A 113209-nucleotide genomic window follows, 5' to 3' on the forward strand; every position below is an offset into this window, starting at 1 on the left:
GTCGCGACTTCGCCGCTTCAAAAAGCTCTCCCGGCGCGTGCCGCATCAGGCTCTGCGCCCGCCTCAGCGCCGCCTCAAAGCCCAGTGGTTCAATCAACGTCAAGCGGCTTTGTCCCCGTCGGGTTGCCTTCGCTGTCCAGCGTGATCGCGGCGACTTTTTCTTCCGCATCCTTAAGCTTGCCTTCGCAATGCTTCTTCAAAAGCGCGCCGCGCTCATAGAGCTTGATGCTGTCATCCAAGGGCACATCGCCCCGCTCAAGCTGGCCCACAACTTTCTCAAGTTCGGCCATCGCCGCCTCAAAGCTCATCTCGGTAACAGGTGTCTCGCTCATGCGTCTCTCCAGCTCAATTTCCCCGACCATACAGGCGCTTCGTTTGGGGTTCAATTCACAACCGCCCGCGCATATGCTCATCCCATGACAGTGGTTGAGACGAGTAACATTGAGCTTTTCCCCGAAGCGGCCCGCGCCGCTTTGGACAAGCTCACCCATGTCACATCCATCGCTCTTGAGGGCCACGCCTATAGCATCGGCGCGGCGCTGCACCTCGTGCCAAACCGTCACGCCGTGTTTCAAGGCCGCTTTCAGGGGCAGGAGGCCGTGTTCCGCCTCGCGCTCTCTCCCGAGGCGCAGAAAACAGCCGCGCAAGAATGGGACGAGCTGGCCCGCGTCTGGCCCTATATGAACACACCCCCCCTCACGGTTCAGGCCCCGCTCTTTCACGCTCCCGAAGCGGGCCTCACAATCACCGCGCTCGCCAAGGGCGAAGGCCTGCTCACAGCGCTCTGGCGTCTGCCCCCTGAAGAGCGCGCCGCCCCCATAGCGCTCTCGGCGGACTGGCTCTACAAGTTCACCGCGCCAAGCATCGAGGCACGCCCGCCCAATCGCCGCCCATGGCGCAGCTGGGCCGAAAAAGCCGCCGAACAACAGCCGCACGACAGCCTGCGCGCCGTTGAGGCCCGCGTGCTTCAAAAGATGAAAAAGCTCTATCGTCAGATCGACTTTCCCGAATGGCGCGTCGCGCTGGCCCATGGTGATTTTCACCTCAACAATCTCTTCTGGGACGGCGAAGCGCTCACAGGCATAGACCTCGGCGCAACCAATCACGCGCCACTCTACAAAGACATCGCCCGCGCGCTCGTTCATATGGCGCGCCGCGGGATGCTTCCGTCCGGAGCGCGCCGCTTCGGTGTTGATGCCGCCGCCTTTGAGGCCTTCGCACAGCGCTTTCAACTGTCCGACCAAGAAGAAAACGGCTTCCTGCCCTACTTCATCTGCTTTGAAACCCTGATCAAAGTCGAACACCCCGATATGCCCCAAGCGCGGCTCAACCACGCGCTCGCCATGTCCGATGCGCTCTTGACGGATCTCAAACAGATCGCCTAGCAGGGGCAGCCCCGCTTATTGAGCCAGATCAGAGCCAGGAACACATAGTGATATTACAATACGTTCTGTGGGCCGCTTCGCCCACGCAGTATCACTTGGAGAAACACATGAGACTAATCAAAACACTCGCCTTGGCTGCGGCGCTTATCGGTCCCGCTACTTTTTCGTCTGCGCTAGAGCTTCAGGGCCTCCCGATTTTGAGCGATGGAACCAACGCCCAAACCCTGCAAAACGATCAAGGCATCCACAAGGTAAACGCCTGCGGCTATACGTTCCACATCCGCACTCATGACGCTCTCAACAATTACAATCGCATGAAGCCAAGGCTCGAGGCCAAAGGCGGCTACGTCTACTACCACACCAATATCTCGGGCAAACGCTACTGCGTCTGCGGTTGGGGTATGTATGAACACCTGACAGGAAAAGAGTTTTAAGCCAGCGTTACGCGTCCAGCCTAGCCTTCAAGTCATACAAGACTTGAAGCGCCTCGCGCGGGGTCAGCTCGTCGGGGAAGATTTCAGCCAAAGCCCCCTCGACTTCGCTCGCTTTCGCCTTCACGGGCGCAGGCGCAGGTGCGGCACTAAACAGCGGCAAATCGTCAATAACCGCCTTTGCAGAGCCTTCCCGCTCGCCCTTCTCCAACGCATCCAGCACAACCCGCGCCCGCGCAATCACGCTCTCGGGCAGCCCCGCAAGCTTGGCAACCTGCACGCCATAAGAGCGGTCTGCAACGCCCTTGCGTACCTCATGCAAAAAGATGATGTCGCCCTCCCACTCCTTCACCATGACAGTGGCGTTGGAGCAGCGTTCAAGCTTGTCAGAGAGCTGCGTCATCTCGTGATAATGCGTCGCAAAAAGCGCGCGGCAGCTGTTGCTTTCGTGCAAATGCTCCAGCGTCGCCCAAGCAATCGAGAGGCCATCATAGGTCGCCGTGCCGCGCCCGATCTCGTCCAAGATAACAAGCGCGCGCTCGTCTGCTTGGTTCAAGATCGCAGCGGTTTCCACCATCTCGACCATGAATGTCGAGCGCCCCCGCGCCAGATCATCAGACGCGCCGACACGACTGAAAAGCTGGCTCACAATCCCGACACGCGCCGCCACAGCAGGCACATAACTCCCCATCTGCGCCAAAACAGCAATCAGCGCATTCTGGCGCAAGAAGGTCGATTTACCCGCCATGTTCGGCCCCGTCAAAAGCCAAAGCTGGTCGTCTTCGGCCAGTGCACAGTCATTGGGCACAAAGCTCGCGCCACCCTGCCGCCGCAAGGCGTGCTCCACAACGGGGTGGCGCCCTTGGCTGATCTCAAGCGCGTGGCTCATGTCCACAGTCGGTCGCGCCCAGTCTTCCTCGCGCGCGATGCTCGCCAAGCCAAGCGCAAGGTCAACTTCGGCCAGCGCCCCGGTGGCCGCAAAGACAGCCTCCTGCTCCGCCAGAATAGCGCCGCGCAGCTCGCCAAAAATCCGCAGTTCGATTTCGGTCGCGCGTCCGCCCGCATTGAGGATCCGCGTTTCCATCTCGCTCAATTCAGGCGTGGTAAAGCGCACCTGATTGGCCGTGGTCTGGCGGTGCTTAAAGCGCTCGTTGAGCGGCGCGCCCAGCATCTTCTCCGCATGGGTCGACGTGACTTCAATAAAATAGCCGAGCACATTGTTGTGCTTGATCTTGAGCGCGGCAATCCCCGTATCGGCAGCATACTCCGCCTGCATCTTGGCAATCACGCCGCGCCCCTCGTCGCGCAAGGCGCGGCTGGCGTCGAGCTCTTCGTCATAGCCGCTCGCTACAAACCCGCCATCGCGGGCAAACAAAGGCGGCTCCGCCACAAGCGCCGCATCTAGAAGATCAACAAGTGCATCATGCCCCAAAAGCTTTTCACCCGCCTCTTTCAAAAGCACCGGAAGCTTAAGTTGCGCCATATTAGAGCCTATATCGCCCGCTTTCGCGAGGCCGTTGCGAATGCTCGCCAAGTCTCTCGGCCCGCCGCGCTCAAGCCCCAGCCTTGAAAGCGCGCGCTCCATATCTGGCACATGGCGCAGGCTGTCGCGCGTCTCGGCCAGAAACCCTGTGTCAGCCAGCCCAAAGCTCACAGCATCGAGCCGTGCCGCAATCTCGGCCACATCACACGAGGGAGAAGACACCCGCCGCTCCAAAAGCCGCGCGCCTTGAGCTGTCAACGTGCGGTCAATCGCGCCCAAAAGCGAGCCAGCGCGCGCCCCCTGCATGGAGCGCGTCAGCTCAAGATTGCGCCGCGTCGCCGCATCAATCTGCATGACCCGCCCCGCCACTTCGCGCACGGGTGCCGCCAAAAGCGGCAGCTTCCCCTTCTGGGTGATCTCCAGATAATCAAGCACAGCCCCCAGCGCCGAAACTTCAGCGCGCGAAAACTGGCCAAAGGCCTCCAGCGTCTCGACTTCAAAAAAAGCACAGAGCCGCTTTTGAGCACCCTCGCTGTCAAAGCTCGCCTTGCCCAGCTCGCTCACAGCGACGCCTTGCTCCTCCGCCAGCGGCGCAAGCTCGTTAAACTGCGCATCGGCAAAGACAATTTCGCTCGGCGCAAGCCGCGCCAGCTCTGGCCCAAGCCGCACACGGCTCAGCTCCATGACCCGAAAGTCGCCTGTCGACATATCAAGCCACGCCAGCCCCGCCGCGTCCCTGATCTCGACATAAGCCGCCAGAAAATTGTTGCGCCGCGCCTCCAAAAGGCTGTCTTCTGTCAGCGTGCCGGGCGTCACAAGTCGCACAACATCGCGCCGCACAACTGACTTATAGCCGCGCTTCTTGGCCTCTTCAGGGCTTTCCAGCTGTTCGCACACAGCCACACGAAAGCCCTTGCGAATAAGCGTCAAAAGATAGTTCTCCGCCGCATGATGGGGCACACCACACATGGCAATATCCTCACCCTCGTGCTTGCCCCGCTTCGTGAGCGCAATATCAAGCGCCTCGGCCGCCGCCACAGCATCGTCAAAGAACATCTCGTAAAAGTCGCCCATGCGATAAAACAAGAGCGCCTCGGGGTAATTCCCCTTAATCTCGAGATACTGCGCCATCATTGGCGTCACAGTTGGCTTGGCAGCGCTCACAGGCTCATCCCCCCGAATGGTTGCGGCCAAACTAATCCGCCCAGCGCCCGCGCGAAAGCCGAAAGTCTGAATTCATTTGAGAGAAGCGCCGACAAAGGCTATGACTGCCCGACCCCATCTTAATCCACCACTGAAACAGGCCCAATATGACCAAGCAGAAGATCTCCCGCGAAGACGCCCTTGCCTTTCACCTTGAGCCAACACCTGGCAAATGGGAGGTGCAGGCCACTGTCCCTATGACAACCCAGCGGGATCTTTCTCTTGCATATTCTCCGGGCGTTGCCGTCCCCTGCGAAGACATCGCCGCCAACCCAGAGCTGGCCTATGACTACACCAACAAAGGCAATCTCGTCGCCGTGATCTCCAACGGCACAGCCGTCCTCGGCCTCGGCAATCTCGGCGCGCTCGGCTCCAAGCCCGTGATGGAGGGCAAGGCCGTGCTTTTCAAACGCTTCGCTGACGTAAACTCGATTGACCTTGAACTTGACACAGAAGACCCCGACGAGTTCATCAACGCCGTCCGCCTCATGGGTCCGACCTTCGGCGGCATCAACCTCGAAGACATCAAAGCCCCCGAATGCTTTATCATCGAGCAGACCCTCAAAGAACAGATGGATATCCCCGTCTTCCACGACGACCAACACGGCACAGCCGTGATCTGCGCCGCCGGCCTGCTCAACGCCCTCCAGATTTCGGGCAAGAAAATCGAAGACGTCAAGATCGTCGTCAACGGCGCGGGCGCAGCAGGCATTGCTTGTATCGAGCTGATCAAAGTCATGGGCGCGCGTCACGACAACTGCATCCTCTGTGACACCAAAGGCGTGATCTATCAGGGCCGCACCGAAGGCATGAACCAGTGGAAATCCGCCCACGCCGCCAACACGCCTGCGCGCACTCTGGCCGAAGCCATGGATGGCGCCGATGTCTTCCTCGGCGTCTCCGCCAAAGGCGCGGTCACGCAAGAGATGGTCGCCTCCATGGGCAAAAACGCAGTCATCTTCGCCATGGCCAACCCCGACCCCGAGATCACCCCGGAAGAGGCCCACGCCGTGCGCGAAGACGTGATCGTCGCCACAGGCCGCTCGGATTATCCCAATCAGGTGAACAACGTCCTCGGCTTCCCCTATCTCTTCCGCGGCGCGCTCGATATCCACGCCCGCGCCATCAACGACGAAATGAAAATCGCCTGCGCCGAAGCGCTCGCCAAACTGGCCCGCGAAGATGTCCCCGATGAGGTCGCCATGGCCTATGGCAAAAAGCTCAGCTTCGGCCGCGACTACATCATCCCGACACCCTTTGATCCGCGCCTGATCTATGTGATCCCCCCCGCCGTCGCCAAGGCAGGCATGGACACAGGCGTCGCCCGCCGCCCGATCATTGATATGGACGCCTATGAGGCCTCCCTCAAATCGCGGATGGATCCGACAGCTTCGATCCTGCGCAGCCTCAACGCCCGCGCCCGTCAAAATCAGGCGACAATGATCTTCGCCGAGGGCGATGATCCCCGCGTGCTGCGCGCCGCCGTCCAATATCAGCGCTCTGGCATGGGCCGTGCCCTCGTCGTTGGCCGTGAGGATGATGTCAAAACCAAGCTCACAGCAGAAGGCATGGCCGACGCCGTCGGCGAGCTCGAAATCGTCAACGCCGCCAATTCGCCCCACTTGGCAGACTACAAGGCATTCCTCTACAAGCGCCTCCAGCGTCAGGGGTTTGACCGCCACGATGTCCACCGCCTCGCCGCGCGCGACCGTCACGTCTTCGCCGCACTGATGCTCGCCCACGGCCACGGCGAAGGCCTCATCACAGGTGCCACCCGCAAGTCGGCCCACGTCATGCAGCGCATCAACATGGTGTTTGACGCAAGCGCCGAAGCAGGCGCCGTCGGCGTCACAGCCCTCCTGCACAAAGGCCGCATTGTCCTTGTCGGCGATACGCTCGTCCACGAATGGCCCGACGAGCAAGACCTCGCCACAATCGCCGAGCGCTCCGCCGATGTCGCCCGCCACTTGGGCCTTGAGCCGCGCGTCGCATTCGTCAGCTTCTCCACATTCGGCTACCCGCGCTCCGAGCGCGCCGAAAAGATGCACAAGGCACCAAGCGTTCTAGAAGCCCGTGGCGCGGATTTCGAGTATGAAGGCGAGATGACAGTCGATGTCGCCCTGAATGCTCAAGCGCAAAAAAGCTACCCCTTCTCGCGCCTCACAGGTCCGGCCAATATCCTGGTTGTCCCCGCGCGCCACTCCGCCTCCATCAGCACAAAGCTGATGCAGGAAATGGCAGGCGCAACCGTGATCGGCCCGATCCTCGCTGGCATTGATGAAAGCATCCAGATCTGCTCCACCGTCTCGACAGTGAATGACATCCTGAACATGGCCGTGCTCGCTGCCTGCAAGGTCGGCTAGGCCATGACGCTCTTCTGCCTCGGCTCGATCAACCTTGACCACGTCTACGAGGTCCCTCACCTCCCCGCGCCGGGCGAAACCCTCCTCGCCAAGAGCCACAGCACAGGCCTCGGCGGCAAGGGCGCAAACCAGTCTGTCGCCGCCGCCCAAGCGGGCGCGCGCGTGGTGCACATCGGCGCCGTCGGCCCCGATGGCGCTTGGGCCACCTCGCGCCTCAAAGCCCTCGGCGTCGACACCACCCATATCGCCGAGGTCACAGCCCCCACGGCCCACGCCATCATCACTGTCGATCCAAAGGGCGAAAACGCCATAACCGTCTTCCCCGGCGCCAATATAAAACAGTCTCTAACAAGGCTAAAAGCGGCCCTACTCACCGCAAAACGCGGCGATATGCTTCTCCTCCAAAACGAGACCAATCTCGCGCTGGAAGCGGCCACACTCGCCCGCAGCCTTGGCCTCACGGTCCTCTACTCCGCCGCGCCCTTTCATGCCGAGACGACCAAGACGCTCCTGCCGCTCACCGATATTCTCATCCTCAACGCCGTTGAGATGAAACAACTCTCCAAGGCGACAAACACAGCCGGTCTGCCCCCCGAAACGATCGTCGTCACCGAAGGCGCAAAAGGCGGCTACGCCCTCACATCCAAAGGCAAAACACGCTTCCCCGCCTTCCCCGTCACAGCGCTCGACACAACAGGCGCAGGTGACACCTTCACAGGCTATCTCGCCGCCGCCCTCCACGAGGGCCAAAGCCTGCAAGACGCCCTCCACCTCGCCGCAGCGGCGTCAGCCCTCAAAGTCACAAAAAGAGGCACTGCCGATGCCATTCCCCCCCGCGCCGAGGTCGAAGCCTTCCTAAAAGCGCAAGCCTGATCAGCCGTTCTTTTTGCCTGAAATATCCCGGGGAGCGCGAGGGGCAGCGCCCCTCGCCTTGGTCGGATTTGCAAAGCAAATTCGATTATCCCGCAAAAGGCGCCGCCGCGCCCCAAAGGGCCTTCACTCTGGCATCCCGCCCACAGGCCTTGCGGTAAAACTTATAGGCGCTCGCCTTAGACTTCGGCCCCGCCCGCGTCAGCACAAGATCCGAACTCTTGTAATAATCCTGATGATAGTCCTCCGCAGGGTAAAACCCGTTCAGCGGCAAAATCTTGGTGACAATCTTGCGCCCCAAATCCGCCTCCGCTGCGCTCACAGCCGCCTCGGCAGCGGCCTTTTGCTCGGCCCCGTCGTGAAACAAAGCCGTCTTATACGCAGGCCCACGGTCACAAAACTGCCCGCCCGCATCCGTCGGATCAATCGAGCGCATAAACTTGTGCAAAATCTCGTCGCGGCTGATCATGCCCGCATCAAAAGTGATCTTCACCACCTCATAATGCCCCGTATGGTCCTTATATGTCGGGTTTGTCGATGTCCCGCCCGCAAAGCCCGACACAGCCTCAATCACACCCGGCACAGCCTCAAAGTCGGACTCCACACACCAGAAACACCCGCCAGCCACAACAATCTCCTCACGCGGCCCCGCATGGGCCATCACCGCCTGCATCACAACCGCCAGCGCAATACACACCGCCAGCATCAAAGCCTTCATTTCTCTCACACAGCACATCATAGCTTTCACTCCTGCTAAAGATGCCTCGACCCTAGCGCCTAATCACTCCCCTGTAGACAGCCCTCACAGAGAGGTTACTACTGGTCTCCGAAACGTGAGAGGCCGAAACATGAGTGACAAAATAACAACCCACGCCGCCGAAGAAGATGCACGCAACGAAGAGATCCTGATCTGGCTCAACGGCCGCTGCGTGCCCAAAGCCGAGGCGCTGGTCAGTGTCTATGACAGCGGTTTCATGCTCGGCGATGGCGTCTGGGAAGGCCTGCGCCTTTACAACGGCCAATGGGCCTTCTGGGATGAACATTTTGACAGGCTCTTTGAGGCCGCCAAAGCGATTGATCTAGAGATCGGCATGACCCGTGAAGAGCTCTCTTCCGCCTTGTTAGAGACACAACAAGCCAATGGCATGACCACAGACGCCCACGCCCGCCTCATGATCACGCGCGGCGTCAAAACCCGCCCCTTCCAGCATCCCTCGCTCAGCCGCCAGGGCCCGACCATCACAATCATCATGGAGCACTCCCAGCCCAAAATCCCGCGCCCGATCCGTCTCGCCACGGTCCCCCACCAGCGCGGCCTCCCCATGACGCAGGATCCCAAGCTCAACTCCCATTCCAAGCTCAACTGCATCCTCGCCTGTATCGCCGCCGAAAAGGCTGGCGCCGACGAAGCCCTCATGCTCGATGTCCACGGTTTCGTAAACACAACCAACGCCTGCAACTTCTTTATCGTGCGCAAAGGCGCCGTTTGGACAAGCACAGGCGACTACTGCATGAACGGCATCACCCGCCAGAAAGTGATCGATCTGTGCCGCGCCAACGATATCCCCGTGTTCGAGCGCAATTACAGCCTCGTTGACACCTACGGCGCCGATGAAGCCTTCCTCACAGGCACATTCGGCGCACAAACCCCGGTGAGCGAAATCGACGGCCGCCCCATTGGCACAGGCGAAATGGGCCCTGTCACACAGCGCATCCGCGCACTCTACAAAGCGCTGATCGAGGCCCGCGCATGACCAAAATCGCAATGTGGTCAGGCCCGCGCAACCTCTCGACCGCGCTCATGTATAGCTTCGGCAACCGCGCCGATTTCGCTGTGGTCGATGAGCCCTTCTATGCCCATTACCTGCGCGAAACGGGCCTCACACACCCCATGCGCGAAGAGGTCCTCGCATCCCAGCCACAAGACGCAGATCAGGTCATTCAGTCTCTAACAAAGGCCAATGCGAAACATTTCTACCAAAAGCATATGTGCCAACATATGCTGCCCACCGTCCCGCGCGACTGGATGCTCAGCGTCAAAAACGTCTTTTTGATCCGCCATCCCGCCCGCGTCATAGCCAGCTTCGGCGCAAAATATGAAGGCTTCGGCCTTGCCGATATCGGCTTCTCCCAACAGCTCGAGCTGTTTGAAAGGCTCCGCGCCAAGGGCCATAACCCTCTTGTCATCGACAGCGCCGATATCCGCACAGCCCCCGAAGCCATGCTCAAAAAGCTCTGCGCCGCGCTCGACCTTTCCTTTGATCGCGCCATGCTCCACTGGCCCAAAGGCGGTCACGCCTCCGACGGCATCTGGGCGTCGCATTGGTATAATGCGGTCCACGCCTCCACAGGTTTCGCTGGCCCCGAGGGGCCGCTCCCCGTGATGGAAACGGCCAAACAGAAAGACCTCCTCGCCGCCGCCCTGCCCGTTTACGACAAGCTCGCCCGTCACAAACTGCCTCTTTAAGGAGCTGTTACGCCTGTTTAGAGACTGTTCTGATGCGCCCCGCCAAAGTGTCGCAAACCGCAAAGACAGTCTCACGGCGAAGTCTAGCCTCTGGACAACCACGCCAACACAGGATGCCCCCATGTCCCTTCAAGAGCTGTTCCTCAAACTCGCCGATGCCCTAGACGGCCCCAAGCCCATAGAACACGCCGGCGCGACCGCCCTGCGCCAAGCCGCCCCACAGGCCCGCCCGCAGACCAAGTCAACACCCCTGCCGCCCGCTGTGCTCAAGGTCATGTCAGCCCCCGATGCTCACCCCGTCTGCGCCCTCATAGCCCAGACCCCGTTTGACTGGACCCCGCCCCATACCTCGACAGACCCCGCCTACATCGCTCACAGCACAGCCAAGGTCCATGTCGAACTCGTCGGGCCAGAAGGCCTCGCGCCAAGCGAAACGGTGCGCCTCGGCCTCTACGGCATAGGGCCAAACTTCGAATATGGCCTGCGCACCCACGCGGCCGAAGAAATCTTCGTCATGCTCGCTGGCGAAGCCGACTGGATGCGCGGCGATGCCCCCTACGCGCCCCTGCGCACAGGCGGTCGCGCCCACCACCCCTTCATGCTCCCGCACGCCACGCGCACAGGCGCCGAAGCCTTCATGTCGCTCTACATCTGGCATGGCGATGTCGCCACATCGAGCTACGTCTACCAAGGCCTCCCCAAGGCCTGATCACGCCCAAAACGGACAACAGCGCCAAAATCTGCCCCCAAAAAGCTACTTTTCAGCGCAGTATTGCCAAAAAAACCATATTTGCCCTTCCCTCAGGGCCACGTTGCTTTATGCGTTTCCTGAACCATAAATAAGACAGAGACGTATGAATATCGCATCCGCCTTCCCGACCGAGCAGACAGCCAAAGCCAAATCCGCCAAAGACTGGGTGTCCACCCTCGCCAAATTCCGCGAGCCCAATGCCGCACGCAGCAATTTCGAGCTGGTGGTGACGGCCCTGCCGTTCCTCGCCCTCTGGGCGCTGGCTTGGGCCTCCCTCTCGGTCAGTTACTGGCTCACACTGGCGCTCTCGGTGCCGATCGCCATGTTCCTGTTACGCCTGTTCACAATCCAGCACGACTGCGGCCATGGCTCGCTCTTCAAAAATCGCACCGCAAGCGATTGGGTCGGCCGCGTCATCGGCGTGGTAACACTGACGCCCTATGACGTGTGGCGCCGCACCCATGCCATTCACCATTCCTCCCATGGCAATCTGGCAAAGCGCGGCATAGGCGATATCGTCACCCTCACAGTCGCCGAATATCAGGCCCTCTCACCGCTCTGGAAGCTCCAATACCGCGCCTATCGCAATCCGTTCTTCCTCTTCGGTTTCGTCCCGGCCTACCTCTTCTTCATTCAGCAACGCTTCCCCGTCGGCCTCTCAAAAACACCCAAATACTGGGTGTCGTCCATGCTGACCAATCTGGCGATTCTCGCGATTCTCGGCACGCTCTACGCTTTCGGCGGCTGGGCACCGATCCTGCTGATCTTTGTGCCCTCAACCCTCCTCGCCGCAACAGCGGGAATGTGGCTCTTCTACGTTCAGCACCAGTTCGAAGAGACAACATGGGACCACAACGAAAACTGGGACCTGCACGACGCCGCCCTCTATGGCAGCTCACATTATATTCTGCCCGCATGGATCAACTGGTTCAGCGCCAACATCGGCATCCACCATGTGCATCACCTCTACGCGCGTATCCCGTTTTACCGCCTGCCAGAAGTCCTGCGTGAAAACGTGGAGCTCGCCGAGATCAACCGCATGACAATCCGCGAAAGCCTCGCCTCGGTGCGGATGCACCTCTGGGACGAAGACGGCAAACGCCTGCTCTCCTTCCGTCAGGCCCGCGCGCTCACAGCCTAGGCTCAGGGCCATTCATCTTGCATTACCCGCGCCTTTGATGACGTGAAATCAGCGGTTCCGGGTGCGCAAATAAGGCTAGACTCCTTTTCAAGCGGTTAGAGCCGCTGCGACGCAGAGCCACAGGCGCCCATCGGGTTCGGCAAAGGGTCTGGCAAAATTAATCAGTCCTGTCCCGAGGCTTCGCCTGTCTTTTTCTTTCCCTAAATATCCCGGGGGTCTGGGGGCTGGCCCCCAGCGGGTCGTATTTTCGCAAAGCGAAAATGCGATCTTTCGTCCGCCCCCAAACGTCGGGTGCGGCCCCGAAGGACCGCGCGCTGCTGTCACACTCCGATAAGCGCACGCCACATTAACTTAATTTCTGTTAACACATACCCTGTCGGGGCGGTGCACGCATGGTGCACGCATGGTGCACACATATCACCCCCCTAGAATCAGCGGGTTTTGCCGCCGTTAACCCTCCTGAACGCAGGGCTAACAAAAGCAAAGCGGGCCCATGCTATACTGCACAGACCCGCTTGATTTTATTTGGTTTTTTAGCCCCGAAAGGATTACTTCAGCCGCCGGTTCCGCGCCGCCAGAAGCTTGAGGCGCAAAGCGTTCAACTGGATGAATCCCGCCGCATCCTTCTGATCATACGCCCCCGCATCATCTTCAAAGGTCACGTGCGCTTCTGAGTAGAGCGAATGCTCCGACCAACGGCCCACACAGGTCGCCGCGCCTTTGTAGAGCTTAAGCTTCACCGTGCCGGTCACGTGCTCCTGGCTCTTGTCAATCGCCGCCTGCAGCATTTCCCGCTCGGGGCTGTACCAGAACCCGTTATAAATCAGCTCGGCATACCGCGGCATCAAGCTGTCCTTCAGGTGCCCCGCGCCGCTGTCCAGCGTGATCTGTTCGATCCCGCGGTGCGCTTCCAGAAGGACAGTTCCGCCGGGCGTCTCATAAATCCCACGAGATTTCATACCCACAAAGCGGTTCTCGACAAAGTCGAGACGTCCGATTCCGTGCGCCCCGCCCAGCTCGTTGAGCTTCGTAAGGATCGTCGCAGGGCTCATCGCCTCGCCATTAATACTCACAGCATCGCCGCGCTCAAAGCCGACTTCGATGTATTCGGCTTCGTTCGGAGCCTCCTCAGGGCTGACCGTGCGCTGATACACATAGTCAGGGGCCATCTCGGCAGGATCTTCCAGAACCTTGCCTTCCGAGGAGGTGTGCAAGAGGTTCGCATCCACAGAGAAAGGCGCCTCTCCGCGCTTGTCTTTGGCAATCGGAATCTGGTGCTTCTCGGCAAAATCAATCAGCTTGGTGCGGCTGGTCAAATCCCATTCCCGCCAAGGCGCGATCACTTTGATATCAGGGTTCAGCGCATAGCACGCCAACTCAAAACGCACTTGGTCGTTGCCCTTGCCCGTCGCCCCGTGGGCCACAGCATCCGCGCCAACTTCTTCAGCAATCTCGACAAGACGCTTGGAAATAAGCGGCCGCGCAATCGAGGTGCCAAGCAGGTAAAGCCCTTCATAAACAGCGTTCGCGCGGAACATCGGGAAGACAAAATCGCGCACAAATTCTTCGCGCACATCTTCGATATAGATGTCTTTCACGCCCATAAGCTCGGCTTTAGCACGGGCTGGTTCCAGCTCTTCGCCTTGGCCCAGATCGGCGGTAAAGGTCACAACCTCACAGCCATATTCTGTCTCAAGCCACTTGAGAATGATGGAGGTGTCCAGACCACCAGAATACGCAAGGACAACTTTTTTGGGAGCCGACATCATACTTTCCTCTTGTCTCGTTTGCCGCGAGGTAGCGCTTTTTGCGTCGCTCCGCAAGCGCAGCCCCTTGCTTTGCTGACCGACGTGGTAGAATAAAAACAGATGGATAATATCAAAACAGCCTCCCGCCAGATCGCAGCCCGCCTGCGCGATGTATTTGAAGCCACCCCGCTTCAGCGCAATGCGCATTTGTCTGAAATCTATGAGGCCGATATCCTGCTCAAGCGCGAAGACCTGACCCCTGTGCGCTCTTACAAAATTCGGGGTGCCTTCAACGCTATGACCAATGCTATGAAAGGCCGCGAAACCTCGCCGCTCTTCGTCTGCGCAAGTGCTGGCAACCACGCTCAAGGCGTTGCGTTCATGTGCAAATATCTTGGCGTGCACGGGCGTATCTTTATGCCCGTCACAACGCCGAGCCAAAAGATCATGAAGACCAAAACCTTTGGTGGAGACCTCATCGAGATCGAGCTTGTGGGCGATTACTTTGATGAAACACTGGCCGCCGCCAAAGCCTATTGCGAAGCCGAGAAGGGCATCTTCCTGCCCCCGTTTGACGCCGAAGACGTGATCATGGGCCAGTCCACAGTCGCCGCCGAAATCGAGGAACAGCTTGGCCAAGCGCCTGATCTCGTCGTGCTTCCTGTGGGCGGCGGCGGCCTCTCTGCGGGGGTGACCTCCTACTTTGGAACAGAGACTCGCTACGCCTTCGTTGAGCCGTCAGGCGGCGCCTGTCTCGCCGCTGCGCAAGAGGCGGGCAAGCCTGTCGCTTTGGAGCGCGTCGACTCTTTTGTGGACGGCGCAGCCGTTGCCGAAATCGGCCAGCTTACATTCGCAAAGCTGCGCCCCTTTAAAGACGAAGTTCACTTGCAGATCAGCGAAGACAGGCTCTGCACAACCCTGATTGAAATGCTCAATATCGAAGGCGTTGTGCTTGAGCCAGCAGGCGCACTGACCATCGACGCGCTCAAGGATATGCGCGAAGAAATCAAAGGCAAAACAATTGTCTGCATCGTCTCGGGCAGCAATTTTGACTTTGAGCGTTTGCCCGAAGTCAAAGAGCGCGCCCAGCGCTATTCAGGCCTCAAGAAATACTTCATTCTGCGGATGCCCCAGCGCCCGGGTGCGCTCAAGGATTTCCTCGGCTTTCTCGGCCCACATGACGACATCACGCGCTTTGAATATCTCAAGAAATCAGCCCGTAACTTTGGCTCTGTGCTGATCGGGATCGAGACCGACACCCCCGAGAGCTTCGAACGCCTGATGCGTCTCGCCAACGACAAAGGCTTCAGCGCACGCGACATCACAAACGACGAAGTGCTCTCGTCATTCCTCGTCTAAAAGCTGGTCTTTTGTCAGGCGAAACCCCGAGACAAGCCACGCGCTTTCTGCGCGTTTCAGAGCTTCGCCTAGGGCTTTGCCCGCAAGCTGGGGAAAGTCCTTCGCCGTAAGAGGAAAGCGCTGTTCAGCCGCGGCCTCAAGTCCGCAGACGTCAACCGCACCGCCCGTCAAAGCCGCCCGCACAAACAAAGCCTTTCGGGCCGTTGACGCATCCGTCTGATACGCCAGCTCTTCCGCGCTCTGGGTGCTAAAAGCAAAGCGGCGCAGCGTCTCAAACAAACGCTGCTCTTTCTTGGAAAGCCTCAAAGGCATCGTGCCCGAGAACACCATAAGCGCAGCCAGCCGCGCCACAGGATCGTTATCGTCAAACTCGGCATAGCGTCGCAATGTAGGCAGGCTCACAGCGCCCAAAATACGCGCCAAGACGCCTGTCTCTGTCATAATCTCAAGCGTGCCCATCAGATCATCTGACGCCAACAGCTTGAGTGTTTCAGCCGTCTGCCGCTCGACAGAAACACGGCTCAAACCGTAGCTCAGCCGCGCCGCAGCCTGTGCGGCCACTGGGTCAATCCCCTCAGCCCCAAAGCCCAACTGCGCCGCAAAGCGAAAGAGCCGCACAATGCGCAGATAGTCTTCCCTGATCCGTGCCTCTGGGGCCCCGACAAAACAGATCTTGCGCGCCCCAATATCCGCCAAGCCGCCCGTCGGGTCTGTCACAGCCCCGCTACGATCAGCATAGAGCGCGTTCATCCGAAAGTCGCGCCGCGCCGCATCCTCTTGAAGCCTGTCAGAAAACGCGACAACAGCGTGCCGCCCGTCTGTCTCCACATCTTTGCGAAACGTGGTCACTTCAAGCACAGATCCGCCGCCAACAACTGTAACCGTCCCGTGCTCAAGCCCTGTCGGAACAGGTTTCATCCCCAGCGCTTTTGCAGTCTTGATCACAGTTTCAGGCCGCGCACTCGTCGCGATATCAAGGTCTTTCACAGGCAGATGAAGCAAAGCATTGCGCACACAACCGCCCACGAAATAAGCCTCATACCCCGCTGCCTCCAGAGCGCTCAAAAGCGCCTGTGCTGCCTTGTCTTCAAGCCATGTGCCTGAAACCTGTGTCACCCTGAAATCCGCTCCGCCAAGCCCAGCGTCATGCGCGCTGTCGCGCCCCAAATATAATGCGGACCATAGGGAACGGTATAGTATTTTCGGTAGGCCCCGCGAAACTGCCGTCCCTCAATGGAGTATCGCGCAGGGTCAATCAGATGCGCGAGAGGCGCATAAATGATCTCTTCCACTTCGCCTTCGTCCAGAACGGGCGTGAAAGGCTTATGCACAAATCCAAGGATCGGCTGAACCGTAAAGCCCGTGACAGTCAGGTGTTCAGGCAGCGTGCCAAATACCTCAACCGTCTCAGGCGGCAGGCCAATCTCTTCATAGGCCTCGCGCAAACTGGCGCCCTCAGCGGAGGAGTCACCAGCCTCAACTTTACCGCCCGGAAAGGCAATCTGACCTGGATGATGGCGCAAATGCTTGGCCCGCTTTGTCAGGATAACATGAAGCGCACCGTTCCGCTGGATCAACGCAATCAAAACCGCCGCAGGGCTTTTGATCCCATGTTCGACGGGGATCACATCAGGATTGAGATCATAATCCGAAGAGCGCGTCCCCGCTTGCGCCAGTACCGCCTTTATCTGCGTGAGCTGCTCCAAAGCCTTATTTGGCCGCAAGGCCGACCGTTGCAGGATCAAGCGCAAAATGTCTGTTACAGAACTGGCAATCCGCCGTGACTTTTCCGTCTTCTGTCGTCATTTTCTCAATGTCTTTGACACCGTAAATTGACAGGCTCTGGCGCACGCGCTCTTCTGAACAGGTGCAGCCAAACTTTACAGACCGCGCCTCATAAACCGCTGGCTCTTCCTCGTGAAACAACCGCCAGACAAGCTCAGGCGGAGACACATAGGGGCCAAGCAATTCAAGGCTCTCCACCGTTTGAAGCAAGATATTGATCCTGTTCCAGTCTTCGTCTTTGCGCAGAGCGTGTTCCCGCTGCTCTTTGTCACTTTCCGGGTTGCCACCTTCACTCTTGAGAGATTTTGGCAGGTGCTGAAGCAACATTCCTGCCGCCCGCCATTGTGTGCCTTCATCTTTCATATAGGTCTCGCCATGCTCAACGATGAGCTTTGTCGCGATCTGCTCTGACGCCGCAAAATAGGCCTCGGCCGCCTCGGCAATAGAGCTTCCCTCCAGCGGTGTCAGCGCCTGATACGGTTTTGAGCCTTTGCCTTGGTCTACCAGAACAGCAAAATACCCCTTGCCCAGCTGGTCAAACGGCTTGCCCTCCGTGATGCGCTCCGCATCAAAGCTGGCGTAAGCACGGATGCTCGCTGGCTCCTCTGCTTCAGACGGAGCAAAATAATCTGTCGCAATCATACGCACAGGCCCGTCTGTCTGCACCTGCAAAGACAATTTCCAACGCGGCTCAACCATACTCCCAAGCAAGGCCGTAATGATCACCATCTCGGAAATCAGCGATTCAACCTGCTTGGGGTAGTCGCGCTGCGCCAATATGTCATTGACCGTCTGGTCCAAGCGGACAATCCGTCCGCGAGAGTCAGAGACCCGCAGCTCAAAAGGCAGGATATTTTCATCCCAGTTTACGTGTGTCGCGTTTTCCATCGGGCTTCACCAATCTGTCTGTTCGCCCTGCACCTAATAGCGCAAACACACAGGCGCAAGGCATGAGATCAGACTGAGCCGCCCTGAAACTCCAGAAGAATGGCCGAAATATCGTCCGAGAAGTCCCTATCTCCAGCAAAGCTGTCCAACTCAAAGAGCAGCCCGTCCAGCAAACTTGGCCCTCGCTTGGCTTTCCAATTCTTCATAAAGCTCACAAGGCTTTCGTCCTCAAAAAAAGCCCCGGACTCACTCATACATTCTGGCACACCATCAGAAAAAATAATCAGTCTGTCACCTGCGTTCAGACAAATATCAAATTGCTCATAGTGCGCATCAGGCACCAACCCGACAGGCAGCCCCCCCGCACCAACGGCCTCGACCTCTCCGTTTTGCCTTTGCACCAAAGGGTGTGGATGCCCGGCCTGCGAGGCTATGACCTTACCTGTTTTTAGGTGTAGCGTTGCATAAACCAAAGTAAAGTAGTGCTCCGTGGTCATCTCGCTTTGCACCAGATTGTTCAGCCGCGCGATCACTTCGCTTGGCGCAATCGGAAAAAACGCCCCGTCAGGACCTTTCTCAATTGCAATGTTTTGCTCCTTTGAAGCCGCCGACATATACCCCGCCAAACGCGCCGTCATAAGCGCAGAGCTAATTCCATGCCCTGAAACGTCAATCGCGAACAAGCCGATTTCCTGCTCATTGATCGGGAAATATCCAACAAGATCTCCGCCAACGTGCCCACTCGACTGCAACATCAGCGATATCGAAGCCGTGCCAAAATCCTTATAGCGCTCCCGCACCAAAGACTGCTGAAGTTGTTTTGCCTCAATCAAATCATTGTCGATTTTGTCATAAAGTAATTTCAGCTCGCCCAATGTGCTCTCAACAAGTTCGTTTTTACGGATGAGCTCCCGCTCCATGTTGAGAATACGTTCACCTGCCACAAGCCGTGCACGCAGCTCTGCTGAGCTGACAGGTTTGGTCAGAAAATCATCCGCACCAGCATCAAGGCCTTGCGCAATTTCGGACTTGTCGCTCTTGGAGGTGAGCAAAATAAAATACCCGAACCGTTCCGTATCAAGCGCTTTAAAGCGACGGCAAAATTCAATGCCATCCATTCCAGGCATCATCCAGTCGCTGATCACAAGGTCTGGTTGTTTGTTCTCACAAAACGCCAGCGCCTCGTCTCCGCTTGAAACTTCCGCAACGCGGTAGCCCCACTTCTTGAGGCTAGCGCGCAAAATACTGCGCTGCAAACGGCTATCGTCAACAACCAGCACAAGGTTGCTTTCGATCTCACCCGTTTCAATTGTGCGCCTACGGCTCTGCATTTTTCACCCTGCGTGTGGTTTGCACACTGCCTCCAAAGCAGATTAACCCTATGCGTTTAAGCCTAAGTGAATTTATCCAATCTCTTTTTATTGGTCTTTTTTCTATTTCTTAACTTTCCGTTGGTAGAGGTGTTCAGCATGGAAGGGGCCAGCAAACATGATCAACTGGAGCAAGGTAAATGAACTGCGCGACGATATCGGAGCAGATGATTTTGAAGAAATCATTGAGGTCTTTTTACAAGAGGTTGAAGAAGAGCTTGCTGCCTTACAGACCAAATCCGAAGATGATCTTGCCGCAAGTATGCACTTCCTCAAGGGAAGCGCTCTAAATCTCGGTTTTGAAGACTTTGCAGACCAATGCAGGCAAGGTGAGCGTGATGCCACGCAAATCGAAATCCCTGCGCTCCTCTCTTGTTATGATGCCTCCAAAAAACAATTTTTGGATAAATACAAAAACGGCTGATCAATAATGAGTGCGACCGTTCAAGAAGCCTGATAAAAATGCCTCAATATTTAACAACAGGCAAAGATATGCGGGCGATAACACTCTTGGGAATTCTCTGTTCAGCCTTGCTGGTCGCTGGCTGCTCGTCATCCAAGTTCAAAAGCTATGACGGGCCGCCCGTCACATTGGTTGTTGTTGAAAAAGACAATCGCAGCCTTCACCTTCTGAGCGACGATCGCCTACTAAAATCATATAAAGTCCACCTCGGCTTCAATCCCGTCGGACATAAAAGCATCGAAGGTGATGGTCGCACACCCGAGGGCATTTACAAAATCGACCGCCGCAATCCCAATAGCGAATTTCACCTCTCAATTGGGATCTCATATCCAAATGCAGCCGATAAGGCCCGCGCAAAGGCCTTGGGGAAGAGTCCGGGTGGCGATATTTTCATTCATGGTCGCCCCAAAAAATACCGAGACGGAACCCGCGACTGGACGGCAGGGTGTATTGCCGTAACCGATCGGCAAATGGAGGAAATCTATGCAATGGTTCCCAATGGGACACCCATAATTATCAAGCCCTAACCTATTCTACAGAAACCGGCGGCTTGGCTCCCATAACCAAAGTCCACCAAATCTTACCTGAACTTTCCTGATACCAAGCAAACCCCATATTGGTTGCGCGCTTGTTCAAAAGAATCGCGCGGGTATCACTGTTTTCCATCCATGCCCCAAGCGTTTCAAGCTCGGTCTCGTAAGTTTCGGAAATCAGCTCTCCAACAAGCTCGCCAGAATAGCCAAGCCGGCGGACACGATCGATCGGCGACGATCCATCTGACCCAAAGTGCCAAGGACGGTTTTGTGCAGACATATCGCGAGAGTGCGTTTCCGCAGCCGCAATAAGCGGCGCATCCATCTCGACAGCATCAGCACCAGAAGCCTGACGCAAAGAATTGACCGAATCAAGCATCCGAAACTGAATCTTGCTCGTTGCACCGTTCGATATGCGGTAGAGCTTGGGCAATGGTTTGCCATCAGCGCCGATTTGCGGAGTTGTTGTGCCAACAGCACAGCCGGACAACAAAACAGCCGCGACAAGAATAGAACCAATAAAGCGCATGACGCCCCTTTCGAAGAGATTTCACGTTTTGCTTTAGCGGGGATTTCCCTCTCACGCAAATGCAGTCGTCACAGTCGCGGCGTATTACAAAGGTTTGAATTGCGAGTGAGGCCCAAGCGCCATATATACGTTTCTAATTGGGTTACCGGAGACCTCCGATGTCAAAATTTAACAGTTCCATGAGCCGCCGTGGCTTTCTTGCGGGCTCGACAACAATGTTGGCAGCCCCTGCGCTGGCCCAAACCTCTAGCCTGAATGGCGCCGAAACTGTCGAAGTCGAGCGCGATTTAAGCGAAGTTGTGCGCCGTAATATCTCTAGCTTTCGTTCTCTGAGCTGGGAGCCATACTTTGACACGTTGCAGAATGGTGCCTGCCTTGTAGACACCACGTCTCGCGCGCTTCATTATTGGTCGGAAGATCAATCTATATACAAGCTTTACCCAACAAGCGTTCCACTCACAGAAGACCTGACCCGTTTGGGCCGCACATCTGTCGTGCGTAAAGTTGAAGGCCCAAGCTGGCGCCCGACTCCCTCTATGCGTATCAGAAATCCTGAATGGCCCGAATTTGTTGGCCCAGGGCCAGACAACCCCCTTGGAACTCACGCGCTTTATCTGTCTTGGACATACTACCGTATCCACGGAACCCACGACACGCGCAAAATTGGGCGCAGATCATCCAACGGATGCATTGGTCTTTACAATGAACATATCGCCGAGCTTTTTGCTTTGGCCAAAGTTGGCACACAAGTGTTGCTTATTTGACAATACTGTGACCGCGTTGAGCAGCATTACGCCACATTGGGTTTGCAAAGCCATTGCTATGCTGATTAACAGTGAACTACGAAACAAGTATTGAGTAGCACGTTGGTACGTGCGTTCAAGTTCTGGAGGAATAAATGAAAAAACTCGTTATCGCGACAGCATTTGTAGCCGCAGCATCAGCAGCTTCAGCTGGCAATATGTCAGACCCAATTATTGAAGCACCGGTCATTGTTGACCAAACAGCTGGTTCTTCAGGTGGCATGGCTATCCCACTTCTTCTCCTGATCGCAGTTGCGGCAGCAGTAGCAAACTAAGCTTTTCCTTTTGGGAAAGACAAAACGGCAGCCTAACGGCTGCCGTTTTTGGTTTTACCACCCCTGAATATTTTCTTTGATCAGGTCTGTAAGAAACGAAACGTGTTCGTCACCAGCATTCAGACATGGAATGTAATGGAAGACCTCGCCGCCAGCTTCCTCAAAAGCTTCCTTGATCTCTTCGTTTATTTCTTCAAGCGTTTCTATGCAGTCCGCTGAAAACGCAGGCGCAACAACCGCGATCCGCTTCTTCCCATCCTCTTCGGCCAAGCGCGCAACTTCCTCCACAGTGTAAGGCTTGAGCCACTCTTCTGGACCAAAAACAGACTGAAACGTCGTTACAATTTCAATATCACTCCACCCAAGACGCTCGCGCAGAAGCCGTGTCGTTTTTTGGCACTGGCAGTGATAGGGATCGCCCTGAAGCAAATAACGCTTTGGCATACCATGATAAGACACTACGAGAGTTTCTGGGCGCTCGTCCATTTCTGCAACAGATGTTTCAATCGAGCGCGCCAAAGCGTCAATATAGCGCGTATCATCAAAATAGCGCGCGACCGTGCGCACGGACGGTTGCCACTTTTCTTTCATCATGGCGCGAAAGAACTGGTCGTTGGCTGTCGCCATCGTCGCACCCGCATATTGCGGGTATAGCGAGAAAAACAAAACACGGTCACAACCTGCTGCAATCATCTCAGTAACCTTGCTGTCTGTTGATGGATTGCCATAGCGCATACAGAAATCAACCATAACCTCTCCACCATACTCCGCTTCGATTTTTGCACGCACCGCCGCTGTTTGCTCTTTGGTGATGGTCATCAAAGGGCTTTCACCCTCGGCTTCGTTCCAAATTGATTTATAGGCGGCTCCGCTGGTGAACGGTCGCTTTGTTAGGATGATAAGCTGCAAAAGGGGCTGCCACTTCCACGGGGCGTAATCAATCACTCGGCGATCCGACAGGAACTCGTTCAGATATCGGCGCATCGACCAGTAATCATAATTATCAGGCGTGCCCAAATTCGCCATCAACACACCAATCTTTGGTTTCTTAACCTCAGGGTGGTCTGCGGGTAAGTGGCTTACATCGAAGTCTGCTTGTGTTTGCTTTTGCATCTAGGTGTCACCGTTCTTTATCTGTGCGTCAGGATCAGGAAATTTCAGCTCATTTGTTTTTAGTGCGTCTGCCAATCGGGCTTGAGCAGAGCCAGGTCTGAGAGGTTTTTGCTGGCTTTCGTGCGGCGCCCAGCCCGTGAGAAAGACAATTTCAAAGGTCGCCATAATGCGGCCGTCGCCATCAGAGAAGTGCTCTTTGTAAATCTCATCCGCAAGACCGAACAACTCTCTCTTTTCGAAGGTGCGCTTGCGCAAAGCGAGCGCATTTGTCTCCCCCATACGCCTCAAATCATGAGACAGATGAAAAATGCTGCTATAACTGGCCGTAAGCGTGATTTTATCTGCCACTGGCAGCGCAAACCCAGCACGCTGCATCAATTGCCCCAGATCGCGAATCTCGGCCGCCATAGCAACACGGGGACTAAGGCCGCCCGTAAGCGCAATTTCGGCTTCGCTCAGGCATTTGCGAAGCTCGTGTAAGGTGTTGCCTCCAAACAAACAGCCCATAAACAAGCCATCTGGCTTCAAGGCATTGCGCGCTTGAATAAGTTGACCAACCACATCATTGGCCCAGTGAAGCGACATCGAATGTAAAACGAGATCGTGCGTTTGCGGTGCACACTCCAGTGTTTCCTCGTCTTTGATAGAGGAGAAGCTTGGAAAAGCCGCTTGCCACAAACTGGGGGCGCCAGAAATGAGAAGTGGTTCTGTAAACGCTCTATTAACCAAGCTCAGCCGATACTCGACTTCGTCGATCGCGGCTTCATGCGCAAAACTTGCCTCGCCAAGCGAGGATCTCTTGCGATTGTGTTGCAAGGCTGTGCGGTCTGTATGCAGGTCACGAGTTGTCATGGGGTAGGAATATGGGCTGGCGGGCTGGGATTCAAACACTTGTTAGAACAGTTTATCCCAGCGCTTGTTTAAGCTGTGGCACAAATATTGATGGTGATACCGGCTTATGCAGCAAATGCTGGCTGTCATCTCACTTTATCGCTGGTCTTGTTTGTAATTCTTGCGGATGCCCATTGCCTGGTGCGTCCAGCCATGACGAAATTTGTGACGCCTGCCTGCACTCTCCTCGCAACTGGACAGCCGCACGAGCAACCTTTCTTTACCGCGATGGCGCAAAAAAACTCATCTGGGAGCTCAAATACTCCGACCGCGCAGAAATAGCGACAGCGGCAGGGCCATGGCTGTTAAAAACTCTACAACCCATTTTGCCAGAAAACCCGCTCATAGCGCCTGTGCCGCTGCATTGGACCCGCCTGATGAAGCGCAGATATAATCAGTCAGAGCTTCTCTCACATAACCTAGCGCTTACCGGGCGCTTTGAGCACGTTCCTGATTTGTTGAAACGAACAAAGCGCACCCCGCCTCTTTTTGGGCTTAATATGGAAGAACGTGAGCTTTGGCTCCAGAATGCAATTGCCGTTAATTCGAAAATGCGTCGCCTTGTGAAAGGGCGTCATATCGTCTTGGTAGATGATGTCATGACCACAGGAGCAACCTTGAGTGCGGCCACCGAGGCGTGCTACTTATATGATGTTGCAAGTGTTCGAGTGGTTTTTCTGGCACGCGCCGCAAAGAATGACTAGGTTCTGGCTCAACATACAACTGTGAGGCCCAGATGAAGCAAATAGAAATTTACACGTCACCACTGTGCGGTTTTTGCCATGCTGCCAAACGTTTGTTGGACGGCAAAGGCGTTACCTACACTGAATACAACATCTTAACCGACCCCGATTTAAAACCAGCAATGATCGAGCGGGCCAATGGCGCGCGCACAGTCCCACAAATCTTTATTGATGGGGTTAGCATCGGTGGCTGTGATGATCTCTACGCAATCGAACGCACAGGGAAGCTTGACGCTCTACTGGGGCGCGATTGATGAAAACTGCACTTGTTCAAATGACCGCGACTGAGGATCCAAAAGGCAATCTTTCTGTCTGTAAAGCCTTTGTCCTTGAGGCCGTTGAGAACGGTGCGAAATTTATTCTTACACCCGAAGTGTCCAATTGTATCGCCCCCTCAAAGGCCGAGCTTTCAAGCCTTCTATATTACGAACAAGACGATCCGTTCTTAGCTGAAATGAAAAATCTGGCTGCGAGCTATAAAGTCTGGATTCTTATCGGCTCCTTGGGCGTTAAAAGTGAGACCAAAGACGGGAAATTTGCCAACCGCTCTTTTTTGATCGACCCGACTGGCAGCATTCTCGCCACCTATGACAAAATTCATATGTTTGATGTCGATATTTCCGAGTCCGAGCACTATCGGGAAAGCGCCACTTACGAACGCGGCAACCAAGCGGTTCTAGCCAAGACCGAGATCGGCAACATTGGTCTGACAATCTGCTATGATCTGCGTTTCCCACATCTTTACCGCACTTTGGCCCAAGCGGGCGCAGAGATCCTCACTGTTCCTGCCGCTTTTGCGCAAACAACTGGAAAAGCTCATTGGCACGCTCTATTACGCGCGCGCGCAATAGAAAACGGCGCCTATGTGATCGCCCCTGCGCAAACAGGGTTACATTACACAAAAAACGGCAAAGAGCGCCGCACCTATGGTCATTCTCTTGTTGTCTCTCCTTGGGGAGAGGTTCTTGTCGACGCAGGCGAAGAGATTGGCCTGACTTACTTTGATTGCGATTTAGCCGAGGTTTCAAAGGCCCGTGCGCGCGTGGCATCCCTATCCCAGTCCAGCGTGTTTGCGGGGCCGTAATGACCGATAAACAAAGCTCCCTCGCAATCACTCTGGTCAGCGAAATTTTAGCCACGGATCAGCTGTTGAGAAACAAACTCACCCGTATTCTGCCTACTGGGATGGAAATTTCACATTTCTCTGTGCTGACGCATTTGGCTTATACCAATTCAGAAAAGACCCCAGCACAGCTAGCGAAGGTTTTTCATGTGACCAAAGGCGCAATGACCAATACGCTTAACAAGCTCGAATGGGCTGGTTATGTGCATATTCGCCCCGATTGGGACGATGCCCGCCGCAAGATGGTCGCCATCAGTCCGGCAGGCAGGCAAGCCCGTAATTCTGCCCTTTCAGCGATTGAACCCATCATCAAGGCCCTCGTCGACGAAAAAGGCTCAGATGATATCCGCGCAGCAATTCCTGTTTTGCGCGATATGCGCCTAAAGCTTGAAAACGGGGAGTAATCAAGCGGGCTTTGTTGCGGCAGTTACATAGTTTACGCTCAAATCACGATCGGAGATCTTCCAACTCCAGCTGATCGGATTAAAAACAAAACCTTTGCGATCAATCGGCTGCATTCCGGCCTTTTCAATGAATTCAAAAAGTTCATCGGGCGAAATAAACTTCTTCCACTCATGCGTGCCCTTGGGCAACCAGCGCATGACATATTCCGCCCCAATAATCGCGATAGCAAAACTCTTTGTATTACGGTTGATCGTTGAACAGATGTGAAGCCCGCCAGGCTTCAGCAAATTTGCACATTCTGTGAGGTAATCCTGAGGATCCGCCACGTGTTCAACCACCTCCATATTCACAACCACATCAAAGCGCTCTCCAGCATCGGCCAGAGTCTCGGCTGTGACAGCTCTGTAATCTATCTGAAGTCCTTCTTGTTCTGCGTGTAGCTTTGCAACTTTGATATTCTTTTCAGCTGCATCAGCCCCCAATACATCTGCTCCAAGACGTGTAAGCGGCTCGCTCAAAAGCCCTCCACCACACCCAATATCAATAATCCGAAGCCCCTTGAACGGCATAGGCTCCGCAAGATTGCGATTGAACTCCGCTGCAATTTGCTTCGTAATATAATCAAGCCTGCACGGGTTCATCAGGTGCAAGGGGCGAAATTTGCCGTTTGGGTCCCACCATTCGGCGGCCATTGCCTCAAACTTGGCGAGTTCGGCTGGATCAACTGTTCTGGTCTGGTTTTGCATAGTCGGGCCCTCAAATTGCTCTGATGCGTCTGGAAAGATACGAAATGCACGAATCCGCAGATGAAAAAAGCGTTCGAGCCAGACTCTATCCTTCGGTCGAACCATTTGACAGGCGGATGATCGACGCAGGCGACGGACATACGCTCTATGTTGAACAGTCAGGCAATCCCACAGGCGCTCCTGTGGTGGTTCTTCATGGCGGGCCTGGCGGAGGATGTAGTCCCGCGATGCGCCGCTTTTTCAATCCGCAGCATTATAGGATCATTCTCTTTGATCAACGCGGCTGCGGACGCTCAAAGCCCTTTGCCTCGGTCAAAAACAACACCACTTGGGATTTGGTTAAAGATATTGAGACGATCCGCAACGAACTTCAAATTCCCTCTTGGCACGTTTTTGGCGGTAGCTGGGGCGCCACACTTTCCCTCATCTATGCGATCACTCATCCCACGCAGGTGAATTCAATGACACTTCGCGGCGTTTTTCTTGGGCGCCAAAGAGAGCTTGATTGGTTCTATGGTGGCGGTGCTGGGGCCTTTTGGCCAGACATCTGGCAGCGCTTTCTCGACCCTATTCCCAAGATAGAGCACGATGATCTGATCGGCGCATACAATAGACGGCTTTTTGGAACAAGCGACGCCGAAGCCCTAAAATGTGCACAAGCATGGACAGCGTGGGAAAATACGCTCGCTTCAATACAATCCGAGGGTAACTTTTATGTTCCAAATGATGCGTTCTGCCGTGCGTTTGCTCGATTGGAAAATCACTACTTTCACAATCGCTTATTCATCGAGAGTGACAACTTTATCCTAGAGAACACAGCGAAAATCGCTCACATTCCGACACATATTGTTCAAGGTCGCTTCGATATGATTTGCCCGCCCGTCTCAGCCTATGAACTGGCCAAAGCCATGGGCAAAGCGGAACTTCAAATCGTCGGTTTGTCAGGGCACGCTCTGTCAGAACCGAGGATCAGCACCGCTTTAGCCAAGATCATGGATGATATCGCACTTCAGGCCTAAGCGATTCGGCCTTGCATCCTTTGGATATTGCGACTAGGTAGCGTTTAACAGCGGCGTGCTGATCACCAGCGCACCACCGAATTATACAGCGGGCCGCACGGCCCGCTTTTTTGTTTGAGCAAAGAGAAAAATGTCGAACCTGATTGCTAAATCCGCCAGAGACAAACGTTTGGCCGAAATTGTAACTCCTGTCATTGAAGACTTGGGTTTCGAGCTTGTGCGCATTCGCCTGCAAAGTGGTGAAGTTGAAACACTACAGATTATGGCTGAACGTCCCGAAGGCGGCATAGAAGTCGATGATTGCGCAGCCATCTCCAACGCTGTGAGCGCATTGCTCGACGTCGAAGATCCGCTGTCAGATGCCTATACGCTTGAGGTTTCCAGCCCCGGCATTGACCGCCCCCTGACGCGCCTCAAAGATTTTGAAACCTTCGAGGGCTTTGAGGCCAAGGTCGAAACGGCTGAAATGATCGACGGGCAAAAGCGCTTTCGCGGCGAGCTTGCCGGCGTTGAAGATGACGAGGTTTTGCTCACCATTGATCAAGGCACGATTGGTCTGAAGTTCGAATGGCTTGTGGAAGCCAAACTCATCATGACCGACGAGTTGATCAAGGAAATGCTGAGACAAAGAAAAGCCGCTGGCGCATATGCGGACGGCGGAGAAGTAGATATCGAAGAATCGCCTGAGTCTGAGGAGGACGAGTAAATGGCAATCACATCCGCCAACCAGTTAGAGCTATTGCAAACCGCAGAAGCCGTAGCCCGCGAAAAAATGATCGACCCTGTGCTTGTTATCGAAGCCATGGAAGAGAGCCTCGCACGCGCAGCCAAGAGCCGCTACGGCGCCGAAATGGACATTCGTGTTGCGATTGATCGTAAGACAGGCAAAGCCACATTTACGCGCGTTCGCACGGTTGTGGACGAAGAAGAGCTTGAAAACTATCAGGCGGAAATGACCGTCGACCAAGCCAAGCTTTACCTTGACGATCCAAAGGTCGGTGACACTTTCGTCGAAGAAGTTCCTCCTGTTGAGATGGGCCGGATTGCGGCACAGAGCGCAAAGCAAGTTATTCTTCAGAAAGTGCGCGAAGCTGAACGTGATCGCCAGTTTGAGCAGTTCAAAGACCGTGCCGGCACAATCATCAACGGCGTTGTAAAGCGCGAAGAATATGGCAACGTCATTGTCGATGTGGGCAGCGGTGAAGCCATCTTGCGCCGCAACGAGAAGATCGGCCGCGAAAGCTACCGCCCGAACGACCGCATCCGCTGCTTCATCAAGGATGTGCGTCGCGAAGCACGTGGTCCACAGATCTTCCTGAGCCGAACCGCACCAGAATTCATGGCGGAGCTCTTCAAAATGGAGGTGCCGGAAATCTATGAAGGCATCATCGAGATCAAAGCTGTTGCACGCGACCCAGGCTCGCGCGCCAAGATTGCTGTCATTTCCTATGACGGCAGCATCGACCCTGTTGGCGCCTGCGTTGGTATGCGCGGCAGCCGTGTTCAGGCCGTTGTGAACGAACTGCAAGGTGAAAAGATCGATATCATCCCTTGGAACGAAGATGTTCCAACCTTCCTTGTGAACGCTCTGCAGCCTGCTGAGGTTTCTAAAGTTGTTCTGGATGAAGAAGCCGAGCGTATCGAAGTCGTTGTGCCTGATGAGCAGTTGAGCCTTGCGATTGGCCGCCGCGGCCAAAACGTCCGCCTTGCTTCGCAGCTTACAGGTCTTGAAATCGAAATCATGACAGAAGCAGACGAATCCGAGCGTCGTCAGCGTGAGTTTGAGCTTCGCACAAAACTGTTTATGGACAAACTCGACCTTGACGAATTCTTCGCACAACTCCTCGTTTCCGAAGGCTTCACCACACTTGAAGAAGTCGCCTATGTTGAGGTTGACGAGCTGTTGGTTATCGAAGGTGTCGACGATGACACAGCCAACGAACTGCAAGCGCGGGCACGTGATATTCTTGAGGCCGATGCAAAAGCCGCAATGGAAAACGCTCGTGCACTCGGTCTGGAAGACAGCTTGGCAGAGTTTGGCGAGATGTCACCACAAATGCTCGAGGCATTGGCGAAAGATGACGTGAAAACCCTCGAAGACTTCGCAACCTGCGCTGACTGGGAGCTGGCCGGTGGCTGGACCAGTGTTGAGGGCGAGCGCGTCAAGGATGATGGCATCTTGGAACCTTTCGGCATAACGCTCGAAGAAGCACAAGACCTCGTCATGTCGGCGCGTGTTCAGCTTGGTTGGATTGATCCAGCTGACCTTACCGCTGAAGACGACGTAGAAGAAGACGCTGAGTAAACTAGGGTATTGATGACAATAGAAGCCGAGATAAATGAGGGTACCTCCAAGGATGCAGTGCGCAAGTGCATTGCAACAGGAGAGCTACGCCCCAAATCGGAGCTTCTTAGATTTGTTGTCGGACCAGATCAGAGCTTGGCCTTTGACGTTGCAGGAAAATTGCCTGGGCGTGGTATTTGGGTGAGCGCCCACAAAGAGGCGCTCACTCTCGCCGTCAAGAAAAATCTCTTCAGCCGCTCGGCAAAAGAGCAAGTTAAAGTGCCTGATAACTTGGTTGAGTTTGTTGAGAATGTGCTTTTGAAGCGCGTTATCAGCTTGCTCGGCTTATCACGCAAATCTGGCGGAGCGGTCACAGGCTCCACAAAAGTTAAAGACTGGACGACGAGCGAACGCGCACGCATTCTGTTTCAAGCAAGCGATGGCTCACCACGCGAAAAGTCGAAGATTCGGCTTTGGGGCGAGGGAAAAACATTTGAATGCCTCGCACGACACGAGCTAGGGGCCGCCTTTGGGCGAGAATTCGCAGTTCATGCGGCCTTAGATGCTGGAGGTTTGGCATCTCGTGTTATAGAGGAAGCAACAAGACTAGAGGGCTTTCGGCCCACCGCGCCCGACGGGCGCATGAAAGGATGAGTATATCGAATGAGCGATAGCGACGGCAAAAAGACACTTGGTCTCCGCGGCGGTCCGCGGTCTGGCAACGTAAAGCAAAGCTTTAGCCACGGCCGCACCAAAAATGTGGTAGTAGAAACGAAGCGCAAACGCGTTGTCGTACCCAAACCCAATGTCGCTGCAACAGGTGCAGGCACTGGTGGTAACAAATCATCCGCAGCTTCAAGCAACCGCCCTGGCGGTATCACTGATGCAGAAATGGAACGCCGTCTGAAGGCTGTTCAGGCTGCAAAGGCTCGCGAGTCAGACGAAGAAGAGCAGCGCGCAGCTGAGGAAAAGCAACGCGAAGAAGAGCGTATGCGTCGTCGCGCGGAAGCCGAAGAAAAAGAACGTGAAGAAAAAGAGCGCGAAGAGCGTGCGCGCGCCAAGGCAGAAGAAGATGCCCGTAAACTTCGCGAAACCGAAGAAGCCGCAAAGCGCGCGGCAGCCGCACCTGCTCCTGATGCAGACGCAGGCGCAGGCGCAAACCGCACCGCGGCCAAGCCTATGGCGGATCGCCGCAAAGTTGAAAATAACGACCGTGACGATCGCAACAAAGCAACCAAAGCGCGTGGCGACGAAAGCCGTCGCAGCGGGAAGCTGACGCTTAACCAAGCTCTCTCTGGGGGTGAAGGCGGTCGTCAGCGCTCCATGGCGGCTATGAAACGTCAACAAGAGCGCGCACGTCAAAAGGCAATGGGCCAAAATGTAGAGCGCGAGAAAATCGTACGCGAAGTTCAGCTTCCAGAAGCGATTGTTGTGAGCGAACTCGCCAACCGCATGGCAGAGCGTGTTGCTGATGTTGTTAAAGCCCTTATGAATATGGGGATGATGGTAACACAGAACCAAACCATTGATGCAGACACCGCAGAGCTGATCATCGAAGAGTTTGGCCACAAGATGACACGTGTTTCAGCGGCTGACGTTGAAGACGTGATCAAGGAAGTTCCAGAAAACGCCGAAGATCTCAAATCACGTCCTCCCGTTATTACGATCATGGGTCACGTTGATCACGGCAAAACATCGCTTCTCGACGCGATCCGAGACGCGAAAGTTGTTGCTGGAGAAGCCGGCGGTATCACCCAACACATCGGTGCTTATCAGGTTACGACGGCAAGCGGGGCTGTATTGTCCTTCCTGGACACACCTGGTCACGCCGCCTTTACCTCTATGCGCTCACGCGGTGCGCAGGTCACAGATATCGTTGTGCTTGTTGTTGCAGCAGATGATGCGGTCATGCCTCAAACGATCGAGGCAATCAATCATGCCAAAGCAGCTAAAGTGCCCATGATTGTTGCAATCAACAAAATCGACAAACCAGCGGCAAACCCAACCAAAGTGCGCACAGACCTTCTGCAGCATGAAGTTGTCGTCGAGGCTATGTCAGGTGACGTTCAGGATGTCGAAGTTTCTGCAATCACAGGTCAAGGGCTTGATGAATTGCTTGAAGCGATTGCTCTCCAAGCAGAAATCCTTGAGCTCAAAGCCAACCCCGATCGTGCGGCCGAAGGTGCTGTGATTGAAGCTCAGCTTGATGTTGGCCGTGGCCCTGTTGCGACGGTTCTTGTGCAAAAAGGCACGCTTCGCCAAGGTGATATTTTCGTTGTTGGCGAGCAGTATGGTAAAGTTCGAGCGCTCATCAACGACCAAGGCGAACGCGTTAAAGAGGCAGGCCCGTCTGTTCCTGTAGAGGTCCTCGGCCTCAACGGCACGCCAGAGGCGGGTGATGTTCTCAATGTCGTCAGCTCTGAGGCACAAGCCCGCGAAATTGCCGAATATCGCGAAAGTGCAGCCAAAGAAAAACGCGCAGCCGCCGGGGCAGCAACCACGCTTGAACAGCTTATGGCGAAGGCAAAAGATGACAAAAATGTCACCGAAATGCCAATCGTGATGAAAGCAGATGTTCAGGGGTCCGCAGAAGCCATTGTGCAAGCAATGGAAAAAATCGGAAACGACGAGGTCCGCGTACGCGTTCTGCACTCAGGTGTCGGCGCAATCACCGAAAGCGATGTCAGCCTTGCTGAGGCATCAGGCGCACCGGTGTTTGGCTTTAACGTTCGGGCAAATGCGCCCGCGCGTAACAGTGCAAACCAAAAAGGCGTCGAAATTCGCTATTATTCTGTGATCTACGATCTTGTCGATGACGTTAAGCAGGCTGCCAGCGGCCTCTTGTCTGCAGAAATTCGTGAGAAGTTCATCGGATATGCCGAAATCCGCGAAGTCTTCAAAGTAACGGGTGTTGGCAAGGTTGCTGGCTGTCTTGTGACGGAAGGCGTAGCACGTCGGAGTGCGGGCGTTCGCCTACTTCGTGACAACGTTGTTATTCACGAGGGCACCTTGAAGACACTCAAGCGCTTCAAAGACGAAGTGGCAGAAGTCCAATCAGGTCAGGAATGTGGTATGGCGTTTGAAGCCTATGACGACATCCGTGCTGGTGATGTGATCGAGATTTTTGAACGCGAAGAAATCGAACGTAATCTCGACTAATCAAATATGAGATCTAAAAATAAAAGGCTGGCAGGTTATCCTGCCAGCCTTTTTTCATATCGCTCTGATGCAATGAGCGTGCCTGAATATTCTTTTTGTCCAACGCGAACAATTGTCTGCCCGTTTGGTAGCGTCTTTACAAAAAGCCCTTGAACCGACACGGCACTTGCGACAAAAATTGTGCACATCATCTTTTCTCCGTGGGTATTGTTTCCAACAATTACAGCCACAATCGCACAAAAGATAAGAAAAGTATGTGTTAATTCACATCCAGTCGCGCAAAATCGGGATCAACGGGATGTCTGCTGCTGGCATTGGATAGTCTCTCAGCTTGGATACATGGACCCAGGAAAGCTCCTGACCTTCTCTTGGGGTCACGATTCCGTTCCATTTTCGACAGGCAAAAAGAGGCATCAACAGGTGAAAATCATCGTAGCTATGGGACGCGAAGGTGAGTGGTGCGAGACAGCTGTTCCATGTTTCAATGCCCAATTCTTCGTGTAATTCACGAACAAGCGCATCTTCTGGCGTTTCTCCAGTCTCAATCTTCCCGCCAGGAAACTCCCAAAGCCCAGCCATTGACTTGCCTTCGGGCCGCTGTGCCAAAAGAATACGATTGTCTTTGTCAAAAAGAGCCACGGCGGACACAAGAACAAGCTTCATGACCTGTAATCCGCATTAATTTCAATATAGCCGTGTGTGAGATCGCAGGTCCAAACAGTCCGATTGGCAAGGCCGAGGCCCAAATCAACGGTGATCTTGATTTCAGGTTTCTTCATCACGGCCGCCGCTTCTTCTTCACGGTAGCTCGGGTTAACCCAACCATCCTTGGCAACAAGAACGTCACCAAACCAAATCGACAGCTTGTCTCTATCTGCAAAAGCGCCAGATTTCCCGATCGCCATAACAATTCGACCCCAATTTGGATCTTCTCCAGCTATTGCCGTTTTTACGAGAGGGGAATTGGCAATGGCCATAGCATGGGTGTGGGCGTCTTGTTCACTTTGCGCGCCAGTGACGCAGACTTCTACAAACTTCGTAGCCCCCTCACCATCTCTTACAACTTGATGCGCCAAATCGAGCATCACGTCGCGCAGCGCTTCCTGAAACTGCGTATCGTCACGCCCAACAGAGGCGCCACTTTTTCCAGTGGCACACAAAAGAAGCGTATCAGATGTCGATGTGTCGCTGTCAACTGTGATCGAATTAAAGGTCGGGCCTGTCAGCTCAGACAATACGGCTTGCAGGTCAGCTTGATCCACCGCTGCATCGGTAAAGATATAAACCAGCATGGTTGCCATATCTGGCGCAATCATGCCCGATCCTTTGGCTATACCCGCAATCTTGACGGTTTTTCCGCCCACTTCATAGCTCGCACTGGCTCCCTTTGGGAAAGTGTCCGTCGTCATAATGGCTTTCGCGGCATCGGCGATACCAGCCTCTGACAAGCTACTCTTGAGCCCTTCTAAAGAAAACACGATCTTATCATGGGGCAAGCGTTCACCAATCACACCTGTCGAAGACGTGAAAACGCGGCTGGAGTCCATATCAAGCACAGCAGCGGCTGCAGAGGTAATGGCCTGAACAGACTCTGCACCAACAGCACCCGTAAAAGCATTGGAATTTCCAGAGTTTACAATGATCGCAGCTCGGCCATTGGCTACGCCACCCGTTTTCTCCTGGCAATCAAGCACCGCAGCAGACCGCGTTGAAGAGCGCGTGTAAACGCCAGCTATAGATGTCCCCTCACACAAGGATGCAAGCATCACATCGGTGCGACCGGCATATTTTACACCCGCTGCCGCCGTTGCAAAGCTCACACCCTCAATAATGGGAAGCACTGGAAAATGCGCAGGTGCGAGAGGCGATACCTTGGTGATCTTTGCCATAAGCCTTTACTCCGTGAGCAGCGCGTCTTCTTTCAAAACGGCTGGATCTATATCGTTTTCAGAGATTTGCTCTATAGTCCCGAGCTTCTTTAGACGCGTCACCTCAGCTTCAATTACAGTGTTGAACAGCTCGCTTTCGAGTTCTGCTTTCACCTCCTCAAATTGGGGAAGATCGGAGAGCCTTGTTTCATTAAGCTTGATCACGTGCCAACCAAACTGCGTCTGGACTGGGTCAGAAATAGCCCCCTCTTCCATGGCCGCCACAGCTTCTTCAAAGGGAGGAACCATCATACCCTTGCTAAACCAGCCCAGATCACCCCCGTTTGGCCCAGATGGGCCAGTGGAGCGCTCTTTGGCAAGCTCGGTGAAGTCGGCGCCAACGGCAAGTTCTTCAATCAGTGCTTTGGCTTCTTCTTCTGTTTCCACAAGTATGTGGGCCGCTTTGAATTCCTTGTCAGGCGTGGCTTCGGAATATTTCGCGCTATAGGCAGCTTTTAGCGCATCGTCTGTCAGTTTTTCTTCAACAATCTGTTCAATAACAGTCGAAGCAACAAGAGAGCGACGCTCATTATCAAGGCGGCGTTGAACAGGGGCTGGCACATCGCCTTCAAAACGGTCGGCAAGAATGGTCTGGTTTACCAATTGATCCAAGATCGCTTTGAAAAGCACATCGTCAGGAAGCTGTAGATACTGCTCTGGAAGACCGCTGCGCGCCATCGCCATATGGCCCAAGGTAATCTCTGTTCCGTTGACCGTCGCAACGACTGTGCTTGAATTTGGGGTCGTGTCTTGCGCGAAAGCGGGAGCAGATGCAAAAGCGCCCGCCAAAACCAGTGACATAATCTTGAAGTGTTTAGACATCATATTCCCTTTGTTTCCTTCGCGTATCGTGCTCGGCGTTGACACTGCCAAAACCGCCCCTTACATCGCCTTAAGGCCAAGACACGCTTTCTGTTCCAAGCCGTTGTAGGACGCGCATAATACCGGGGCAAGCAAATGTCTTGCGACGAGATAAAATGAGCGGATCGGACTAATTATGCTTGGACTTGGATCACTCGCCAAAAAGGTTTTTGGCACGGCAAACGACCGCAAGGTTAAGGCGACAAGGCCTTTGATTGATCAGATCAATGCGCTTGAATCAGCCTTTGAAGCCCTGAGCGATGAGCAGATTATTGCTAAGACGTCCGAATTCAAAACGCGCGTCTCTGAGGGCGAAAGCCTTGATGCACTTTTGCCTGAGGCTTTTGCCAACTGCCGAGAAGCAGCCAAGCGGGCCTTGGGCCTGAGAGCCTTTGATGTGCAGCTCATGGGCGGGATCTTCTTGCACCAAGGCAATATCTCGGAAATGAAAACGGGTGAGGGCAAAACGCTCGTTGCTACCTTCCCAGCATACCTCAACGCCCTCACAGGCAAGGGCGTGCACGTTGTTACAGTAAACGATTATCTCGCGCGCCGTGATGCGGAATGGATGAGCAACGTCTTTAGCGCACTCGGAATGACAACGGGTGTGATCTATCCACAGCAGCCCGAAAATGAAAAGTCAGCCGCCTACGCGTCAGACATCACTTACGCGACAAACAACGAGCTCGGCTTTGATTATCTGCGCGATAACATGAAATCCGAGCTGAAACAGATCAATCAAAAAGTCCATCATTTTGCGATCGTCGATGAAGTTGACTCTATCCTGATTGATGAGGCACGCACGCCACTGATTATTTCGGGGCCGTCTGAAGACCGGTCGGAACTTTATATCCAGATCGATAAACTGATTCCTGAGTTGACCGAGGAACATTACAGCCTTGACGAAAAAACACGCAATGTAACCTTCTCAGATGAAGGCAACGAATTTTTAGAACAGCTCCTGCTTCAGCGCGGCGTTCTGGAGGAAGGTCAAAGCCTCTACGACCCCGAAAGCACAACAATCGTGCATCACGTCAATCAAGGCCTTCGCGCGCACAAGCTTTTCGCCAAAGACAAAGACTATATCGTCCGTAACGGTGATGTTGTTTTGATCGACGAATTCACGGGCCGTATGATGGCTGGCCGCCGGCTTTCTGAGGGGCTACATCAAGCGATTGAGGCCAAGGAAGGCTGCAATATTCAGCCAGAAAACGTAACGCTGGCTCAGGTGACGTTCCAAAACTACTTCCGCCTCTATGACAAGCTTGCCGGTATGACGGGAACTGCGACGACCGAAGCCGAAGAATTCATGGAAATCTATAGCCTTGGTGTTGTTGAAGTTCCAACGAACAAGCCCATTGCACGGATCGATGACGACGATGCTGTCTACCGCACAGCGCAAGAAAAATTTGCTGCTATCGTAGAGACGATCAAGGAAGCTAACGCCAAAGGCCAACCCATTCTTGTGGGCACAACCTCGATTGAGAAATCCGAATTCCTCAGCGAAATGCTCACAAAAGAAGGCGTGAAGCACAATGTTCTGAACGCGCGCCAGCATGAGCAGGAAGCTCAAATCGTCGCGGACGCAGGCAAGCTTGGCGCTGTCACAATCGCTACAAACATGGCCGGCCGCGGCACAGACATCAAACTTGGTGGCAATGTCGAGTTCAAGATCATGCAAGCGATTGCAGAAACGCCCGACGCGGACATTGAGGACGTGCGAGCCAAAATTGAAGCTGAGCACGAGGGCTGGGAGCAAAAGGTTAAGGAGGCTGGCGGTCTCTTTGTTCTGGCCACTGAGCGCCACGAAAGCCGCCGAATCGACAACCAGCTCCGCGGCCGCTCTGGCCGTCAGGGCGACCCTGGGCGCTCTTCTTTCTATCTCAGCCTTGAAGACGACCTGATGCGCATTTTTGGCTCAGAGCGGCTGGACAAAGTCCTTTCAACACTCGGCATGAAGGACGGCGAGGCAATTGTTCACCCATGGGTCAACAAATCTCTGGAGCGCGCTCAAGCAAAAGTTGAAGGCCGCAACTTTGACATCCGCAAACAGCTTCTCAAGTTTGATGATGTGATGAATGAACAACGCAAAGTTATCTTCAAACAGCGCCGCGATATCATGGAGGCCGCCGACCTTTCAGCCATTACCCAAGATATGCGCAATCAAGTTATTGATGATTTGGTTGATGAATTCATGCCACCTAAAACCTACGCGGACCAATGGGACACAGAGGGGCTATATGCCGCCTGCATTGAAAAGCTCGGCATTGATGTGCCTGTGATCGACTGGGCGGCGGAAGAAGGCGTCGACGACGACGAGATCACCGATCGGCTCGAAAACGCCAGTGACACCTTTATGGCATCCAAGGCCGCACATTTTGGGCCAGAGACAATGCGTATGATCGAAAAGCAGGTTTTGCTTCAAACGATCGATAAGAAATGGCGCGAGCATTTGCTCACCTTGGAACACCTGCGTTCTGTTGTCAGCTTTCGTGGATATGCGCAGCGCGACCCGCTCAACGAGTATAAAAACGAAGCCTTCCAGCTCTTTGAAAATATGCTCGACAGCTTGCGTGAAGACGTAACTCAGCAGCTTGCCCTTGTCAGGCCGCTGTCAGACGAAGAACAGCAACAGGCCCTTGCCATGATGCAAGAGCGTGAACAGATGAGCGCGGCCCCAGCGGAGCCACTCACGCCCAAGTCAGAAGGCTTTGTCGAGGATGACCCAAGCACTTGGGGCAACCCTGGTCGCAACGAAGAGTGTCCTTGCGGCTCTGGCAAGAAATTCAAGCACTGTCATGGGCGTGTATAAAGAACCACAGAAACGCCAGAATGACTCCGCGCTTTTGCCCTAAGTGTGCCCAAGTTTTTAACGAAACTGCCTCCGAACCTTTAAGGCGGAGGCAGATATGCCCGACTACAAAAGATATGGAATTGCTGGCGCGACGTTTGCCACAGTCTTGATCACAGGCCAGATTATGCAGACCATGTCTGCGCCTAATCGTGCGAGCGCCGCAGATGTGCAGGCCATGCCTTTGCCTGTTGCGATATCAGACATTGAATTGACCGCCGCAAATGATGAGACGCTGACAACGGCTTCTCTCAACAGTTCTTCAAGCGTCTCTCAGGGCACCAAACAACCGTTACCGAGTGAGGCGTGCAAAGTCACATTATCTGCCACGCCTGTAGCGGCTGCACTTGTCGATCTTGATCTGTCTGCGCCCTGCGCTCCAAATGAGCGAGTGGTCATCCATCACAATGGAATGATGTTTTCAGACGTCACCAACAACGCTGGAATATTGAGCACCACCGTTCCCGCCTTGAGTAAAGCGGCCATCTTTATTGCGTCTTTTTCCGGAGGCGAAGGCGCCGTCGCAAATGCCACGGTCGATGACATCGACACATATGATCGAGCTGTTGTTCAAATGCAGGGCGATTTTTCAATCAGCCTTCATGCCCGTGAATTTGGCGCAGATTATGGCGAGACGCGGCACATATGGAACGAGCGCCCTGGCGATATTGTTGACGGGGTAACAGGGCATGGCGGCTTTATGATTGCGTTAGGGAACCCAAGTCTTGAAAACCCTCTCATTGCTGAAGTTTACAGCTTTCCAACGGGTATGGCGAAAGAAGTGGGCGACATTACTCTGAGCGTTGATATCGAGATTACGTCCGACAACTGCAATAAGGACATTGAGGCACAAACTCTGCAAACAAGCCGTGGCGAAAAGATCGCGGTTCAGACTTTGGATATGTCTATGCCGGCTTGTGATGCCGTTGGAGACTTTCTGATGTTGAAAAAGCTCGTCAATGACATGAAGGTGTCTTTCAACTGACGGTTAGGTTGAGAGGCTCTTTTGGTAAATGTTAAGCGTGCAGCTTTTGCTGCTGCACTTTTGGTTTTTAGCTCCATACAATCGCTTGAGGCTCAAGATGTTACACTCACCTCGCGTGATAAATCAGTGCAGATTGTGGGCAACCTTCTGGGTTTTGATGGTCAATTCTATCGGGTTGAAACGGATTATGGCGAGCTAACGGTTGATGGGTCTGGCGTCGAGTGCGTTGGGCCTGGTTGTCCGAATCTGAAATCGTTTGTGGCTGATCTCGATATTTCTGGAGCGCCCGAGATTGGAAATCTCTTATTGCCTGCTCTGATTGAGGCCTACGCCGCCGAGAACGGCCTCAAAACCGAGCGGGCGACAGAGAGCGACGAAAAATTCAGCATTACCCTTCTTCAAAAGTCCGATAACACCACGCTTGCTCGATTTTATTTTCATATAAATTCAAGCAGCGAGGGCTTTGCAGACCTTCTGGCTGACGAAACCGATATTGTGATGTCGACGCGCGAGATAACGGCGCAGGAACGCAAGCTTGCGCGTGAAGCCGGGATGGGGGACATGACACGCCTTGGGCGCGCACGCGTTTTGGCTCTTGATGCATTGGTTGCGATTGTTTCAAATCAAAATCCCGTTGAAGACATAAGTGTTTTGCAACTTTCCGAGATTTATTCTGGAAAGATTAACAACTGGAAAACCATCGGTCCGCAGGACGCCGCGATCACCCCGTATTTGAGAGACCTTGAGACAGGCGCAGGCGCTGTGGCCTTGCAGCGGCTCCTGCTTCAGGAGAGCCAAGCGACAGCCAGCACAACACGGTTTTCGACTGATAATTTTGATCTCTCAAAACGCGTATCTATTGATCCGTTCGGGATAGGGCTTGTCGGGCGCTCGGCAACATTAGATGCCAAAATTCTCACCCTGACTGGCCCCTGTGGGCGCTCCTTGCGGCCCTCGCGTCGCAATGTGAAGACAGAAGATTACCCGCTGACAACCCCCTTGTTTTTATACCTTCCTGCCAGACGCCTCCCCAAAATCGCACGCGATTTTTTGAGTTACACACGTAGCCCTGCTGCACAGTTTGTGATCAGGCGGGCGGGGTTTGTCGATCAGGCGCCAGAAGAGATTCCGATTGATTTTCAGGGCGACCGTCTGGCAAATGCAATTTCAGTCGCGGGCGATGAAATGAGCCTTTCAATGACCCGCAACATGATTGCCGAGTTGCGACAGATGCGCAGATTGACCACTTCGTTTCGTTTTGAAACTGGGTCCGTGCGCCTTGATGCGCAATCCCGCTCGAATGTGGAGCAGCTTGCTGGCGCAGTTGAAGCTGGAATATATGACGGAAAAAGCCTCGTTTTTATTGGCTTTAGCGATGGTGAGGGTGCCGCAGACGGCAATCTGGAAATTTCCAAGCGGCGGGCGGAGGTTGTAAAAAATGCTGTGCAAAAAGCTGCTGAAACGGCTGATTTCACACAGCTTGATATCAGCGTTCAGGCTTACGGCGAGGCGATGCCTATGGCCTGTGATGACACGGAGTGGGGACGGCAAGTCAACCGCCGTGTCGAAGTTTGGATCCGCTAGAGAAGGCCTGAAGCACGGAAGCTCAATTCGGTCGATTTGCCGATGATGAGATGGTCATGCAACGTGAGGCCAAGAGCCTGTGCCGCGCGCTCAATCTGGGCAGTCATTGAAATATCTTCTGGAGAAGGCGTCGGATCACCCGAGGGATGATTATGCACTAAAATCAATGCACTGGCATTCAACTCAAGCGCACGCTTGACGACCTCGCGGGGGTAAACAGGGACATGATCGACCGTCCCTGAGGCTTGTTCTTCATCGGCGATGAGGGTGTTTTTTCGGTCTAGAAAAAGCACGCGGAATTGCTCTGTGTCGCGGTGGGCCATGGCGGTGTGACAGTAGTCGATAAGGGCGTCCCAGCTGGACACAACGGGGCGCTGGAGGATACGGGAGCGGGCGAGGCGTTGGGCGCTGGCCAAAACGATTTTCAGCTCACAAATCACCGCCTCGCCAACACCGTTGACTTCAAGCAACCGCTCGGCGGGAGCGGATATTATGCCATTGAAATCATTGAATTTCTCAAGGAGAAGCCGTGCGAGGGGCTTTACGTCGCGGCGGGGAATGGCGCGAAAAAGGAGAAGCTCCAAAAGCTCGTAATCGGGCATCGCCTCCGCCCCACCCGACAGGAAACGGGCGCGCAGGCGCTGGCGGTGATCCGCGATATAAGAAGGCAGCTTACCCTTTGGAATCGCAGGAGAAATTGCGACCTCATCACAGGCAAACAACGGCAAGCTGGCTTCGGAAAACTGGTTACGCTTAGACATGACGAAAGCCTGCCTGAGCAGGGTGAATAAGTGGTTAATTTTGCAAAGGTTAACGATTCGATTTTGGAAAAATAGGGGGGTGAAAAGCGTGCACACTGCGTGCACCATGCGTGCACCGCCCGCTCAACATCCCGAAAAACAGCAGGTGTTAAGGCTGCGCGCGGTTCTCATTAACCAAAAAATAAGGGCGCACCTGTAGGCGCGCCCCTGCTGTTGAAGTGAGTCGGGGTTTAACCCTTCATCGAGTCCCAGAAACCTTTAACCGACTTAAAGAAGCTCTTGCTCTCGGGGTTATTGTCTTCGGAAAGCTCTTCAAACTCCTTGAGCAGCTCTTTTTGCTTGCTCGTCAGATTAACCGGCGTTTCGACCGCCAGCTCGATGAACATATCGCCCGAGCCACCGCCCCGCAGGGCGGGCATACCCTTGGCGCGCAGACGCATCTGCCGACCAGACTGGGAGCCTGAAGGAATTTTGACACGCGAGCGGCCACCGTCGATTGTCGGCACTTCGATGTCACCGCCGAGCGCGGCGGCGGCCATGCTCACAGGAACACGACAGAAGAGATTGACCCCTTCACGCTCAAAGATTTTATGCGCTTCGACCTCTATGAAAATATAAAGATCACCCGTTGGGCCACCGCGCATCCCTGCTTCGCCTTCGCCTGCGAGGCGAATGCGCGTGCCTGTCTCGACACCCGCAGGAATATTAACGGCAAGGGAGCGGTCTTTTTGAACGCGGCCTTGGCCGTGGCATTTCCCACAGGGGTTTTTGATGGTCTGGCCGAGGCCCGAGCACGTCGGGCAAGTGCGCTCGACTGTGAAGAAGCCCTGCTGTGCGCGGACCTTGCCCATGCCTGAACAGGTCGGGCACGTCGTTGGCTCGGCCCCGCCTTCTGCGCCTGTTCCGCTACAACCGTCGCAGGCGACAGAGGTTGGAACATTGATGGTTTTTTGCAGACCAGAGAATGCGTCTTCAAGGGAGACACGCAGATTGTAGCGCAAGTCAGCCCCACGTGAAGCGCGCTGACGTCCGCCGCCGCGTTGGCCGCCCATAAAATCGCCGAAGAGATCATCGAACACATCGGAGAAAGCAGAGGAGAAGTCGCCCTGTCCACCACCCATACCACCGCCAGGACGCCCGCCGCCCATGCCGCCTTCAAAGGCAGCGTGGCCGTAACGGTCGTAGGCGGCCTTTTTATCGGCATCCTTCAAGACCTCATAAGCCTCACCCGCCTCTTTGAACTTGGCTTCAGAGTCGGGGTTGTCTGTGTTGCGGTCGGGGTGAAGCTCTTTCGCTTTGGTGCGATAGGCTTTTTTAATTTCGTCGGCTGAGGCGCCTTTTGAGATGCCAAGCGTCTCGTAATAATCGCGTTTTGCCATGGGTCACTACCCTTTCTGGAAACAAGCGAGGCCGATCCGGCGCGCGGACCGGCCCCTGCCAATCTTCCTTAGGCGCTTAGCTGCGCTTTTCGTCGCCAAGGTCTTCGAAGTCAGCGTCGACGATATCATCGTCGGCTCCGCCCTCATCGGCAGCATTGGGCATATCGTCGCCCGCCTCTGCCTGTGCCTTATAGATCGCTTCGCCCAGCTTCATGGCTGATTCTGTGACGTTCTGGATCCCAGCTTTGAGCTTGTCTGCCGTGATGTCCTCTTTGTCGAGGTCATCGCGCAGAGCCGCGATCGACAGTTCGATCGCTTCGACTGTGGTTGGATCAACCTTGTCAGAGTGCTCTTCCACAGACTTTTCTGTCGAGTGGATCAGGCTCTCGGCTTGGTTGCGCGCTTCCACAAGCTCGCGACGGTCCTTATCGGCTTCGGCGTTTTCTTCGGCGTCTTTCACCATTTTCTCGATGTCGGCGTCTGAAAGACCGCCCGAGGCTTGGATGGTGATTTTTTGCTCTTTGCCTGTGCCTTTGTCAGCCGCACCAACAGAGACGATCCCGTTGGCGTCGATGTCAAATGTGACTTCGATCTGTGGCAGGCCACGCGGCGCTGGCGGGATGTTCTCAAGGTTGAACTGACCAAGCATCTTGTTGTCGGATGCCATTTCACGCTCGCCTTGGAAGACGCGGATTGTCACGGCGTTTTGGTTGTCTTCGGCTGTTGAGAAGATCTGGGACTTCTTCGTCGGGATCGTTGTGTTGCGGTCGATCAGACGGGTGAAGACGCCACCGAGTGTTTCAATACCGAGCGAGAGAGGCGTTACGTCAAGCAGAACAACGTCTTTGACGTCGCCCTGAAGAACGCCCGCCTGAATGGCCGCGCCCATGGCAACAACTTCATCAGGGTTCACGCCTTTGTGCGGCTCTTTGCCGAAGAATTTTGTCACTTCTTCAATGACTTTCGGCATACGCGTCATACCACCCACGAGGACGACTTCGTCGATATCGCTTGTGGAGAGGCCCGCATCTTTGAGCGCTGCGGCGCAAGGCTTCAGCGAGTTTTTGATCAGGTCAGAGACGAGGCTTTCAAGCTTGGCACGTGTCAGCTTCATAACCATGTGCAGCGGCGAGCCGTCTTTGCCCATGGAGATAAAGGGCTGGTTGATCTCGGTTTGTGACGAGCTGGACAGCTCGATTTTGGCTTTTTCAGCAGCTTCTTTGAGACGCTGGAGGGCCATTTTGTCTTTGGTCAGATCAACGCCGTTTTCCTTTTGGAACTGGTCCGCAAGGTATGCAACGATGCGCATGTCAAAGTCTTCACCGCCGAGGAATGTGTCGCCGTTGGTGGACTTAACTTCAAAGAGGCCATCGTCGATTTCGAGGATGGTCACGTCGAATGTGCCGCCGCCGAGGTCATAGACCGCGATGGTTTGGGTTTCTTTTTTGTCGAGACCATAGGCCAGCGCGGCGGCTGTTGGCTCGTTGATGATGCGCAGGACTTCGAGGCCCGCGATTTTGCCGGCGTCTTTTGTCGCCTGGCGCTGGGCATCGTTGAAGTATGCGGGAACGGTGATCACCGCTTGGGTCACATCTTCGCCAAGATAGCTCTCAGCAGTTTCTTTCATTTTGCCGAGGATAAAGGCAGAAATCTGGCTGGGCGAATACTTCTCGCCGCGCGCTTCGATCCACGCGTCGCCATTGCCGCCATTCACAACATTGAAAGGCATATGCTTTTTGTCTTTTGCGAGGTCCGCGTCATCAAACCGGCGGCCGATGAGACGCTTGACGCCAAAAACAGTGTTTTCAGGATTTGTGACAGCCTGACGCTTGGCGGACTGGCCAACGAGGCGCTCGTCTTCTGTGAAAGCAACGATCGACGGCGTTGTGCGCGCGCCTTCGGAGTTTTCGATCACGCGGGCGGCAGAGCCGTCCATGATCGCAATACATGAGTTTGTGGTGCCGAGGTCAATACCAATGACTTTTGACATTTTTGATCCCTTCTACGTTAAGGCGATGTTGCGAGGTCAGACCCGTTACGGCATCTGCCCCCGATATGTTAGCTTGAACAGGAGGATCCTGATCAAACGCTTCGGAGGGTATATAAGGAGCACAAAATGCCCCTGCAAGCGCCGAGACAGAGAAGAATCGGCAAATTTAGGTGCTTTTAGCCCAGAAAGGTGGAAGCGTGGTAAATCTGGCTCATAAGATCGACCTGAACGGGGCGAAATTCTATAGCGAAGCGCTGACTCGGAGTGCGCAAGAGGGGCTTTTGGAGGACATTCGCCAAATCGCCCGCGCGGCGCCGCTTTATGCGCCCGAAACGCCACGGGGGCAGAAAATGAGCGTCAGGATGACGGCGGCGGGCAGATTTGGCTGGATCACCGACAGGCGCGGCTACCGATATGAGGCGCGCCACCCGCGCGGGGCGGCTTGGCCCGCGATACCGGAAAGTTTGCTCGCGCTCTGGCGCGCGGTGGTGCCTGAAGCGCGCGCGCCTGAATGTGCATTGATCAACTTTTATGGCGAGGGCGCGCGGATGGGGCTGCATCAGGACAAGGACGAGGCCGACTTTGGCCAGCCTGTTGTCTCTGTGAGCCTTGGCGACGAGGGCCTGTTTCGCATTGGCGGTGAGACGCGCGGCGGCAAAACGGCCTCTCAGTGGCTTCGCTCGGGAGATGTGCTTGTGCTTGGTGGCGCTGCGCGGCTGGCACATCACGGCGTCGACAAAATCCGCTTTGGGTCAAGCACGCTTCTGCCAGAGGGCGGGCGGATCAATGTGACGATGCGGGTTGTTACCTGATCGAGCAGCAGCCCGTCAAAAGCGTCGTGCGGCCATTGATGTTTGCTAAAACATCCACCGAAAAACCAAACTGTCTGTCGCTCATACCATCGTTGCAAGCCGCTGGCCGAATGATTGCTGTCACACTGTTTGTCTGGCTCGTTGCCTTGATAAAAGAGTGGGTGTTCCAATTTGCAGACACGCCTTGCTCTACAATCTTGTAGCGAATTGTCCCTTCGCCCAAACCGTCAAAAAACAAATAAGCTCCATGTGAAAGCGACCAGAACGGCTCGGTTCCATAACAGCTCTCCGGCAGCCCTCCTTCCAGTTGGTTGGCGGACAGTGTAAGATAGCGCATGGAGGCCCAGCCAGCTTGCTCTCCAACATTGAGAAGCGCCCAGCCTTTGTGAGTGCGCACCACTTCCACATTTTGTGCATCAGGCGTCAGGACGCCAATGATCGCAGATGCGCTTGTTGGCTCGGCGCGGACATTGAGCACATCATTGGCCGCAACATCATAGACATCATAAAGCGCGGGCAGCTCTTGGGCATCAGCCACTGAGGCAAAGACGAGGAACACAAGCGCAAGACAGCGGATCATCGGCGTGCACTCCAAGACAGGCTGGCGTGGCGGCGGGTATAAAACTCGCCCATAAGGCCCACCATAATCAGGACCAAGCCCACCAAAAAAGCATATTCCCAATGGGTGTAACGCGGATTGTAATTGATAAAGGCAAAGCCGCGAGACTGATCAATGATATGAAAAAGCGGGTTCCAATCAAACATCGCAAGCATATAGCCTGGCAAGGTATTGGCGACGAACATCTTGCCTGACGCGATCATATTGGCGCGCTGATAAATCAGGGTGAATGTGGCCACAAACCCGGGAAACCACGGCTTGATCGCGAGAAGCACCATCCCGACAGCGCAACCTGTAAACCACGCCAAGAGGAGCATTCCCATTGCTGCGATGGGGCGGTCAATCGTGAAGGTCTGAACGGCCATGTAGTATCCAAAAAGAATGACGAAGGCCGAGAGGATTTGAAGGTAAAGCGAAGACAGGGCCGAGGAGGCGATTGCGACAATCGTATTCATCGGGGCGTGCAGCATCATCGGGGAAGACGGCCCAGAGGCGCCAGACACGGCGCCCACAGCCTTCACGTGAGTCATGTAAAGGAAGATACCTGTCATAATGTAAACGAGAAAGTCGCCCCGAAGAGCCGCACCGCGCAGCCCCAAGAGCGAAAACATAATATAAAACGCAAGCACCATAACGGCCATTTGCATCAGATTGGTGACAAGTGACATGATCGCATTGCCGTGCGAAGATCGGATGGAGTGCACCACCGAATGATAGATCAACTCAAAAATGATAAGGGCCGAAGTGATCGTCGACCTACGCCGCCTAACCTGAAACATCTACTCGTTGCCCCGCCTTTCGCGGTTTGTTTTACGCGCCAATTCTTGCCGAACCGTTACGCAGCCATCATAAGGGGAATAAGCGCGCTAATCAACAAAACCGTGACGTGAGGCATAATGAGTGAAGGACTGAAGCAGATGAACTACGAAAAACTAACCCAAGTGATGCGTGAGCTGGCGCTTGTTGCGGGCGACAAGATTATGGAAATCTATGGTCGCGACGACTTTGAGGTAAAGTCAAAGTCTGATGACAGCCCTGTGACAGAGGCCGACGAAGCCGCCGATGCTATTATCTCGGCAGGGTTACGGGCCGCCTTTCCTGATGTGCTTATCGTCACGGAAGAGCAGGCGGCGACGCATGATATGCAGGCGGATACTTTTCTAATTGTTGATCCGCTCGACGGAACCAAGGAATTTGTCCACCGCCGCGGCGATTTTACTGTGAACATTGCATATGTGGAAAACGGGGTGCCGACCCGTGGGGTTGTTTATGCGCCGGCGAAAGAGCGGATGTTTTATACGCTGGCGGACGGCAGCGCTGTGGAAGAAGACGGGCCGTTTGATAAGGCAAGTGCTGGCGCGACACGGGCGATCCGTGTGGCCGCGAGTGACAATGCGGCGCTGATGGTTGTTGCGTCCAAGTCGCACCGCGATCAGGCGACAGACGATTACATCAACAAATACGCCGTGAAAGACAGCAAGAGCGCTGGCTCAAGCCTGAAATTCTGCCTTGTGGCGACGGGCGAGGCGGACATTTATCCGCGCGTTGGCCGCACGATGGAGTGGGACACAGCGGCCGGCCATGCTGTGCTGCATGGGGCGGGCGGCAAAGTTGTTGTGTTTGCGACGCATGATCCGCTTGTTTACGGCAAGGAGGGCTATGCGAATCCGTTTTTCATCGCCTATTCGCCTGCGGTTGATTTGAAGACGCCCTGATATGACAGGGCCGTCTGTCAGCGTTGTTGTTGTCAGCCACGGGCGGCCCGAGAGCCTTTTGTGGTGTCTTTCGGCCTTGGCAGGCGTGGCCTATCAGCCTTTTGAAATTGTGGTTGTCGCCGATCTGGCGTCTTGTGCTTATGTGAGCGAAAGCCCTTATGCTGGACGCGTTAAGCTTGTGGCGTATGACACGCCAAACATCGCCGCTGCGCGCAACACAGGTGTGGCTGAGGCGGCGGGCGAAATTATTGCGTTTATTGATGATGATGCGGCTGCAGAACCTTTGTGGCTGCAGCATCTGGTGGCGGGTTTTGGTTTGCCTGACGTGGTGTGCACAGGCGGATATGTGCGCGGGCGCAACGGTATTTCTTATCAATGGACGGCGCGGCAGGTCGACAGGGCGGGCCGCGCTCAGGCCCTTAAGGCAGAAGGCAGCGCGCCTTTCCTCCCCGAAACAGAGGCTGGTTTTGCTGTGAAGACCGAGGGCACAAATATGGCCGTGCGGCGCGATGTGCTTGTGGCGCTGGGCGGGTTTGACGAGGGGTTTCACTTTTATCTTGATGAAACCGACCTCAACCTGCGGCTGGCAGGTGCGCACCACAAAACCGCGCTTTGCCCCAGCGCTCAGGTGCACCATGCTTATAAGGCCAGCACACGGCGTAAAGCCGACAGGACTGTCACAGACCTGTTTGATGTGGGCGCAAGCACCGTGCTCTTGCTGCGCAAATTCGGGCAACCGCTTGAGCCACGCTGCTCCGAGATGGTTGAGGAACAGGCGTCGCGCATGGCCGACCAAGTCACACGCGGACTGCTCAGCGAAGATGCGGCGGCAGAGGTCATGCAAAGTCTTGAGGCTGGGTTTGAAGCGGGCGCGCGCCGTGCAATCGGGCAATATTCGAACGCCCTGCGCCAACCGCCTGCTTTTCAGGAGTTTTTGCCAGACCGTAACGGGAGCGTAACACTCTCTGGGCGCTGGTGGCAGCGTAGAAAACTGCGCAAAGAAGCGGTGAAGCGCGCTGCACAGGGCGCCAATGTTTCGCTCTATCTTTTCTCTTTGGATACGCGCTTTCACCATGTCCGCTATGATGACGCCGGCTATTGGGAGCAATCTGGCGGGCAGTTCGGGCGCGCAGAACGCAATGAGCCGCTCTTTCAACTGGTGCGCTTTCGCAAACGGCTCACACAAGAGCAAAATCGCGTGGCGCAAATTCGCGGTTAGCGTGCAAATGTTAGCAAATGGGCCACAGTGAGGAAAATTCCCCGCCTTTGTCTCTTTTTTAGGATCTATAATATATTCCATGCGAACATTTCGTGTCATTGTTCGCTCAATCTGGCGCACACTAAATGATGCGCCTTGTTAGTAAAGAGGTCAGGCATGAAGAAGAAAATCACCAAGGCAATTTTCCCTGTCGCGGGGCTTGGGACACGTTTTTTACCAGCGACAAAATCTGTCCCAAAAGAAATTATGACATTGGTCGACAGGCCACTTATTCAATATGCAATTGATGAAGCGCGCGCCGCTGGTATCAAAGAATTTATTTTTGTCACCTCGCGCGGCAAAGGCGCGCTTGAGGATTATTTTGACGAATCGCCCCAGCTTGAACAGACGCTACGCAAAAAAGGCAAAGACGAGCTTCTCGACATCTTGCAATCGACCAATATGGAGAGCGGCGCGATTGCTTACATCCGCCAACATAAGGCGCTTGGCCTTGGTCATGCGGTCTGGTGTGCGCGACGTCTTATCTCGAACGAGCCATTCGCTGTGATCCTGCCTGACGATGTGATTGCGGCGGAAAAGCCCTGCTTGCAGCAGATGGTTGAAGCCTATGAAGAGAACCCCGGCTGCATGGTCGCGGCGATGGAAGTTCCGCAATCGCAGACAAACGCTTATGGTATTCTGGATGTTGAGGACGACATGGGCGCGCGCGTGAGCGTAAAAGGCATGGTGGAAAAGCCTGCCGCTGGCACCGCGCCGTCCAATCTTGCGGTCATTGGCCGCTATATCCTGACCCCTGATGTGCTGCGCAATCTGAACAAAAAGAAATCCGGCGCAGGCGGAGAAATCCAACTGACCGACGGGATCGCTGACGAAATCGAAGAGGGCCGCCCTGTCTATGGCTACCGCTTTCAGGGGCAGCGGTTTGACTGCGGATCCAAATCGGGCTTTCTTCAGGCGACCGTGTCTTTTGGGCTCGACCGTCCCGAACTGCGCGACGATTTGATGGGGTATTTGCAGCACGTGGTGAACCACACCCGAAAAGCGGCAGAATAACAGCCGAGGTGCTCTTTGGATAACATACTTGTCACAGGCGGCGCGGGCTATATCGGCTCGCACGCCTGCAAAGCCTTAAAAGCCGCTGGCTTTAACCCTGTCACATTTGACAACCTCGTCACAGGTTGGGAAGACGCAGTAAAATTTGGCCCGTTCGAGCGCGGTGATCTTCTGGACCGCGCAAGGCTGGATGAGGTTTTTGCCGCTTATCGGCCTGTGGCTGTGATACATTTTGCAGCGCTGAGCCAAGTGGGCGAGAGTATGCAAACCCCCGGAAAATACTGGCTTAACAATGCTGGCGGCTCTCTCAATCTGATCGAGGCGGCGGCGGCGGCGGGCTGTAAGCGGTTTGTCTTTAGCTCAACCTGCGCGACCTATGGCGACCAAGACAATGTTGTGCTTGATGAGCAAAGCGTGCAACTGCCCATTAACGCCTATGGCGCAAGCAAGCGCGCGATTGAGGATATGCTCAGCGACTTTGGCGCAAGTGACGGGATCGAGAGTGTGATCTTTCGCTACTTTAATGTTGCGGGGGCAGACCCTGACGGCGAGGTTGGCGAGTATCACCAGCCCGAGACACATCTTATCCCGCTGATCCTTGATGCGATTGACGGCAAGCGGGCGGCGCTCACGATCTTTGGGACCGATTATGACACGCCAGACGGAACCTGCATTCGCGACTATGTCCATGTCTGCGATCTGGTAGATGCGCATATTTTGGGCCTCAAGTGGCTTATGAGCGGCAAAGGCAGCCGCGTCTTCAACCTTGGGACAGGCGATGGCTTTTCTGTGCGCGAGGTGATGGACCGCGCCGCAGAGGTCACAGGACGGCCTGTGCCTTGCACTGAAGGGCCGCGACGCGCGGGCGACTGCACCAAGCTTGTGTCTGGCTCAAAGCGCGCAGAAGACGAGCTTGGCTGGCGCCCGAAGCGCTCGACCCTTAAAGACATGGTATCGGACGCCTGGAATTGGCATCAGAGCGGACATTATGACAAGTGACCTCCCTTCGGCGCGGCTATTGGACCTGTCACGACTGCTGAGCCGTGCGGGGCGGGTTATGACAGGTGTTGACCGTGTGGAGCGCGCCTATCTTCGCGCGCTGATCAAAAGTGATGTGCCGGCCTACGGGTTGATCCGCACGCCTCTCGGCTTTCTGCTTTTGGACGAAGGCGGGATGAAAAAACTCGCAGCAAAGATCGACGGCGATGTGCCTTGGGGGCCTGCGAGTCGCTTGGCAAAGGTGTTTTCCAAACTTCCCCCCGAGCTGCAACGCGCCCTGACGGATGCGCGCAAGCTTGCCATTGCCCGCTGCACACGGCGCGGGCTGGGGCGGATGCTCAAGCGGCATTTGCCCGACAGAACGGCCTATTTCAACACAGGCCACAGCAACCTGACCGACTATGTGACCACAGGCGTAAAGGCTCTGCGCGGCGGCAAGATTGTTGTGTTTGTGCATGATACCATTCCGCTTGATCACCCTCATTTTCAGCGGGATGGCTCTGTAGAGCGCTTCAAACTGTTTTTATCGCGCGTTTCGGCAAAGGCCGATCTTGTGATCTACAATTCGCAGGCCACGCAGGAGGCGGCGGACGCCCAACTTACCAATCTCGGGCGTGTTCCGCAGGGGATGGTTGCGCATCTTGGGGTGGAGATCACAGAGCCAGACAAGGCGGCGCTGCCAAAGGGGCTGCCCTTTGAAGGGCCATATTTTCTATGTGTCGGAACCATCGAGCCGCGCAAAAACCATCTCTTGCTGATTGATGTTTGGGAACAGATGGAAAAGCAGATCCCGCCACAAGACCTGCCACAGCTTCTGATCTGTGGGCAGAGGGGCTGGAAAAACGACGAGTTTTTCTTTCGGCTGGAAAACTCGCGGCTCAACGGGCGGTTTATCCACGAGCTTTCGGGGCTAAGCGATGGCGCCATTGCGGCCTTGCTTGACGAGGCGGCGGGTGTTGTTTTTCCCAGTCTGGCAGAGGGTTATGGGCTGCCTGCGCTGGAAGCGGCGGCGCGCGGCACCCCTGTGATCTGCGCCGAATTGCCTGTATATAAGGAAGTGCTTGGGGATATTCCCGTTTACGCAAGCGTGAATGACAGCTATCTTTGGATCAGAAGAGTATTGTCATTGGCTGAGAGCAGGCGGACAGGACAGAGGCCGATTAAAGACGCCTTCGCCCCGCCGACATGGGACGCGCATTTCAACCTCGTCTTAAGCGAGACGTGAGAGAGTGATACCAAGTTCGTTTTTAACCAGTGAGGTGAGGTAGCAGTTGGGTTTGATCCAGTCATATCGCTTAAGATTGCAGCGCCGCCGCTGGCTTATCCGCGCGTTTCGCAAGCGTCGCGAGCTGAAGGCCATGTCCGACCATACTGCGCAAGTGAAGCCTGACGATATTCTCTGCTTCACCACGATGCGCAACGAGAAGGTCCGCTTGCCATATTTTCTCAAGTATTATCGCGACCAAGGCGTTGATCACTTTTTTATTGTCGACAATGACAGCGGCGATGGCTCGCTGGAATACCTGATGGAGCAGCCCGATGTCTCGGTCTGGCACACCAACAAAAGCTATAAGCGCGCGCGCTTTGGCGTGGATTGGCTCAACTGGCTTCAAATGAAATACGCCCATGGCCATTGGGCGCTTGTTGTCGACCCTGACGAGTTTCTGATTTATCCGTTCTGTGACACGCGGCCCATCCGCGCGCTGACAGACTGGCTCGACGCCAGCTCGATCAAAAGCTTTAGCGCAATGCTTCTGGATATGTATCCCAAGGGGCGGATCGATGCGCAGCCCTATCGCGAGGGGCAGAACCCACTTGAGATCACCAGCTGGTTTGACGCTGGCAACTACATGATCAACAAGAACAAGAAATTCGGCAACCTGTGGATACAGGGCGGGCCACGGGCGCGGACCTTCTTTAAGGACAAGCCCGAAAAGGCCCCAGCGCTCAACAAGATCCCGCTGGTGAAATGGGACCGCAAATATGCCTATGTCAGCTCGACCCATATGTTGCTGCCGCGTGGCTTGAACCTTGTTTATGACGAGTGGGGCGGTGAGAAGGCCAGTGGCGTCTTGCTGCACACGAAATTCCTCGACACTTTTACCCAGAAGGCCGCAGAAGAGCTTGAGCGACGCCAACATTATTCTGCGAGTGTCGAATATCGCGCCTATGCCGAGAGCCTGAAAGACAATCCAGACCTGTGGTGTAAGTGGAGCGAAAAATACATCAACTGGCGGCAGCTTGAAATTCTCGGCCTGATGTCAAAAGGGAACTGGGCATGAGCACGGTTGGCATCATCATGTTGGTGCACACAGCCTTTGAGCGAGCCGAACAGCTCGCGCGGCATTGGAACGCTGCGGGTTGCCCTGTTGTCATTCACGTAGATGAAGCCGTGTCGACCAAGGCTTTTTCCGCCTTCAAAACAAAGCTGTCAGACCTTGAGGATATCCGCTTTTCCAGCCGTCACCGCTGTGAGTGGGGCTCTTGGGGGATTGTCGCGGCGACGCAAGAGGCGGGTGAGCTTATGCTCGCGCGTTTTCCTGATGTTCAGCACGTCTACCTTGCAAGCGGCTCCTGCCTTCCGTTGCGCCCTGTGGAGGAGCTGATTGATTATCTGGCCGAGCGGCCCAACACCGACTTTATCGAAAGCGCCACAACGGCCGATGTCCCTTGGACAGTCGGCGGGCTTGACGAAGAGCGCTTTACCCTGCGCTTTCCCTTTAGCTGGAAGCGTCACCGTATCCTGTTTGACGGCTATGTCGCCCTTCAGCGCAAGCTGCGTTTTAGCCGCAAGATGCCCAACGGCCTTACGCCGCATATGGGCAGCCAGTGGTGGTGTCTGACACGGCAGACGCTTTCGAGCATTCTAGAAGACCCCGACCGCAAGCTTTATGACCGCTACTTCAAGCGGGTCTGGATTCCTGATGAAAGCTATTTTCAGACATTGGCCCGCCAGCGCAGCCAAAAAATCGAGAGCCGCTCATTGACGCTTTCAAAATTTGATTTTCAGGGCAAACCACATATTTTTTATGATGACCACTTGCAGCTTTTACGCCGCTCGGATTGCTTTGTGGCGCGTAAAATATGGCCCCATGCAAACCGTTTGTATGAAGTGTTTCTCTCCACAAAAGACAGCCCCGCGAACCGCACAGAGCCAAATCCTGGCAAGATTGACCGGATCTTTGCCAAGGCCGTCGACCGGCGCACCCGTGGTCGACCGGGCCTCTATATGCAAAGTCGCTTTCCAAATCATGGCTGGGAAAACGGGACAACCTCGGGGCAGTATTCGGTGCTTCAGGGCTTTGCGGACTTGTTTGAAGACTTCGAGCCATGGTTCGCCAAGGCAACGGGCGCGCGTGTTCATGGGCATCTCTTTGCGCCAGACAGGGCGCATTATGCTGGTGCGCAAGGCGTCATCAACGGCGCGCTCAGCGATAGCGCCTTGGTGCGCGACTATAACCCGCGCGCGTTTCTCACCAGTCTGATTTGGAACACGCGCGGGGAACGGCAGTGTTTTCAGTTTGGCCCTGCTGACAATCAAGACCTTACATGGACGATGGCTGGCGATCCAAATGCACAAATTTCTGTGATCAGTGGCGCATGGGCAGTGCCTTTATTTCGCTCAAACAAGAACTTCAGCGAACTGCGAGCAGAAGCGGCGGACTTGCAGAAAATCGAGAGCGAGTTTTTGAATGTGCTGCGCTCGCCGCACTCCAAAGCACGCATCCGCATTTGGACAATGGCCGACTTTATCGAAAACCCCATGGAGCATTTGCAAACGATTCTAGACGAAATCGGCTTTAAGTCATTGCGGCGCTTGGCGGAGGCTCCAAAGATGAATGATCTGACGGGCTTTGGGCAATTTTTGCAAAACCTCAAAAATCAAGGAATGCACCCCTATTTGATGGGTGATTTTCCTGTGGTTGGAAACCCTGTTGGTGTTCAATATCCAACTCCGAAACCTTATCTGGTGAAAAAGTAGCGTTATGAGCAAACGGTTTGATTATTTTGTAGTTTTTGCCGAGATGCGCACGGGCTCGAACTTTTTGGAAGCCAATATCAACAGCTTTCCAGCCTTGAGCTGTTTGGGTGAGGCGTTCAATCCGCATTTTATCGGATATCCGAACCGCGAAGACTGTCTTGGCGTGAGTGAAGAAGCACGCAATCATGAGCCTCAGGTCTTGATCGAGGCGTTTAAGGCGTCACAGGGGCTGGCGGGCTTTCGCTTCTTTCATGATCACGAGCCAAGGGTGCTTGAGACGATCCTGAATGATCCGCGCTGCGCCAAGATTATTCTCACGCGCAACCCTGTGGAAAGCTATGTTAGCTGGAAGATCGCGCAGGAAACAGGGCAGTGGAAGCTGACCAATGTTGCCAAGCGCAAGGATGCGAAGGCCACCTTTGATACAAAGGAATTTAATACACATCTGGAAGCACTACAGGCGTTTCAGCTGCGGTTGATGAAGGCGCTTCAGACCACGGGTCAAACTGCGTTTTATGTGGCCTATGAAGACTTGCAGGATGTGGACGTGATGAACGGGCTGGCGGCTTATCTGGAGCAACCAGACCGGCTTGAGCGGCTTGACCGCAATCTCAAGCGCCAGAACCCTGAGCCGCTGTCTGAGAAAGTCGAGAACTTTGAGGAGATGGAAGCGGCGCTTGCCAAGACAGACCACTTTGGCCTTGGGCGCACCCCGAACTTTGAGGCGCGGCGCGGCGCGGCTGTGCCAAGCTATGTGGCCTGCGCGAAGGCGCCCCTTTTGTTTTTGCCTGTGCGGTCGGCACCCGAAGACGAGATTCTGGCATGGATGGCGGGGCTTGATGGCGTGAGTGAGGCCGAGCTTCAAAGCAGCTTTAGCCAGAAGACCCTGCGCCAATGGATGCGTAGCCACACGGAACACCGCAGTTTTAGTGTGGTGCGCCACCCTGCCCTACGCGCGCACAAGGCGTTTTGTGACCGAATTTTGAACAAAGGGCCGAAGGGCTACCCCGAAATAAGGCGCACTTTGCGACGCGTTCATAAGCTGCCAATCCCGAAAGAGGCCCCTGACGCCAGCTGGAGCCTTGAGGACCACCGCGCAGCCTTCATTGCTTTTCTCGAGTTTGTCAAAGCCAACCTCTCTGATCAGACAGCTGTGAGGGCGGATGCGGCATGGGGCAGTCAGGCGGGGATATTGCAAGGGATGGGCAATTTTGCGCTGCCTGACTTTGTGCTTCGCGAAGACGAGCTTGAGGCGTATTTGCCTGCGATTGCGTTACAAGTGGGTGTCGCCCATGAGGCCGCCGCGCCCGCACCCGCGCCAGACACGCCCTATAGCCTCGAACAGATTTATGACGAAGAGGTCGAGGCGCGCGTGGCCGAGGCCTATCAGCGTGATTATTTGATTTTTGGTTTTAACCGCTGGCGCTAGGGCTTAAGCGACCTGCTTGCTCACATCTTCGGTGATGATTGTGTAAAGTGTGCTGGCGTTCTTGTTTGACCGCAGTTTGCCACAACGCGCGGCGTCACGCAAAGCACGCGAGACTTTTGCCAAAGCTTTGAGGTGTTCCACACCCGCATCGCTGGGCGCAAAAAGGGCAAAGGCGAGATCAACCGGAAGCTTATCAACCGCGTCAAAATCTATCGGCTTTTCGAGAAGCACAAACACGCCAACAACCTTCTCAAGTCCATCGACATGAGCGTGGGGCAAAGCAACGCCGTTTCCAACACCTGTCGGGCCAAGGTTTTCGCGCTCTTGAAGCGCGCGCACAGCGACAACAGGGTCAATCCCGTAGACGGAGCCAGCAGTTTCGCCCAGCTCTTGCAACAGGCGCTTTTTGCTCGAGGCAGAGGATAACACCCTGACTGCCTCGGGCTTTAGTAAAGAGGACATTTGCATCGTTCGTCTACTGCTCCACAGACGCGATCAAATGCGCCTGTTATTTACCTGGGTCTATCCAGCCGATATTGCCATCTTCGCGGCGATACACGACATTAAGGCCGTCTTTACTCTCGTTACGAAAAATCAGAACAGGAGATCCTGCAAGTTCCATTTGCATAACAGCTTCTCCGACGGAGAGCGATGGTATTTTTGTTTCCATCTCTGCGATGATCATGGGTTGAAGCGTCTCTGGCTCCGAATCCTGACTTTCGTGATCCGAGGCGAGGATATACGAGGACGCACCGAAAAGTTCAACCGGTTCTACCCTGTCTTTATGATGGTCTTTCAGGCGGCGCTTGTAGCGTCTCAGCTGCTTTTCCATTTTCTCACAGCAGCCGTCAAATGCGGCATAAATCTCGGTGGCGCTGGCCTTGGCCGAGGCTGTGAGACCCGTTGAAAGATGCACGGTTGATTCACAGTTAAACTCATGACCACTTTTGGAGAAAACAACGAGCGCTTCTGTGGGACGTTCGGCATATTTCGCGACGGCGGCCCCAAGCTCTTCTTTCACATGGGTTTGCAGTGCTTCCCCGATGTCGATTTGCTTTCCGCTGATTTGGTAGCGCATCTTCTCTCCTTCACTCAATTGAATTGCCCTGCCCTATTGACGCATCTGCGACACAGGATGAGGCGGTTATTATATTGAAATAGGGGTTGTTTTTGGTTTGAACAGAGCCGCTGCAAAAAATGCAGGTCACGCTATTTTGTTCAGTGAGAAAACAAGATCCCATAGCTCATTTGAGGCTTTTGGACGGGGGCTTGTCAACTGAAAGAGCGAATTGTCGCCAAAATTCAGGAGATGCGGAAACTGTCGCCGAGATAGACGCGGCGGACATTCTCGTTTTCCACAACTTCGCTCGGCTTGCCCGACATCAGGACTGTGCCATCATGCAAAATATAGGCGCGATCCACAATTTCGAGCGTTTCGCGAACGTTGTGATCTGTGATCAAAACGCCAATCCCGCGCGTTTTGAGATCAGCCACGAGCGTGCGAATATCGCCAACCGAGATCGGATCGACCCCAGCGAATGGCTCATCAAGCAAGAGATAGGAGGGGTCAGCCGCCAAACAGCGGGCAATTTCAACGCGCCGCCGCTCACCGCCAGACAGAGCCATGGCAGGGGCGCGGCGCAGATGCTCGATTGAGAATTCTGACAAAAGCTCTTCCAGCTTTTTGGCGCGCTCACGCCGATCAGGCTGAACCACTTCGAGAACAGCCAGAATATTGTCTTCGACAGAAAGGCCCCGAAAAATCGACATTTCTTGAGGCAAATAACCGATTCCAAGCCGCGCACGACGATACATCGGAAGGTCTGTCACGTCTTTGCCATCCAGCAAAACGTGGCCCCCTTCGGCCTGAACCAAGCCCGCAACGGTATAAAATGTTGTTGTTTTGCCCGAACCATTCGGCCCAAGCAGCGCCACAACTTCGCCTCTCTTGAGCGAAAGCGACACATCGCGGATCACCGGGCGGCGCTTGTAACTTTTGCGCAGGTTGCGGACCTCTAGGCCCGTTGCGCCTTCTGCGACAGACAATTTGGGAGGATTAGTTTTTGACATTGAGCACCGTCTTGACGTGGCCTTCCATTTTGGCTGTGCCTGAGTTTGTGTCAACGCGCATCTTATCGGCTGTGATCGCTGTTTGCCCCTGCACCAGAAGCACATTTCCAGACAGGAGAATCATGCCTGATTCAACATTATATTCAGCCTGCGCCGCCTCGGCCGCATCTTCGCCGCTCACCAGCGTAACGCTTCCAGACGCCTTTAATTGCGCAATCTGGGAGCGATCAGAATTATACTGAATGCTCACAGAAGACGCCGAGATACGCATCTCGCCCTGCCCGATCAAGACATTGCCGACCAAGACGGCGGAGCCAGTGTTTTGGTTGATATCCATACTGTCAGCGGAAATTTCAACAGGGGCGCCCGTGTCTTGCTTGAGATTGCCAAAAGCGATGTTTGTGCCTTGTGCCGCAACAGGGCCAGCGAGCGCAGCGCAAAGCACGCCAACAGTGAAAAAGCCAAAACGCACAGTTCTATTCCTTATCTTTCACAGGTGTATACACCAGCTTCACACCGTTTTTTAGCAAAATATGCGCTTCTTTTTCCCCCTTGGGAACCTCAAGCGTCATTTCTCCTGCCGTGACTGTAAAGCCAGGCCCCGTGCCTGTCACCCGACCTAGACTGTTGGCCTGCAAGGCGCTCAGGCTAAGGCGTAACTTTTCTGCCGCGAACTCATAGCCAGTGGTTGTTTTTGCAAAGACATCCCCCGAGAGGACAACCATGCTTTCTGTTGGATTGTGCAGCGCCATACGGGCGGATAAATCGACTCTCTGGCCAGAGGTCATCTTGATTTGAGCTGTGATGTTTTGCGCTTCCATCAGGCTCGGGTCATCCCCGTTCTGACGGGCAAGCTCCGCCCGAAGCGATATCAGATCGCCCTGTGGAGTGACGCCGAAAACCTCAGGCTGAGATATTTGCTGTGTTTCGGTTCGCGCGGCCAGATCGCTCTCGGAAAAAGGAATAGTTGCAACAGGATCAACGCTTTTGGACAATAAAAAAAGCGTCGAAAGCATCCCAAGCGCAATCACTGGCAGGACAATTTTGGCCCATGCCACCAGTCTCGTATGCCTGTCAATCCGGCTTTGCATCTGCTCGCGGCTCCCCTGCGCTTGAGCGCATTACGCGTGAGCGAAAATATCGGTTTCTGGCCAACCTTCCAGATCAAGCAGTGCGCGCGTAGGAAGAAAGCGGAAACACGCTTGCGCCAGCGCATCACGGCCCTCGCGCACGAGCATTACATCAAGCTTTTCGCGCAATTTGTGAAGATGCAATACATCTGAGGCCGCATAGTCGATCTGAGCTTTGGTCAGGGTATCCGCGCCCCAGTCAGAGCTTTGCTGCTGCTTGGAGATATCTTCGTTGAGCAGCTCTTGCAGGAGATTTTTCAGCCCGTGGCGGTCTGTGTAAGTGCGCACAAGGCGACTTGCGATCTTGGTGCAATAGACAGGCGCTGTGAGCGCGCCAAAGGTATTTTGGAGCGCGGCAATATCAAAGCGACCGAAATGAAACAGCTTGAGCACATCAGGGTTTGTCAGCATGGCGCAAAGATTGGGCGCTTCTGTCTGGCCTTGTTCAACCTGAACGAGATGCGCATGGCCATCACCAGAAGACATCTGAACCACACAGAGCCTATCCCGATGCGGATGTAGGCCCATGGTCTCACAATCAATCGCGACAATGGGGCCAAGATCAAGGCCATCAGGGAGATCGTTTTTATAAAGATGGTTTGTCATATCATTCCTCTAAGTTTCTGAAGGAATGGTGCCCAGGAGAGGACTCGAACCTCCACGTCCATACAGACACTAGCACCTGAAGCTAGCGCGTCTACCATTCCGCCACCTGGGCAGGTGTCGATGGCAGCGCTTTAAGCTTGGGGAGGGGCGCTGTCAACGGGATTCAAAGGGTTTTGTATCCAAACTCGCCATATGACCTTGCCGAAAGCCGTCTGCGCGCGTAGGAAAAGGCGAGTTTTATGCCAAACGGAGGCCACCCCATGTCAAAGCTTGTTACCATTTTTGGCGGTTCGGGATTTGTCGGGCGCTATATTGCGCAGCAGCTTGCTATGAAGGGCTGGCGTGTTCGTGTGGCTGTGCGCCGTCCGAACGAGGCCTTGCACGTGCGCCCCTATGGCGCGGTGGGTCAGGTTGAGCCGGTCTTTTGCAACATTCGTGATGATGCTTCTGTTGAGGCGGTCACGCGTGGCTCTGACGCTGTTGTGAATTGCGTCGGCACGTTTGATCGCAAGGGAAAGAACAACTTTGACGCTGTGCAAGCCGAAGGTGCGGAGCGCGTTGCGCGGATCGCTGCGGCGCTGGGCGTAAAGACTCTCGTGCACCTTTCTGCGTTGGGCGTCGACCGTGACGAACTGAGCGAATACGCGCGCACCAAACGCGCGGGTGAGGCCGGTATTTTGGCACAGTTCCCCAGTGCTATGATTCTGCGGCCCTCTGTTATCTTTGGTCAGGAAGACGGGTTCTTTAACCGCTTTGCCGGAATGTCCCGTATGGGTCCGATCTTTCCGCTTATTGGTGGAAATACGAAATTCCAGCCTGTTTATGTCATGGATGTGGCGAGCGCAGCGGTTATGGGTGTCGAAGGAAAGGCCAGCGGGATCTATGAGCTTGGCGGGCCCGAAGCGAAAACGCTCCGCGGCTGGATTGATGTGATCCTGACAGAAGTTCACCGCAAAAAGCCTGTTTTGAATGCGCCTATGTTTGTCGGGCGCATGATGGCTTGGAGCTTTGATCTTTTGCAGACGCTTACGTTTGGCCTCGCAAAGAACGGGCTGATCACGCGGGATCAAGTCAAGCAGTTGCAGACGGACAATGTTGTGCAGGAGGGCGCAAAGACCCTTGCAGACCTTGGTATTGTGGCAACGGCACCCGAGGCCGAAATCGAGAGCTATCTTTGGCGCTACCGTCCGTCGGGGCAGTATGACGCCATCCGTGATTCAGCGAAAAACCTCAATATTTAAGCGCTATAGGCTATCACCAGTAGCACCGCGCCCAGCGCGACACGGTAGATCACATAGGGTGTGAAGCTGACGCTGCGCAAGAGGCGCATCATGACGCCGAGGGCAACAAGCGCTGCGGCAAACGACATGGCTGCGGCGATGGCTCCGTCGCGGGCGGTTTGGGCATCGGCTGTTGCGATCACTTCTGCACCGAGCAGTGCGCCGCTTGCGACGATTGTCGGGATCGACATCAGCATAGCGAGCTTGGCGGAGTCGTGGCGCGAATATCCAAGCATACGGCCTGCAGTGATACAGATGCCTGAACGGGACGTTCCCGGAATGAGCGCGACGGCTTGCCAGAGACCCATTTTGATGGCGTCTTTTGTGTTCCAGTCAGCGTCTGTTTTATGAGCTGTGCCGCGCTGATCAGCCCACCAGAGAAGAAGGCCGAAGAGCAGCATTGTCCAGCCAATGACAGTCATGGAGCGCATGGCGTCAGACAGGCCTGTGACCTTGAGAATAAGGCCGAAAGCTATGGCAGGGATCGTTGCGATCATCAGGAGGAACGCGAGCTTGGAACCTTGGGTATCAATGCGCCCTGTAAGCATACGGGGCACACCCGCGAGGCCCATGGAGACATCGCGCCAGAAGAAAATGACCACAGCGAAGAGCGTTCCGATATGGACGGCCACATCAATGGCTTGTCCTTGATCAGGCGCGGAGGACAGCTCGGAAATCAGGATCAGGTGCCCTGAGGAAGAGATGGGCAAGAATTCGGTGATGCCTTGCACCAATGCGACGAGAATCAATAGGTAAAACGGCATATTCGCCTCTGCTCTGCTTGGCTTTAGGAAAGCTATAGAGAGCTGAGAGAAAAAGAAAAGTCGCTTGATGTGGCCGCTTCGGACTTATTATTTTTGATTATTCTTCAAAACTGACAATCTGACGCGGATTATTCTAACAATAGGTCAACTAAACTGACTTTCTTTTATTTTTCCGGTGTATTATTAGGGGTTGGAACGTGGAGAGGGAGATTTGGCTGTGGCAAAGCAACCAATGCTGAAGTTTGTATCTGTGGAACGTGATATGCCCGAGAAGCGGGCGGCAGGTGCGCGCAAGCAAGATTTCGGCGAAATTTATCAAGAATATGCTAAGGCTAAGGCCGAAGAGCAGGCCAGCCGCTGCAGCCAGTGTGGTGTGCCTTACTGCCAAAATCACTGCCCGCTCCACAACAATATCCCCGACTGGCTCAACCTGACAGCCACGGGCCGCCTCAAGGAGGCCTATGAGGTCAGCCAAGCGACAAACACTTTCCCCGAGATTTGCGGCCGCATCTGCCCGCAAGACCGCCTTTGCGAAGGCAACTGTGTGATCGAACAGTCCGGCCATGGCACTGTGACCATCGGCGCTGTCGAAAAATATATCACCGACACAGCTTGGGAAAACGGCTGGGTCACGCCTGTCGCCCCAGCGCAGGAGCGCACTGAAAGCGTCGGCATCATTGGCGCGGGGCCAGGTGGTCTTGCGGCGGCAGAGCGGCTTCGGGCGGAGGGCATCCAAGTCACGGTCTATGACCGCTATGACCGCGCGGGCGGCCTGCTGACCTATGGTATCCCCGGCTTCAAGCTTGAAAAAGACGTTGTTATGCGCCGCATTGACCAGCTTGAGCAGGGCGGTGTGACGCTGAAGCTGAACTGCAACATCGGCACCGATATTACCTTTGGCGCACTGCGCGGGCAGCATGACGCTGTGATCATCGCAACGGGCGTTTATAAAACGCGCGACCTTGGCGGCGAGGGCGCGGCGGCAGACGGGATCGTCAACGCGATTGACTATCTCACCACCTCCAACCGCCTCAGCTTTGGCGACACTGTGCCAGAGTTTGACAGCGGTGAGCTGAATGCGGCTGGTAAGAAAGTTGTTGTGATCGGCGGCGGCGATACGGCTATGGACTGTGTGCGCACAGCGATCCGTCAAGGCGCGGAAAGCGTGAAATGCCTTTACCGTCGCGACCGCGCCAATATGCCTGGGAGCCAGCGCGAAGTGAACAATGCCGAGGAAGAAGGCGTTATTTTTGAATGGCTTGCCGCGCCTGCGGGCTTTGTGGGCAACCCTGTGAGCGCCGTGAAAGTCCAGAAGATGCGTCTTGGTGCGCCTGATGTGTCTGGGCGACAAAGCCCAGAAGTCATCGAAGGGGCCGACTATAACGAAGCGGCGGACCTTGTGATCAAGGCGCTTGGCTTTGAGGCGGAAGACCTGCCAACACTCTGGGACACGCCCGAACTGCCTGTGACCCGTTGGGGCACGGTGAAGGCCGCATACGAAACGGGCGCGACAGAGCTGGAAGGCGTTTATGCCATTGGCGATATCGTGCGCGGGGCCTCGCTTGTTGTCTGGGCGATCCGGGATGGGCGCGATTGCGCCGATGCGATCCTGACAAAATTTGCCGCTGTTAACAAAATCGCGGCGGAGTGATTCTGGGGGGGTGATAAGCGTGCACCATGCGTGCACCCCCTGTGCACCGGCAAAACGGGTTTTCGCCAAAAGGCCGATCGTAACCCAAGCGTGCGCCGCCCCCATAGGACAACTAGACTGACTTAAACGAGAAACGAGACGAATGAGCGAAACGAGAGACATCAGCGGACAGTGCCTTTGCGGGGCCGTGACAGTGCAAGCCACTGTGACGGAGCCGACTGTGCGCGCCTGTCATTGCGATATGTGCCGCCGTCACACGAGCAGTATGTTTATGTCTCTCAAGACCGATGAGGGCAGTATCCGCATCAGCGGACCTGCCAAGAGCTTTGTCTCATCAGACTGGGCGGAGCGCGGATTTTGCGAAACCTGCGGATCAACGCTTTGGTATGGGCTGCGCGAGACAGGCGAGACCAACCTTGCCGCGGGTCTGTTTGACAATGCGGGCGGCGCGCCGCTCACCACCGAATTTTTCTCCGATATGTGCCCTGAGGGCTACGCGCTTGCAGGCGGGCATAAGCGGATGACAACTGACGAAACGATCGCGCTGTTTGCGCCCAAGGAGGACTAAAGCCATGACCACATATGACGAAAACTGGGTGCGCGAAGAAGAAGCCAAGCGCAAATGGATGGCTGAAAACGGACTTTACAGCGAAGAGGAAGAGCATTCTTCCTGTGGCGTTGGCCTCGTTGTGTCTCTTGACGGCAAACCGAACCGCAAGGTTGTGGAAAACGGCATCTCGGCGCTGAAGGCGATCTGGCACAGGGGCGCTGTGGACGCGGACGGCAAAACCGGCGATGGCGCGGGCATTCATGTGCAGATTCCTGCGAATTTCTTTTATGACCAGATCCGCCGCACGGGCCACGAGCCACGCATGGACGAGCTTATCGCTGTCGGGCAGATTTTCTTGCCGCGCACCGACTTTGGCGCGCAAGAGCGCTGCCGCACGATTGTTGAAACCGAAGTTCTGCGCTTGGGCTATTATATCTACGGCTGGCGGCACGTGCCGGTCGAGATCGGCTGCTTGGGGGAAAAGGCCAATGCAACGCGCCCCGAGATTGAACAAATCCTGATTTCAAATTCCAAGGGCGTTGACGAGGAACAGTTTGAGCGCGAGCTTTATGTGATCCGCCGCCGTATCGAGAAGGCTGTGACGGCGGCTGGCATTCAGGGGCTCTATGTCTGCTCGCTGTCGTGCCGCTCTGTGATCTACAAGGGGATGATGCTGGCCGAGCAAGTGGCAGAGTTTTACCCTGATTTGATGGACGAGCGCTTTGAAAGTGCCTTTGCGATCTATCACCAGCGCTATTCGACAAACACCTTCCCGCAGTGGTGGCTGGCGCAGCCTTTCCGTATGCTTGCGCACAACGGCGAGATCAACACGCTCAAGGGCAACGTCAACTGGATGAAGAGCCATGAAATCCGCATGGCATCGAGCTTTTTTGGCGATCTGGCCGAAGACATCAAGCCGATTGTGCAACCCGGGTCTTCGGACTCTGCGGCGCTTGATGCTGTGTTTGAAGTGCTTGTGCGCGCGGGCCGTGATGCGCCGATGGCGAAGACCATGCTTATTCCTGAAAGCTGGAGCAAGCAGGCCGTCGAGCTGCCCGAAGCCTGGCGCGATATGTATAGCTATTGCAACTCTGTGATCGAGCCATGGGACGGCCCTGCCGCTCTGGCTATGACCGATGGCCGCTGGGTCTGTGCGGGGCTTGACCGCAACGGCCTGCGCCCGATGCGCTATGTTGTGACGGGCGATGGCTTGCTCATTGCTGGGTCCGAGGCGGGGATGGTTCCGATTGACGAGGCGGGCGTTGTTGAAAAAGGCGCGCTTGGTCCGGGGCAGCTGATTGCTGTGGATATGAAAGAGGGCGGCCTGTTTCATGACACCGAGATCAAAGACAGGATGGCAGCAGCGCAACCGTTTGGCGAGTGGGTCGGCAAGATCAACGAGCTGGAGCAGGAGCTGGCTGGTGTGACTGAAGCGCCGCTGTTTGAGGGCGAGGAGCTGCGCAAGCGCCAGATTGCGGCGGGCTACACTATGGAAGAGCTTGAGCAGGTTCTTGCGCCGATGTGCGAAGACGCCAAGGAAGCGCTCGCCAGTATGGGCGACGATACGCCAAGTGCGGTGCTCTCAAAGCAGTATCGCCCCTTGAGCCACTACTTCCGCCAGAACTTCTCTCAGGTGACAAACCCGCCAATCGACAGCTTGCGCGAATTTCGCGTGATGAGCCTGAAGACGCGGTTTGGCAACCTCAAGAACGTGCTGGATCAGAGCAGTGCGCAGACCGAGATCATTGTGCTGGAAACGCCTTTTGTGGCGAATGCGCAATGGGACGAAGTCACGCGGCATTTCAACGCCGATCTGGTCGAGATCGACTGCACGTTTGAAGAGGCGGCGGGCGAAAATGCGCTGCGCGACGCTCTGGAAAGCATCCGCCAGCGCGCGGAAGACGCTGTGCGCTCGGGCGCGGGGCATCTTGTGCTGACCGACCAGCACCAGAACGCGAGCCGTGTCGCTATCCCTATGATCCTCGCCACCAGCGCTGTGCACTCGTGGCTGACGCGCAAGGGGCTGCGGACGTTCTGCTCGCTCAACGTGCGGGCGGCGGAGTGTATTGACCCGCATTATTTTGCCGTTCTTGTCGGCTGTGGCGCGACGACTGTGAACCCGTATTTGGCCGAAGATTCTGTGGCCGACCGTATCCGCCGTGGCTTGCTTGACGGAACACTCACAGAGAACATGGCGCGCTATCGCGAGGCGATTGACCAAGGCTTGCTCAAGATTATGGCGAAGATGGGGATCAGCGTTATTTCCTCCTATCGCGGCGGTATGAACTTTGAAGCCGTGGGCCTCAGCCGCGCGATGTGTGCCGAGTATTTCCCCGGCCTCACAAGCCGCATCAGCGGGATCGGTATTCGCGGGATTGAAGAAAAAGCAGTCTCTATTCATGCCAAAGGCTTTGCCGCGGGCGCTGATGTGCTTCCGATTGGCGGCTTTTACAAAGCCCGCAAATCAGGCGAAACCCACGCTTGGGGCGCGAGCACAATGCATATGATGCAAAACGCCTGCAACCGCGCCTCTTATGAGATGTGGAAGAAGTATTCCAAGGCGATGCAATCAAACCCGCCGATCCACCTGCGCGATCTGCTGGCGATCAAACCTTTGGGCAAATCTATCCCGCTGGAAGAGGTCGAAAGCATCACAAGCATCCGCAAACGCTTTGTCACCCCCGGCATGAGCCTTGGCGCGCTGTCACCAGAGGCGCACAAGACGCTCAATGTGGCGATGAACCGTATCGGCGCGAAATCTGACAGTGGCGAGGGCGGCGAAGACCCCGCACATTTCCACCCAGAGCCAAACGGCGACAACCCGAGCGCGAAGATCAAGCAGGTGGCATCAGGGCGCTTTGGCGTAACGGCGGAATACCTCAACCAATGCGAAGAGCTTGAAATCAAGGTTGCGCAGGGCGCCAAGCCCGGTGAGGGCGGCCAGCTTCCAGGAATGAAAGTGACCGACCTGATCGCACGGTTGCGGCATTCAACCAAGGGCGTGACGCTGATCAGCCCGCCGCCGCACCACGACATCTACTCGATCGAGGACCTTGCGCAGCTGATCTATGACCTCAAGCAAATCAACCCGCGCTGCAAAGTGACTGTGAAGCTTGTCGCAAGCTCGGGCGTTGGCACGATTGCGGCGGGTGTGGCCAAGGCCAAGGCCGATGTGATCCTGATCTCGGGGCACAACGGCGGCACGGGGGCCTCTCCTGCGACCAGTATCAAATTTGCGGGTCTGCCATGGGAAATGGGCCTGACCGAAGCGCACCAAGTCTTGAGCATGAACAACCTGCGCGAGCGTGTCACGCTGCGCACGGATGGCGGGCTGCGCACAGGGCGCGACATTGTTATGGCGGCGATGCTTGGCGCGGAAGAATACGGGATCGGCACGGCGGCCCTTATTGCTATGGGCTGTATTATGGTGCGTCAGTGTCAGAGCAACACCTGCCCCGTGGGTGTCTGCACACAAGACGAAGATCTGCGCGCCAAATTTACCGGCAATGCCGATAAGGTTGTTAATCTCATCACCTTCTATGCGACAGAAGTGCGCGAGATTTTGGCCGAGATCGGCGCAAAAAGCCTTGATGATGTCATTGGCCGCGCCGACTTGCTCAGCCAAGTCAGCCGTGGCTCGGAAAACCTTGATGACCTCGACTTGAACCCGCTGCTCATCACTGTGGATGGCGCGAAAGCGATCACTTATGACCGCGACCGCCCGCGCAACGCTGTGCCTGATACGCTGGATGCCGAGATCGTGCGCGATGCGCAGCGCTTCTTGGAAGACGGCGAAAAAATGCAGCTGTCTTACGCGGTTCAGAACACGCACCGCACCGTGGGCACGCGCACCTCAAGCCATATTGTGCGCAAGTTCGGGATGCGCAACAACCTTCAGGACAACCACCTGACTGTGAAGCTCACAGGCAGCGCAGGCCAGTCACTTGGGGCGTTTGCGGCACCCGGCCTCAAGCTTGAAGTCAGTGGCGACGCCAACGACTATGTCGGCAAGGGGCTTTCTGGCGGTATGATTGTTGTGCGCCCGCCTATGGCGAGCAAACTGACTGCCAGTGAGAACACCATCATCGGCAACACAGTGCTGTATGGCGCGACCGACGGCTATCTCTTTGCGGCGGGTCGCGCAGGCGAGCGCTTTGCTGTGCGCAACTCGGGCGCGCGCGTTGTGATTGAGGGCTGCGGAAGCAACGGCTGTGAATATATGACAGGCGGTGTGGCTGTAATTCTTGGTAGCATTGGCGCAAACTTTGGCGCAGGGATGACGGGCGGTATGGCTTATGTTTATGACCCTGAAGGCAAGGCCGAAGACCTTATGAACCTTGAGACATTGGTGACTTGCTCTGTGAGCGTGCGCCACTGGGAAGAGGAGCTTAAGGGCCTTGTCATGCGCCACGCAGAAGAGACAGGCAGCCGCAAGGCCGCAGACATCCTGCTGCATTGGGACATGGAGAAGCAGAACTTCCTCCAGATCTGCCCCAAGGAAATGCTTGGCAAACTGGCGCATCCGCTGACCACGGAAAGCGAAGCTGTGCCAGCCGAGTGAGCAGGGCTTGAGACAGGTCAGGGGGCGGCGCACGCGGGTGGGCCGCCCTTTTCTTTTGGATTGCTGCTTTTCGCAGGGGACCATGGCCTTTATAGGTAAGCTGTGAAGAAAAAAGCGACCAAGACCAAAGCGCCAGAGCGCAGATTTCAGCCGCTGAGATGGCTCAAGCGGTGGGCTGTGAGGCTGTGCCTTTTGGCTCTTGTGTTGGCGCTTGTGACTGTCACGGCGCACCGGTTTTTTGCGCCGCCGCAGGGGATATATATGCGCCAGGAAGCGGCGCGGCTTGGCGACATCAAGCAGAGTTGGGTGAGTGCTGATGCGATTGCGCCTGTGATGTTTCGCTCTGTTGTGGCGGCGGAAGATGCAAACTTCTGCGCGCATTGGGGCTTTGATATGAACGCGATCCGTGCGGCATTGGCCGACGGGACAGGGCGGGGCGCCTCGACGCTCACGCAGCAAGTTGTGAAGAACACCTATCTCTGGCATGGTCGCAACTGGAGCCGAAAGGCGCTTGAAGCTGTGCTGACGCCACTTGTGGAGCTGATCTGGCCGAAGCGGCGGATTTTGGAAGTCTATCTCAACATCGCAGAGTTTGATGAGGGTGTGTTTGGCGTGAAAGCGGCGGCGCAGCATTATTTCGGCGTGACGCCTGCCAAGCTAAGCGCGCTTCAGGCCGCGCGGCTGGCGGCCATTTTGCCCGCGCCAAAAGACCGCTCGGCCTCCAAGCCCTCGAACTATATTCGCAAGCGCACCGCGCAGATCCGCGACGGCGCCGAAACAATCCGCCGAGACGGGCGCGCAAAGTGTTTCGAGAGTTGAAACTTCTGCCCTAAAGTTGCATTGAAGAGCAATTCCAATCTTTGAGCATCTCTTATGGCCACATTATTTCATGTCCCTCTCTCTCCGTTCTGTCGCAAAGTGCGTCTGAGCCTCGCTGAAAAGCGGATCGAATGTGAGTTGATTGAAGAGCGCTATTGGGAGAAGGACAGCGACTTTCTGCGCCGTAACCCTGCTGCAAAAGTGCCTGTGCTCAAGATTGACGGGCGCACGCTGTCGGAAAGTGCGGCGATTTGTGAATATCTCGAAGAGGTCTACCCCGAGGTCTCTTTGATGCCGAGCGCGCCTGAGGCCCGCTATGAAGTCCGCCGTATTGTGGGCTGGTTTGATGACAAGTTTCACAGCGAAGTGACGGCGAACCTTGTCTATGAGCGCGTGAACAAAAAGGTCATGGGGCAGGGCTACCCTGACAGCAAGAATGTGAAAGCAGGCGCGAAGGCGATCAAGTTTCATCTGGATTACATGACATGGCTTCTGGAGCAGCGGCGCTGGCTGGCGGGCAACGACATGACGCTCGCGGACTTTGCTGCAGCGGCGCATCTCTCGTCGCTGGATTACATCTCGGATGTCGACTGGAACCGCTCTGAGACTGTGAAAGACTGGTATGCGAAGATAAAATCGCGGCCTGCGTTCCGCTCTATCTTGGCGGATCAGGTGTCGGGCTTTCCGCCGCCGCCACATTATGCTGATCTCGACTTTTGAGCCTCATGGGCGCGCTGGCCGATAAGCTGCGCGAACAGGCGAGGGCCGAGGGCTTTGACGCCTGTCATATTTGTGCGCCTGATGCAGTGCCTGAAGTTCCTGCGCGGCTCGAGGATTTTCTTGAAAACGGATATCACGGGCAGATGGGCTGGCTTGCCGAACGGACCCATTGGCGGGCAAATCCTGCGGCGCTCTGGCCTGAGGCGCGCTCTGTGATCATGCTGGCGGTGAGCTATACTCCAGAGGCGGACCCGCTGGAGGCGCTGAGCCAGAAAGAGGCGGGAACAGTCTCTGTTTATGCCCAAAACAAGGATTATCACGACCTCGTCAAGAAAGCGCTGAAGCGTTTGGCGCGCTGGCTGATCGCGGAGGCGGGCGGCGAAGTGAAGGTTTTTGTCGACACCGCTCCTGTGCCTGAAAAACCGCTGGGGCAGGCGGCGGGGCTTGGCTGGCAAGGCAAGCACACCAATCTTGTGAGCCGCGAACTGGGCAACTGGTTTTTCATCGGATCGATCTTTAGCACGCTTGATCTGCCCAAGGACAAAGCAGAACAAGACCACTGCGGAAGCTGTCGCAGCTGTCTGGATATTTGCCCGACAAATGCCTTTCCTGCGCCCTATCAGCTCGATGCGCGGCGCTGTATTTCTTACCTGACAATCGAACACCACGGCCCCGTTGACGAGGAGCTGCGCCCGCTTCTTGGCAACCGTATTTATGGCTGTGATGACTGTCTTGCTGTCTGCCCTTGGAACAAGTTTGCACAGGAGGCGCGCGATATGCGGCTTAGGCCACGAGATGATCTGCAAAGCCCGCCGCTGGCGAAGCTGGCGATGCTTGACGATGCGGCCTTTCGCGAAAAATTTTCTGGCAGTCCGATCAAGCGGATCGGGCGGAACAGATTTATGCGCAATGTGCTCTATGCGGTGGGCAACTCGGGCAGCGAAAGCCTTCTGGCAAGCGCGCAAAACCTGCTCAATGACGAAGACGCCACCGTGCGTGACGCGGCGGAGTGGGCCTGCAAGCGACTGAAAAGCGCCGCAAACGGGCAGGACGGCGCGGGCTAAGGCGCTAAACCCGTAAGGCGAACAGGATTTGGAGGCGACATGGCCATTTTGCTAGGTGTGGACACGGGCGGAACATATACCGACGCAGTTTTGCTGCGCGATGAAGAGGAAGTGCTTGCCTCGGCCAAGTCTTTGACCACGCGGCACGACCTGGCCATCGGAATCGGCAAAGCCGTGCAAGCGGTGCTTGATGCGTCAGGCGTCGACCCTGCCACAATCGGCCTTGCTTCTCTCTCGACCACTTTGGCAACAAATGCGCTTGTCGAAGGGCAGGGCGGGCGCGTGGGGCTTGTCTATATCGGCTTTCCCGAGAGTGACCTTGCCAAGCACGGGCTAAGCGACGCGCTTAAAGGCGATCCCCAGATTGTATTGACAGGCGGCCATGACCACGCCGGCGGCGAAGCGCATAGACTTGACGAAACCGCACTTTCGGCATGGTTAGAGACTGTTTCTGGCGTCTCTGCCTTCGCGGTTGCGAGCAAATTTGCCACACGAAACCCAGCCCATGAGCTTCAGGCGATGGAGATGATCCGCGCGGCGACGGGCGCGCCTGTTTCAGCCTCGCACCAGCTCTCGGCCAAACTCAACGGGCCAAAGCGTGCGCTTACGGCGCTTCTCAATGCGCGGTTGATCGGGATGATCGACAAACTGATTGTGCGGGCCGAAGACGGGCTGCGCGACCTTGGTGTCACCGCGCCGCTGATGGTGGTGCGCGGCGATGGCGCGCTGATCTCTTCCGCGCAGGCGCGGGAAAAACCGATTGAGACAATTTTGAGCGGACCTGCGGCCTCGATTGTCGGTGCACAATGGATGACTGGCGCGCAGGAAGCGCTGGTGAGCGATATTGGCGGGACAACGACCGACATTGCGCTTTTGCGAGACGGGCGGCCCAAGATTGACCCCGAGGGGGCGCGCGTGGGGCCGTATCGGACCATGGTTGAGGCTGTGGCGATGCGCACCAGTGGCCTTGGCGGGGACAGCGAGGTCCATTTTATCACTGAGGGGCTAAAGGGCGGGCTGACGCTTGGGCCAAGGCGGGTTTTGCCTGTGAGTCTGATTGCGCTGGATGCGCCAGAACTTGTGAAAAGCACGATGGAAATGCAGCTCCGTGCGCCTGCGCCAAACGAGTTTGACGGCAAGTTCATCAAGCGGGTGGATGGCGTGAGCCATGCGGGACTTGCGCCGCGCGACGAGGCCGTTTTGGAGCGGGTTGAAGGCGTTATGCCGCTGAGCAAAGTGGTGCGCACGCGGATCGAGACACAGAGCATACGGCGGCTTGTGGAGCGGGGGATCGTGCAAGTCTCTGGTGTGACACCTTCAGATGCGAGCCATGTGCTCGGGCTTTTGGACAGCTGGGACGCCGAGGCGGCGCATCTTGCGCTTGAGCTGTTCTGCCGCCGCCGTAAAGGCGACGGAGAGCGGCTTGCGCGCGAGCCTGAAACGCTGGCGAGGCTGATCCTTGATCAGATGACCGAACAGACAAGTTTGGCCTTGTTAGAGACTGTTTTTGCAGAAGAGGCAGACATATTTGAAGGCGAGCCTGCGCGGCTGGCGCGGCACGAACTTCTACGTGCGGCGCTCCGTGGACACAGCGGACTTATTGCGCTGACGGCGAATGTGAATGTGCCTGTTGTCGGTCTTGGGGCCTCGGCGAGCACCTATTATCCTGATGTGGGCGGCAAGCTTGGCTGTGAGATGATCTTGCCGGAGCACGCGGGCGTGGCGAATGCGCTTGGCGCGGTTGTCGGGCGTGTCACCATGCGGCAGTCTCTCTCTGTGACCAGCCCGTCAGAAGGGCTTTACCGGCTTCACGCGGCGACAGGGCCAGAGGACTTCACCGAGCTTGAGCCTGCGCTAAAGGCCGCCGAAGACTGGCTCCGCGCCGCTGTTATTCAGGCGGCAAAAGATGCGGGGGCAGATGACATCGAGACATCTGCCACACGCGAGCTGCGCCGCAGCGAGGCCGAGGCACGCGAAATCTTTGTTGAGGGGGTGGTGACTGTCGAGGCCGCAGGGCGGCCCCGAATAACCGCTTAGGACTTGGGCGTAGACGAGACGCCGACTTGCGACGGACGCAAGAGACGGTCGTGCAACATGAAGCCCTCTGTGGAGACCTGAATGATATCGCCCGCGTTTGTTCCGGGGACGGGGGCTTCAAACATGGCTTCGTGGATGTTTGGATCAAACTTGTCGCCCACTTGCGGCGCGATGATTGTCATACCGTGCTTTTTAAACACATTGAGAAGCTCGCGCATTGTCAGCTCGATCCCCTCTATCAGGGCGGCGGCGCTTGCGCGCTGGTCTTCTGTGGCGGCTTCAAGAGCGCGCTTCATGTTGTCATAGACAGGCAGCATATCGCGTGCGAGCTTTGAGCCGCCGTATTGCTCGGCGTCGCGGCGCATTTTGTCGCCACGTTTGCGCGCGTTTTCGGCATCGGCCAACGCGCGCATGAACTTGTCTTTGAGCGCGTCACGCTCGGCGCGCAGCTCATCAAGCTCGTATTCTTCAGGGAGCGGCTCGGAGAGCTCTTCGGACATTTCGTCCAGCTCGGCCTGCTCGATATCATCCAGGAAATCGTCTTCTCTGCGATCTGCCATGTCGTCACCTTTAACTTCGGTTGGAGATAAGCTTGCCAACCAACTGCGCTGTATAGTCGACTATCGGAACAATGCGGCCATAGTTTAGCCGTGTCGGCCCTATGACGCCAACAGCGCCGATAATCTTTCGATCAGCGTTCATATAGGGAGAGACAACCAAAGAGGAACCCGAAAGTGAAAAAAGTTTGTTTTCCGAGCCAATAAAAATGCGCACACCCTCGCCTTCTTCGGTGAGTTGGAGGAATTCGACGATATCGCGCTTGCGCTCGAGGTCATCAAACAGGGTTTTGATACGCTCAAAACCCTCGGCCTCGGAGTCTTCAATCAGATTGGAGCGGCCACGGACAATCAGGCGCTCGTAGGTTTCGCCTTGCCCCTCCCAGACCGCGAGGCCGCTATCGACGAGCTGGCGGGCGAGAACATCAATCTCTTGGCGGCGGCTGTCAATTTCACGGCGGATGGTTGTGCCCAGCTCTGTGAGGGTTTTGCCTTCGGCCAGAGCATTGAGAAAATTGGCGGCTTCGCGCATCGAGCTTGGGGTCGCGCCAAGGGGCGGATTGAACACGCGGTTTTCAACATGGCCGTCAGAGAAGACCAGAACCACAAGCGCGCGGTCGGCCGCGAGGGGGACAAACTCGATATGTTTGATCGCGGCTTCATGCTTTGGCGCGAGAACAAGCGAGGCGCCCTGTGTGACGCCTGAAAGTGCGGCGCCGACACGGTCGAGCAAGCCGCCGACATCGCCTGCATTGCGGCCCATTGTTTCGTCAATGCGCTGTCTGTCTGTCGTCTCAAGCTCGTTCACTTCGAGGAGGCCATCGACAAACATCCGCAGGCCCTGCTGTGTCGGGATGCGGCCAGCGCTTGTGTGCGGGCTGCCGAGCAGGCCCATAAACTCAAGGTCGGACATAACGTTGCGCACGGTTGCGGCGCTGACTTTTTCGCTCATGGAGCGGGTGAGGGTGCGGGAGCCGACAGGATCGCCTGAATCAAGATAGCCCTGCACAACGCGCCGAAACACCTCACGGGTTCGGTCGTTCATTTGGGATAGAAGCTGTGAAGTGTCACTCATTTTGGCTTTCCTCGCGCAGCATTTAAGAACCACGCGCCACAAAAGGTCAATCGGGCTTGTGTTATGGGGCTTGGGCCTTGTATCCCAGCAGGAACAACAAAAGGATTTTGTGATGCGACCTTCCGGCCGAAGCCTAGACCAAATGCGCGATGTAACCATCGAGACAAATGTCACCAAACACGCAGAGGGCTCTTGCATGATTAAAGTGGGAGACACCCATGTGCTTTGCACCGCGACATTGGAAGAACGCGTGCCGCCGTTTGTCAAAGGCTCGGGGCTTGGATGGGTCACAGCCGAATACGGGATGCTGCCGCGCTCGACAACAAGCCGTATGCGCCGCGAAGCCACTGCGGGCAAGCAGGGCGGGCGCACTGTCGAAATCCAGCGCTTGATCGGCCGCTCTTTGCGCGCGGGCGTTGACCGTGTTGCGCTTGGCGAACGCCAGATCACGATTGACTGTGACGTCATCCAAGCCGACGGCGGCACGCGCTGTGCCGCGATCACGGGTGGCTGGGTCGCTCTGAAACTGGCTGTGAACAAGCTGATGAAAACAGGTGCTGTGATCACCGATCCGCTGATTGACCCCGTTGCGGCTGTGTCTTGCGGGATCTATGCGGGCCAGTCTGTCCTTGATCTGGATTATCCGGAAGACAGCGAAGCCGGTGTTGACGGCAATTTCATCATGACTGGCTCCAAAAAACTGATCGAAGTTCAAATGTCGGCGGAGGGCCAAGTCTTTAGCCGTGCGCAAATGAACGAGCTTATGGACCTTGCCGAGAAGGGCGTTGGCGAGCTTGTCGCGCTTCAGAAGGCGGCGACCAGTGCGTAAGTTTGACGGCGATCATCTGGTTATTGCGAGCCACAACAAAGGCAAGCTGCGCGAGATTGCCGAGCTGCTTGCGCCTTTTGGCGTCAAGGTCAGCTCGGCGGCGGAGCATGGCTTGGAGGAACCAGAGGAAACCGAAGATACCTTTGTCGGCAATGCGCGGATCAAGGCGCATTTTGCCGCCAAGGCGACGGGCCTGCCTGCTTTGTCAGACGACAGCGGCATTGTTGTAGATGCGCTCGACGGCGCGCCTGGTGTTTACACCGCCGACTGGGCCGAAACGCCAAACGGGCGCGACTTTGGTATGGCAATGGAAAAGGTCTGGACCTTGCTTGACACCAAGATGGCGCCGTTTCCGCGCACGGCGGCTTTTAAAGCGACACTTTGCCTTGCTTGGCCTGACGGGCACGACGAGGTCTTTGAAGGCGAGGTCAAGGGCGAGGTTGTCTGGCCCCTGCGTGGCATTGACGGATTTGGCTTTGATCCGATGTTTCAACCCTTGGGTAGAAGCGAAACCTTCGGAGAAATGGACCCCGCCGAAAAGAACGCAATGAGCCATCGGCAAGATGCTTTTGATAAGCTTGTGAAGGGCTGTTTTGAGTAGCGATTGGGAACATGGCGGCTTTGGCATTTATGTGCATTGGCCGTTTTGTGAGGCCAAGTGCCCTTACTGCGACTTCAACAGCCATGTTGTTCGCGAAATCGACCAGTTGCGCTGGCTTAGAGCCTATCTTTCAGAGATTGAACGCTACGGGCGCGCGCTTTCGGGGCGGGTTGTTTCGAGCATTTTTTTTGGCGGCGGAACGCCGAGCTTGATGAAGCCTGAAGTGGTCGCTGGGGTGATTGAGGCGATCAAGGCGACATGGCCTGTGGCGAATGATCTGGAAGTGACGCTTGAGGCAAACCCCGGCTCTGTCGAGGCGGGACGGTTTCGGGCCTATCAACAGGCGGGGGTGAGCCGTATCTCTATGGGTGTTCAGGCGCTCAATGATCCTGATTTGCGGCGCTTGGGGCGTATACACACTGTTAAAGAGGCGCAAACGGCCTTTCAAATTGCGCGCAATACATTTGAAAATGTCAGCTTTGATCTGATTTATGCCCGCCAAGGGCAAACGCCAGACGCATGGCGCACGGAGCTGAACGAGGCCTTGGCGCTGGCTGTCGACCATCTTTCGCTCTACCAACTGACGATTGAGCAAGGAACGGCCTTTGGCGACCGCTATAACGCAGGTAAGCTGCGCGACTTGCCAGACGATGACGACGCGGCGGAAATGTATAAGATCACGCAGGATGTTTGCGGGGCGGCGGGGCTTTTGGCCTATGAAGTGTCAAATCATGCCCGCGTTGGTGAGGAGTGTCGGCACAATCTGATCTATTGGCGCTATGGGGATTATGTCGGGATCGGACCTGGTGCCCATGGGCGTATTACCCTGAACGGGACACGTCATGCGACAGAGGCCTACCGCCAGCCAAACGCGTGGCTTGAAGCCGCGGAGCGTGGTTCGGGAGACAAGCTGCGCGACGATTTGAGCCATGACGATGAAGCGACAGAGCTTTTGCTTATGGGACTGCGCCTGTCTGAAGGGATAAGCCTGAGCCGTTATGAGGCGCTTGCCAAAAGAGTGCTTAAGCCCAGCACTCTGGCGGAGCTGGTCGAGCTTGGCATGGTTGCTCAGACAGGTGACAGGCTTGTCGCAACGCAGAAGGGACGCTTTGTGCTTAACTCTGTTCTCTCCAAGCTTTTGGAGGATTAGATGCGGTTGCTGTGGCTCTTCTTTGGCCTGATGGCGCTTGGGGCTGGGCTTATTGGAGTGGTTCTGCCGCTTGTCCCTACCGTGCCGTTCCTCTTGCTTGCGGCCTTTTGTTTTGCCCGCTCCTCAGAACGTCTCCACGACTGGCTTGTGACCCATCAAAGACTTGGCCCCTCGATCACCGACTGGCAAGAGCGCGGCGCAATTTCCAAACGCGCAAAACGCATGGCGACTGTCTCTATTGTTGCGGTGTTTTTGCTGTCTGTGGTGATGGGGCTGAAGTTTGCTTTGCTTGCCATCCAAGCTGTAACGCTTGGATGTGTGCTTTTGTTTATCTGGTCGCGGCCAAACTGATCAGCTCAGCTTTGCGCAGAGGACATCAAGCTCATCCAGAGTTTCATAGCGTATTGTTATCTGACCGGATTCACCGCCAGCGGCGTGGTCCAAACTCACCTTCATACCTAGCGCGGCGGACAGATCGGCCTCAAGGGCCAGAGTGTCTGCATCTTTATCAAGCTTGCGGGCCGTGCGAGGCTTGGAGGCAGGGGCGCTTTCTTTCTTTACGAGCTGTTCCGCGCCACGGACCGAAAGGCCCTTTTTAACAATCTCCCGCGCTAAAGAAACGGGGCTTTTTGCTGTGATCAAAGCGCGCGCATGGCCTGCTGTGAGATCGCCTTTGTTGAGAAGCTCAAGAACCTCGTCAGGCAAAGACAGAAGGCGCATTTGGTTTGCGATATGGCTTCGGCTTTTGCCCAAGGCTTGCGCTAGCTTTTCCTGCGTATGGCCGAATTTGTCGATCAACTGACGATAGCCTGTCGCCTCTTCCACTGGGTTCAGATCGGCGCGTTGAATATTCTCGATAATTGCGACTTCGAGCACCTCGATATCATCAAATTCTCTAATAATAACAGGAACTTGGTGTAATTGCGCTTTTTGGGACGCCCGCCAGCGACGCTCGCCAGCAACGATCTGGTAAACGCCATCTTCGCCAGGATAGGGGCGCACAATTATGGGCTGGATCACCCCTTTTTCACGAATGGATTCTGCCAAATCAATCAAAGCTTCAGTCTCAAAATGGCGACGCGGCTGATCGGGATTGGGCTTGATTTGTTCAATCGGGAGCATCAGATCGGAGCGTGGAGCAGTGGATTTTGGAGACTCGGACTCACGCGGCATTTCGGCCATAAGCGCAGACAGACCACGGCCAAGGCCGCGCGATTTGCTTTTCTTATCGACCATTTTAATCTCCTACGTTTTGATTACTGCGTTGTTTTTTATAACTTCTTTTGCAAGCGCTCGGTATGCGAGCGCGCCTTTAGAAGCAGGGTCATAACTCAGAACCGGCATCGCAAACGACGGCGCCTCGCTGACGCGGACGTTGCGCGGGATCACTGTTTTGAACACCAGATCACCAAGATTGTCTCGTGCATCGGCCTCGACCTGCTGGGACAGATTGTTGCGGCTGTCATACATCGTCAAAACGATCCCCTCGATCCGCAACTCGGGGTTGGCCGCTTCGCGCATCTCACGGATTGTCAGCATAAGCTGAGAAAGACCTTCCAGCGCAAAAAACTCGCTCTGCAAAGGAACGAGAACCGAATCCGCAGCCACCATCGCATTCACAGTCAACAGATTGAGCGACGGCGGGCAATCGACGAGAATATAATCAAACGCAAAACCATCAATATCAGGCTGCTTGAGAGCGTCCTTTAGCAAATGATTGCGCTTTTCATTGGAGTAAAGCTCGATATCAGCCGAACTCAGATCAACTGTCGCGGGAACGATACTCACCCTTTTTGTGGATGTTTCCTGAATGATTTGATTCAGCGGCGCGTCTTCAAGCAAGAGATCATAGGTCGTAAGGGCTCGGTCGTCGCGCTCAATTCCGAGGCCAGTTGAGGCGTTACCTTGCGGGTCGAGATCGACGAGCAAGATATTTTGCTGTGCTTCAGCCAGAGCCGCTGCCAGATTGATTGCTGTTGTTGTCTTGCCAACACCACCTTTTTGATTGGCAATCGCTATAATTTTTGGAGCAAGCGGACGAGACAAATCAGACACGATAAATTCCTTTAACTACGAGCAAAACCGCTTCAACATTTGTCTGACTTGTGACCTCTTTCCATTCAAAATGCCAGTTTTCTTGTGCGATTTCCAGCTCGTTGCGCCAATTTTTGCCTTTGAGAAAAATTGCGGTGCCTTCAGGCTTCAAGTGTCGCTCAGCAAACCCCAAAAGAGACGTCAAATCTGCCAAAGCGCGGGCCGTGATGAGATCAGCGTTTTGGGGCGGTGCAAGCTCGATCCTGTCCGTTAACACCTCGGCCGAAACCCCGGTTTCTCTGAGGACGGTGCGCAGAAAAACCGACTTTCGCTGATCACTTTCGATCATCGTAACGTTGGTGTTTGCATCCGTTTCGCTGGCCGCAATCGCAAGGACAAGGCCAGGAAACCCGCCGCCGCTCCCGATATCTACAATATGATGTGATCTTTCAGGGACATGACCCATAATCTGGAGAGAATCTTCAATGTGGCGCTCCCAAAGATCCGAGAGTGTGGACTTAGCAACAAGATTGATCCGTGGATTCCACTTCTTGAGCGTTTCTGCATAAATCTCAAGCTTTGCCATTGTTTCACGTGAAACAGCCTCAAGATAACTCATGCTGACTTCGCTTTCTCATATTGCCGCATTTTGGCGAGCAGAAGAGCCAAAGCGGCGGGCGTCATCCCGTCTACACGGCCCGCTTGAGCAAGGTTTTGAGGGCGCGCGGCCTGTAACTTTGCTTTCAGCTCGTTTGAAAGTCCATCAAGGGGCTGGTAATCAAAATCTGGCGATATTGCGAGGTTTTCGTCGCGCTTCATGGCATCAACGTCGCGCTGCTGACGCTCGAGATAATTGGCATAGAGAGCATCTTTTTCCAATTGTTCGCGTGTTGCAGGCTCTATCTCGGAAAAGTCATCGTTGAGCTTGAGCAATGTGTCAAAATTGACCTCTGGTATAGACAAAAGCTGATAGGCCGTGCGCATCGTGCCGTCTTGCTTGAGGTGAACGCCTGTTTTTTGTAGGTCGTTTGGCGAAAACCGCGTGCTTTCAAGCTTTGTCTTGCCCTTTTGAAGGGCGTCCATCCGCATCTCGAACGAGCGCTTGCGCTGATCCGAAACACAGCCGAGCGACATGGCCAGCGGCGTTAGGCGCTGGTCTGCGTTGTCCGCTCTTAACGAAAGCCTAAATTCCGCGCGAGAAGTGAACATTCGATAGGGTTCGGCGACACCCCGCGTGACCAAATCGTCGATCATGACCCCGATATAGCTTTGCGACCTGCTAAACATCACAGGATCGCGGCCCAATACCGCGCTTGCGGCATTCAACCCCGCGACAAGCCCTTGAGCGGCAGCCTCTTCATATCCAGTGGTTCCGTTGATTTGACCTGCAAGGAACAGACCATCAACCGCCTTGAGGCGAAGTGTTAACGTGAGCGCACGCGGATCGATGTAGTCATATTCGATTGCGTAACCCGGCTGGGTTATTTTCACATTTTCAAGACCGACGATAGACTGAACATAGTCTTCCTGCACAGACTCGGGGAGAGATGTCGAAATACCGTTTGGATAGACGGTGGTGTCGTTAAGTCCTTCTGGCTCAAGGAAAACCTGATGGGAGCTTTTGTCAGCGAACCGCACGATTTTGTCCTCAATCGAGGGGCAATACCGCGGGCCAACGCCTTCGATATGGCCGCCATACATCGCCGAGCGCTCCAAATTTGCAGCAATGATCGCGTGGGTTTTTTCGTTTGTGTGGGTGATGCCACAAGACACCTGCTTGGCTTCCGGAGAGTTGGACAGAAAGGAAAACAAAGCTGGAACGTCATCACCAGGCTGCATCTCGAGGATGTCCCAATTGATCGTTCGACCGTCAAGGCGTGGTGGCGTGCCCGTCTTGAGCCGTCCCTTGGGGAGCTCGAAAGCATCCATGCGTTCGGCAAGCTTGATAGACGGCTTATCGCCCATTCGCCCTCCAGCATAAGACACATCACCAATGTGAATGAGGCCGCGAAGGAACGTTCCTGTGGTAAGAATGACTTCTTTTGCGTGAATTTCACTGCCATCTGCAAGAACAACACCCGAAACACGCGCGCCATTCATCAGAAAATCAACGGTTTCGCCCTCAATAACTGTTAAATGCGCCCGAGATAGTGTCTCTGCGAGCATTGCGTTTTGATATAGCTGGCGGTCTTGCTGGGCGCGTGGGCCTTGGACGGCGGGGCCTTTGCGCCTGTTCAGCAGGCGAAATTGTATGCCGCCTTTGTCGGACATACGACCCATAACGCCATCCATAGCATCTATTTCTCGAACAAGATGACCCTTCCCAAGACCGCCCATCGCAGGATTGCACGACATTGTGCCAATATCGCGCTGTCGCAGTGTCACAAGCGCAGTCGATACGCCCATCCGCGCGGAGGCGTGGGCGGCCTCTGTTCCTGCGTGGCCTCCACCAACGACAATCACATCAAATTGTTTCACGTGAAACACTCCTCACTTGCCCAAGCAAAAGCTGGAAAACACTTCGTCGAGCACATTCTCGACATCAACCCGACCAATCAGCGCGTTTAGAGCTTCGAGAGAGAAACGAAGCTCTTCTGAGGCAATATCTGTGAATTCGGGCCCCAAAGCAACATGGTTGCTCGCCTCGGAAAGCGAAATCAAACAGCGCTCCATGGCGTCTTTGTGACGTGCGCGGGTCGCCAGACCAGCCTTGGCTGTCTTGGAGGACAGCTTAGTGCCGATTTGAGCAACAAGATCTGCAACGCCAGCGCCTGTTTTACCAGACACCGCACCGTGCTGCGCACCTGTCAGGTCAGCTTTGGATGTCACAATAATATCGTCAGCGAGAGGAGTGAATTCTGGCGTAGTGTTTGATTCTGTGAGGAAAACTCGCAGATCTGCTGCTTTCGCACGCTCAATCGCACGGGCGACACCGATCTTTTCAACAGTGTCGTCAGTTTCCCTCAAACCCGCCGTATCAAGCAGGGTTACGGGAAGCCCTTCAAGCTCCATACGGACCTCTATGACATCACGGGTTGTCCCAGCGACCTCGGATGTGATCGCGGCATCTCGACCAGCGAGCGCATTGAGAAGAGTGGATTTGCCAACATTTGGGGCGCCGACAATGGCAACCTCATAGCCTGTTCGGATACGTTCCGCCGCACCAAAACCATCGACCTGAGCCTGCATGGCTATTTGAACTTCGCCGATAAGCGACAAAACTTCAGGGGAGACATCAACAGGCACCTCTTCATCGGCGAAGTCGATTGTCACAGTGAGCAGAGCGCTCGCGCGAATTAAACGCTCACGCCACTGCGCGGCAAGCTCTCCAAGCCCTCCTGAAAACAGCCGCAAAGCCTGCTGACGCTGCGCCTCTGTTTCGGATGCGATCAGATCGGCCAAGCCCTCGACTTGAGCCAAATCAAGACGGCCATTTGCCAGCGCGCGGCGGGTAAACTCACCAGGCTCGGCGAGGCGAAGACCTCCGATTTTTGAAAGTTCGGCAAGCAGCGCATTTACGACTGCGATAGAGCCGTGTGTTTGAAACTCGACTGTTTCTTCGCCTGTGAAGCTCGCTTTTTCGGAGAAACACAAGACCAAGGCCTCATCGAGAACCTCGCCAGAAGCACTGCGAAGAGACCGCAGCGCCGCCTGACGGGGGGCGGGCAGTTTTCCACAAAGCTTGGAAGCAGCCGAAAAGGCCTGTGGCCCAGAAATCCGGACCACCGCAACGCCAGCTTTACCCGCCGCTGAGGCGCAAGCAAAAATAGTGCTCATTTTTCATAACCCGTTGATTTTGAACAGGTTTTATGTGTTCATAGAGTCAAAGAATTCGCCGTTTGTCTTGGTTTGCTTGAGTTTGCCAAGCAAGAACTCGATGGCGTCTGTTGTGCCCATCGGGTTGAGAATACGGCGCAGAACGAAGGTCTTTTGGAGATCTTTTGAGTCAACCAGAAGCTCTTCTTTTCGTGTGCCTGACTTAAGGATGTCCATCGCCGGGAAGACGCGTTTGTCGGCGACTTTGCGGTCAAGCACGATCTCGGAGTTGCCGGTGCCTTTGAACTCTTCAAAGATGACCTCATCCATGCGCGATCCTGTGTCGATCAGGGCGGTTGCAATGATCGTCAGAGACCCGCCTTCTTCGATATTACGCGCCGCACCAAAGAAGCGCTTGGGGCGTTGAAGAGCGTTGGCATCAACGCCGCCTGTGAGAACCTTGCCAGAGGAAGGCACAGTTGTGTTGAATGCGCGGCCAAGGCGGGTGATTGAATCGAGCAGGATGACCACATCGCGCTTATGCTCAACGAGGCGTTTGGCCTTTTCGATAACCATTTCAGAAACGGCGACGTGGCGCGTTGCTGGTTCGTCAAATGTGGAAGAGACGACCTCGCCCTTAACGGAGCGCTGCATATCGGTTACTTCTTCCGGGCGCTCATCTATCAGGAGAACGATGAGATAGCACTCAGGGTGGTTCTTTTCGATGCTGTGGGCGATATTCTGGAGCAAGACTGTCTTACCTGTGCGCGGCGGAGCAACGATAAGCGAGCGCTGGCCTTTCCCGATCGGAGCGACAAGGTCAATGATGCGCGCAGAGCGGTCCTTGATTGTCGGGTCTTCGATTTCCATTTTGAGGCGCTCGTCGGGATAGAGCGGCGTCAGATTGTCAAAGGCAATTTTGTGACGGGCCTTCTCAGGCTCTTCAAAGTTGATTTTGGTCACGTGAGTGAGGGCAAAATAGCGCTCGTTGTCTTCGGGCTGTTTTAAGTGGCCTTCGATTGTATCTCCCGTGCGCAGGGAAAACTTGCGCAAAATTTCAGGCGAAACATAAATATCATCGGGGCCGGGGAGGTAGTTCGCCTCAGGGGCGCGCAAGAAGCCAAAACCGTCTTGGAGCACTTCGAGCACACCTTCACCGCCGATCATCCAGCCGTCTTCCGCGCGCTCTTTGAGGATCGAGAACATAATCTCGCCTTTGCGCATGGTTGTCGCGTTCTCGATTTCGAGCTCTTCGGCCATTGTCACCAGCTCTTTGGGGTGCATAGCTTTTAGCTCGGCAAGGTGGAGCTGTTCTTGGGTTTCGTCTGTCATAGAAATGCCTCTACGCCCGCAAATGCGGCGCTTGATAGAATTGGAAATGGGATTACCTGTGCTCCCAGAACGGGCAGGCTTGGCTTTCAGATACGCTTGAGAGGCTAATGAGTCAATAAATTAGAACTTAACGACAACAGAAAGCACAATGACGATCATCAAGACAGTGGGAAGCTCGTTCATCATTCGGAATGTGCGGCCAGAGCGGGTGTTTGTTCCGTTTACAAAATCTTTGCGGCGGTAGCCGAGCCAGTGGTGAAACCACGTCATTGCCAAGACGCTGGCTGCTTTGGTCCAAGGCCAGACAGAAGACCAATCAACGATCCCTGGGGTAAAGACCAGGCAGAGGCCAAACGCCCATGTGGCGATCATGGAGGGGTTCATGATCAGCTTGAAGAGCTTAAGCTCCATCATTTGAAAGAGTACATCTTTTTCATCGCCTGATTTGCTTTGTTCTGTGTGATGCACGAACAGGCGGGGCAGATAGAACAGTCCAGCCATCCAAGCCATGACTGACATGATATGGAGCGATTTGGTCCATGGATATAGATCGGACAAAAGATCAGACATATTCACTATCCTTTCGGTCACCCCTTAATAATAAATATAAAAGAAAGAAAGGTTGATGATTATGTAGGGAGGCTCAAATCTGTGGATTATCGAGTTGTCCATAAGGTTACTCAGATGTGTATATTTTCTCTGAGAACCAGACCTTGTAGAAACCTGATAAACGCTAACTATCTGTTAACTATAGAATAAGTTAAAAATGAATTAACAAAATGCCTGTGGAGAATCTGTGTATGACGGAGCGCAGAGGTCTTTTGAGCGGCGTCAGGAGTTATCCTTTTCCACCTGTCAGGTGAGTCACAATAACACGGTGAGGCACCCGCGTTTTCCCCGTTTTGGAAGGTGGCGTTGATTGTGCTCCCTTTTGTGCATTAACTGTCCGTCAAGATTTACGGGAGTTATCCACATGGCACGGCAGATTGTTCTTGCTTCAGGGTCGGCGATACGGGGGCAAATGCTTTTTAACGCAGGAATTGCCTATGAGGCGATTGTGCCTCGTATTGATGAAGAAATGATAAAGAAGTCTCTTATTGAAGAAGAGGCAACGCCACGGGACATTGCAGATACGCTTGCCGAAACGAAGGCCCGCAAGATTGGCGCGAAATATCCTGAAAAGCTGGTGATCGGCTGTGATCAGGTGCTCGATATTAACGGGCGGATCTTGTCAAAACCCCAAACGCCAGAAGAGGCGATAGAACAGCTCAAAGCCCTGCGTGGGAAGCGTCATAGTTTGCTGTCGGCAGTTGTGATTTATCATAAGTTGGAACCCCTTTGGCGTCATGTCGGGCAAGTAAGGCTCTATATGCGCGACATTTCGGACTCATATCTTGAGGAATATGTTGACCGGAATTGGCCCAGCCTTCAAAGCTCGGTCGGGGGCTATAAGCTAGAAGAAGAGGGTGTGCGGCTCTTTAGCCGTATCGAGGGCGATTATTTTACGATCCTTGGTTTGCCACTCATAGAAATGATCAATTACTTGACTGTCTCGGGAGACCTTAAGGCATGAGTTTGAACAAAATTCCATTGGCGGGTGTTATTGGCTCGCCGATTGCGCACTCAAAATCGCCAGCCTTGCATATGCATTGGCTGAAGACACATGGGATTGCCGGGCATTATGTCCCGATTGATGTGGCGCAAGAGGATCTTGAGCATATTGTTAAAACGCTGCCCAAAATGGGGTTTGTCGGCGTGAATGTGACGGTGCCTTACAAAGAAAAGGTTATGGAGTTTGCTGATCTGGTGACGGACCGTGCGGCGCTGATCGGGTCGGCGAACACGCTTATTTTCCGCAAGGACGGGAAAATCCACGCGGACAACACAGACAGCTACGGCTTTATTCAAAACTTGCGGCAGAAAGCGCCTGATTGGGACCCGAAGGCGGGGCCAGCGGCGATCCTTGGCGCTGGCGGTGCGGCGCGCGCTGTTATTGCGGCGCTTGTTGAGGTGGGTGTGCCTGAAATTATGATTTCAAACCGCACAAAGGCGCGCGCGGAGAACCTTAAGGCTGATTTTGGCAATCGTGTGCGCGTGGTTGATTGGGTTCAGGCGGGCAATATGCTTGAAGATGCAACGACTGTGATCAACACCACCTCGCTTGGCATGGTCGGGAAACCGCCTCTTCGGGTTCCGCTTGACGGCTTGCAAAAGGGGGCTTTGGTGACTGATCTTGTCTATGCACCTCTGGTGACTCATTTGCTCAACGAGGCCAACAAGGCTGGCTGTGTGACTGTCGACGGCCTCGGGATGCTTCTGCATCAGGCTGTGCCAGCCTTTGAGCGCTGGTTTGGCGTCAGGCCGCAAGTGACAGATGAAACCCGCGCGGCTGTGTTGCGCTGATGGTGTATCGTCTTGGGCTGACAGGCTCCATCGGAATGGGAAAATCCACCACGGCAAAGATGTTTGCCGCTGAAGGCTGCTCTGTTTGGGACGCGGATGCGGCTGTGCACCGGCTCTATGGTGTGGGTGGTTTGGCTGTTGCACCTATGAAGGCGGCGTTTCCGAGGGCTGTGATTGACGGGGCCGTCTCTCGGGAGGTCTTGAAAGAAATCATTGGCGCTGACGTGAAGGCTTTGGCCGAGATAGAAAAGATCGTTCATCCTTTGGTGGCGGCGGATCGCGCCAATTTTGCTGAAACAGTGGCGAGCGATATTCTGGTTTTTGATATTCCGCTGCTGTTTGAAAAGGGCAGTGAAGATATGATGGACGCTGTTGTCGTTGTTACTGTTGATGAGGTAACGCAGCGTGCGCGGGTGCTTGAGCGCGGGACCATGAGCGAAGCGCAGTTTGAGGCGATCAGAGCCAAGCAAATGCCCGATGTGGAAAAGCGCGCGCGGGCGAATTATGTTATTACAACGGATACGCTTTCGGGCGCTGAAGCGCAGGTGAAGGCTATTGTAAAAGAGATAAGGGCAGGGCTGACCGATGCGTGAAATCGTTCTGGATACAGAGACCACGGGCTTTGAGCCGATGCAGGGCGACCGCATTGTTGAGATTGGTGCGGTTGAGCTTTTCAACCATATGCCAACAGGGCGGACTTATCACCAGTATATCAACCCTGAGCGTGGGATGCCGCAAGAGGCCTTTGCTGTGCATGGTTTGGGCGACGAGTTTTTGGCGGATAAGCCCAAATTTGCCCAGATCGGTCAGGCTTTTCTTGATTTTGTGCAGGATTCTACGCTCGTTATTCACAACGCGGCATTTGACATGAAGTTTCTCAACGCTGAATTGAAGTGGATGAACCTGCCGTTGCTTCCGATGAGTCAGGCGCTGGATACGCTTGAGATTGCGCGCAAGAAATTCCCCGGCTCGCCAGCGTCTCTTGATGCTTTGTGCCGCCGCTTCAATATCGACAACTCCTCGCGCACGCTTCACGGCGCTTTGCTTGACTCGGAAATTCTGGCGGAGGTTTATCTTGAGCTGATTGGCGGCAAGCAGCCTGACTTTGCGCTGTCGAGCCATTCTGTGGACGAAACGACCGACACTGTTGGCCGTTGGCGTCCGCAGCCGCGCAAAACGCCTTTACCCGCGCGCATCAGCCAAAAAGAAGCCGCCGCCCATGACGCTTTTGTAGAAAGCTTGGGCGACGGCGCACTTTGGAAAAAGCTGGGGTAATCAGGCGTCGAGTTTTTTGCCTTCGTCGGCCTGACGGCGCATCAGCTCTTGGCGGTAAAGCGCCATAAAGTCGATTGTTTCGAGGTTGAGTGGCGGGAAGCCACCATCGCGTGTCACGTCAGACACAATGCGGCGCAGGAACGGGAACAGAAGGCGCGGGCACTCTATCAGCAAGAATGGGTGCAGCTGGTCTTCTGGAACGCCCTCGATATTGAAGATACCGACATAATCCACTTCCATCAGAAAGAGCTTTTCTGCGGTATTGGTTTTGTTCACAGATGTGACGGCTAACTTGATCGCGACTTCATATTGGTGCTCGGCGGAGCGCTTTTTTGCGTCGAGATTGACCTGAACGTTTACATCGGGCGTCACTTCGCCTTGCACGCCTTTTTGGGCGAGGATATTTTCAAACGACAGGTCGCGGATGAACTGGTTGACCACGTTCATTTTGATTTGCGGTGTTTCGACGGGTGCTTCTGCTGCGCCATTCTCGGCCATGATTTTCTCCATTGAACAGTCTTGAACAAACTCTTGTGGACTGCCTTAGCAAGAAGGCAAGCGAGCCTCAATGCCCTAGTGTTTTGTCCAGCCTGAAGGCGGATGGGTTTGGCGCTTTGTCTCGCTGATTTCGTGATACTCACCGTCGATGACGTCGCTTCGGGCGCTACCACGGGGCTGTTGATCTGGGCGGCTGGAGAAGCTTTGAACACTTACGCGACTGCGCACATAAGAAAAGACGGCCTGACGGACAGCGGGGATAAGCAACAGAAAGCCCAAAGCGTCCGTGAAAAATCCGGGTGTGAGTAGAAGCGCGCCTGAAAACAGGATCATGGCTCCGTGGGCCAGAGGCTCTGTCGGGTCGCGCAGGTCATTGAACGAGCTGCGCAGATTGTTCAGGGCCAATGCGCCCTGATTGCGCATTAAAGAGGTTCCGGCCATGGCCGTGAGAACCACGATAAGAAGCGTCGGCCAAAGGCCTATGGCGCCGCCAACCTGAATAAAAAGTGCGATTTCTATCAGGGGCACTGCGATAAACGCTATTAAGAGCCACATTTTCTTAATCTCCTGCTTGTCATTGGGCGTAGTAGACTTGAACACGCCCATAACCTACATAGGTGCTGATAGCGCCATTTGCCACGCTCACTTAATGAGGTTTACATGAATTTGCCCATTCTCCAGTTGCTTGTCCTTGCCGGAATTGCGATTTTTCTAATCTTGCGGTTGCGGAGCGTCCTTGGCACGCGCGATGGCTTTGAGGCCCCAAGCGTTCCACCAGCGGGGCTGGAGGAGCGCAAACATAAGTTTGAAGTGATTGAGGGCGGTCCTGATCAGGATATCACAGACCATGCCGAAGAAGGTAGTGAGACGGCCAAGGCGCTGGCGCAGATGAAACAGCGCGAGCCTTCTTTTGAAGTTGGCGGGTTTCTGTCAGGGGCGCGCAGTGCTTATGAGTTTATTCTCATGGGGTTTGAGCGCGGCGAATTGGCCGAGATCAAGCCTTACATCTCAGATGAGGTCCATGATGTCTTTGCGCAGGTTGTGGAGGCCCGCGAGAAGAAAGGCCTCACTGTTGAAGCCGAATTTATCGGTGTGCGCGAAGTGTCTATCCACTCCGCAGAGTTCCATGCTGCAAGTGGCACAGCTGAAATTTCTATGAAATTTATTGGCGAGCTGACATCTGTTGTGCGAGACAGTGCTGGCGAGATTGTTGAGGGTAAAGAGGGCAAAGTTAAAACCCAGAAAGATATTTGGACGTTCGAGCGCGAAATGGGCGTGAACGATCCAAACTGGATTTTGGTTGCCACGGGTGAATGAAGCGTTTTCTATTAGCGGCAATAACGGCTGGACTGGTCATGACAGGAGCTGCAAGCGCCGCTGAAGAAACGGATGTCCGTATTCTTGAGTTTTCCGAGCTGGACGGCTGGGAAGACGACAACCACGCCGAGGCGCTGACTGTCTTTCTCAACACCTGCCGCGATATGAAGTCACCTGACTGGAAGGGCCTGTGTCGCGCGGCAGAAGACCAGACCAACGCCAAGGCATTTTTTGAAATGTTTTTTCGTCCTGTTGAAATCAGCGATGGCAAGCCCGCGCTGTTCACAGGGTATTTCGAGCCAGAGCTTGAGGGCGATTTGTATCGCTCGGCGCGGTTCCGCTTTCCGATTTATAAGCTTCCGCCCGAGGCGCGGGACGGCTCATGGCTGAGCCGTCGGGAGATGGAAGAAACGGGCGCTATGGAAGGGCGCGGCCTTGAGATTGCTTGGGTTGATGATGCGGTCGAGCTGTTCTTTTTGCAAATCCAGGGCTCGGGACGGATCAGGCTTCCTGACGGGCGGCATATCCGCGTGGGCTATGGCGGTAAGAACGGGCATGAGTATCGCTCGATCGGGCGGGAGCTTGTGCGGCGAGGCGTTTATAATGCACATCAGGTCTCGGCGCAGGTGATTAAGAATTGGGTGCGCCGTAACCCTGTCGACGGGTTGGAACTGTTGCGCCACAATCCGTCTTATGTGTTCTTTCGCGAAGTGAGCGAAGTGCCCGCAGAGCTTGGCCCGCTTGGGGCGATGAACCGCTCTGTGACAGAGATGCGAACGGTTGCTGTGGATCCGCGGTATACCCCGCTGGGAGCGCCGGTTTGGGTTGAAAAGAACGGTAAGGGCAAGATCCGCAAACTCATGATCGCCCAAGACACCGGCTCGGCTATAAAAGGCGCGCAGCGGGCGGATATTTTCTTTGGAACGGGTGATGAAGCAGGGCTTAAGGCGGGGCGACTGAAAGACCCCGGGCGGATGATCGTTTTGATGCCGATCCAGCGCGCCTATGCCTATTTGCCTGTGGATGCGCAATGAGCCGTCGCAAGCTTCATAAGGAGGAACTTGAGCTTTGGGGCAAAGTGGCTGAAACGGCTGTGCCGATGCACCCCAAGCGCGCGACGGCAAAGGACGCTCTGCGCGCGTCAAAGCCTGCCCAGAAGCGGGCTTTGGAGGCGATGCCAAGCTTTGAGATATCTGCGCGAGCGCAGGCCTATCAGCCTGCGCATGATGTGCTGCCTGATATTCGCGAGCGCGTGAAAAAAGCGCCAGTGCAGATGGACAAGAAGGCGCATGGCAAGCTCAAGCAAGGTAAGCTGAAGCCTGATGCGAAGATTGATTTGCACGGGATGACGCAAGATCAGGCGCACCCGCGTCTGACGGCGTTTGTCATGAAAGCCTATCAAAGCCAGAAGCGCCTGTTGCTTGTTGTGACAGGAAAGGGCAAGGCGCGCGACGACGGCGGGCCTATTCCTGTTCGGCTCGGCGTTTTGCGTCATCAGGTTCCGCAGTGGCTCACCACGCCGCCTTTGTCGCAGCTTGTTTTGCAGATCAGCGAGGCGCATTTGCGTCATGGCGGGGGCGGCGCATATTATGTTTATCTGCGCCGCCAGCGCTGATTTATTTCAAGAGATTGAGCAGATATTGCCCGTAGGCATTTTTGGCAAAGCTCTCGGCGCGCTTTTGCAAGTCTGCGGCAGTGATCCAGCCACGAGAATAAGCGATCTCTTCGGGGCTGCCGACTTGCAGGCCTTGGCGCTCTGATAAGGTGCGCACAAAGTTTCCTGCGTCAAGCAGCGAGCTATGCGTGCCTGTATCAAGCCAAGCGTAGCCACGGCCCATTTGCTGAACATTGAGAAGGCCATCGTGAAGATAGCTTTCCAAAAGTGATGTTATTTCAAGCTCGCCACGCTCGGACGGTTTGACTTGAGCCGCGCGTTTGGGGGCCGAACCGTCGAGGAAATAGAGACCCGTCACAGCGTAGTTTGACGGCGGGTTTGCAGGCTTTTCGACGATCGACTTCACTGTGCCGTCTTTGGCAAAATCGACAACACCGTAGCGCTCGGGGTCAGCGACACGGTAGCCAAAAACGGTTCCGCCTGTTTCAATCTGATCGGCGGCGGCAAGCACTTCTGGGAGGCCATGACCAAAAAAGATGTTGTCGCCCAGAACCATTGCGCTGGGCGCGCCGTCAAGGAAGTCTTCGGCGAGGAGGTAGGCTTGCGCCAGCCCGTCAGGCGAGGGTTGTGTGATATAGGTGAGGGTAAGGCCCCATTGTGACCCGTCGCCCAGAGTGCGCTGAAATTGCTCTTGGTCTTGGGGTGTTGTGATAATCGCGATCTCGCGGATACCGCCGAACATAAGCACCGAGAGGGGATAGTAGATCATCGGTTTATCATAGATCGGCAAGAGCTGTTTGGAGATGCCTATGGTGATCGGATAGAGGCGCGTGCCTGAGCCGCCTGCGAGGATGATGCCTTTGCGTTGTGTCATATTAACTCACTTATTACTTTTACGAGCTCTTGTTTCCAAAGAGGTTGAACGATGTTGAAATCTGACTGGAGCGCGGCACAATCGAGTCTTGAGTTGAGGGGCCGTTTTGCTGGCGTAGGATAGTCAGATGTTGCAATGCCAGTCACCGTAATATCCCGATTTGATTGCGAAAATATTTCGCTGGCAAAATCAGCCCAGTTTGTGTCCGGGGCGCCAGAAAAGTGGTATGTGCCACTCTTGGATATTTCGGTCGCGATTTTTGCGCAAGCGGCGGCTATGGCTGAGGCGGGTGTCGGGCCGCCGATTTGGTCTGAGACAATGCCGAGCGCATCTCGGGTGTCTGAAAGGCGCAGCATTGTTTTGACAAAGTTGTTGCCATGGGCGGAAAAAACCCAAGATGTGCGCAGGATTGCATGAAGCGCGCCGCTTGCGCGGATGGCCTCTTCGCCAGCAAGCTTGGTGCGGCCATAAGCATTGATTGGCGCGGTTGGCGCATCAGGGCTGCGCGGGCTTTCGCCGCTGCCGTCAAACACATAATCGGTCGAGATATGAACGAGGGGGATCCCGAGCGTGGCGCAGGCGCGCGCCATGGTTGCAGGGGCCTCTGCGTTTATGGCGTGGGCGAGTGCTTCCTCTTCTTCGGCGCGGTCAACAGCGGTATAGGCGGCGGCATTGATCACAGCGCTGGGCTTGGCCTTGAGAATGGCTTCGCCGCAGGTTTCAGGATTTGAAAGGTCTGCCTCGGCACGGCTGAGATATGTGAATTCGGGGTGAAGACGGCGAAGTTCGCACGCCACTTGGCCTGTTTTGCCAAAAACAAGAATGCTCATGCGCGGCCCAACCTTTCGCCAACACCTGCGCGGGCAAGGAGCGGCTTCCACCATGTTTCATTGTCCAGATACCAGCGCACGGTTTTTTCCAACCCTTCCTCAACCGTCACGGAGGGCTGCCAGCCGAGTTCGTTACGAAGGCGTGTCGGGTCAATCGCGTAGCGCAGGTCGTGGCCGGGGCGGTCTGTGACGAATTCGATCAGGTCTGCGTAAGGCGCGGACGCGGGCTTGAGCGCATCAAGAATGGTACAGATGGTTTGGACAAGCTCAAGATTGCTGCGTTCGTTTTCGCCGCCGATATTGTAACTGCGGCCAACTGCGCCCTTCTTAAGCACCAGCAGGAGTGCATCGGCGTGGTCTTCGACATAGAGCCAGTCGCGCACGTTTTCGCCTTTGCCATAGATCGGGATAGGCTTGCCAGCAAGCGCGCTGAGGATCACCACGGGGATCAGCTTTTCAGGGAAGTGGTAGGGGCCGTAATTGTTTGAACAGTTCGTGAGAACGATCGGCAAGCCGTATGTTTCGGCCCAAGCGCGCACGAGATGATCGGAGCTGGCCTTGGAGGCCGAATAGGGCGAGCGAGGATCATAAGGCGTTTCTTCTGTAAACTGGCCCGTCCCACCGAGCGAGCCAAAGACTTCGTCTGTCGAGATGTGATGAAAGCGGAAGGTCTCGGGCTTGCCGCAGGTTTCCCAATACTGCCGCGCGGCTTGCAGCATATTGTAGGTGCCCATCACGTTTGTTTCGATAAAGGCTTGGGGGCCATCAATGCTGCGGTCGACATGGCTTTCTGCGGCGAGGTGCATGACGGCGTCAGGCTGGTGTTTCGCAAAGATTGCCTCAAGTGCCGAGAGATCACGAATGTCGGCCTGTTCAAATTTATAAAGCGGGCTGTCAGCCACGCTTGCCACGTTTTCGAGGCAAGCTGCATATGTGAGCGCATCAAGGTTAACCACCTCATGGCCGCGCGATACGGCGAGGCGAACAACTGCCGAGCCAATAAAGCCAGCGCCGCCTGTGACAAGAAGTTTCATGCTGCGCCCTCCCATGTGAACGGGCTGTCAAACTCGGCGAAGGGCGTTGCGCCAGCATCTTTGCCGCTCAGCTCTGGTGCGCTGTCAAAGCCCCAGTCTATGCCGCAGCTGTCCCACAGGATCGCGCCGTCTGACTCTGGGGCATAGTAGGCGTTGCACTTGTAGATAATTTCGGTGTCGGGTGTGCGGGTGATGAAGCCGTGGGCGAAGCCTTCGGGAATGAAGAGCTGTTTGCCATTTTCAAAGCTCAGCTCTTCACCGACCCACTGGCCGTAAGTGGGCGAGCCCTTGCGGATATCGACGGCGACATCAAAGAGAACGCCGCGCCCGCAGCGCACGAGCTTGGCTTGGGCGTTTGGTGGTGCTTGAAAGTGAAGGCCCCGCACGGTTCCGACGGCGGACGAGAGGGAGTGATTGTCTTGCACAAAATCTACGGAGAGTCCGTGTTCCTGAAGACGTGCTTTGTTCCAGCTTTCGGAAAAGAAGCCGCGGGAGTCGCCGTGGCGCGCGGGCTCAATTACGAGGATATCGGGAAGCGCGGTGGGCGTAACTTTCATAGATTAACTTTCTTTACTGATACTGTCGTAACGGGCGAGATTGCCGATAAGGGCCTGCATCTCTTCAATCGGGATCATGTTTGGCCCATCGCTGGGCGCGCTGTCGGGGTCTTCATGTGTTTCGATAAATAGCGCAGACACACCCACAGCCACAGCGGCGCGCGCCAGAACGGGGGCGAACTCACGCTGGCCGCCTGATGTTGTGCCTTGGCCGCCAGGTTGCTGGACAGAGTGGGTTGCATCAAACACAACGGGATAGCCTGTTGCCGCCATGATCGGCAGGCCGCGGAAATCAGAGACCAGAGTGTTGTAGCCAAAGCTTGTGCCGCGATCACACAGCATGATGCGCGCGTTGCCTGTGCTGGCGATTTTCTCGGCGACATTGCCCATATCCCACGGCGCGAGGAACTGGCCTTTCTTGACGTTGATTGCGGCTCCCGTCTCGCCAGCGGCGAGAAGCAGGTCTGTCTGGCGGCAAAGAAACGCGGGGATCTGGATCACATCGACCGCTTCGGCGGCGGGAGCGCATTGGCGGGCATCATGCACATCTGTGAGGATCGGACAGCCGAACTCATCGCGAATTTTGGAGAGGATCGTGAGGCCCTCTTCCATGCCAAGGCCACGCTTGGTGCTGATTGAGGAACGGTTGGCTTTGTCGTAGCTGGCCTTGAAGATGAAGCCCGTGCCTGTGGGGGCGCAGGCCTCGGCAATCTTTTCGGCCATCATGCGGGCATGGTCCAAGCTTTCGAGTTGGCAAGGGCCTGTGATGAGTGCGAAGGGTTCGTTGCCGCCGATTTTGAGGCCGTTGATGTCGATTACTTTTGTCATTGTTCTGCCAATACCTTTTCAATCCGTGCTACATCTTCAGGGTTGTTTAACTCCCAGAAGAGACGCCCACGGGCTTCAACTTCTACACATTTTACCGCAACGCCATTGTAAAGGAAGCGCAGCTGTTCCAGCCCTTCGAGCTTTTCGAGCTGACACTCAGGCCAGCTGATATAGGCTTTGAGCGCATCGGGGCGGTAGGCGTAGACGCCAACGTGATGATAGACGGGGATGTTTTCGGAAGGGACTTTGCCCGCGTCGATATAGGGCAAGACCTCTTTGGAAAAATAGATCGCGCGGCCCTCGGCACCAAAGACAGCTGTTGTTCCGCCAACGCGGCCAGCGGCGCGGTCTTCTTTGAACATTGCGTAAGTTTGCGCGTCACATTGCAAGACGGGCGTGGCCATTTGCGCTGTCTCGTCCGTTTTCATGGCTGTGATCAAGTCTTCGACAAACCAAGGTGGCGTGAGGGGCGCATCGCCTTGAAAATTGACGATCAGATCAGCGTCAAGCGCAGCGACCTCGACAGCCTCGCCGACACGGGCTGTTCCGTTTTCGCGCGCGGGGCTTGTCATGATCACTTGTGCGCCAAAAGCCTCGGACGCCTCACGGATCCGCGCATCATCGGTGACGACATAAACCTCTGAAACGCCGCCGATCTGGCTGGCGGCTTCATAGCTCATCTGGATCAGGGATTTTTCGCTGCCGTCTTTTTGGCGCAGGGTTGCCAGCGGCTTGCCGGGATAGCGCGTGGAAGCGTAGCGGGCGGGGATGAGGACAACTGTTTTCATGCAACACCTGCGCGCAAGAGATCGTGAATATGGACAATACCAGCAGGGCGCTTTGCAGCATCTACCACCATGAGCGCCGAGATTTTCTTGTCGTTGAGAAGCGCGAGCGCCTGGGCTGCGAAAAGCTCTGGCGTTATTGTGACTGGATTGAGCGTGGCGATTTCACGGGCGGTTTTCTCCATGAGATTGCCCATGTGGCGGCGCAAGTCGCCGTCAGATATTACGCCGATGAGCACGCCGTCTTTCAGAACGCCAGTGATGCCGAAACCCTTGGATGTCATCGACAGAAGCACATCTGACATCGGGGTGTCAGCCTCGACTGTCGGGACTTTCTCGCCTTTGTGCATCAAATCAGCGACGCGCGAGAGCTGTGCGCCGAGCTTGCCGCCGGGGTGGTTCTTGAGGAAGTCGTCAGAGCCAAACCCGCGCTGCTCCATGACGGCCACTGCGAGCGCATCACCGAGGGCGAGAGTGAGTGTTGTCGAGGTTGTCGGCGCCATACCAATGGCGCAGGCTTCGGGCAGGTTGGGGAGATTGAGTTTGAAGTCAGCCGACTGCAACAGGGTGCTGTCGATCTTGGAGGAAATTCCGACAAGTGGAATGTTGAAACGGCGGGTGTGCAGGAGGATATCGCGCAACTCCTGCGTCTCGCCCGAGTTTGAAATAAGCACGACGATATCGTGAGATGTGATCATGCCCAAGTCGCCATGGCTCGCTTCGGAGGCATGAACGAAATAGGAGGGCGTTCCTGTGCTCGCCAAAGTGGCCGAAATCTTGCGCCCGATGTGGCCCGATTTTCCCACCCCAGAAATGATCACGCGACCCTCTGTCTTGAGGATCAGCTTGATGACATCTGCAAAGTCATCCGGCAGCGTGTCGATCATTTCAAGGATCGCATTTGCTTCTGTTTTGAGCACACGATGGGCTGTGCGAACGATAGAAACATCATCAACTTTGGTCATTGGGCCTCATCTCCGAGCCATAGGGTTGGCTGCTTATGGTGTCTTAGTCATCAAGGCCATTAATAACAAGCTTAGGCCATCCGAAGAGGTAAACGCTGTGCGGCTTTGCGCACACCTATGAAGAGGATCACACTCGACAACAGAAAATAGACTGCAACAGCGATATACTGCGTTTCTAGGCTGATGCCTGCGTCAATCCCCCAGCCTGTAAGGCCAGGCCCAATGGCGGAGCCAAGCACCATGACGGCGGCGGCCATGGCTTTGATCGAGCCGATCGAGGCTGTGCCGTAGAACTCTGCCCAGAATGCATTGGGCAACGTCGAGTTTGCGCCTGATGTGAGGCCGAAGAGAACGAAGCCGAGGACCAGACCAGCTGTGCCTTGGCCAAGACCAAAAACAAGGAAGGCGAGCACGGCGGGGAGATACATAAAGACAATGAGACGCGGTGTTCCGACCCGATCAAGCGCCCAGCCTGAAAGCACCATCGACGCGATTGTGACCGCTGTATAGAGCGGGAACATAGCGACGAAAGTGAGGTGTGATATCTCCTTGATTTCGGAGAAATGGACCTGATGAAACATGAGCGCTGTGCCAAAGGCGGAAGGGCCAAGAAGAGCTGGCACCATGACCCAGAAAAGCCAATGTGACATGGCTTGATTGCGGGTCCAGTGGCGGCCGTCCATACCGACGGATTGGGAGGATTGCGCCATGGATTGCGGCGTGCGCTCTTGCTGTAAGAGCTTCACCAGAACGGGAATTCCAAGGAGTGCGACCAAGGCCGCAGCGACCCATAGAAGGCGCCAGTCATAGACTGTCAGCAGCGCCACAAAGAGGAGTGGGAGAACGGCCTCGCCAATCGAGAAGCCAAGAGCTGCGACGGAGAGGGCGCGGCCGCGGGCTTGGGTGAACCAGCGGGCCATGGCGACGACGGCGATGTGACTGCTCATGCCCTGGCCTGTGATGCGCAGGGTGAAGATCACGGCGGGGAGGAGCCATGCGGCTTGATTTGTGGCCATGAAGGCGCAGGCGCTTGCCAGACAGAGGAAGACGACGGGGCCGAGCGTGCGGACGCGGAAACGGTCGGTCAGCCCGCCAGACCAGACCATGACAATGGCGGAGGCGAGCGTTCCGAGCGCATAAATTCCGCCCCATTCTCCGTGGCTTAGGCCAAATTCGGCACGGATTTCACCCGCAAAAATCGAGATAAAAAACGTCTGCCCGAAGCTCGACATAAACGTCAAAAGCGCGCCAGCGGCGAGCCATCTGAGGTTGAGCCTGAGGAAAGAAAGCGTATCCATCCGCCAGCTTTTGCGGAAACCCGTGCGAAAGAAAACCCCGAAACGTAAACGCACCGTCCCAGAGGGTTAACGCCTGCCTTGCGGGCTGAGTCTAGGGGGGTGATAAGCGTGCACTTTGCGTGCACCATGCGTGCACCGCCTGAACACAGGTTTTGTTAACGGAAATTAAGTTAATGGAGCGTTCGGGGGTGGTGTCGGGTGGCAAACGAAAGCTCTGAGCCCAGAGCAAACCCGCAATGAGTCACTCCCAGCCGGTTAACAGCCGCGCAGCGGCCCGGCTATCGTCAGCCCCTCCCTTGGGCTGGCGATTTGGCTTATGCAGCTGGCCCCATTCGTTCTGAGGATGTGTTTTGCGAACATAAAGCACTCCTCCAGAACTGTCGGATCGCCACCCCAGGCGCTGACGTTAGCCTCTGCTGCATGAGTCGGGTAAGTTCCGCAAAGAAGCCCTAGTTTGTGCTGATGCAAAAGCAATTTTGCGCGCAGATTTTCCACCCCCAAAACATTGCAAACCAAATTGACTTCACTTCAAAACCTGCGACACCGTTTGTGACGGTTTTGAGGGGCAAATTATGACCAAGCGGCAGGGGTTTGAGATTGCGGGGGAGGTTGTTTCGGCGGGGGAGCGGCGGACGGTGAATATTCCTGTCAGCACGCTTTCGGACCACACGCCTGTGACGTTGTCGGCGCACGTGGTGCATGGGAAGAAGGACGGGCCGACCGTTTTTGTCAGCGCCGGCATTCATGGTGACGAGGTGATCGGGGTTGAGATTGTGCGGCGGCTCTTGCGGGCGAAGAACCTCAAGAAGCTGAGCGGGACGCTTATTGTTGTGCCGATTGTGAACACCTTCGGCTTTCTCAATCACTCGCGGTATTTGCCTGACAGGCGCGACCTCAACCGCTGTTTTCCCGGCTCTCCGCATGGCTCTTTGGCTTCGCGTCTCGCGGATATTTTTATGAGCGAGATTGTGGAGCGCTCTTCGCTCGGGATTGATTTGCACTCGGCTGCTATTCACCGTGTGAACCTGCCGCAAGTCAGAGTTTCGGCGAGCAACCGTGAGACTATGAGGCTGGCGCAGGTGTTTGGTGCGCCGGTTATTCTGACCAGCGCTTTGCGTGAGGGGAGCCTCAGGCAGGAGGCGAAGAAGAAGGGCGTTGACGTTTTGCTCTATGAGGCGGGCGAGGGGATGCGCTTTGACGAGATGTCTGTGCGCGCGGGGCTTGCGGGGATATTGCGCGTTTTGAGCGAGGTCGGGCTTTTGCCGACGGCGGGGATTGCCAAGCCGAAGGCGCGCTCGCTTCTCTGCTCTGACAGCCACTGGATGCGCGCGCCTGCTGGGGGGCTATTGCGAACCTTCAAAGCCGAGGGTGACGTCGTTCAGGAGGGTGATATTGTTGCGGCGATTTCCGATCCGTTTGGTGAGCGGGAGATCGAAGTTGTGACCAAATACAGCGGGATTATTGTGGGCCGCGCTGTCATGCCTGTTGTGCATGAGGGTGACGCGCTGTTTCATATTGCGGCGGTGAAATCGACAGATCTGGCCGAGGCGGCCATGGACGATTTGACGACGCAGCTTGAAGAGGCAGCGCTGTTTGACGAGGACGAAATTATCTAAAGACGGGGCGCATCAGATCCTCATGCGAGGGACATCGTGAGGGTCGAGCTTTAGCTCGATCATCATTGGGCCTTTACGGTTCGGGATCGCGGCGAGGGCGTCTTCCAGCTCTGCGGTGTTGCGCACTGTGTAGCCCTGGCCGCCGAGGGAGGCGCCAATTTCGGCGAAGCTCGGCCAGTGAAACTCTGTCAGGGAGGGGTCCATCTGGCGGTCGATAAACTGGATATGTTCGGCGCCATAGGCGCTGTCATTGGCGACAATCACGATCAGGTCGAGGCCAAGGCGGACGGCTGTATTGAACTCGTTAATTCCGCCCATCATGAAGCCGCCATCGCCTGTGAACATAACGACGGGTGTGTCGGGCGCGGCGACGCCAGCGCCGATGGCTTCTTGCAGGCCTATGCCTATTGAGCCGAAGTTTGTTGTGGCGACAAATTTTTTCGGGCCTTGCACCGAGAGGCGAACCCAGACCTCTGTCATAAAGCGGCCCCCGTCTGTGACGAGGAGGCGGTTTTTGGGGAGCACCTCTTCGAGGCGCTCAAGCGCGTGGATATAATTGACGCAGCCCTTGGCTGTTTTGTTGGGGCCGATGGGGTGCTCTGTGAGCTTGGCGATGTCGAGATCGTTGGTGAAGCCGCTGGCGGGGATTTCGGCCTCATCAAGCCAGTAGAGGATTGTCTCTGCCGTCAGGCCCGCGTCGGCCACCAGCGCTGCGTCGGGGTGAAGGCCGCCGCCTATGGCTGTCGGGGTCACGTCGATCTGGACGATGCGTTTGTCTTTCATCAGCTTGCCCTGATCTGTTGTGAAGTCGTGCAGGGAGGTGCCAAAGCAGATGATGCAATCGGAGGCGGCGATCAGCTCGTAGGCGGCGGGGGTGCTCAGCGTGCCGAAGATGTCGATATTGTAGGGGTGAGCGGCAAAAAGCCCTTTTGCCTTGAGCGTGGTGGCGAGGGGGGCTTGCAGGCGGTCGGCGAGGCGGATGATCTCTTCGCGGGCGTTTACGGCACCTGCGCCTGCAAGGATCAGCGGGCGGCGGGCGGAGGCGATCATGCCAATGGCGTTGTCGAGAATTTCGCCTTCGGCCACACCGCCCGGCGCTGTGAAAACATCGAGCACGCGGGGCGTATGCGCCGCTTCTTGCCACATGAAATCAGCAGGCATATTGAGCACAATGGGCCGCCGCTCCACTTGGGCGCGGTAAAAGGCGCGGGCGACATCCATGGCGACTGTTTCGGGCGTGCGCATTTGTTCAAAGCCTGCGCCCGTGGCTTTGACGACTTCGCGTTGATCAATGCTCTGGAGGTGGCGCGGGTTGGCGGCGGGGGTATCGCCTGCGAGCAGGACCATTGGGATATGGCCGCGGGCACCTTCGGTGAGGGCTGTCATGCAATTTGTCAGTGCGGGGCCGTGGGTGACTGTGGCGACGCCGACCTTGCCTGCGACATGGGTATAAGCGAGGGCCATGAGAACAGAGCTGCCCTCATGGGCGGCGGGCACAAAGCGGCCTGCGCAGTCGCGCACGAAGCTGTCGACCATGAAGAGATTGGCGTCACCCATGAGGCCAAAGAGTGTCTGCACGCCGTGGTCGGCCACAGCGCGGGCGATATTTTGATAGACATATGGTTGGGCTGACATGGCGTGTTCTCCTGTTCGCTGACAGGGAGGATAACGCAAGTGGGCTGCGGCAAGCGCGCAAAGTGGCGCATAAATGATAGGATTAATGCGCCACAATTACGATTTTGGGAGGAGGTGCGCAATAAATGCGCACCCTACAGGACGTAGCCTGACAGATCGGAAGATTTCATCAGTTCGCCAAGGTGCTTTTCTACGAAGGCGGCATCGACTGTGATGGCATCACCTGTGCGGTCGGGGGCAGAAAAGCTCAGCTCTTCAAAAACGCGCTCAAGCACGGTGTAGAGACGGCGCGCGCCGATGTTTTCCACAGTTGCGTTCACTTCGGCGGCGATCTTGGCGAGGGCTTTGATCCCGTCTTCTGTGAAGGTGACGGCGACCTCTTCTGTTGCCATGAGAGCGGTATATTGCAGCGTCAGGGCGTTGTCGGTTTCGGTTAGGATGCGGACGAAATCCTCTTCTGTCAGCGCGCGCAGCTCGACGCGGATCGGCAGGCGGCCTTGCAGCTCGGGCAAGAGATCGGACGGCTTGGCGATATGAAAGGCGCCAGAGGCGATGAAGAGGATATGATCGGTTTTGATGGCGCCATGTTTGGTGCTGACGGTTGTGCCTTCGATCAGCGGGAGCAGGTCGCGCTGGACACCTTCGCGGGAGACATCGCCACCGCGGCTGTCTTGGCGGGTGGCGACTTTGTCGATCTCGTCGAGGAAGACAATTCCGTTTTGCTCCACGCTGTCGAGCGCGGCTTTGGTGACGATCTCGTCGTCCAGAAGTTTGTCGGCTTCTTCAGAAATGAGCACGCCATAGCTTTCGGCGACTGTGAGCTTTTTGCGCGTGGTGCGCCCGCCCATGGCTTTGCCAAAGATTTCGCCGAGATTGAGCATACCCGTCTGGCTTCCCGGCTGACCGGGGATGTCGAACATATTGCCCATGGGGTTGGAGGTATCGGCGATATCAAGTTCTATGACCGTGTCATCGAGAAGGCCATCTTTGAGCTTTTTTCGGAACATCTCGCGGGTGCCTTCGCGGGCGTCTTCGCCGGCTATGGCGGTAATGACGCGCTCTTGGGCGGCCTCATGGGCGCGGGACTTGACGTCTTCGCGCATTTGCGCGCGGGTCTGTAAGATCGCGGCATCGACGAGGTCGCGGATAATCTGTTCGACATCGCGGCCAACGTAGCCGACCTCTGTGAACTTGGTCGCTTCCACCTTGATAAAGGGGGCGCGCGCGAGCTTGGCAAGACGGCGGGAAATTTCTGTTTTGCCGACGCCTGTTGGCCCGATCATCAGGATATTCTTGGGATAGACTTCATCGCGCAGATCGTCTGACAGTTGTTTGCGCCGCCAGCGGGAGCGCAGCGCGACGGCGACCGCGCGCTTGGCATCGGCCTGACCAATGATGAAGCGGTCCAGCTCGGAGACGATTTCGCGGGGGGTGAGGTCTGTCATGTTTGGTCTCGCTTTGATCAGGGGTTGCGTCGCCTTTGGCGTCGCCGGGGGCAGGGGCTTTGCCCCTCTTGGCCTTCGGCCAATTCACCCCAGGATATTTCGGGAAAGAGGAAGGACTTAGCCTTTGATGGTTTCTACGGTCAGGTTTCCGTTTGTGTAAACGCAGATATCAGCGGCGATCTGCATGGCGGTGCGGGCCACTTCTTCGGCGGATTTTTGAGTATCCATTTGGGCGCGAGCGGCGGCGAGGGCGAAGTTTCCTCCTGAGCCGATGGCGGCGACGTTGTGTTCTGGCTCAAGCACGTCGCCTGCGCCTGTGATGACAAAGAGCTCGCGGCCGTCAGAGACAAGGAGCATGGCCTCGAGCTTTTGCAGATATTTGTCTGTGCGCCAGTCTTTGGCGAGATCGACGCAGGCGCGGACGAGCTGGCCCGGGGTGGCTTCGAGCTTGGCTTCGAGACGCTCAAGCAGGGTGAAGGCGTCGGCGGTGCTGCCTGCGAAACCGACGAGGACATCATGCCCGCCAGGAGAGATACGGCGGACCTTGCGGGCGGTGCCTTTGATGACGGTTTGGCCAAGGGAGACCTGACCATCGCCGGCGATGACGACTTCACCGTCTTTTTTGACGGCGACGATTGTGGTTCCGTGCCAACCGGGGAAATCTGACTGTGCCATTGGGGCCTCCTTCAACTTGGCTGAATATATGGCGGCTTGGAGCCGTGAGCACAAGGTTTGGCTTGTTTGGCGGGGCGAGCGGCGCTAGCACTTTGGTATGAGCGAGCCTGTGACGATCTTTCTTGCGCCAGATATGAAGGCGAGTGCCGAAGCGGGGCAGCACAACTTTTTAGGCAAGGTTGAGGCTGTGCTGCGTGGCGGCGGGCTTGATGTGATTTATGCAGATGAGAGCTTGCGGCACGCGCCTTTTGAGGGGCTGGGCCTTGTCCATATGTGGCCGCCCATGAGCGCGCGCACGCTGGTGATGCGGCGGGTCTATGCCTATCCGTTCTGGGCGATTGAGGCGAGTGACAAGCGCTGGCAGTGGGATGTGGCGCGGGCGACGTTTGAGCCTGAGCGCGTGAATGGGGCCAAGGCGACGCAGTTTGAAAGCAACTGGCGCAAGCGGATGTTTGGCGCGGCGGCGGCGCGCTGCGAGGGGTATGTTTATGTGCCGTTGCAGGGGAGGATTTCAGAGCGGCGCTCTTTTCAGGCGGCGTCGCCTTTGGAGATGATTGAGGCCGTTTTGGCGGCTGATCCGAAGCGGTCTGTTGTGATCGGGATGCACCCGAAGGAGCCGTATTCGGCCAGCGACATTGATGCGCTGGAAAAATTCGAGCATCGCTTTGAGCGGGTCACTGTCGTGATGGGCCAGATGGAGCGGTATTTGCCCGCCTGTGATTATGTCGTCAGTCAAAACTCGGGAGCTGCTTTTTTCGGGTATTTCTTTGAGAAACCTGCAGTGCTGTTTGGCAAGATTGATTTTCACCATATTGCGGCGAATGTGCATGAAATTGGAGCTGAGGCGGCGCTTGGGCGCGCCTTGGATATGAGGCCTGATTACGCGCGTTATCTGTGGTGGTTTTGGCAAGAAATGTCGATCAACGCGGGGCGAGAGGATGCTGAGGCGCAAATTGCGCGACGCTTTCGCAACGCTGGCTGGATCGCATAAAAAACCCCGCGCTGAGGCGGGGTTTTCTTTTGAAACGGGCGAGAGGCTTAGAGGGCCTCTTCGATCCAGCTCTGGAGCTGGGCTTTCGGGCGGGCGCCTGAGAGGTTTGCCACAGGCTCGCCGCCTTTGAACACGAAGAGCGCCGGGATGCCGCGAACGCCCATGGCGGCGGCGGAATTCGGGTTTGAGTCAACGTCGACTTTTACGATTTTGACTTTGCCTTCCATTTCGGCAGAAAGCTCTTCGAGCGACGGGCCGATCTGTTTGCAGGGGCCGCACCATTCGGCCCAGAAATCGACCACAACGGGGATATCGGAATTTTTGACTTCGGCGTCGAATGTGTCGTCGGTGACAGCAACAGTTGCCATTGATTTTCTCCTAATGGAATTTTGGTTTGCTTGGCCAGAACCTAGGTAGTGTGGGGCAGATCGTCAAGATATGTAGTGTCTTGATAGGCTTTCATCACAAGATCATGAGGAAGCGTCATCAGGCTGGCGGTTTTGGTCCAGAGGATGGCTGTTTCGATCTGGTGGTTGGGATAGATGAGGGCGAGCGCCTCGCTGTAAGCGCCCATCTGGCGCAGGATGCCGAGAGGGGTTTGCTCAGCGCTTTTGGGGAGGGTGGCGTTTGTTTTGAAATCAACGGCAAGGATGCGGTCTTCAGATATCAGGAGCTTATCAATAACACCGTGTAAGCGCTTGCCCAAGGTGGCGCTGGGCGCGCTCAGGGCGACTTCGGAGAGCGTATCGGGCGCGAAGAGAGAGGCGAGGGCCGGATTTGTTAAAATAGTCTCTACTTCTGCCCAAACGGCCTTGTTTTCGTCGATCACATCAAGGTCTGACAGCAGAGCTTGTGCCACTGCCGGCCGGTCGGCGGGGGGGACATCGGGGAGGTGTTCCAAGAGCAAGTGGACCTTTGTGCCAAAGCGCATGGCCGAAGCTTCATCAAGGCCCTCGGCGCCAGAAAGCGCCTTTGGGCCAGGGAGCTTTGAGGCGGATACGGTTTGTGGGCGTGTTGGGCCATCAGGTGCGGCTTGTAAGAATAAGGCATCAAGAGGGGTGTCTTCGTCTGTGGGCAGGTCAGTTTGGGTGTGATCAACGAGCGCGGTCCAGTCGCCTGAGTCGAGCCTCTGGATCATTTGCCCATTTTGGTCGAGCGCTTCAAATGGAAGCTTTTGGGCAGCGTTAGAGACAGACTCATACCAGCTTGTGCCGCCAGCTTTGGCTTCGCCTGCGGCGGCGATAATGAGCCACTTTTCAGCCCGGGTCATGGAAACGTAGAGCAGCCGTTCCCGTTCTGCCTGCTGCGCGGCGATCTTTTGATCCACCGCTTTTTGTAGAACGGCGGGGGAGTCGTCTTTGCTTTGCTTGTAAAGCGCTGTGCCCTCGGCAGAGACGATCTGGCCTCTGAATTCGTTTCTGCGGTCGGCTGTATCGGGCATGATGACGATGGGTGCCTCCAGGCCTTTGGAGCCATGCACTGTCATCACGCGGATGCGCTTGCCAGCGGCCTCGGTCTGGCGCTTGATTTCGGGGTCGTCGCTTTCGAGCCAGCTGAGAAACCCTGTGAGAGAGGGCACGGAGGCGCGCTCGTAATGAAGGGCCTGCGTGAGAAAGGCGTCAAGCGCGTCTTCGGCCTCATAGCCCAGCCGTGCGAGGATATTCTGGCGGCCTTTGTGGCGTGTGAGAATGCGCTCGATCAGATCATAGGGGCGCAAAAAGTCGGTCACACGGCGCAGGTCGTTGAGCACGTCAACCGTGGCGGAATGTGTCTCTGTTTCAGCGCGAAGAGCCTCCCAGAGGTAGCCTTTGCGAGACGCAGCCAGCGTAAATAGCTCTTGTTCGGACCAGCCAAAGAGCGGCGAGCGCAGGGCGGCGGCGAACGAGAGGTCATCTTCTTGGGTGGCGAGAAATTTGAGTAGCGCTGTGATATCTTTCACTGCGATTTGCTCGCCAATGCGCAGCCTGTCAGCCCCCGCGACCTCAAGCCCCGCGAGCTTGCAGGCACGGATAATCTCGTGAAACAACTCGGAGCGGCTCTGGAGCAGAATGAGAATATCCCCCTCATGAATGGGGCGGGCCTGCCATGTGCCGTCTTTAAGCTCTGTCGGGATCAGCGTTTTGCTGTCGATCATATGCCTGATATTGCTGGCGATCCTTGCTGCGAGCAGAGAGACAGGATCATCTGGTGTGAGAATATCGAGAGGCTCATACCAAGGCGGATCTTCTGCTTTGTCGTTTTTCTCAACGATTGGCCAGATATCGACGCGGCCTGGAAGTGTTGTGTGAAAGGCGATGTGGCGCGCGTCGGCGTCAAACCCTGCGCCGTCTTGCGCCTCAAAGACGGCATCGACTATGTTGAGAATGGCGGAAGCGGACCGGAAGGAATAGGCAAGATTGCGGCTATGGAGCGGCTCTTCGTGAAGCGAGAGCTTTTCGGAAAACAGGCTCTGCATTCGCCCGAACTCGGCCGCATCGGCGCCCTGAAAGGAATAAATCGACTGCTTTTTGTCACCGACCACAAAGATGGTGCGGGGCTTTTCGGCCTGTGCGCCTTGGCCTGATGTGATTTCGCGGGCCAGCTCTTCGATTACGGCCCATTGCTCGGGGGAGGTATCTTGCGCCTCATCGACAAGGATATGATCAATCCCGCCATCAAGGCGATAGAGCACCCACTCGGCGACTTGGGGGTTTGTGAGCAGCGCTTTTGTCTTGAGGATAAGATCATCAAAATCAAGCCAGCCGCGCGCCTGCTTGACGGCATCGTAGCGCGCAAGGAAGGCGCGGGCGAAAGCGTGAAGGGCGCGCGTGCTTTGGGCAGCGGAGATGGCGATACGGCGCGGGCGTGCGGCTTCGACACGCAGGATCAGTGCTTCGATTTTGGGGGCGAGCGTGCCAAGGTTTTTGAGCGTCTGAGCCGTGGCATAGTTGGTAAGCTTGGCTGTGAACGGCTCTTTCGCGCTAGACCCCGTGAGAAAAGCTGACTCAAAAATAAGCAGTGTGCCAAGATTTGGGCCCGTCACTTTCGAGAGCTTTGCGTGGGCCTTCACATCATTTGGAGAGCCGGCTGCGAGAAAGGGCAAGAGCTGCGCAATCAGGTCTGTTTCGTCACCAAGGAAGACCTCGGAGAAGAGCATATCTTGGGTGAAACCAGTGGGAATGTTGAAGGCTTGATAGACCTCATCAAGCGTCAGTTCAGAAGCAAATTTCGCTTTATTAGAGACTATACTGGCTGTGAACTTCTCGAATTCGTTGCCGCCGAGGTGGCTGATCATGTCGAGCAGAACCTTGCCCTCCGAAGAGCTGGCGAGATCATCTGCGACTTGCTCGCGCAACTGGGCGGAGGAGCGCTCGTCGAGTTCGGTAAACTGCGGGGTCACGCCCGCTTCGAGCGGAAAACGGCGCAGGAGCGAGGCGCAGAACGAGTGGATCGTCTGGATGCGCAAGCCACCCGGTGTTTCGATCGCTTTGGCAAAGAGGCGGCGGGCGTTTTTGTAATAGCCCGGATCGGCGCCAACGGCAGCGCCAAGCTCGGCCAGCTCTTTTTGAAGCTCTAGATCAGGCTTCATCGCCCATGTGCCGAGCCGCTTGAGCAGGCGGTTTTGCATCTCGGAGGCGGCGGCCTTGGTATAGGTCAGGCAGAGGATATTTTGCGGGTCAACCTCCTCAAGCAAGAGCCGCGCCACGCGGTCTGTGAGCACGCGGGTTTTGCCTGAGCCAGCATTGGCGGAGAGCCATGTGGAGGCATCGGGACGCGCGGCATCGATCTGGGCGATTGTGGCGTCATTGGGGCGCGCGCTCATGTTAACACCTCTTTCACGGGGTCGTCGGTGCTGCTCCATTCGCCGAAGCGTGCGAGGTGATCATAATCGCCTGCGAAGCCCTCTTTCTGGACTGCGCGGCGCGAGGGGTAGCCTTTGTCGGGATCAAGGAAGGCTACGATCAGCTCTTTGAACTCGGCGAGGACGGTCGCTGTTTCGTATTCTTCAGCTTTGAGCAGGGCTTCGCCAGCGTCAGAGCCGAGGCCGATATAGGCGAGCTTTCCGACGGTTTGGGCGGGAATATCCTTGAACGCGCCCTCAGAGGCCATGGCGGCTGTGAGGGGGAGCTGTTTGTCAAAATGTTTGCGCATCTTCGGGCTCGGCGGCGTGCCTGTTTTGTAATCATAAATCGCGAGCGTGCCGTCATTGAGGCAGTCAAATCTGTCGGCTTTTCCCTTGAGGGAGAAGCCTATGTCTTTGAAGTCAAGCTTGCCTTCGCCTTCGGCTTTGAGAAAGCGGCTGTTTTGGGCGCGGCCTTCTTCTTCGTCCAAGAAGCTGTCGATGACTTTTTCAAAGCGGGCGCGCCAGATCAGCCGCGCGGCGGGCCAAGGGACTTCGCGCTCAAGGATATCGCGCGCGAGCGCGCTGAGCGTTGCGCGATTGCGCAGGGAAGGGTCTGCGCTGGCGGCTTTGACGAAGTCTTCCATGACTTTGTGCAGGATTGTTCCGCGCAGGAGGGCGTCGGGCATTTTTTGCAGCGGATTGAGCGGATTGAGCTTGAGAATATGGCGCGCATAGATGGCGTATGGGTCGCGGATGAGCTTCTGGATCTGGGTAATCGAAAGCGCGCGCGGGCGGTTTTCAACAGGGGGCACCGGCGCCGGGCGCTTGGCTTGGTTGACCGCGACCAGAGGCGCGTCGATCTGTTTGGCGCGTATGAGCCACGGTTTGGCGCGCGCTTGCATCTCCTTGAGCGCTTTTGTGCCGCGCGCGTCAGGCAGGCCTGTGAGAAGATTGGTCAGGCGGATGACCCAGCGGGAGGGGACTGTCTCGGCATCATCTGATTTATGCGCGCGCGTGAGCCAGACCTCTTTGGCGGCGATGGCTTGCTGAAAGTCATGGGCGGAGAGCCCGATACGCCGCTCGGGCAGAAGCAGGCCGAGCTTGGCGCGCATGGCACGGTTGAGCCAAGGGTCGGGCGCGGGGGCTTCGGGCCAGCTGCCTTCATTGAGCCCAGCGAGAATGAGCAGATCGACCCCCTGAACGCGGGCCTCAAGTGTGCCCCAGATCAGCACGCCTGAATGCGTCGCCTCACTGCGGCGGACCTCGCCAGAAGACAGGGCGGAGTCGATCAGATTGACGTAGTCATAATGGGTCATATCACCGCCAGCGGGGGCGCAGGCGAGCAGGCTGTCAAACAGCTTTCGGGCCTCTGCGCCGTCGTCCTTTTTCCAGAGCGGGGTTTCGGCCTCGGAGGGGCCGCGGGCGAGGGCCTCTGCTGTCTTTATATGGGTCTGGATGAGAGCGTCTAAGGGCTGCTCGCCCGAGAGGCCCGCGCTGAAGAAGGCCTCGGAAACCCAAGCCGACCAGAGGCGCGCGGCCTCGTCTTTATGGGCGGTGGCGAAGGCCAGAAGCGTGCCTGTGTCGGGCTGTGGCACGCCCTTGTGGCGAATGTATAGTTCCAGCTCGCGGGTGTAGCGCAGGTGTGTGCCCCGCTCTTCCAGCGCGTTGCAGAGCGGGTGTTTGAGCAGCGTGATGAGCGCTTCGGCTGTGAGCGCGCGGGGGCTGAGCACCTTTTGCACATGGCGCAGAAAGCGGCCAACGGGAGAGAGATGCAACGGCTCGCCCGCGCTGTCATCGGGGGTGATGCCCCAGCGGGCGAGGGCGGCAGAAACTTGGCGGGAAAGGCCGCGATCAGGGGTAATGAGAGCGGCTTGCTGGCGGTCTTCAGCGGCTTGGCGCAGGCGTAGAGCGATGGCGAGCGCTTCGTCGCGTTGGGAGTTGGCTTCAAGGAGTGTGATGCCGCTTGTCGCCTCGTTGGCGATCAGCGCAGCTTCGGAGCGGTTGTCGATCCATTGGTCTGTGACAGGCGCGGGGCGTAGGGCAAGGGAGAGCAGCCTGTTGCGCGCTTCTGACGGCGCAGCACCGGCGGGCCATTGCTTGATGTCTTTTGGCGCAAGCTCAAGCGCTGTGAGAAGGGCATGAAAGCGATATTGCGGGTGATCTTCGGACATGGCGCCTTCTGGGAGGTGCGGCCAAGCCTCTGCGGCGAACGCAAAGTCAAATCCGGGCAGGACAACCGCGCCTTGCGGCAGCTGTGCGACCGCGCGCATGAGAGTGGCTGTGAGGCCGCGTGAGCCTGTGGAGCCGGCGATAATGATCGGGTCTTTGGGCGGAATGTCACGCCAGCGGGCGACGAGCGCTTCTATGATCTTGCGGCTGCGCTGGGCTGTTGTGAGGCCATCGCGGCTCATGGCGTAGGTTTGCACGATTTTGAGAAAGGCTTGCGCGCGCTCCCAATGGCCTGACTGGTCCGAGACATCCAGCGCGGTGACAGCTTCGGGCGCGACGCCTTCTTCGTGCATTTCACTCATCAAGGCAGTGAGGCTTTCGGCCAGATCAAAGGCGGCTTCGCGAGGGGCGATGGCTGTGTGATCTTTGGTATTGGTTTCGGCTTCGATCAGCGAGCGGATCAAAACAGAGAGCGCCAGTTTGGTTTGTAAGG

The 113209-nt window shown here is 55.8% G+C and carries 107 protein-coding genes and 1 tRNA gene (1 of these 108 running past the window's edge); 55 read left to right on the forward strand and 53 right to left on the reverse strand.

Features of this window, described 5'->3' with window-relative positions; translation table 11 throughout:
- Positions 1 to 89: 89 nt before the first annotated feature.
- Positions 90 to 332, reverse strand: coding sequence for an exodeoxyribonuclease VII small subunit (locus tag ACTF58_RS01215; RefSeq protein ID WP_438990137.1), 243 nt, complete (start codon positions 330 to 332; stop codon positions 90 to 92).
- Positions 333 to 416: 84 nt separating this feature from the next.
- On the opposite strand from ACTF58_RS01215, the gene ACTF58_RS01220 reads away from it, so the two are divergent.
- Both ACTF58_RS01220 and ACTF58_RS01225 read left to right on the forward strand, forming a co-directional pair.
- The gene (locus ACTF58_RS01220) at positions 417 to 1385 is read left to right on the forward strand and encodes a phosphotransferase (protein ID WP_438990138.1); all 969 of its coding nucleotides are present in this window, start codon (positions 417 to 419) and stop codon (positions 1383 to 1385) included.
- A gap of 107 nt (positions 1386 to 1492) precedes the next feature.
- Positions 1493 to 1819 (forward strand): hypothetical protein, encoded by a 327-nt coding sequence (locus tag ACTF58_RS01225; protein WP_438990139.1) that lies wholly within the window; start codon positions 1493 to 1495, stop codon positions 1817 to 1819.
- Between the two features lie 7 nt (positions 1820 to 1826).
- On the opposite strand, the gene mutS is transcribed toward ACTF58_RS01225, so the two are convergent.
- Complete coding sequence (gene mutS, locus ACTF58_RS01230) at positions 1827 to 4433, reverse strand: DNA mismatch repair protein MutS (protein WP_438990364.1); 2607 nt, start codon at positions 4431 to 4433, stop codon at positions 1827 to 1829.
- Positions 4434 to 4609: 176 nt separating this feature from the next.
- Here mutS and ACTF58_RS01235 point away from each other — a divergent pair, with 176 nt between their 5' ends.
- Together ACTF58_RS01235 and ACTF58_RS01240 are read left to right on the forward strand one after the other, a co-directional pair.
- The gene (locus tag ACTF58_RS01235; protein ID WP_438990140.1) at positions 4610 to 6865 is read left to right on the forward strand and encodes an NADP-dependent malic enzyme; all 2256 of its coding nucleotides are present in this window, start codon (positions 4610 to 4612) and stop codon (positions 6863 to 6865) included.
- 3 nt (positions 6866 to 6868) lie between these two features.
- Complete coding sequence (locus ACTF58_RS01240) at positions 6869 to 7738, forward strand: ribokinase (RefSeq protein ID WP_438990141.1); 870 nt, start codon at positions 6869 to 6871, stop codon at positions 7736 to 7738.
- Between the two features lie 85 nt (positions 7739 to 7823).
- Here ACTF58_RS01240 and msrA read toward each other — a convergent pair whose 3' ends face one another.
- Positions 7824 to 8474 (reverse strand): peptide-methionine (S)-S-oxide reductase MsrA, encoded by a 651-nt coding sequence (gene msrA, locus ACTF58_RS01245; RefSeq protein ID WP_438990142.1) that lies wholly within the window; start codon positions 8472 to 8474, stop codon positions 7824 to 7826.
- A gap of 109 nt (positions 8475 to 8583) precedes the next feature.
- Between msrA and ACTF58_RS01250 the strand changes: the two genes are divergently transcribed.
- The 4 genes from ACTF58_RS01250 to ACTF58_RS01265 all read left to right on the forward strand — a co-directional run bounded on the left by ACTF58_RS01250 (position 8584) and on the right by ACTF58_RS01265 (position 12094).
- Positions 8584 to 9489 (forward strand): D-amino acid aminotransferase, encoded by a 906-nt coding sequence (locus ACTF58_RS01250; RefSeq protein WP_438990143.1) that lies wholly within the window; start codon positions 8584 to 8586, stop codon positions 9487 to 9489.
- Positions 9486 to 10202, forward strand: coding sequence for an HAD family hydrolase (locus ACTF58_RS01255; protein ID WP_438990144.1), 717 nt, complete (start codon positions 9486 to 9488; stop codon positions 10200 to 10202). The genes ACTF58_RS01250 and ACTF58_RS01255 overlap by 4 nt, the downstream gene beginning before the upstream one ends.
- 121 nt (positions 10203 to 10323) lie before the next feature.
- Positions 10324 to 10911, forward strand: a complete 588-nt coding sequence (locus tag ACTF58_RS01260) for a dimethylsulfonioproprionate lyase family protein (protein ID WP_438990145.1) — start codon at positions 10324 to 10326, stop codon at positions 10909 to 10911.
- A 145-nt stretch (positions 10912 to 11056) separates the two neighbouring features.
- Positions 11057 to 12094 (forward strand): fatty acid desaturase, encoded by a 1038-nt coding sequence (locus ACTF58_RS01265; protein ID WP_438990146.1) that lies wholly within the window; start codon positions 11057 to 11059, stop codon positions 12092 to 12094.
- Between the two features lie 548 nt (positions 12095 to 12642).
- Here the strand turns inward: ACTF58_RS01265 and ACTF58_RS01270 are convergent.
- Entirely contained in the window at positions 12643 to 13860 is a 1218-nt protein-coding gene (locus ACTF58_RS01270; protein ID WP_438990147.1) for an argininosuccinate synthase, read from the reverse strand.
- Between the two features lie 102 nt (positions 13861 to 13962).
- Between ACTF58_RS01270 and ilvA the strand changes: the two genes are divergently transcribed.
- Positions 13963 to 15201, forward strand: a complete 1239-nt coding sequence (ilvA, locus tag ACTF58_RS01275) for a threonine ammonia-lyase IlvA (protein WP_438990148.1) — start codon at positions 13963 to 13965, stop codon at positions 15199 to 15201.
- Here the strand turns inward: ilvA and ACTF58_RS01280 are convergent.
- The 4 genes from ACTF58_RS01280 to ACTF58_RS01295 all read right to left on the reverse strand — a co-directional run bounded on the left by ACTF58_RS01280 (position 15187) and on the right by ACTF58_RS01295 (position 19205).
- Positions 15187 to 16317, reverse strand: coding sequence for a CCA tRNA nucleotidyltransferase (locus tag ACTF58_RS01280; RefSeq protein ID WP_438990149.1), 1131 nt, complete (start codon positions 16315 to 16317; stop codon positions 15187 to 15189). The two genes, ilvA and ACTF58_RS01280, sit on opposite strands and share 15 nt — an antisense overlap.
- Positions 16314 to 16946: an NUDIX hydrolase gene (locus ACTF58_RS01285; protein ID WP_438990150.1), complete on the reverse strand. Its 633-nt coding sequence runs from the start codon at positions 16944 to 16946 to the stop codon at positions 16314 to 16316. The genes ACTF58_RS01280 and ACTF58_RS01285 overlap by 4 nt, the downstream gene beginning before the upstream one ends.
- Complete coding sequence (locus ACTF58_RS01290) at positions 16912 to 17874, reverse strand: Hsp33 family molecular chaperone HslO (RefSeq protein WP_438990151.1); 963 nt, start codon at positions 17872 to 17874, stop codon at positions 16912 to 16914. The genes ACTF58_RS01285 and ACTF58_RS01290 overlap by 35 nt, the downstream gene beginning before the upstream one ends.
- Before the next feature lie 68 nt (positions 17875 to 17942).
- Positions 17943 to 19205 (reverse strand): PP2C family protein-serine/threonine phosphatase, encoded by a 1263-nt coding sequence (locus tag ACTF58_RS01295; RefSeq protein ID WP_438990152.1) that lies wholly within the window; start codon positions 19203 to 19205, stop codon positions 17943 to 17945.
- A 157-nt stretch (positions 19206 to 19362) separates the two neighbouring features.
- Between ACTF58_RS01295 and ACTF58_RS01300 the strand changes: the two genes are divergently transcribed.
- Positions 19363 to 19668 carry an Hpt domain-containing protein gene (locus ACTF58_RS01300; RefSeq protein ID WP_438990153.1) on the forward strand — a complete coding sequence of 102 codons (306 nt, stop codon included), beginning with the start codon at positions 19363 to 19365 and terminating at the stop codon, positions 19666 to 19668.
- Positions 19669 to 19736: 68 nt separating this feature from the next.
- Positions 19737 to 20234 carry a L,D-transpeptidase family protein gene (locus tag ACTF58_RS01305; protein WP_438990154.1) on the forward strand — a complete coding sequence of 166 codons (498 nt, stop codon included), beginning with the start codon at positions 19737 to 19739 and terminating at the stop codon, positions 20232 to 20234.
- Between the two features lies 1 nt (position 20235).
- Here ACTF58_RS01305 and ACTF58_RS01310 read toward each other — a convergent pair whose 3' ends face one another.
- Positions 20236 to 20769, reverse strand: a complete 534-nt coding sequence (locus ACTF58_RS01310) for a CAP domain-containing protein (RefSeq protein WP_438990155.1) — start codon at positions 20767 to 20769, stop codon at positions 20236 to 20238.
- A 158-nt stretch (positions 20770 to 20927) separates the two neighbouring features.
- Between ACTF58_RS01310 and ACTF58_RS01315 the strand changes: the two genes are divergently transcribed.
- Positions 20928 to 21533, forward strand: coding sequence for a L,D-transpeptidase (locus ACTF58_RS01315; protein WP_438990156.1), 606 nt, complete (start codon positions 20928 to 20930; stop codon positions 21531 to 21533).
- 134 nt (positions 21534 to 21667) lie between these two features.
- The gene (locus ACTF58_RS01320) at positions 21668 to 21847 is read left to right on the forward strand and encodes a hypothetical protein (protein ID WP_438990157.1); all 180 of its coding nucleotides are present in this window, start codon (positions 21668 to 21670) and stop codon (positions 21845 to 21847) included.
- A gap of 54 nt (positions 21848 to 21901) precedes the next feature.
- Here the strand turns inward: ACTF58_RS01320 and hemH are convergent, their stop codons facing one another.
- Together hemH and ACTF58_RS01330 are read right to left on the reverse strand one after the other, a co-directional pair.
- Positions 21902 to 22960, reverse strand: a complete 1059-nt coding sequence (hemH, locus tag ACTF58_RS01325; RefSeq protein WP_438990158.1) for a ferrochelatase — start codon at positions 22958 to 22960, stop codon at positions 21902 to 21904.
- Positions 22961 to 23776, reverse strand: coding sequence for an SAM-dependent methyltransferase (locus ACTF58_RS01330; protein ID WP_438990159.1), 816 nt, complete (start codon positions 23774 to 23776; stop codon positions 22961 to 22963).
- Between the two features lie 47 nt (positions 23777 to 23823).
- Between ACTF58_RS01330 and ACTF58_RS01335 the strand changes: the two genes are divergently transcribed.
- The 4 genes from ACTF58_RS01335 to ACTF58_RS01350 are packed head-to-tail and all read left to right on the forward strand — an operon-like array spanning position 23824 to position 26121.
- Complete coding sequence (locus ACTF58_RS01335; RefSeq protein ID WP_438990160.1) at positions 23824 to 24555, forward strand: double zinc ribbon domain-containing protein; 732 nt, start codon at positions 23824 to 23826, stop codon at positions 24553 to 24555.
- 32 nt (positions 24556 to 24587) lie between these two features.
- Complete coding sequence (gene grxC, locus ACTF58_RS01340) at positions 24588 to 24848, forward strand: glutaredoxin 3 (protein WP_438990161.1); 261 nt, start codon at positions 24588 to 24590, stop codon at positions 24846 to 24848.
- Positions 24848 to 25678, forward strand: coding sequence for a carbon-nitrogen hydrolase family protein (locus tag ACTF58_RS01345; protein ID WP_438990162.1), 831 nt, complete (start codon positions 24848 to 24850; stop codon positions 25676 to 25678). Before grxC ends, ACTF58_RS01345 begins: the two co-directional genes overlap by 1 nt.
- Positions 25678 to 26121 carry a MarR family winged helix-turn-helix transcriptional regulator gene (locus ACTF58_RS01350; RefSeq protein WP_438990163.1) on the forward strand — a complete coding sequence of 148 codons (444 nt, stop codon included), beginning with the start codon at positions 25678 to 25680 and terminating at the stop codon, positions 26119 to 26121. Before ACTF58_RS01345 ends, ACTF58_RS01350 begins: the two co-directional genes overlap by 1 nt.
- Here ACTF58_RS01350 and ubiG read toward each other — a convergent pair whose 3' ends face one another.
- Positions 26122 to 26868, reverse strand: a complete 747-nt coding sequence (gene ubiG, locus ACTF58_RS01355) for a bifunctional 2-polyprenyl-6-hydroxyphenol methylase/3-demethylubiquinol 3-O-methyltransferase UbiG (protein WP_438990164.1) — start codon at positions 26866 to 26868, stop codon at positions 26122 to 26124.
- 44 nt (positions 26869 to 26912) lie between these two features.
- On the opposite strand from ubiG, the gene pip reads away from it, so the two are divergent.
- The 5 genes from pip (at position 26913) to infB (ending at position 33330) form a co-directional block, all read left to right on the forward strand.
- Positions 26913 to 27887: a prolyl aminopeptidase gene (pip, locus tag ACTF58_RS01360; RefSeq protein WP_438990165.1), complete on the forward strand. Its 975-nt coding sequence runs from the start codon at positions 26913 to 26915 to the stop codon at positions 27885 to 27887.
- 130 nt (positions 27888 to 28017) lie between these two features.
- Positions 28018 to 28593: a ribosome maturation factor RimP gene (gene rimP, locus ACTF58_RS01365; RefSeq protein WP_438990166.1), complete on the forward strand. Its 576-nt coding sequence runs from the start codon at positions 28018 to 28020 to the stop codon at positions 28591 to 28593.
- A complete protein-coding gene (gene nusA, locus ACTF58_RS01370) occupies positions 28594 to 30192 on the forward strand; it encodes a transcription termination factor NusA (RefSeq protein WP_438990167.1) in 1599 nt (532 codons plus the stop codon).
- 12 nt (positions 30193 to 30204) lie between these two features.
- Positions 30205 to 30825 carry an RNA-binding protein gene (locus ACTF58_RS01375; RefSeq protein WP_438990168.1) on the forward strand — a complete coding sequence of 207 codons (621 nt, stop codon included), beginning with the start codon at positions 30205 to 30207 and terminating at the stop codon, positions 30823 to 30825.
- Positions 30826 to 30834: 9 nt separating this feature from the next.
- The gene (gene infB, locus ACTF58_RS01380) at positions 30835 to 33330 is read left to right on the forward strand and encodes a translation initiation factor IF-2 (protein ID WP_438990169.1); all 2496 of its coding nucleotides are present in this window, start codon (positions 30835 to 30837) and stop codon (positions 33328 to 33330) included.
- Between the two features lie 264 nt (positions 33331 to 33594).
- Here the strand turns inward: infB and mutT are convergent, their stop codons facing one another.
- Genes mutT through ACTF58_RS01395 form a run of 3 tightly spaced genes read right to left on the reverse strand, consistent with a single transcriptional unit; the run spans position 33595 to position 35942 of the window.
- Entirely contained in the window at positions 33595 to 33993 is a 399-nt protein-coding gene (mutT, locus tag ACTF58_RS01385; RefSeq protein ID WP_438990170.1) for an 8-oxo-dGTP diphosphatase MutT, read from the reverse strand.
- Entirely contained in the window at positions 33990 to 35219 is a 1230-nt protein-coding gene (argJ, locus tag ACTF58_RS01390; RefSeq protein ID WP_438990171.1) for a bifunctional glutamate N-acetyltransferase/amino-acid acetyltransferase ArgJ, read from the reverse strand. The genes mutT and argJ overlap by 4 nt, the downstream gene beginning before the upstream one ends.
- A 6-nt stretch (positions 35220 to 35225) precedes the next feature.
- Complete coding sequence (locus tag ACTF58_RS01395; protein ID WP_438990172.1) at positions 35226 to 35942, reverse strand: peptidylprolyl isomerase; 717 nt, start codon at positions 35940 to 35942, stop codon at positions 35226 to 35228.
- A gap of 313 nt (positions 35943 to 36255) precedes the next feature.
- Here ACTF58_RS01395 and secA point away from each other — a divergent pair, with 313 nt between their 5' ends.
- The 3 genes from secA to ACTF58_RS01410 all read left to right on the forward strand — a co-directional run bounded on the left by secA (position 36256) and on the right by ACTF58_RS01410 (position 41539).
- On the forward strand, positions 36256 to 38931 hold the full coding sequence (gene secA / locus ACTF58_RS01400) for a preprotein translocase subunit SecA (protein WP_438990173.1): 2676 nt from the start codon (positions 36256 to 36258) through the stop codon (positions 38929 to 38931).
- A gap of 97 nt (positions 38932 to 39028) precedes the next feature.
- Positions 39029 to 39955: a hypothetical protein gene (locus ACTF58_RS01405; protein ID WP_438990174.1), complete on the forward strand. Its 927-nt coding sequence runs from the start codon at positions 39029 to 39031 to the stop codon at positions 39953 to 39955.
- 21 nt (positions 39956 to 39976) lie between these two features.
- Entirely contained in the window at positions 39977 to 41539 is a 1563-nt protein-coding gene (locus ACTF58_RS01410; protein ID WP_438990175.1) for a substrate-binding domain-containing protein, read from the forward strand.
- Here the strand turns inward: ACTF58_RS01410 and radC are convergent.
- The 3 genes from radC to dnaK form a co-directional block, all read right to left on the reverse strand.
- On the reverse strand, positions 41536 to 42300 hold the full coding sequence (gene radC / locus ACTF58_RS01415) for a RadC family protein (protein WP_438990176.1): 765 nt from the start codon (positions 42298 to 42300) through the stop codon (positions 41536 to 41538). The genes ACTF58_RS01410 and radC overlap by 4 nt on opposite strands.
- Before the next feature lie 230 nt (positions 42301 to 42530).
- Entirely contained in the window at positions 42531 to 43679 is a 1149-nt protein-coding gene (dnaJ, locus tag ACTF58_RS01420) for a molecular chaperone DnaJ (RefSeq protein ID WP_438990177.1), read from the reverse strand.
- A 76-nt stretch (positions 43680 to 43755) separates the two neighbouring features.
- Entirely contained in the window at positions 43756 to 45669 is a 1914-nt protein-coding gene (dnaK, locus tag ACTF58_RS01425) for a molecular chaperone DnaK (RefSeq protein ID WP_438990178.1), read from the reverse strand.
- A gap of 206 nt (positions 45670 to 45875) precedes the next feature.
- Here dnaK and ACTF58_RS01430 point away from each other — a divergent pair, with 206 nt between their 5' ends.
- Positions 45876 to 46481 (forward strand): alpha-ketoglutarate-dependent dioxygenase AlkB family protein, encoded by a 606-nt coding sequence (locus ACTF58_RS01430; RefSeq protein WP_438990365.1) that lies wholly within the window; start codon positions 45876 to 45878, stop codon positions 46479 to 46481.
- Here ACTF58_RS01430 and ACTF58_RS01435 read toward each other — a convergent pair.
- Positions 46474 to 47061 (reverse strand): SH3 domain-containing protein, encoded by a 588-nt coding sequence (locus ACTF58_RS01435; protein WP_438990179.1) that lies wholly within the window; start codon positions 47059 to 47061, stop codon positions 46474 to 46476. The genes ACTF58_RS01430 and ACTF58_RS01435 overlap by 8 nt on opposite strands.
- The gene (locus tag ACTF58_RS01440; protein ID WP_438990180.1) at positions 47058 to 47879 is read right to left on the reverse strand and encodes an ABC transporter permease; all 822 of its coding nucleotides are present in this window, start codon (positions 47877 to 47879) and stop codon (positions 47058 to 47060) included. Before ACTF58_RS01440 ends, ACTF58_RS01435 begins: the two co-directional genes overlap by 4 nt.
- Positions 47880 to 48017: 138 nt before the next feature.
- Between ACTF58_RS01440 and cysQ the strand changes: the two genes are divergently transcribed.
- The 8 genes from cysQ (at position 48018) to ACTF58_RS01480 (ending at position 57497) form a co-directional block, all read left to right on the forward strand.
- Complete coding sequence (cysQ, locus tag ACTF58_RS01445) at positions 48018 to 48815, forward strand: 3'(2'),5'-bisphosphate nucleotidase CysQ (protein ID WP_438990366.1); 798 nt, start codon at positions 48018 to 48020, stop codon at positions 48813 to 48815.
- A 1-nt stretch (position 48816) separates the two neighbouring features.
- Positions 48817 to 50034 (forward strand): glycosyltransferase family 2 protein, encoded by a 1218-nt coding sequence (locus ACTF58_RS01450; RefSeq protein ID WP_438990181.1) that lies wholly within the window; start codon positions 48817 to 48819, stop codon positions 50032 to 50034.
- A gap of 156 nt (positions 50035 to 50190) precedes the next feature.
- Positions 50191 to 51087, forward strand: a complete 897-nt coding sequence (gene galU / locus ACTF58_RS01455) for a UTP--glucose-1-phosphate uridylyltransferase GalU (RefSeq protein ID WP_438990182.1) — start codon at positions 50191 to 50193, stop codon at positions 51085 to 51087.
- A 15-nt stretch (positions 51088 to 51102) separates the two neighbouring features.
- On the forward strand, positions 51103 to 52086 hold the full coding sequence (gene galE, locus ACTF58_RS01460) for a UDP-glucose 4-epimerase GalE (protein ID WP_438990183.1): 984 nt from the start codon (positions 51103 to 51105) through the stop codon (positions 52084 to 52086).
- A complete protein-coding gene (locus tag ACTF58_RS01465; protein ID WP_438990184.1) occupies positions 52076 to 53311 on the forward strand; it encodes a glycosyltransferase family 4 protein in 1236 nt (411 codons plus the stop codon). The genes galE and ACTF58_RS01465 overlap by 11 nt, the downstream gene beginning before the upstream one ends.
- Before the next feature lie 46 nt (positions 53312 to 53357).
- Positions 53358 to 54368 (forward strand): glycosyltransferase family 2 protein, encoded by a 1011-nt coding sequence (locus tag ACTF58_RS01470; RefSeq protein ID WP_438990185.1) that lies wholly within the window; start codon positions 53358 to 53360, stop codon positions 54366 to 54368.
- Positions 54365 to 56068, forward strand: coding sequence for a DUF5927 domain-containing protein (locus tag ACTF58_RS01475; protein WP_438990186.1), 1704 nt, complete (start codon positions 54365 to 54367; stop codon positions 56066 to 56068). Before ACTF58_RS01470 ends, ACTF58_RS01475 begins: the two co-directional genes overlap by 4 nt.
- 4 nt (positions 56069 to 56072) lie before the next feature.
- A complete protein-coding gene (locus ACTF58_RS01480; protein WP_438990187.1) occupies positions 56073 to 57497 on the forward strand; it encodes a sulfotransferase family 2 domain-containing protein in 1425 nt (474 codons plus the stop codon).
- Positions 57498 to 57500: 3 nt separating this feature from the next.
- Here ACTF58_RS01480 and ACTF58_RS01485 read toward each other — a convergent pair whose 3' ends face one another.
- The 7 genes from ACTF58_RS01485 to ACTF58_RS01515 all read right to left on the reverse strand — a co-directional run bounded on the left by ACTF58_RS01485 (position 57501) and on the right by ACTF58_RS01515 (position 61415).
- The gene (locus tag ACTF58_RS01485) at positions 57501 to 57965 is read right to left on the reverse strand and encodes a PTS sugar transporter subunit IIA (RefSeq protein ID WP_438990188.1); all 465 of its coding nucleotides are present in this window, start codon (positions 57963 to 57965) and stop codon (positions 57501 to 57503) included.
- Positions 57966 to 58005: 40 nt separating this feature from the next.
- Complete coding sequence (hpf, locus tag ACTF58_RS01490) at positions 58006 to 58575, reverse strand: ribosome hibernation-promoting factor, HPF/YfiA family (RefSeq protein WP_438990189.1); 570 nt, start codon at positions 58573 to 58575, stop codon at positions 58006 to 58008.
- A 224-nt stretch (positions 58576 to 58799) separates the two neighbouring features.
- Positions 58800 to 59567, reverse strand: coding sequence for an LPS export ABC transporter ATP-binding protein (gene lptB, locus ACTF58_RS01495; protein ID WP_438990190.1), 768 nt, complete (start codon positions 59565 to 59567; stop codon positions 58800 to 58802).
- Positions 59554 to 60039 (reverse strand): LptA/OstA family protein, encoded by a 486-nt coding sequence (locus tag ACTF58_RS01500; protein ID WP_438990191.1) that lies wholly within the window; start codon positions 60037 to 60039, stop codon positions 59554 to 59556. The genes lptB and ACTF58_RS01500 overlap by 14 nt, the downstream gene beginning before the upstream one ends.
- 4 nt (positions 60040 to 60043) lie before the next feature.
- Entirely contained in the window at positions 60044 to 60658 is a 615-nt protein-coding gene (gene lptC / locus ACTF58_RS01505) for an LPS export ABC transporter periplasmic protein LptC (RefSeq protein WP_438990192.1), read from the reverse strand.
- A 30-nt stretch (positions 60659 to 60688) separates the two neighbouring features.
- Complete coding sequence (locus ACTF58_RS01510) at positions 60689 to 61303, reverse strand: ribonuclease D (protein ID WP_438990193.1); 615 nt, start codon at positions 61301 to 61303, stop codon at positions 60689 to 60691.
- A 26-nt stretch (positions 61304 to 61329) separates the two neighbouring features.
- A tRNA-Leu gene (locus ACTF58_RS01515) sits at positions 61330 to 61415 on the reverse strand.
- A 148-nt stretch (positions 61416 to 61563) separates the two neighbouring features.
- Here ACTF58_RS01515 and ACTF58_RS01520 point away from each other — a divergent pair.
- Positions 61564 to 62544, forward strand: a complete 981-nt coding sequence (locus tag ACTF58_RS01520) for a complex I NDUFA9 subunit family protein (RefSeq protein ID WP_438990194.1) — start codon at positions 61564 to 61566, stop codon at positions 62542 to 62544.
- Here the strand turns inward: ACTF58_RS01520 and ACTF58_RS01525 are convergent.
- Positions 62541 to 63347 (reverse strand): undecaprenyl-diphosphate phosphatase, encoded by an 807-nt coding sequence (locus ACTF58_RS01525; protein ID WP_438990195.1) that lies wholly within the window; start codon positions 63345 to 63347, stop codon positions 62541 to 62543. The genes ACTF58_RS01520 and ACTF58_RS01525 overlap by 4 nt on opposite strands.
- A 217-nt stretch (positions 63348 to 63564) precedes the next feature.
- On the opposite strand from ACTF58_RS01525, the gene ACTF58_RS01530 reads away from it, so the two are divergent.
- The 7 genes from ACTF58_RS01530 to ACTF58_RS01560 all read left to right on the forward strand — a co-directional run bounded on the left by ACTF58_RS01530 (position 63565) and on the right by ACTF58_RS01560 (position 74749).
- Positions 63565 to 64998, forward strand: a complete 1434-nt coding sequence (locus ACTF58_RS01530; protein WP_438990196.1) for an NAD(P)-dependent oxidoreductase — start codon at positions 63565 to 63567, stop codon at positions 64996 to 64998.
- A 142-nt stretch (positions 64999 to 65140) separates the two neighbouring features.
- Positions 65141 to 65566 carry a GFA family protein gene (locus ACTF58_RS01535; RefSeq protein WP_438990197.1) on the forward strand — a complete coding sequence of 142 codons (426 nt, stop codon included), beginning with the start codon at positions 65141 to 65143 and terminating at the stop codon, positions 65564 to 65566.
- A 4-nt stretch (positions 65567 to 65570) separates the two neighbouring features.
- Entirely contained in the window at positions 65571 to 70109 is a 4539-nt protein-coding gene (gene gltB, locus ACTF58_RS01540; protein ID WP_438990198.1) for a glutamate synthase large subunit, read from the forward strand.
- A gap of 102 nt (positions 70110 to 70211) precedes the next feature.
- Entirely contained in the window at positions 70212 to 70928 is a 717-nt protein-coding gene (gene mtgA / locus ACTF58_RS01545; protein ID WP_438990199.1) for a monofunctional biosynthetic peptidoglycan transglycosylase, read from the forward strand.
- 54 nt (positions 70929 to 70982) lie between these two features.
- Complete coding sequence (gene fzlA / locus ACTF58_RS01550) at positions 70983 to 71648, forward strand: FtsZ-binding protein FzlA (RefSeq protein WP_438990200.1); 666 nt, start codon at positions 70983 to 70985, stop codon at positions 71646 to 71648.
- A 5-nt stretch (positions 71649 to 71653) separates the two neighbouring features.
- Positions 71654 to 72712, forward strand: coding sequence for a tRNA epoxyqueuosine(34) reductase QueG (gene queG, locus ACTF58_RS01555; protein ID WP_438990367.1), 1059 nt, complete (start codon positions 71654 to 71656; stop codon positions 72710 to 72712).
- Between the two features lie 39 nt (positions 72713 to 72751).
- The gene (locus ACTF58_RS01560; protein WP_438990201.1) at positions 72752 to 74749 is read left to right on the forward strand and encodes a hydantoinase/oxoprolinase N-terminal domain-containing protein; all 1998 of its coding nucleotides are present in this window, start codon (positions 72752 to 72754) and stop codon (positions 74747 to 74749) included.
- Here ACTF58_RS01560 and ACTF58_RS01565 read toward each other — a convergent pair.
- Positions 74746 to 75309, reverse strand: coding sequence for a nucleotide exchange factor GrpE (locus ACTF58_RS01565; RefSeq protein WP_438990202.1), 564 nt, complete (start codon positions 75307 to 75309; stop codon positions 74746 to 74748). The two genes, ACTF58_RS01560 and ACTF58_RS01565, sit on opposite strands and share 4 nt — an antisense overlap.
- A gap of 10 nt (positions 75310 to 75319) precedes the next feature.
- Entirely contained in the window at positions 75320 to 76381 is a 1062-nt protein-coding gene (hrcA, locus tag ACTF58_RS01570; protein ID WP_438990203.1) for a heat-inducible transcriptional repressor HrcA, read from the reverse strand.
- Positions 76382 to 76493: 112 nt separating this feature from the next.
- On the opposite strand from hrcA, the gene rph reads away from it, so the two are divergent.
- From rph to ACTF58_RS01590, 4 genes are read left to right on the forward strand one after another with little or no spacing between them, the layout of a single operon-like run.
- Positions 76494 to 77210: a ribonuclease PH gene (gene rph / locus ACTF58_RS01575; RefSeq protein WP_438990204.1), complete on the forward strand. Its 717-nt coding sequence runs from the start codon at positions 76494 to 76496 to the stop codon at positions 77208 to 77210.
- Positions 77203 to 77811 carry an RdgB/HAM1 family non-canonical purine NTP pyrophosphatase gene (gene rdgB, locus ACTF58_RS01580; RefSeq protein WP_438990205.1) on the forward strand — a complete coding sequence of 203 codons (609 nt, stop codon included), beginning with the start codon at positions 77203 to 77205 and terminating at the stop codon, positions 77809 to 77811. The genes rph and rdgB overlap by 8 nt, the downstream gene beginning before the upstream one ends.
- Positions 77804 to 78961: a radical SAM family heme chaperone HemW gene (hemW, locus tag ACTF58_RS01585; RefSeq protein WP_438990206.1), complete on the forward strand. Its 1158-nt coding sequence runs from the start codon at positions 77804 to 77806 to the stop codon at positions 78959 to 78961. Before rdgB ends, hemW begins: the two co-directional genes overlap by 8 nt.
- Positions 78962 to 79312: a YbaN family protein gene (locus ACTF58_RS01590; RefSeq protein ID WP_438990207.1), complete on the forward strand. Its 351-nt coding sequence runs from the start codon at positions 78962 to 78964 to the stop codon at positions 79310 to 79312.
- Here the strand turns inward: ACTF58_RS01590 and ACTF58_RS01595 are convergent, their stop codons facing one another.
- From ACTF58_RS01595 to hemJ, 7 genes are all read right to left on the reverse strand, one after another.
- Complete coding sequence (locus ACTF58_RS01595; protein ID WP_438990208.1) at positions 79313 to 80197, reverse strand: ParB/RepB/Spo0J family partition protein; 885 nt, start codon at positions 80195 to 80197, stop codon at positions 79313 to 79315.
- Between the two features lie 9 nt (positions 80198 to 80206).
- A complete protein-coding gene (locus ACTF58_RS01600; RefSeq protein WP_438990209.1) occupies positions 80207 to 81016 on the reverse strand; it encodes a ParA family protein in 810 nt (269 codons plus the stop codon).
- A complete protein-coding gene (gene rsmG, locus ACTF58_RS01605; protein ID WP_438990210.1) occupies positions 81009 to 81614 on the reverse strand; it encodes a 16S rRNA (guanine(527)-N(7))-methyltransferase RsmG in 606 nt (201 codons plus the stop codon). Before rsmG ends, ACTF58_RS01600 begins: the two co-directional genes overlap by 8 nt.
- On the reverse strand, positions 81611 to 83482 hold the full coding sequence (gene mnmG / locus ACTF58_RS01610; protein ID WP_438990211.1) for a tRNA uridine-5-carboxymethylaminomethyl(34) synthesis enzyme MnmG: 1872 nt from the start codon (positions 83480 to 83482) through the stop codon (positions 81611 to 81613). The genes rsmG and mnmG overlap by 4 nt, the downstream gene beginning before the upstream one ends.
- Positions 83483 to 83485: 3 nt before the next feature.
- Positions 83486 to 84772: a tRNA uridine-5-carboxymethylaminomethyl(34) synthesis GTPase MnmE gene (gene mnmE / locus ACTF58_RS01615; protein ID WP_438990212.1), complete on the reverse strand. Its 1287-nt coding sequence runs from the start codon at positions 84770 to 84772 to the stop codon at positions 83486 to 83488.
- A 30-nt stretch (positions 84773 to 84802) separates the two neighbouring features.
- Positions 84803 to 86083 carry a transcription termination factor Rho gene (gene rho / locus ACTF58_RS01620; RefSeq protein ID WP_438990213.1) on the reverse strand — a complete coding sequence of 427 codons (1281 nt, stop codon included), beginning with the start codon at positions 86081 to 86083 and terminating at the stop codon, positions 84803 to 84805.
- Between the two features lie 120 nt (positions 86084 to 86203).
- On the reverse strand, positions 86204 to 86653 hold the full coding sequence (gene hemJ / locus ACTF58_RS01625) for a protoporphyrinogen oxidase HemJ (protein ID WP_438990214.1): 450 nt from the start codon (positions 86651 to 86653) through the stop codon (positions 86204 to 86206).
- Between the two features lie 403 nt (positions 86654 to 87056).
- On the opposite strand from hemJ, the gene ACTF58_RS01630 reads away from it, so the two are divergent.
- The 4 genes from ACTF58_RS01630 to dnaQ are packed head-to-tail and all read left to right on the forward strand — an operon-like array spanning position 87057 to position 89761.
- On the forward strand, positions 87057 to 87656 hold the full coding sequence (locus ACTF58_RS01630) for a Maf family protein (protein WP_438990215.1): 600 nt from the start codon (positions 87057 to 87059) through the stop codon (positions 87654 to 87656).
- Positions 87653 to 88486 carry a shikimate dehydrogenase gene (locus tag ACTF58_RS01635; RefSeq protein WP_438990216.1) on the forward strand — a complete coding sequence of 278 codons (834 nt, stop codon included), beginning with the start codon at positions 87653 to 87655 and terminating at the stop codon, positions 88484 to 88486. Before ACTF58_RS01630 ends, ACTF58_RS01635 begins: the two co-directional genes overlap by 4 nt.
- The gene (gene coaE, locus ACTF58_RS01640; RefSeq protein ID WP_438990217.1) at positions 88486 to 89079 is read left to right on the forward strand and encodes a dephospho-CoA kinase; all 594 of its coding nucleotides are present in this window, start codon (positions 88486 to 88488) and stop codon (positions 89077 to 89079) included. Before ACTF58_RS01635 ends, coaE begins: the two co-directional genes overlap by 1 nt.
- Positions 89072 to 89761 carry a DNA polymerase III subunit epsilon gene (gene dnaQ / locus ACTF58_RS01645; RefSeq protein WP_438990218.1) on the forward strand — a complete coding sequence of 230 codons (690 nt, stop codon included), beginning with the start codon at positions 89072 to 89074 and terminating at the stop codon, positions 89759 to 89761. The genes coaE and dnaQ overlap by 8 nt, the downstream gene beginning before the upstream one ends.
- Here the strand turns inward: dnaQ and secB are convergent, their stop codons facing one another.
- Positions 89762 to 90259 (reverse strand): protein-export chaperone SecB, encoded by a 498-nt coding sequence (gene secB, locus ACTF58_RS01650; RefSeq protein ID WP_438990368.1) that lies wholly within the window; start codon positions 90257 to 90259, stop codon positions 89762 to 89764.
- Between the two features lie 75 nt (positions 90260 to 90334).
- Entirely contained in the window at positions 90335 to 90814 is a 480-nt protein-coding gene (locus ACTF58_RS01655) for an FxsA family protein (RefSeq protein ID WP_438990219.1), read from the reverse strand.
- A 105-nt stretch (positions 90815 to 90919) separates the two neighbouring features.
- Between ACTF58_RS01655 and ACTF58_RS01660 the strand changes: the two genes are divergently transcribed.
- Genes ACTF58_RS01660 through ACTF58_RS01670 form a run of 3 tightly spaced genes read left to right on the forward strand, consistent with a single transcriptional unit; the run spans position 90920 to position 93191 of the window.
- Complete coding sequence (locus ACTF58_RS01660; protein ID WP_438990220.1) at positions 90920 to 91576, forward strand: Tim44/TimA family putative adaptor protein; 657 nt, start codon at positions 90920 to 90922, stop codon at positions 91574 to 91576.
- A complete protein-coding gene (gene mltA, locus ACTF58_RS01665) occupies positions 91573 to 92610 on the forward strand; it encodes a murein transglycosylase A (RefSeq protein WP_438990221.1) in 1038 nt (345 codons plus the stop codon). The genes ACTF58_RS01660 and mltA overlap by 4 nt, the downstream gene beginning before the upstream one ends.
- The gene (locus ACTF58_RS01670) at positions 92607 to 93191 is read left to right on the forward strand and encodes a Smr/MutS family protein (RefSeq protein WP_438990222.1); all 585 of its coding nucleotides are present in this window, start codon (positions 92607 to 92609) and stop codon (positions 93189 to 93191) included. Before mltA ends, ACTF58_RS01670 begins: the two co-directional genes overlap by 4 nt.
- 1 nt (position 93192) lies before the next feature.
- Here the strand turns inward: ACTF58_RS01670 and rfbA are convergent, their stop codons facing one another.
- From rfbA to ACTF58_RS01710, 8 genes are all read right to left on the reverse strand, one after another.
- Positions 93193 to 94065, reverse strand: coding sequence for a glucose-1-phosphate thymidylyltransferase RfbA (rfbA, locus tag ACTF58_RS01675; RefSeq protein ID WP_438990223.1), 873 nt, complete (start codon positions 94063 to 94065; stop codon positions 93193 to 93195).
- The gene (gene rfbD, locus ACTF58_RS01680; protein WP_438990224.1) at positions 94062 to 94895 is read right to left on the reverse strand and encodes a dTDP-4-dehydrorhamnose reductase; all 834 of its coding nucleotides are present in this window, start codon (positions 94893 to 94895) and stop codon (positions 94062 to 94064) included. The genes rfbA and rfbD overlap by 4 nt, the downstream gene beginning before the upstream one ends.
- Positions 94892 to 95929 carry a dTDP-glucose 4,6-dehydratase gene (rfbB, locus tag ACTF58_RS01685; RefSeq protein WP_438990225.1) on the reverse strand — a complete coding sequence of 346 codons (1038 nt, stop codon included), beginning with the start codon at positions 95927 to 95929 and terminating at the stop codon, positions 94892 to 94894. The genes rfbD and rfbB overlap by 4 nt, the downstream gene beginning before the upstream one ends.
- A complete protein-coding gene (gene rfbC / locus ACTF58_RS01690) occupies positions 95926 to 96486 on the reverse strand; it encodes a dTDP-4-dehydrorhamnose 3,5-epimerase (protein WP_438990226.1) in 561 nt (186 codons plus the stop codon). The genes rfbB and rfbC overlap by 4 nt, the downstream gene beginning before the upstream one ends.
- 3 nt (positions 96487 to 96489) lie before the next feature.
- Complete coding sequence (gene kdsA / locus ACTF58_RS01695) at positions 96490 to 97314, reverse strand: 3-deoxy-8-phosphooctulonate synthase (protein WP_438990227.1); 825 nt, start codon at positions 97312 to 97314, stop codon at positions 96490 to 96492.
- Complete coding sequence (locus tag ACTF58_RS01700) at positions 97311 to 98102, reverse strand: 3-deoxy-manno-octulosonate cytidylyltransferase (RefSeq protein WP_438990228.1); 792 nt, start codon at positions 98100 to 98102, stop codon at positions 97311 to 97313. Before ACTF58_RS01700 ends, kdsA begins: the two co-directional genes overlap by 4 nt.
- Positions 98099 to 99064 (reverse strand): KpsF/GutQ family sugar-phosphate isomerase, encoded by a 966-nt coding sequence (locus ACTF58_RS01705; RefSeq protein ID WP_438990229.1) that lies wholly within the window; start codon positions 99062 to 99064, stop codon positions 98099 to 98101. Before ACTF58_RS01705 ends, ACTF58_RS01700 begins: the two co-directional genes overlap by 4 nt.
- 71 nt (positions 99065 to 99135) lie before the next feature.
- Positions 99136 to 100362: an MFS transporter gene (locus ACTF58_RS01710; protein WP_438990230.1), complete on the reverse strand. Its 1227-nt coding sequence runs from the start codon at positions 100360 to 100362 to the stop codon at positions 99136 to 99138.
- A 572-nt stretch (positions 100363 to 100934) separates the two neighbouring features.
- On the opposite strand from ACTF58_RS01710, the gene ACTF58_RS01715 reads away from it, so the two are divergent.
- Positions 100935 to 101978 carry a succinylglutamate desuccinylase/aspartoacylase family protein gene (locus ACTF58_RS01715; protein ID WP_438990231.1) on the forward strand — a complete coding sequence of 348 codons (1044 nt, stop codon included), beginning with the start codon at positions 100935 to 100937 and terminating at the stop codon, positions 101976 to 101978.
- Positions 101979 to 101990: 12 nt separating this feature from the next.
- Here ACTF58_RS01715 and ACTF58_RS01720 read toward each other — a convergent pair whose 3' ends face one another.
- From ACTF58_RS01720 to hslV, 3 genes are all read right to left on the reverse strand, one after another.
- Entirely contained in the window at positions 101991 to 103613 is a 1623-nt protein-coding gene (locus ACTF58_RS01720) for a thiamine pyrophosphate-binding protein (RefSeq protein ID WP_438990232.1), read from the reverse strand.
- A 134-nt stretch (positions 103614 to 103747) separates the two neighbouring features.
- A complete protein-coding gene (hslU, locus tag ACTF58_RS01725) occupies positions 103748 to 105058 on the reverse strand; it encodes an ATP-dependent protease ATPase subunit HslU (protein WP_438990233.1) in 1311 nt (436 codons plus the stop codon).
- A gap of 117 nt (positions 105059 to 105175) precedes the next feature.
- The gene (gene hslV / locus ACTF58_RS01730; RefSeq protein WP_438990234.1) at positions 105176 to 105733 is read right to left on the reverse strand and encodes an ATP-dependent protease subunit HslV; all 558 of its coding nucleotides are present in this window, start codon (positions 105731 to 105733) and stop codon (positions 105176 to 105178) included.
- Positions 105734 to 105830: 97 nt separating this feature from the next.
- Between hslV and ACTF58_RS01735 the strand changes: the two genes are divergently transcribed.
- The gene (locus ACTF58_RS01735) at positions 105831 to 106724 is read left to right on the forward strand and encodes a hypothetical protein (protein ID WP_438990235.1); all 894 of its coding nucleotides are present in this window, start codon (positions 105831 to 105833) and stop codon (positions 106722 to 106724) included.
- Between the two features lie 47 nt (positions 106725 to 106771).
- Here ACTF58_RS01735 and trxA read toward each other — a convergent pair whose 3' ends face one another.
- The 3 genes in view from trxA to addB are tightly spaced (at most 41 nt apart) and all read right to left on the reverse strand, a layout consistent with a single transcriptional unit that may run on beyond the window.
- Positions 106772 to 107092 (reverse strand): thioredoxin, encoded by a 321-nt coding sequence (gene trxA, locus ACTF58_RS01740; protein ID WP_438990236.1) that lies wholly within the window; start codon positions 107090 to 107092, stop codon positions 106772 to 106774.
- Between the two features lie 41 nt (positions 107093 to 107133).
- Complete coding sequence (addA, locus tag ACTF58_RS01745) at positions 107134 to 110526, reverse strand: double-strand break repair helicase AddA (protein ID WP_438990237.1); 3393 nt, start codon at positions 110524 to 110526, stop codon at positions 107134 to 107136.
- Positions 110523 to 113209, reverse strand: the 3' portion of a protein-coding gene (gene addB / locus ACTF58_RS01750) for a double-strand break repair protein AddB (protein ID WP_438990238.1). Its footprint extends 280 nt past the window's final position; the window shows 2687 of its 2967 coding nt (coding positions 281-2967); the start codon falls outside the window, past its right edge; the stop codon is at positions 110523 to 110525. Before addB ends, addA begins: the two co-directional genes overlap by 4 nt.

Origin of the sequence: Lentibacter sp., from assembly GCF_965657785.1 — a bacterium.
Lineage (GTDB): Bacteria > Pseudomonadota > Alphaproteobacteria > Rhodobacterales > Rhodobacteraceae > Lentibacter.

What these genes read in the sequence shown, in the direction of transcription:
- infB (WP_438990169.1), top strand. Translation starts at nt 30,835, where the DNA reads ATGAGCGATAGCGACGGCAAAAAGACACTTGGTCTCCGCGGCGGTCCG.
- mutS (WP_438990364.1), bottom strand. Translation starts at nt 4,433, where the DNA reads ATGATGGCGCAGTATCTCGAGATTAAGGGGAATTACCCCGAGGCGCTC.
- queG (WP_438990367.1), top strand. Translation starts at nt 71,654, where the DNA reads ATGGGCGCGCTGGCCGATAAGCTGCGCGAACAGGCGAGGGCCGAGGGC.
- galU (WP_438990182.1), top strand. Translation starts at nt 50,191, where the DNA reads ATGAAGAAGAAAATCACCAAGGCAATTTTCCCTGTCGCGGGGCTTGGG.
- rph (WP_438990204.1), top strand. Translation starts at nt 76,494, where the DNA reads ATGCGACCTTCCGGCCGAAGCCTAGACCAAATGCGCGATGTAACCATC.
- argJ (WP_438990171.1), bottom strand. Translation starts at nt 35,219, where the DNA reads ATGGCAAAGATCACCAAGGTATCGCCTCTCGCACCTGCGCATTTTCCA.
- ACTF58_RS01735 (WP_438990235.1), top strand. Translation starts at nt 105,831, where the DNA reads ATGAGCGAGCCTGTGACGATCTTTCTTGCGCCAGATATGAAGGCGAGT.
- ACTF58_RS01215 (WP_438990137.1), bottom strand. Translation starts at nt 332, where the DNA reads ATGAGCGAGACACCTGTTACCGAGATGAGCTTTGAGGCGGCGATGGCC.
- ilvA (WP_438990148.1), top strand. Translation starts at nt 13,963, where the DNA reads ATGGATAATATCAAAACAGCCTCCCGCCAGATCGCAGCCCGCCTGCGC.
- trxA (WP_438990236.1), bottom strand. Translation starts at nt 107,092, where the DNA reads ATGGCAACTGTTGCTGTCACCGACGACACATTCGACGCCGAAGTCAAA.
- coaE (WP_438990217.1), top strand. Translation starts at nt 88,486, where the DNA reads ATGGTGTATCGTCTTGGGCTGACAGGCTCCATCGGAATGGGAAAATCC.
- dnaK (WP_438990178.1), bottom strand. Translation starts at nt 45,669, where the DNA reads ATGTCAAAAGTCATTGGTATTGACCTCGGCACCACAAACTCATGTATT.
- hemJ (WP_438990214.1), bottom strand. Translation starts at nt 86,653, where the DNA reads ATGTCTGATCTTTTGTCCGATCTATATCCATGGACCAAATCGCTCCAT.
- hemH (WP_438990158.1), bottom strand. Translation starts at nt 22,960, where the DNA reads ATGCAAAAGCAAACACAAGCAGACTTCGATGTAAGCCACTTACCCGCA.
- rfbB (WP_438990225.1), bottom strand. Translation starts at nt 95,929, where the DNA reads ATGAAACTTCTTGTCACAGGCGGCGCTGGCTTTATTGGCTCGGCAGTT.
- ACTF58_RS01335 (WP_438990160.1), top strand. Translation starts at nt 23,824, where the DNA reads ATGGGCTGGCGGGCTGGGATTCAAACACTTGTTAGAACAGTTTATCCC.
- ACTF58_RS01255 (WP_438990144.1), top strand. Translation starts at nt 9,486, where the DNA reads ATGACCAAAATCGCAATGTGGTCAGGCCCGCGCAACCTCTCGACCGCG.
- ACTF58_RS01480 (WP_438990187.1), top strand. Translation starts at nt 56,073, where the DNA reads ATGAGCAAACGGTTTGATTATTTTGTAGTTTTTGCCGAGATGCGCACG.
- ACTF58_RS01395 (WP_438990172.1), bottom strand. Translation starts at nt 35,942, where the DNA reads ATGGCGATGGCGCGCAGCGGTCTTCCAGAGCAGTATCTACAGCTTCCT.
- mutT (WP_438990170.1), bottom strand. Translation starts at nt 33,993, where the DNA reads ATGAAGCTTGTTCTTGTGTCCGCCGTGGCTCTTTTTGACAAAGACAAT.
- ACTF58_RS01715 (WP_438990231.1), top strand. Translation starts at nt 100,935, where the DNA reads ATGACCAAGCGGCAGGGGTTTGAGATTGCGGGGGAGGTTGTTTCGGCG.
- ACTF58_RS01310 (WP_438990155.1), bottom strand. Translation starts at nt 20,769, where the DNA reads ATGCGCTTTATTGGTTCTATTCTTGTCGCGGCTGTTTTGTTGTCCGGC.
- secA (WP_438990173.1), top strand. Translation starts at nt 36,256, where the DNA reads ATGCTTGGACTTGGATCACTCGCCAAAAAGGTTTTTGGCACGGCAAAC.
- ACTF58_RS01475 (WP_438990186.1), top strand. Translation starts at nt 54,365, where the DNA reads ATGAGCACGGTTGGCATCATCATGTTGGTGCACACAGCCTTTGAGCGA.
- ACTF58_RS01465 (WP_438990184.1), top strand. Translation starts at nt 52,076, where the DNA reads ATGACAAGTGACCTCCCTTCGGCGCGGCTATTGGACCTGTCACGACTG.
- ACTF58_RS01350 (WP_438990163.1), top strand. Translation starts at nt 25,678, where the DNA reads ATGACCGATAAACAAAGCTCCCTCGCAATCACTCTGGTCAGCGAAATT.
- ubiG (WP_438990164.1), bottom strand. Translation starts at nt 26,868, where the DNA reads ATGCAAAACCAGACCAGAACAGTTGATCCAGCCGAACTCGCCAAGTTT.
- grxC (WP_438990161.1), top strand. Translation starts at nt 24,588, where the DNA reads ATGAAGCAAATAGAAATTTACACGTCACCACTGTGCGGTTTTTGCCAT.
- rsmG (WP_438990210.1), bottom strand. Translation starts at nt 81,614, where the DNA reads ATGAGTTATCTTGAGGCTGTTTCACGTGAAACAATGGCAAAGCTTGAG.
- pip (WP_438990165.1), top strand. Translation starts at nt 26,913, where the DNA reads ATGCACGAATCCGCAGATGAAAAAAGCGTTCGAGCCAGACTCTATCCT.
- rfbC (WP_438990226.1), bottom strand. Translation starts at nt 96,486, where the DNA reads ATGAAAGTTACGCCCACCGCGCTTCCCGATATCCTCGTAATTGAGCCC.
- ACTF58_RS01290 (WP_438990151.1), bottom strand. Translation starts at nt 17,874, where the DNA reads ATGGAAAACGCGACACACGTAAACTGGGATGAAAATATCCTGCCTTTT.
- ACTF58_RS01300 (WP_438990153.1), top strand. Translation starts at nt 19,363, where the DNA reads ATGATCAACTGGAGCAAGGTAAATGAACTGCGCGACGATATCGGAGCA.
- addA (WP_438990237.1), bottom strand. Translation starts at nt 110,526, where the DNA reads ATGAGCGCGCGCCCCAATGACGCCACAATCGCCCAGATCGATGCCGCG.
- ACTF58_RS01375 (WP_438990168.1), top strand. Translation starts at nt 30,205, where the DNA reads ATGACAATAGAAGCCGAGATAAATGAGGGTACCTCCAAGGATGCAGTG.
- hslV (WP_438990234.1), bottom strand. Translation starts at nt 105,733, where the DNA reads ATGGCACAGTCAGATTTCCCCGGTTGGCACGGAACCACAATCGTCGCC.
- ACTF58_RS01220 (WP_438990138.1), top strand. Translation starts at nt 417, where the DNA reads ATGACAGTGGTTGAGACGAGTAACATTGAGCTTTTCCCCGAAGCGGCC.
- ACTF58_RS01700 (WP_438990228.1), bottom strand. Translation starts at nt 98,102, where the DNA reads ATGAAAACAGTTGTCCTCATCCCCGCCCGCTACGCTTCCACGCGCTAT.
- lptB (WP_438990190.1), bottom strand. Translation starts at nt 59,567, where the DNA reads ATGTCAAAAACTAATCCTCCCAAATTGTCTGTCGCAGAAGGCGCAACG.
- ACTF58_RS01295 (WP_438990152.1), bottom strand. Translation starts at nt 19,205, where the DNA reads ATGCAGAGCCGTAGGCGCACAATTGAAACGGGTGAGATCGAAAGCAAC.
- msrA (WP_438990142.1), bottom strand. Translation starts at nt 8,474, where the DNA reads ATGATGTGCTGTGTGAGAGAAATGAAGGCTTTGATGCTGGCGGTGTGT.
- kdsA (WP_438990227.1), bottom strand. Translation starts at nt 97,314, where the DNA reads ATGACAAAAGTAATCGACATCAACGGCCTCAAAATCGGCGGCAACGAA.
- dnaQ (WP_438990218.1), top strand. Translation starts at nt 89,072, where the DNA reads ATGCGTGAAATCGTTCTGGATACAGAGACCACGGGCTTTGAGCCGATG.
- ACTF58_RS01405 (WP_438990174.1), top strand. Translation starts at nt 39,029, where the DNA reads ATGCCCGACTACAAAAGATATGGAATTGCTGGCGCGACGTTTGCCACA.
- ACTF58_RS01565 (WP_438990202.1), bottom strand. Translation starts at nt 75,309, where the DNA reads ATGGCAGATCGCAGAGAAGACGATTTCCTGGATGATATCGAGCAGGCC.
- ACTF58_RS01235 (WP_438990140.1), top strand. Translation starts at nt 4,610, where the DNA reads ATGACCAAGCAGAAGATCTCCCGCGAAGACGCCCTTGCCTTTCACCTT.
- ACTF58_RS01225 (WP_438990139.1), top strand. Translation starts at nt 1,493, where the DNA reads ATGAGACTAATCAAAACACTCGCCTTGGCTGCGGCGCTTATCGGTCCC.
- lptC (WP_438990192.1), bottom strand. Translation starts at nt 60,658, where the DNA reads ATGCAAAGCCGGATTGACAGGCATACGAGACTGGTGGCATGGGCCAAA.
- hrcA (WP_438990203.1), bottom strand. Translation starts at nt 76,381, where the DNA reads ATGAGTGACACTTCACAGCTTCTATCCCAAATGAACGACCGAACCCGT.
- ACTF58_RS01560 (WP_438990201.1), top strand. Translation starts at nt 72,752, where the DNA reads ATGGCCATTTTGCTAGGTGTGGACACGGGCGGAACATATACCGACGCA.
- ACTF58_RS01260 (WP_438990145.1), top strand. Translation starts at nt 10,324, where the DNA reads ATGTCCCTTCAAGAGCTGTTCCTCAAACTCGCCGATGCCCTAGACGGC.
- rho (WP_438990213.1), bottom strand. Translation starts at nt 86,083, where the DNA reads ATGACAGACGAAACCCAAGAACAGCTCCACCTTGCCGAGCTAAAAGCT.
- rfbA (WP_438990223.1), bottom strand. Translation starts at nt 94,065, where the DNA reads ATGACACAACGCAAAGGCATCATCCTCGCAGGCGGCTCAGGCACGCGC.
- ACTF58_RS01270 (WP_438990147.1), bottom strand. Translation starts at nt 13,860, where the DNA reads ATGTCGGCTCCCAAAAAAGTTGTCCTTGCGTATTCTGGTGGTCTGGAC.
- ACTF58_RS01655 (WP_438990219.1), bottom strand. Translation starts at nt 90,814, where the DNA reads ATGTGGCTCTTAATAGCGTTTATCGCAGTGCCCCTGATAGAAATCGCA.
- ACTF58_RS01590 (WP_438990207.1), top strand. Translation starts at nt 78,962, where the DNA reads ATGCGGTTGCTGTGGCTCTTCTTTGGCCTGATGGCGCTTGGGGCTGGG.
- ACTF58_RS01520 (WP_438990194.1), top strand. Translation starts at nt 61,564, where the DNA reads ATGTCAAAGCTTGTTACCATTTTTGGCGGTTCGGGATTTGTCGGGCGC.
- rimP (WP_438990166.1), top strand. Translation starts at nt 28,018, where the DNA reads ATGTCGAACCTGATTGCTAAATCCGCCAGAGACAAACGTTTGGCCGAA.
- ACTF58_RS01635 (WP_438990216.1), top strand. Translation starts at nt 87,653, where the DNA reads ATGAGTTTGAACAAAATTCCATTGGCGGGTGTTATTGGCTCGCCGATT.
- ACTF58_RS01265 (WP_438990146.1), top strand. Translation starts at nt 11,057, where the DNA reads ATGAATATCGCATCCGCCTTCCCGACCGAGCAGACAGCCAAAGCCAAA.
- ACTF58_RS01670 (WP_438990222.1), top strand. Translation starts at nt 92,607, where the DNA reads ATGAGCCGTCGCAAGCTTCATAAGGAGGAACTTGAGCTTTGGGGCAAA.
- ACTF58_RS01440 (WP_438990180.1), bottom strand. Translation starts at nt 47,879, where the DNA reads ATGTTTCAGGTTAGGCGGCGTAGGTCGACGATCACTTCGGCCCTTATC.
- rfbD (WP_438990224.1), bottom strand. Translation starts at nt 94,895, where the DNA reads ATGAGCATTCTTGTTTTTGGCAAAACAGGCCAAGTGGCGTGCGAACTT.
- hslU (WP_438990233.1), bottom strand. Translation starts at nt 105,058, where the DNA reads ATGACAGACCTCACCCCCCGCGAAATCGTCTCCGAGCTGGACCGCTTC.
- secB (WP_438990368.1), bottom strand. Translation starts at nt 90,259, where the DNA reads ATGGCCGAGAATGGCGCAGCAGAAGCACCCGTCGAAACACCGCAAATC.
- ACTF58_RS01720 (WP_438990232.1), bottom strand. Translation starts at nt 103,613, where the DNA reads ATGTCAGCCCAACCATATGTCTATCAAAATATCGCCCGCGCTGTGGCC.
- ACTF58_RS01240 (WP_438990141.1), top strand. Translation starts at nt 6,869, where the DNA reads ATGACGCTCTTCTGCCTCGGCTCGATCAACCTTGACCACGTCTACGAG.
- ACTF58_RS01535 (WP_438990197.1), top strand. Translation starts at nt 65,141, where the DNA reads ATGAGCGAAACGAGAGACATCAGCGGACAGTGCCTTTGCGGGGCCGTG.
- ACTF58_RS01450 (WP_438990181.1), top strand. Translation starts at nt 48,817, where the DNA reads ATGACAGGGCCGTCTGTCAGCGTTGTTGTTGTCAGCCACGGGCGGCCC.
- ACTF58_RS01305 (WP_438990154.1), top strand. Translation starts at nt 19,737, where the DNA reads ATGCGGGCGATAACACTCTTGGGAATTCTCTGTTCAGCCTTGCTGGTC.
- ACTF58_RS01320 (WP_438990157.1), top strand. Translation starts at nt 21,668, where the DNA reads ATGAAAAAACTCGTTATCGCGACAGCATTTGTAGCCGCAGCATCAGCA.
- dnaJ (WP_438990177.1), bottom strand. Translation starts at nt 43,679, where the DNA reads ATGGCAAAACGCGATTATTACGAGACGCTTGGCATCTCAAAAGGCGCC.
- hpf (WP_438990189.1), bottom strand. Translation starts at nt 58,575, where the DNA reads ATGCGCTACCAAATCAGCGGAAAGCAAATCGACATCGGGGAAGCACTG.
- ACTF58_RS01250 (WP_438990143.1), top strand. Translation starts at nt 8,584, where the DNA reads ATGAGTGACAAAATAACAACCCACGCCGCCGAAGAAGATGCACGCAAC.
- cysQ (WP_438990366.1), top strand. Translation starts at nt 48,018, where the DNA reads ATGAACTACGAAAAACTAACCCAAGTGATGCGTGAGCTGGCGCTTGTT.
- ACTF58_RS01485 (WP_438990188.1), bottom strand. Translation starts at nt 57,965, where the DNA reads ATGCAAATGTCCTCTTTACTAAAGCCCGAGGCAGTCAGGGTGTTATCC.
- radC (WP_438990176.1), bottom strand. Translation starts at nt 42,300, where the DNA reads ATGTCTAAGCGTAACCAGTTTTCCGAAGCCAGCTTGCCGTTGTTTGCC.
- ACTF58_RS01435 (WP_438990179.1), bottom strand. Translation starts at nt 47,061, where the DNA reads ATGATCCGCTGTCTTGCGCTTGTGTTCCTCGTCTTTGCCTCAGTGGCT.
- ACTF58_RS01315 (WP_438990156.1), top strand. Translation starts at nt 20,928, where the DNA reads ATGTCAAAATTTAACAGTTCCATGAGCCGCCGTGGCTTTCTTGCGGGC.
- mltA (WP_438990221.1), top strand. Translation starts at nt 91,573, where the DNA reads ATGAAGCGTTTTCTATTAGCGGCAATAACGGCTGGACTGGTCATGACA.
- mnmE (WP_438990212.1), bottom strand. Translation starts at nt 84,772, where the DNA reads ATGAGCACTATTTTTGCTTGCGCCTCAGCGGCGGGTAAAGCTGGCGTT.
- ACTF58_RS01345 (WP_438990162.1), top strand. Translation starts at nt 24,848, where the DNA reads ATGAAAACTGCACTTGTTCAAATGACCGCGACTGAGGATCCAAAAGGC.
- nusA (WP_438990167.1), top strand. Translation starts at nt 28,594, where the DNA reads ATGGCAATCACATCCGCCAACCAGTTAGAGCTATTGCAAACCGCAGAA.
- ACTF58_RS01710 (WP_438990230.1), bottom strand. Translation starts at nt 100,362, where the DNA reads ATGGATACGCTTTCTTTCCTCAGGCTCAACCTCAGATGGCTCGCCGCT.
- ACTF58_RS01660 (WP_438990220.1), top strand. Translation starts at nt 90,920, where the DNA reads ATGAATTTGCCCATTCTCCAGTTGCTTGTCCTTGCCGGAATTGCGATT.
- ACTF58_RS01595 (WP_438990208.1), bottom strand. Translation starts at nt 80,197, where the DNA reads ATGGTCGATAAGAAAAGCAAATCGCGCGGCCTTGGCCGTGGTCTGTCT.
- ACTF58_RS01510 (WP_438990193.1), bottom strand. Translation starts at nt 61,303, where the DNA reads ATGACAAACCATCTTTATAAAAACGATCTCCCTGATGGCCTTGATCTT.
- gltB (WP_438990198.1), top strand. Translation starts at nt 65,571, where the DNA reads ATGACCACATATGACGAAAACTGGGTGCGCGAAGAAGAAGCCAAGCGC.
- fzlA (WP_438990200.1), top strand. Translation starts at nt 70,983, where the DNA reads ATGGCCACATTATTTCATGTCCCTCTCTCTCCGTTCTGTCGCAAAGTG.
- ACTF58_RS01630 (WP_438990215.1), top strand. Translation starts at nt 87,057, where the DNA reads ATGGCACGGCAGATTGTTCTTGCTTCAGGGTCGGCGATACGGGGGCAA.
- ACTF58_RS01525 (WP_438990195.1), bottom strand. Translation starts at nt 63,347, where the DNA reads ATGCCGTTTTACCTATTGATTCTCGTCGCATTGGTGCAAGGCATCACC.
- ACTF58_RS01705 (WP_438990229.1), bottom strand. Translation starts at nt 99,064, where the DNA reads ATGACCAAAGTTGATGATGTTTCTATCGTTCGCACAGCCCATCGTGTG.